100 protein-coding genes (2 of these 100 cut by a window edge) are annotated in these 115,343 nt (G+C 36.3%); 60 read left to right on the top strand and 40 right to left on the bottom strand.

Annotation, left to right across the window (positions count from 1 at the left end; all coding sequences use genetic code 11):
- Positions 1-515 carry the 5' portion of a DUF547 domain-containing protein gene (locus RM706_RS06800; protein ID WP_311350276.1) on the bottom strand. 211 nt of this gene lie to the left of the window's left edge, so only the first 515 of its 726 coding nucleotides appear in the window; the start codon lies at positions 513-515; the stop codon falls past the left edge of the window.
- Between the two features lie 235 nt (positions 516-750).
- Between RM706_RS06800 and RM706_RS06795 the strand changes: the two genes are divergently transcribed.
- From RM706_RS06795 to RM706_RS06690, 22 genes are all read left to right on the top strand, one after another.
- Positions 751-2,100, top strand: coding sequence for an NAD(P)/FAD-dependent oxidoreductase (locus tag RM706_RS06795; protein ID WP_311350275.1), 1,350 nt, complete (start codon positions 751-753; stop codon positions 2,098-2,100).
- 5 nt (positions 2,101-2,105) lie between these two features.
- Entirely contained in the window at positions 2,106-3,710 is a 1,605-nt protein-coding gene (locus RM706_RS06790) for a 4Fe-4S binding protein (protein WP_311350274.1), read from the top strand.
- 1 nt (position 3,711) lies between these two features.
- Positions 3,712-4,182: a toxin-antitoxin system YwqK family antitoxin gene (locus RM706_RS06785; protein WP_311350273.1), complete on the top strand. Its 471-nt coding sequence runs from the start codon at positions 3,712-3,714 to the stop codon at positions 4,180-4,182.
- A complete protein-coding gene (locus RM706_RS06780; RefSeq protein WP_311350272.1) occupies positions 4,179-4,871 on the top strand; it encodes a glycosyltransferase family 2 protein in 693 nt (230 codons plus the stop codon). Before RM706_RS06785 ends, RM706_RS06780 begins: the two co-directional genes overlap by 4 nt.
- 1 nt (position 4,872) lies before the next feature.
- Positions 4,873-6,357, top strand: a complete 1,485-nt coding sequence (locus tag RM706_RS06775; protein ID WP_311350271.1) for a cellulose synthase family protein — start codon at positions 4,873-4,875, stop codon at positions 6,355-6,357.
- Positions 6,358-6,439: 82 nt separating this feature from the next.
- Complete coding sequence (locus RM706_RS06770; RefSeq protein WP_311350270.1) at positions 6,440-7,132, top strand: helix-turn-helix transcriptional regulator; 693 nt, start codon at positions 6,440-6,442, stop codon at positions 7,130-7,132.
- A 66-nt stretch (positions 7,133-7,198) separates the two neighbouring features.
- A complete protein-coding gene (locus RM706_RS06765; protein WP_311350269.1) occupies positions 7,199-7,657 on the top strand; it encodes a GyrI-like domain-containing protein in 459 nt (152 codons plus the stop codon).
- Positions 7,658-7,996: 339 nt separating this feature from the next.
- The gene (locus RM706_RS06760; protein ID WP_311350268.1) at positions 7,997-9,160 is read left to right on the top strand and encodes an MptA/MptB family glycosyltransferase; all 1,164 of its coding nucleotides are present in this window, start codon (positions 7,997-7,999) and stop codon (positions 9,158-9,160) included.
- A gap of 204 nt (positions 9,161-9,364) precedes the next feature.
- The gene (locus RM706_RS06755) at positions 9,365-9,979 is read left to right on the top strand and encodes a GNAT family N-acetyltransferase (RefSeq protein WP_311350267.1); all 615 of its coding nucleotides are present in this window, start codon (positions 9,365-9,367) and stop codon (positions 9,977-9,979) included.
- Complete coding sequence (argG, locus tag RM706_RS06750) at positions 9,976-11,166, top strand: argininosuccinate synthase (protein WP_311350266.1); 1,191 nt, start codon at positions 9,976-9,978, stop codon at positions 11,164-11,166. The genes RM706_RS06755 and argG overlap by 4 nt, the downstream gene beginning before the upstream one ends.
- Positions 11,159-12,133, top strand: a complete 975-nt coding sequence (argC, locus tag RM706_RS06745; protein WP_311350265.1) for an N-acetyl-gamma-glutamyl-phosphate reductase — start codon at positions 11,159-11,161, stop codon at positions 12,131-12,133. Before argG ends, argC begins: the two co-directional genes overlap by 8 nt.
- A 2-nt stretch (positions 12,134-12,135) precedes the next feature.
- A complete protein-coding gene (locus RM706_RS06740) occupies positions 12,136-12,549 on the top strand; it encodes a VOC family protein (RefSeq protein WP_311350264.1) in 414 nt (137 codons plus the stop codon).
- A gap of 4 nt (positions 12,550-12,553) precedes the next feature.
- Positions 12,554-13,348: a pyrroline-5-carboxylate reductase gene (gene proC, locus RM706_RS06735; protein WP_311350263.1), complete on the top strand. Its 795-nt coding sequence runs from the start codon at positions 12,554-12,556 to the stop codon at positions 13,346-13,348.
- Between the two features lie 94 nt (positions 13,349-13,442).
- Positions 13,443-14,570: an aspartate aminotransferase family protein gene (locus tag RM706_RS06730; protein WP_311350262.1), complete on the top strand. Its 1,128-nt coding sequence runs from the start codon at positions 13,443-13,445 to the stop codon at positions 14,568-14,570.
- On the top strand, positions 14,567-15,505 hold the full coding sequence (locus RM706_RS06725) for a Rossmann-fold NAD(P)-binding domain-containing protein (protein WP_311350261.1): 939 nt from the start codon (positions 14,567-14,569) through the stop codon (positions 15,503-15,505). The genes RM706_RS06730 and RM706_RS06725 overlap by 4 nt, the downstream gene beginning before the upstream one ends.
- On the top strand, positions 15,502-16,281 hold the full coding sequence (argB, locus tag RM706_RS06720) for an acetylglutamate kinase (RefSeq protein ID WP_311350260.1): 780 nt from the start codon (positions 15,502-15,504) through the stop codon (positions 16,279-16,281). The genes RM706_RS06725 and argB overlap by 4 nt, the downstream gene beginning before the upstream one ends.
- Positions 16,278-17,351 (top strand): M20 family metallo-hydrolase, encoded by a 1,074-nt coding sequence (locus RM706_RS06715; protein ID WP_311350259.1) that lies wholly within the window; start codon positions 16,278-16,280, stop codon positions 17,349-17,351. Before argB ends, RM706_RS06715 begins: the two co-directional genes overlap by 4 nt.
- Positions 17,352-17,414: 63 nt before the next feature.
- Positions 17,415-17,816: an ACT domain-containing protein gene (locus RM706_RS06710; protein WP_311350258.1), complete on the top strand. Its 402-nt coding sequence runs from the start codon at positions 17,415-17,417 to the stop codon at positions 17,814-17,816.
- 53 nt (positions 17,817-17,869) lie between these two features.
- A complete protein-coding gene (gene argH, locus RM706_RS06705) occupies positions 17,870-19,147 on the top strand; it encodes an argininosuccinate lyase (protein ID WP_311350464.1) in 1,278 nt (425 codons plus the stop codon).
- 85 nt (positions 19,148-19,232) lie between these two features.
- Positions 19,233-20,396, top strand: a complete 1,164-nt coding sequence (locus tag RM706_RS06700; protein WP_311350257.1) for a gliding motility-associated C-terminal domain-containing protein — start codon at positions 19,233-19,235, stop codon at positions 20,394-20,396.
- A gap of 2 nt (positions 20,397-20,398) precedes the next feature.
- Entirely contained in the window at positions 20,399-21,322 is a 924-nt protein-coding gene (locus RM706_RS06695) for a PorP/SprF family type IX secretion system membrane protein (protein WP_311350256.1), read from the top strand.
- Between the two features lie 124 nt (positions 21,323-21,446).
- Entirely contained in the window at positions 21,447-23,045 is a 1,599-nt protein-coding gene (locus RM706_RS06690; protein ID WP_311350255.1) for a M1 family metallopeptidase, read from the top strand.
- Positions 23,046-23,058: 13 nt separating this feature from the next.
- On the opposite strand, the gene RM706_RS06685 is transcribed toward RM706_RS06690, so the two are convergent.
- Positions 23,059-23,919, bottom strand: coding sequence for a pseudouridine synthase (locus RM706_RS06685; protein ID WP_311350254.1), 861 nt, complete (start codon positions 23,917-23,919; stop codon positions 23,059-23,061).
- 124 nt (positions 23,920-24,043) lie between these two features.
- Here RM706_RS06685 and RM706_RS06680 point away from each other — a divergent pair, with 124 nt between their 5' ends.
- Positions 24,044-26,845: an alpha/beta hydrolase family protein gene (locus RM706_RS06680; protein WP_311350253.1), complete on the top strand. Its 2,802-nt coding sequence runs from the start codon at positions 24,044-24,046 to the stop codon at positions 26,843-26,845.
- On the opposite strand, the gene RM706_RS06675 is transcribed toward RM706_RS06680, so the two are convergent.
- The 4 genes from RM706_RS06675 to RM706_RS06660 form a co-directional block, all read right to left on the bottom strand.
- Complete coding sequence (locus RM706_RS06675; RefSeq protein ID WP_311350463.1) at positions 26,842-27,792, bottom strand: carbon-nitrogen hydrolase family protein; 951 nt, start codon at positions 27,790-27,792, stop codon at positions 26,842-26,844. The two genes, RM706_RS06680 and RM706_RS06675, sit on opposite strands and share 4 nt — an antisense overlap.
- Positions 27,792-28,697 carry a geranylgeranylglycerol-phosphate geranylgeranyltransferase gene (locus tag RM706_RS06670; RefSeq protein WP_311350252.1) on the bottom strand — a complete coding sequence of 302 codons (906 nt, stop codon included), beginning with the start codon at positions 28,695-28,697 and terminating at the stop codon, positions 27,792-27,794. The genes RM706_RS06675 and RM706_RS06670 overlap by 1 nt, the downstream gene beginning before the upstream one ends.
- 10 nt (positions 28,698-28,707) lie before the next feature.
- Positions 28,708-29,640: a mevalonate kinase family protein gene (locus RM706_RS06665; RefSeq protein WP_311350251.1), complete on the bottom strand. Its 933-nt coding sequence runs from the start codon at positions 29,638-29,640 to the stop codon at positions 28,708-28,710.
- A gap of 133 nt (positions 29,641-29,773) precedes the next feature.
- Entirely contained in the window at positions 29,774-30,871 is a 1,098-nt protein-coding gene (locus tag RM706_RS06660) for a diphosphomevalonate decarboxylase (RefSeq protein ID WP_311350250.1), read from the bottom strand.
- A gap of 90 nt (positions 30,872-30,961) precedes the next feature.
- Here RM706_RS06660 and RM706_RS06655 point away from each other — a divergent pair, with 90 nt between their 5' ends.
- Entirely contained in the window at positions 30,962-31,435 is a 474-nt protein-coding gene (locus RM706_RS06655) for a TspO/MBR family protein (RefSeq protein WP_311350249.1), read from the top strand.
- On the opposite strand, the gene RM706_RS06650 is transcribed toward RM706_RS06655, so the two are convergent.
- Positions 31,432-31,965, bottom strand: a complete 534-nt coding sequence (locus RM706_RS06650; RefSeq protein WP_311350248.1) for a DUF1697 domain-containing protein — start codon at positions 31,963-31,965, stop codon at positions 31,432-31,434. The two genes, RM706_RS06655 and RM706_RS06650, sit on opposite strands and share 4 nt — an antisense overlap.
- An 81-nt stretch (positions 31,966-32,046) precedes the next feature.
- Between RM706_RS06650 and glpK the strand changes: the two genes are divergently transcribed.
- Together glpK and RM706_RS06640 are read left to right on the top strand one after the other, a co-directional pair.
- Complete coding sequence (glpK, locus tag RM706_RS06645; protein ID WP_311350247.1) at positions 32,047-33,540, top strand: glycerol kinase GlpK; 1,494 nt, start codon at positions 32,047-32,049, stop codon at positions 33,538-33,540.
- A 35-nt stretch (positions 33,541-33,575) separates the two neighbouring features.
- Entirely contained in the window at positions 33,576-34,304 is a 729-nt protein-coding gene (locus tag RM706_RS06640) for an MIP/aquaporin family protein (protein WP_311350246.1), read from the top strand.
- Here the strand turns inward: RM706_RS06640 and RM706_RS06635 are convergent.
- Together RM706_RS06635 and RM706_RS06630 are read right to left on the bottom strand one after the other, a co-directional pair.
- Positions 34,282-35,562, bottom strand: a complete 1,281-nt coding sequence (locus tag RM706_RS06635; protein ID WP_311350462.1) for a BaiN/RdsA family NAD(P)/FAD-dependent oxidoreductase — start codon at positions 35,560-35,562, stop codon at positions 34,282-34,284. The two genes, RM706_RS06640 and RM706_RS06635, sit on opposite strands and share 23 nt — an antisense overlap.
- On the bottom strand, positions 35,562-36,260 hold the full coding sequence (locus RM706_RS06630; RefSeq protein ID WP_311350245.1) for a glycerophosphodiester phosphodiesterase: 699 nt from the start codon (positions 36,258-36,260) through the stop codon (positions 35,562-35,564). Before RM706_RS06630 ends, RM706_RS06635 begins: the two co-directional genes overlap by 1 nt.
- A 244-nt stretch (positions 36,261-36,504) precedes the next feature.
- On the opposite strand from RM706_RS06630, the gene RM706_RS06625 reads away from it, so the two are divergent.
- A complete protein-coding gene (locus RM706_RS06625) occupies positions 36,505-36,930 on the top strand; it encodes a hypothetical protein (RefSeq protein ID WP_311350244.1) in 426 nt (141 codons plus the stop codon).
- Between the two features lie 49 nt (positions 36,931-36,979).
- Here RM706_RS06625 and RM706_RS06620 read toward each other — a convergent pair whose 3' ends face one another.
- From RM706_RS06620 to RM706_RS06610, 3 genes are all read right to left on the bottom strand, one after another.
- Complete coding sequence (locus RM706_RS06620) at positions 36,980-38,761, bottom strand: alpha-amylase family protein (RefSeq protein ID WP_311350243.1); 1,782 nt, start codon at positions 38,759-38,761, stop codon at positions 36,980-36,982.
- An 83-nt stretch (positions 38,762-38,844) separates the two neighbouring features.
- Positions 38,845-41,148: a glycoside hydrolase family 65 protein gene (locus tag RM706_RS06615; RefSeq protein WP_311350242.1), complete on the bottom strand. Its 2,304-nt coding sequence runs from the start codon at positions 41,146-41,148 to the stop codon at positions 38,845-38,847.
- A gap of 24 nt (positions 41,149-41,172) precedes the next feature.
- Positions 41,173-42,195, bottom strand: a complete 1,023-nt coding sequence (locus tag RM706_RS06610) for a LacI family DNA-binding transcriptional regulator (RefSeq protein WP_311350241.1) — start codon at positions 42,193-42,195, stop codon at positions 41,173-41,175.
- Positions 42,196-42,533: 338 nt separating this feature from the next.
- Here RM706_RS06610 and RM706_RS06605 point away from each other — a divergent pair, with 338 nt between their 5' ends.
- The 8 genes from RM706_RS06605 (at position 42,534) to RM706_RS06570 (ending at position 58,931) form a co-directional block, all read left to right on the top strand.
- Positions 42,534-45,620, top strand: a complete 3,087-nt coding sequence (locus tag RM706_RS06605; protein ID WP_311350240.1) for a SusC/RagA family TonB-linked outer membrane protein — start codon at positions 42,534-42,536, stop codon at positions 45,618-45,620.
- A gap of 18 nt (positions 45,621-45,638) precedes the next feature.
- Positions 45,639-47,228, top strand: coding sequence for a RagB/SusD family nutrient uptake outer membrane protein (locus tag RM706_RS06600; RefSeq protein ID WP_311350239.1), 1,590 nt, complete (start codon positions 45,639-45,641; stop codon positions 47,226-47,228).
- A 196-nt stretch (positions 47,229-47,424) separates the two neighbouring features.
- A complete protein-coding gene (locus RM706_RS06595) occupies positions 47,425-50,772 on the top strand; it encodes a VCBS repeat-containing protein (RefSeq protein WP_311350238.1) in 3,348 nt (1,115 codons plus the stop codon).
- Positions 50,765-54,007, top strand: a complete 3,243-nt coding sequence (locus tag RM706_RS06590) for a VCBS repeat-containing protein (protein WP_311350237.1) — start codon at positions 50,765-50,767, stop codon at positions 54,005-54,007. Before RM706_RS06595 ends, RM706_RS06590 begins: the two co-directional genes overlap by 8 nt.
- A 46-nt stretch (positions 54,008-54,053) precedes the next feature.
- Entirely contained in the window at positions 54,054-55,364 is a 1,311-nt protein-coding gene (locus RM706_RS06585; protein WP_432264969.1) for a vanadium-dependent haloperoxidase, read from the top strand.
- 10 nt (positions 55,365-55,374) lie between these two features.
- Positions 55,375-56,277: a GyrI-like domain-containing protein gene (locus tag RM706_RS06580; RefSeq protein WP_311350235.1), complete on the top strand. Its 903-nt coding sequence runs from the start codon at positions 55,375-55,377 to the stop codon at positions 56,275-56,277.
- Positions 56,270-57,130 carry an NHL repeat-containing protein gene (locus RM706_RS06575; protein ID WP_311350234.1) on the top strand — a complete coding sequence of 287 codons (861 nt, stop codon included), beginning with the start codon at positions 56,270-56,272 and terminating at the stop codon, positions 57,128-57,130. The genes RM706_RS06580 and RM706_RS06575 overlap by 8 nt, the downstream gene beginning before the upstream one ends.
- 70 nt (positions 57,131-57,200) lie before the next feature.
- On the top strand, positions 57,201-58,931 hold the full coding sequence (locus RM706_RS06570) for a RagB/SusD family nutrient uptake outer membrane protein (protein WP_311350233.1): 1,731 nt from the start codon (positions 57,201-57,203) through the stop codon (positions 58,929-58,931).
- Between the two features lie 10 nt (positions 58,932-58,941).
- Here RM706_RS06570 and RM706_RS06565 read toward each other — a convergent pair whose 3' ends face one another.
- Positions 58,942-62,682, bottom strand: coding sequence for a metallophosphoesterase (locus RM706_RS06565; protein ID WP_311350232.1), 3,741 nt, complete (start codon positions 62,680-62,682; stop codon positions 58,942-58,944).
- Between the two features lie 54 nt (positions 62,683-62,736).
- Here RM706_RS06565 and RM706_RS06560 point away from each other — a divergent pair, with 54 nt between their 5' ends.
- On the top strand, positions 62,737-63,930 hold the full coding sequence (locus RM706_RS06560; protein ID WP_311350231.1) for a Pycsar system effector family protein: 1,194 nt from the start codon (positions 62,737-62,739) through the stop codon (positions 63,928-63,930).
- A gap of 17 nt (positions 63,931-63,947) precedes the next feature.
- Here RM706_RS06560 and RM706_RS06555 read toward each other — a convergent pair whose 3' ends face one another.
- The gene (locus tag RM706_RS06555) at positions 63,948-66,320 is read right to left on the bottom strand and encodes a GAF domain-containing protein (protein ID WP_311350230.1); all 2,373 of its coding nucleotides are present in this window, start codon (positions 66,318-66,320) and stop codon (positions 63,948-63,950) included.
- Between the two features lie 115 nt (positions 66,321-66,435).
- On the opposite strand from RM706_RS06555, the gene RM706_RS06550 reads away from it, so the two are divergent.
- Positions 66,436-67,332: a metallophosphoesterase gene (locus RM706_RS06550; RefSeq protein WP_311350229.1), complete on the top strand. Its 897-nt coding sequence runs from the start codon at positions 66,436-66,438 to the stop codon at positions 67,330-67,332.
- A gap of 4 nt (positions 67,333-67,336) precedes the next feature.
- Here the strand turns inward: RM706_RS06550 and RM706_RS06545 are convergent, their stop codons facing one another.
- On the bottom strand, positions 67,337-68,599 hold the full coding sequence (locus RM706_RS06545) for an aminotransferase class V-fold PLP-dependent enzyme (RefSeq protein ID WP_311350228.1): 1,263 nt from the start codon (positions 68,597-68,599) through the stop codon (positions 67,337-67,339).
- 87 nt (positions 68,600-68,686) lie between these two features.
- Between RM706_RS06545 and RM706_RS06540 the strand changes: the two genes are divergently transcribed.
- The 3 genes from RM706_RS06540 to RM706_RS06530 all read left to right on the top strand — a co-directional run bounded on the left by RM706_RS06540 (position 68,687) and on the right by RM706_RS06530 (position 71,789).
- Positions 68,687-69,868: a helix-turn-helix domain-containing protein gene (locus tag RM706_RS06540; RefSeq protein WP_311350227.1), complete on the top strand. Its 1,182-nt coding sequence runs from the start codon at positions 68,687-68,689 to the stop codon at positions 69,866-69,868.
- Between the two features lie 75 nt (positions 69,869-69,943).
- Positions 69,944-71,089, top strand: a complete 1,146-nt coding sequence (locus tag RM706_RS06535; protein WP_311350226.1) for an acyltransferase family protein — start codon at positions 69,944-69,946, stop codon at positions 71,087-71,089.
- Between the two features lie 67 nt (positions 71,090-71,156).
- The gene (locus tag RM706_RS06530) at positions 71,157-71,789 is read left to right on the top strand and encodes a hypothetical protein (RefSeq protein ID WP_311350225.1); all 633 of its coding nucleotides are present in this window, start codon (positions 71,157-71,159) and stop codon (positions 71,787-71,789) included.
- A gap of 14 nt (positions 71,790-71,803) precedes the next feature.
- Here RM706_RS06530 and RM706_RS06525 read toward each other — a convergent pair whose 3' ends face one another.
- The gene (locus RM706_RS06525; protein ID WP_311350224.1) at positions 71,804-73,981 is read right to left on the bottom strand and encodes an acylase; all 2,178 of its coding nucleotides are present in this window, start codon (positions 73,979-73,981) and stop codon (positions 71,804-71,806) included.
- A gap of 133 nt (positions 73,982-74,114) precedes the next feature.
- Between RM706_RS06525 and RM706_RS06520 the strand changes: the two genes are divergently transcribed.
- The gene (locus tag RM706_RS06520) at positions 74,115-75,854 is read left to right on the top strand and encodes an ABC transporter ATP-binding protein (RefSeq protein WP_311350223.1); all 1,740 of its coding nucleotides are present in this window, start codon (positions 74,115-74,117) and stop codon (positions 75,852-75,854) included.
- Here RM706_RS06520 and RM706_RS06515 read toward each other — a convergent pair.
- The 8 genes from RM706_RS06515 to trmB all read right to left on the bottom strand — a co-directional run bounded on the left by RM706_RS06515 (position 75,851) and on the right by trmB (position 80,944).
- Positions 75,851-76,183: a 2Fe-2S iron-sulfur cluster-binding protein gene (locus RM706_RS06515; RefSeq protein ID WP_311350222.1), complete on the bottom strand. Its 333-nt coding sequence runs from the start codon at positions 76,181-76,183 to the stop codon at positions 75,851-75,853. The two genes, RM706_RS06520 and RM706_RS06515, sit on opposite strands and share 4 nt — an antisense overlap.
- 43 nt (positions 76,184-76,226) lie before the next feature.
- A complete protein-coding gene (locus RM706_RS06510) occupies positions 76,227-76,568 on the bottom strand; it encodes a four helix bundle protein (protein WP_311350221.1) in 342 nt (113 codons plus the stop codon).
- Positions 76,569-76,612: 44 nt separating this feature from the next.
- Positions 76,613-77,671 (bottom strand): NAD(P)/FAD-dependent oxidoreductase, encoded by a 1,059-nt coding sequence (locus RM706_RS06505; RefSeq protein WP_311350220.1) that lies wholly within the window; start codon positions 77,669-77,671, stop codon positions 76,613-76,615.
- A 65-nt stretch (positions 77,672-77,736) separates the two neighbouring features.
- Positions 77,737-77,976, bottom strand: a complete 240-nt coding sequence (locus RM706_RS06500; protein ID WP_311350219.1) for a NifU family protein — start codon at positions 77,974-77,976, stop codon at positions 77,737-77,739.
- A gap of 2 nt (positions 77,977-77,978) precedes the next feature.
- Entirely contained in the window at positions 77,979-79,118 is a 1,140-nt protein-coding gene (locus RM706_RS06495; RefSeq protein ID WP_311350218.1) for an Mrp/NBP35 family ATP-binding protein, read from the bottom strand.
- 189 nt (positions 79,119-79,307) lie between these two features.
- Positions 79,308-79,643, bottom strand: coding sequence for an MGMT family protein (locus RM706_RS06490; protein ID WP_311350217.1), 336 nt, complete (start codon positions 79,641-79,643; stop codon positions 79,308-79,310).
- Positions 79,643-80,272: a LysE family transporter gene (locus RM706_RS06485; protein WP_311350216.1), complete on the bottom strand. Its 630-nt coding sequence runs from the start codon at positions 80,270-80,272 to the stop codon at positions 79,643-79,645. The genes RM706_RS06490 and RM706_RS06485 overlap by 1 nt, the downstream gene beginning before the upstream one ends.
- Positions 80,273-80,944, bottom strand: a complete 672-nt coding sequence (gene trmB / locus RM706_RS06480; RefSeq protein WP_311350215.1) for a tRNA (guanosine(46)-N7)-methyltransferase TrmB — start codon at positions 80,942-80,944, stop codon at positions 80,273-80,275.
- 70 nt (positions 80,945-81,014) lie between these two features.
- On the opposite strand from trmB, the gene RM706_RS06475 reads away from it, so the two are divergent.
- Positions 81,015-82,127: a glycosyltransferase gene (locus RM706_RS06475; RefSeq protein ID WP_311350214.1), complete on the top strand. Its 1,113-nt coding sequence runs from the start codon at positions 81,015-81,017 to the stop codon at positions 82,125-82,127.
- Here the strand turns inward: RM706_RS06475 and RM706_RS06470 are convergent.
- Positions 82,052-83,107 (bottom strand): sensor histidine kinase, encoded by a 1,056-nt coding sequence (locus tag RM706_RS06470; RefSeq protein WP_311350213.1) that lies wholly within the window; start codon positions 83,105-83,107, stop codon positions 82,052-82,054. The genes RM706_RS06475 and RM706_RS06470 overlap by 76 nt on opposite strands.
- A gap of 57 nt (positions 83,108-83,164) precedes the next feature.
- A complete protein-coding gene (locus RM706_RS06465) occupies positions 83,165-83,854 on the bottom strand; it encodes a response regulator transcription factor (RefSeq protein ID WP_311350212.1) in 690 nt (229 codons plus the stop codon).
- Positions 83,855-84,162: 308 nt separating this feature from the next.
- On the opposite strand from RM706_RS06465, the gene RM706_RS06460 reads away from it, so the two are divergent.
- From RM706_RS06460 to RM706_RS06440, 5 genes are all read left to right on the top strand, one after another.
- Entirely contained in the window at positions 84,163-85,614 is a 1,452-nt protein-coding gene (locus tag RM706_RS06460; protein WP_311350211.1) for a hypothetical protein, read from the top strand.
- A 121-nt stretch (positions 85,615-85,735) separates the two neighbouring features.
- Positions 85,736-88,582 (top strand): TonB-dependent receptor, encoded by a 2,847-nt coding sequence (locus RM706_RS06455; protein ID WP_311350210.1) that lies wholly within the window; start codon positions 85,736-85,738, stop codon positions 88,580-88,582.
- Positions 88,583-88,730: 148 nt separating this feature from the next.
- Positions 88,731-89,039 (top strand): T9SS type A sorting domain-containing protein, encoded by a 309-nt coding sequence (locus RM706_RS06450; protein ID WP_311350209.1) that lies wholly within the window; start codon positions 88,731-88,733, stop codon positions 89,037-89,039.
- A 358-nt stretch (positions 89,040-89,397) separates the two neighbouring features.
- Positions 89,398-89,721, top strand: a complete 324-nt coding sequence (locus RM706_RS06445) for a T9SS type A sorting domain-containing protein (protein ID WP_311350208.1) — start codon at positions 89,398-89,400, stop codon at positions 89,719-89,721.
- A 37-nt stretch (positions 89,722-89,758) separates the two neighbouring features.
- On the top strand, positions 89,759-90,781 hold the full coding sequence (locus tag RM706_RS06440; RefSeq protein WP_311350207.1) for a LuxE/PaaK family acyltransferase: 1,023 nt from the start codon (positions 89,759-89,761) through the stop codon (positions 90,779-90,781).
- A 2-nt stretch (positions 90,782-90,783) separates the two neighbouring features.
- On the opposite strand, the gene tyrS is transcribed toward RM706_RS06440, so the two are convergent.
- Entirely contained in the window at positions 90,784-92,079 is a 1,296-nt protein-coding gene (gene tyrS / locus RM706_RS06435) for a tyrosine--tRNA ligase (protein ID WP_311350206.1), read from the bottom strand.
- Between the two features lie 63 nt (positions 92,080-92,142).
- Here tyrS and RM706_RS06430 point away from each other — a divergent pair, with 63 nt between their 5' ends.
- Positions 92,143-93,156: an NAD-dependent epimerase/dehydratase family protein gene (locus tag RM706_RS06430; RefSeq protein ID WP_311350205.1), complete on the top strand. Its 1,014-nt coding sequence runs from the start codon at positions 92,143-92,145 to the stop codon at positions 93,154-93,156.
- On the opposite strand, the gene RM706_RS06425 is transcribed toward RM706_RS06430, so the two are convergent.
- Genes RM706_RS06425 through RM706_RS06415 form a run of 3 tightly spaced genes read right to left on the bottom strand, consistent with a single transcriptional unit; the run spans position 93,110 to position 95,638 of the window.
- Positions 93,110-93,583 carry a DUF4296 domain-containing protein gene (locus RM706_RS06425; RefSeq protein ID WP_311350204.1) on the bottom strand — a complete coding sequence of 158 codons (474 nt, stop codon included), beginning with the start codon at positions 93,581-93,583 and terminating at the stop codon, positions 93,110-93,112. The two genes, RM706_RS06430 and RM706_RS06425, sit on opposite strands and share 47 nt — an antisense overlap.
- Complete coding sequence (locus RM706_RS06420) at positions 93,573-94,907, bottom strand: dihydroorotase (RefSeq protein ID WP_311350203.1); 1,335 nt, start codon at positions 94,905-94,907, stop codon at positions 93,573-93,575. The genes RM706_RS06425 and RM706_RS06420 overlap by 11 nt, the downstream gene beginning before the upstream one ends.
- A gap of 2 nt (positions 94,908-94,909) precedes the next feature.
- Positions 94,910-95,638 (bottom strand): polyprenol monophosphomannose synthase, encoded by a 729-nt coding sequence (locus tag RM706_RS06415; RefSeq protein ID WP_311350202.1) that lies wholly within the window; start codon positions 95,636-95,638, stop codon positions 94,910-94,912.
- Between the two features lie 95 nt (positions 95,639-95,733).
- Here RM706_RS06415 and RM706_RS06410 point away from each other — a divergent pair, with 95 nt between their 5' ends.
- From RM706_RS06410 to RM706_RS06400, 3 genes are read left to right on the top strand one after another with little or no spacing between them, the layout of a single operon-like run.
- On the top strand, positions 95,734-97,398 hold the full coding sequence (locus RM706_RS06410) for an ArnT family glycosyltransferase (RefSeq protein ID WP_311350201.1): 1,665 nt from the start codon (positions 95,734-95,736) through the stop codon (positions 97,396-97,398).
- The gene (locus RM706_RS06405; RefSeq protein WP_311350200.1) at positions 97,395-98,051 is read left to right on the top strand and encodes a DUF4271 domain-containing protein; all 657 of its coding nucleotides are present in this window, start codon (positions 97,395-97,397) and stop codon (positions 98,049-98,051) included. The genes RM706_RS06410 and RM706_RS06405 overlap by 4 nt, the downstream gene beginning before the upstream one ends.
- Positions 98,052-98,056: 5 nt before the next feature.
- Entirely contained in the window at positions 98,057-98,800 is a 744-nt protein-coding gene (locus tag RM706_RS06400; protein ID WP_311350199.1) for a uroporphyrinogen-III synthase, read from the top strand.
- Between the two features lie 57 nt (positions 98,801-98,857).
- On the opposite strand, the gene pckA is transcribed toward RM706_RS06400, so the two are convergent.
- Entirely contained in the window at positions 98,858-100,474 is a 1,617-nt protein-coding gene (gene pckA, locus RM706_RS06395; RefSeq protein ID WP_311350198.1) for a phosphoenolpyruvate carboxykinase (ATP), read from the bottom strand.
- Positions 100,475-100,548: 74 nt separating this feature from the next.
- On the bottom strand, positions 100,549-100,932 hold the full coding sequence (locus RM706_RS06390) for a DUF423 domain-containing protein (protein WP_311350197.1): 384 nt from the start codon (positions 100,930-100,932) through the stop codon (positions 100,549-100,551).
- A 79-nt stretch (positions 100,933-101,011) separates the two neighbouring features.
- Here RM706_RS06390 and RM706_RS06385 point away from each other — a divergent pair, with 79 nt between their 5' ends.
- From RM706_RS06385 to RM706_RS06370, 4 genes are all read left to right on the top strand, one after another.
- Positions 101,012-102,385: a saccharopine dehydrogenase family protein gene (locus RM706_RS06385; protein ID WP_311350196.1), complete on the top strand. Its 1,374-nt coding sequence runs from the start codon at positions 101,012-101,014 to the stop codon at positions 102,383-102,385.
- Positions 102,386-102,433: 48 nt separating this feature from the next.
- Positions 102,434-102,904 (top strand): Lrp/AsnC ligand binding domain-containing protein, encoded by a 471-nt coding sequence (locus RM706_RS06380; RefSeq protein ID WP_311350195.1) that lies wholly within the window; start codon positions 102,434-102,436, stop codon positions 102,902-102,904.
- A gap of 36 nt (positions 102,905-102,940) precedes the next feature.
- Positions 102,941-103,261 carry a hypothetical protein gene (locus RM706_RS06375; RefSeq protein WP_311350194.1) on the top strand — a complete coding sequence of 107 codons (321 nt, stop codon included), beginning with the start codon at positions 102,941-102,943 and terminating at the stop codon, positions 103,259-103,261.
- Between the two features lie 105 nt (positions 103,262-103,366).
- Entirely contained in the window at positions 103,367-103,888 is a 522-nt protein-coding gene (locus RM706_RS06370) for a ferritin (RefSeq protein ID WP_311350193.1), read from the top strand.
- A gap of 74 nt (positions 103,889-103,962) precedes the next feature.
- Here the strand turns inward: RM706_RS06370 and RM706_RS06365 are convergent, their stop codons facing one another.
- From RM706_RS06365 to RM706_RS06350, 4 genes are all read right to left on the bottom strand, one after another.
- Entirely contained in the window at positions 103,963-104,661 is a 699-nt protein-coding gene (locus tag RM706_RS06365; protein WP_311350192.1) for a zinc metallopeptidase, read from the bottom strand.
- A gap of 149 nt (positions 104,662-104,810) precedes the next feature.
- On the bottom strand, positions 104,811-105,914 hold the full coding sequence (gene ald / locus RM706_RS06360; RefSeq protein ID WP_311350191.1) for an alanine dehydrogenase: 1,104 nt from the start codon (positions 105,912-105,914) through the stop codon (positions 104,811-104,813).
- Between the two features lie 199 nt (positions 105,915-106,113).
- Entirely contained in the window at positions 106,114-106,368 is a 255-nt protein-coding gene (locus tag RM706_RS06355; protein WP_311350190.1) for a SemiSWEET family sugar transporter, read from the bottom strand.
- A gap of 219 nt (positions 106,369-106,587) precedes the next feature.
- A complete protein-coding gene (locus tag RM706_RS06350) occupies positions 106,588-109,527 on the bottom strand; it encodes a leucine--tRNA ligase (RefSeq protein WP_311350461.1) in 2,940 nt (979 codons plus the stop codon).
- Positions 109,528-109,616: 89 nt separating this feature from the next.
- Between RM706_RS06350 and RM706_RS06345 the strand changes: the two genes are divergently transcribed.
- From RM706_RS06345 to RM706_RS06325, 5 genes are all read left to right on the top strand, one after another.
- Positions 109,617-110,495 carry a cell division protein FtsX gene (locus RM706_RS06345; protein ID WP_311350189.1) on the top strand — a complete coding sequence of 293 codons (879 nt, stop codon included), beginning with the start codon at positions 109,617-109,619 and terminating at the stop codon, positions 110,493-110,495.
- A 23-nt stretch (positions 110,496-110,518) separates the two neighbouring features.
- Positions 110,519-110,782 carry a DUF3098 domain-containing protein gene (locus RM706_RS06340; protein ID WP_311350188.1) on the top strand — a complete coding sequence of 88 codons (264 nt, stop codon included), beginning with the start codon at positions 110,519-110,521 and terminating at the stop codon, positions 110,780-110,782.
- Positions 110,783-111,577: an undecaprenyl-diphosphate phosphatase gene (locus RM706_RS06335; RefSeq protein WP_311350187.1), complete on the top strand. Its 795-nt coding sequence runs from the start codon at positions 110,783-110,785 to the stop codon at positions 111,575-111,577.
- A gap of 18 nt (positions 111,578-111,595) precedes the next feature.
- On the top strand, positions 111,596-112,297 hold the full coding sequence (truB, locus tag RM706_RS06330) for a tRNA pseudouridine(55) synthase TruB (protein ID WP_311350186.1): 702 nt from the start codon (positions 111,596-111,598) through the stop codon (positions 112,295-112,297).
- A 78-nt stretch (positions 112,298-112,375) separates the two neighbouring features.
- Positions 112,376-113,098, top strand: a complete 723-nt coding sequence (locus RM706_RS06325) for an energy transducer TonB family protein (RefSeq protein WP_311350185.1) — start codon at positions 112,376-112,378, stop codon at positions 113,096-113,098.
- Here RM706_RS06325 and RM706_RS06320 read toward each other — a convergent pair.
- From RM706_RS06320 to RM706_RS06305, 4 genes are all read right to left on the bottom strand, one after another.
- Positions 113,081-113,713: a thioredoxin family protein gene (locus tag RM706_RS06320; protein WP_311350184.1), complete on the bottom strand. Its 633-nt coding sequence runs from the start codon at positions 113,711-113,713 to the stop codon at positions 113,081-113,083. The genes RM706_RS06325 and RM706_RS06320 overlap by 18 nt on opposite strands.
- Before the next feature lie 109 nt (positions 113,714-113,822).
- The gene (locus tag RM706_RS06315; RefSeq protein WP_311350183.1) at positions 113,823-114,143 is read right to left on the bottom strand and encodes a hypothetical protein; all 321 of its coding nucleotides are present in this window, start codon (positions 114,141-114,143) and stop codon (positions 113,823-113,825) included.
- 25 nt (positions 114,144-114,168) lie between these two features.
- Positions 114,169-114,540, bottom strand: a complete 372-nt coding sequence (locus RM706_RS06310) for a hypothetical protein (protein ID WP_311350182.1) — start codon at positions 114,538-114,540, stop codon at positions 114,169-114,171.
- A gap of 98 nt (positions 114,541-114,638) precedes the next feature.
- Positions 114,639-115,343 carry the 3' portion of a YitT family protein gene (locus tag RM706_RS06305; RefSeq protein WP_311350460.1) on the bottom strand. It continues 135 nt past the right edge of the window, so 705 of the gene's 840 nt are visible here — the last part of the coding sequence; the start codon falls outside the window, past its right edge; its stop codon occupies positions 114,639-114,641.

Genomic DNA, 115,343 nt, shown 5'->3' with positions numbered 1-115,343 from the left:
GTTTGTGTTTGCAGTTGAGCATCTAAAGTATTTGGCAAATAAGCATTATTAATTATTGGAGGGCAGCCCAGACCTGCGCACACCAATACAAAATGAAACCTTGCTTCTTTTGGAAAGTTACCTCTGAGTAATTTATTTTCTATATCGTTCAAAGTGATGCTCTTCCCTGCTAAATCATAAGTGGCTTTGTCGAAAAACCCATCTTTATCTAATGGTGATTTGATAGGGTAATTATCAACAATACCTTTTATGACAGAAAGGTTATACGCATTAATCCAAAATGCCTGATAAGTATTCACATCACTCTTTGAAATTGAAATTTCTTTTGCAATAGCTACCAATTCATTTAATCGGCTTGAATTTTCCCTAATTGTTTTGTAATCCACCCTTCCATGTTCTATATATGTCTTAAAAAAGGTATCGGCTTTATCAAAGAATTCCGAAGTGGTTTGAGCTGTTCCAGTCTGGAACAAAAACAAAAGCAGAATGGCAGTTAGCGTTATTTTATTTTTCATTGTTTATTATTTAGCTGATTAAAATCTCAAGCATCAGTCGAACATATTTCTAACTACCTACAACGCTTTTATTTTTTTATGAATTATTTAAGATTTTCTAAATCAATGCGTTACCGGTTCGAAATAGTACTAACAACCTTACATCGAATAGGTATATTTAAAATCTTTCTAAATTAATACCTTGTGTTAAGTTCATACCTTTAAAACGACACAAACCACAACCAATAAAAAGCCAATGGAGAACATTGTTATTATAGGGAATGGAATTGCAGGCGTCTCTGCCGCAAGACACATCCGCAAACTTTCCGATAAAAGAATCATTATTGTTTCCGCCGAAACAGATTATTTCTTCTCCAGAACTGCCCTTATGTATGTGTATATGGGTCATATGAAATTTGGCCATATTCAACCTTATGAGAACTGGTTTTGGGAGAAAAATAATATTGAGCTGGTACGTGGGTATGTAAATAAAGCAGATACCGCGAACAAGCAACTTATACTCGATGGTTCTAGAGCACTTCAATATGATAAACTAATTATTGCAACTGGCTCTAAACCGAATAAATTTGGATGGCCGGGACAAGATTTGCATGGAGTTCAGGGTCTGTATTCTAAACAAGATTTAGACTTGCTCGAAGTGAATGCGCCTAATAAAGACGTTTGCAAAAGAGCTGTCATTGTTGGTGGCGGGCTAATTGGAATTGAATTGGCGGAAATGCTTAGAAGTAGAGATATTCCAGTTACTTTTTTAGTTCGTGAGAGTAGTTTTTGGAATGGGGTTCTTCCAGAAGGTGAATCACAATTGATCAACGATCATATTAAAGAGCATCATATTGATTTGCGCTTAAGTACCAATTTAAAAAAAATTGTCGCTGGTGAAGATGGCAGGGTAAAATCTGTGGTCATAGAAGAAACTGGAGAAGAACTAGCTTGTAATATGGTTGGTTTAACCGCAGGTGTCACTCCAAATATTGATTTTCTCAAAGATTCTGGTATTGAATTGGGTCGTGGCGTTAAGGTCAATCGCCATTTAGAAACCAATATAAAAGATGTTTACGCTATTGGAGATTGTGCAGAACAGCATGAAGCCATTGGCAACCGTAGGCCCATCGAAGCCGTTTGGTATACTGGGCGTATGATGGGTGAAACTGTGGCTCAAACGATTTGTGGAAACAAAATCGAATACAAACCAGGACATTGGTTTAATTCTGCCAAGTTTTTAGACGTTGAATACCAAACCTATGGTTGGGTTTTTGGGGCTAGGGGTAAAAAAGATTATGAAGAACAGTTTCATTGGAGACATCCATCAGAAAAATTATGTGTAACTGTTTCATTCAACAAAAACAACAAAAAGTTTTTGGGCATCAATACCTTCGGAATCAGAATGCGTCATGAAATTTTTGACCGTTGGTTAACCGAAGAAAGAGATGTCGATTTTGTAATGGAACATCTGGCAGATGCCAATTTTGATCCTGAATTCTACAAGCAGTATGAAAAAGAGATTATTGCAAAATTCAATTCAGATTTCAATAAGTCAATTGAATCTAAGAAGAAAAGTTTAAAACGCATATTTCAATTTAACTAAACGATATGAGCACTTACGATAGAAGCATGGCTTTAACCGGTCAACCGCCAGTGACCTTAAGTCGAAACCAAAAAATTGCAACCTTAATTGGATTCTTTGGTTTAGCAATTATTTTGCTAGCAGCATTCAATGTTGATTTTCCAAATAAAGGATTATGGCTGAGTATTTCCTTAGCTGCTATAACTGCTGGAACCATCTGGTTTTCTTGGGATATGTATTCAAAAAAAGAACCTGGTATTAAAAACGACGGGGTTTGGTTTAAATCAGTTTCCAGTAAAGGCTTTTGGGGGTGGATTGCTGGTATAGCATTAACGAGTTTTTATATCATTCTTTACTTCTACCCAGAATATTTAGGGCTAGTAGCCAAAGGCGATAATAAAGGTGTTATTGGTCTTTTTGACCCTTTAAGTAGAGTATTGAGCGGCAATCCTGCAAGCCAATGGTTTGTTTATGGCACCCTTTATACCGTTGCCATTTTAGCTTTTGGAATCAAATTTCTATGGAAATACCGTCATAATCGCTATGAACGAATTCGCACCATGAGTGTGATGTTCTTTCAAACTGCTTTTGCTTTTATCATTCCTGAAGTCATGGCTAGACTAAACGGAACTTCGGTTTTAAATGGCGGAAAACTTCCTTATTATGATTTGAAGTTAGTTTGGCCATTAAATTATTACAATTTTGAAAAATATCGCATCAGTGATTTTTTAAGCGCAGGCAATATTGGTTTGGTGTTACTTATTTTTGGAGTGTTATCGATTCTTGTAATTACTCCAATACTTACTTATAAATATGGTAAACGCTGGTACTGCTCTTGGGTATGCGGTTGCGGTGGTTTGGCAGAAACTGCCGGTGATTCTTTCCGTCAATTAAGTGATAAAACCGTTAAGGCCTGGAATGTTGAACGGTGGGTGGTGCATAGCGTTGTGGTTTTTGTAACCCTTATGACAACTGCTGTCGTATATTCTTATTTGGGAAATGACACCAGTAAATACTGGTTGACCAAAACAACTTTCCTGGTTAGTGTTGCTGTTATTCTAACGGCTATTTTTGCTTGGGTAATGTTATTCAAAAGAGAGCAACTACAAAAAGATGCCCAATATGGTGCGATTGGCTATATGGTAATCATTTTAGCCTTGATTGGAATGCACTTTTTAAGTGGGGATGGAAATGTATTCTTATTTAAGTCAGGTACATTACGTAAATCATATTCTTTTTTAATAGGAAGTATATTCTCAGGTGTGATTGGCACGGGTTTCTACCCAATTTTTGGTAATCGTGTATGGTGCCGATTTGGATGTCCGATGGCAGCCATACTAGGTTTTCAACAACGCCTTTTTTCTAAATTTAGAATCACCACCAATGGTGGTCAATGTATTTCATGTGGTAATTGTTCTACCTATTGTGAAATGGGGATAGACGTACGTGCCTATGCTCAAAAAGGGGAAAATATTGTGCGCTCAAGCTGTGTAGGTTGTGGCATTTGTTCGGCTGTGTGTCCGCGTGGAGTTTTAAAATTGGAGAATGGGCCTTTGGAGGGCCGTATAGACAGTAATCAAGTTTTGCTGGGCAATGATGTTGATTTAATGACTTTAGTGAATAAAAAATAAAATGCTGCTTCGAGTTAGTTTGATTTTTTTAATTGCTTTTATCTCATCAAATAAGATGTATCATCGTGAATATCATAACAATGGTAAATTAAAAGCCCAAGGGTGGAAGATTGAAAATTCTAAAGAAGATTTTTGGAAGTTCTATCATTCTAATGGAAAGCTGAAAAAGCAAGGCCACTACAAAATGAATAAAGAATTGGGGTACTGGTACTTTTATTCTGATAATGGAAAGCTTGAAATGGAAGGACATTTTAATGATGGAAAAAAAGTAAAGTGGTGGCTGTTTTATGACGAAAACGAAAAAATAAACCACAAGTGTCAATTAAAAGACGGCATCAAAAATGGTTATTGCTTGAAGTATATGGATCAAGAGTTAAAATCCGCAGAAAAATATAAAGATGGAAAGAAGATAAAAGAATGGTTTAGTTTTGGCAGCTTTAAAAAAGAAAACAAACTTTCAGACCTTAAATGAGTGCCGAAATAAAAGTTATCATCCCTGCTTTCAATGAAGCTGATTCCATTGCTCATGTAATTAATGACATTCCCAAATCCGTGTCTGAGATTATTGTGGTCAATAATAATTCGACCGATGATACAGCACTAAATGCCAAAAATGCTGGCGCTACAGTACTGACTGAAACTAAGAAAGGTTATGGACATGCATGCCTTCGTGGAATGCATTACATCGAAGAACAATCCAAGCAGCCCGATATCATCGTATTTATTGATGGAGACTACTCTGATTATCCTGAAGAATTGGATAAAGTTGTAGATCCAATTTTAAACAAGAACATGGATTTGGTCATAGGTGCACGAAAAAAAGAGTTACGAGAAACTGGTTCAATGACCTTCCCCCAAATTTTTGGTAACGAATTGGCCACTTTTTTAATGCGCTTATTTTTTGGGGCAAAATTTACGGATTTAGGACCTTTTAGGGCAATTAAATACCAAAAGCTCAAAGAATTGCAAATGCAAGACAAGACTTATGGATGGACGGTTGAGATGCAATTGAAAGTTCTGCGAAAAAAAATGGCATATACCGAAGTACCAGTGCGTTACAAGAAAAGAATTGGCGTCTCAAAAGTATCAGGTACCGTAAAAGGTGCTATATTTGCAGGCATAAAAATTTTAGGTTGGATATTCAAATACAGCATTAAATAATATGGGACTAACAATTGCTTACATTATCATCGCCATTTACAGTTTCGCATTGATTTTAATCTTCTGCTACAGTTTAGCACAATTGAATCTGCTGGTCAACTATTTGAGCAATAAAAGGCAAAATGAAGAAGCCCCAAAGTTTAATCTTTTAGATCCAAGAGAAATTCCGCACATAACCATACAGCTTCCGATTTACAATGAGGAGTATGTTATGGAGCGTTTACTTGAAAACATTGCAAAAATAGAATACCCGAAAAGTAAACTAGAAATTCAAGTGTTGGACGATTCGACTGATGATTCAGTTATAGATACCAAATCTCGTATTGTGGAACTTCAAGACACTGGATTGGACATACAGCATATCACTAGAACAAATCGTCAAGGTTTTAAGGCAGGTGCTTTAAAAGAAGGCCTAGAAATTGCTAAAGGCGAGTTCGTAGCCATTTTTGATGCTGATTTTTTACCTGAAAGTGATTGGTTAAAGAAAACTGTTCCATATTTTAAAGACTCAGAAATCGGAGTGGTACAGACACGTTGGGGACATATTAACAGAGATTTCAACTCGCTTACCAGAATACAGGCTTTTGCACTTGATGCACATTTTACTTTAGAACAGGTAGGACGAAATTCAAAAGGACATTTTATAAACTTTAACGGTACTGCAGGCATCTGGAGAAAAGAATGTATTCTTGATGCAGGCAACTGGGAAGGAGATACTTTAACAGAAGATCTTGATTTAAGTTACCGAGCGCAACTAAAAAACTGGAAGTTTAAGTATTTAGAAGATGTTGAAACACCTGCTGAATTGCCAGTTGTAATGAGTGCTGCGCGTTCTCAACAGTTTAGATGGAACAAAGGTGGGGCTGAAAACTTTAGAAAAACTGTTGCGAGTGTCATTAAGGCAAAGAATATTGATTTTAAGACCAAATTTCATGGGGTAATGCATCTTTTGAACAGTTCTATGTTCTTGTGTGTTTTTGTAGTTGCCTTGTTGAGCATCCCGATGCTATATATTAAAAATACTTATGGTCATCTAGGTTGGGTATTTGAGGTAACCAGTTTTTTTATTGTAAGTACGATTATTTTGTTTTTCTGCTATTGGTTTACATATAAAAGTATTCAAGGCAGTGGATTTGATAAATTTATTGATTATATCAAATTATTTTTCACCTTCTTCTCTGTCGCTCTAGGTTTATCTCTGCACAATTCTATTGCTGTTATGGAGGGTCATTTAGGGAAACGTAGTGAGTTCGTACGAACCCCAAAATTTAATATCAATAGCTTGACGGATAATTGGAAAGGAAACAAATACTTGGCTACCAAACTATCTCCTAATATGGTTATTGAGTTTGCCCTGATGTTGTATTTCTTATTTGGAATGTATAGCGCAATTCCTTTAAACGATTATGGGTTATTTCCATTCCATTTAATGTTATTTTTAGGTTTTGGTTTTGTATTCTTTAAGTCACTTACTGCAAGGGCGTAAACAACAAAATCAGAATATTTACCTTTCTTCCGATTGTTACTCTCAAAAATTTTTGTGAGATTCAACAATCGTAAAAAACCTTATGGAAGAAAAGCCTAGACTTTCAAGATTAACAGCAATCTTGACCCAACTTCAGTCATCAAAAATTGTGACGGCCACTACCTTGGCTAAAAAACATGGTGTGAGTATCAGGACCATTTACCGTGATATTCGAACCCTTGAGAAATCTGGTATTCCAATTGTAACAGAAGAAGGTCGCGGTTATAGCCTTATGGATGGCTACAAATTGCCCCCGGTCATGTTTACGGAAAGTGAGGCAAATGCATTAATTACCGCGGAACAATTAATCCTGAAAAACAAGGATAGTTCCCTTGTTAAAAATTATAGTGAAGCAATACAAAAAATTAAGGCGATTCTTAGGGGACCTCAGAAAGAGAAGACCGATTTATTGACCAATAGAGTTTATTTTACCTACAATTATGATAATCAAAGAACAAGTGACTACTTAATGCAAATTCAATTGGCAATTACCAATTTTCAAGTATTGCATATTGAATATATATCCTTGGCAAAAAAACATACAAGAAGAGATATTGAGCCTTTTGCATTGTATAGTACCCAAGGCAACTGGTTATTAATAGCCTTCTGTAGATTAAGAAAAGAATTTCGGGTTTTTAGAATTGACCTTATTCAAAAAATCTCGTCCAATAATGAGTACTTTGAATCTCATAATATGACTTTAGAAGAATACTACAAAAAAACCTATAGCACTTAATTTTAACCCCTGACACACCCTTGTCATATCTCTGATTTAATTTTGCTTAAATTTAAAATTATTGACATGACAAACATGAAAAAACAAGCAATGAACATTGTGGGCATTTCGACCAGAACTTCAAATCAAAATGCTAAAGCAGAAAAAGACATCCCTGCACTATGGCAAAAATTCATGACCGACAACATTGGCAGCAAAATTCCCAATAAGGTCGATGAAACCGTTTACGCCCTATATTCAGATTATGAAGGTGATCATACATTACCGTATACTATAACTATTGGATATAAAGTAGGCAGTTTAGATAATATTCCAGAAGATTTAACCGTAAAAATAGTACCTGAAGCAAACTATGCCCAATTCTTCGCGGAAGGAAACCTTACCAAAGATGCGGTTATCAATAAGTGGATGGAAATTTGGAATATGGATTTACCGCGTTCTTACAAAACCGATTTAGAAATTTATGATGACAGAGCCATTGACCCCACTAATGGCATAGCTGAAATTCTAATTTCTGTAAAATAACAACTCAATTAATATTCTCTATAAGTGCGCCTTGAAAATGATTTTCAAAGCGCACTTTTTTCTTTATGCCATTCAATAACTATAACTAATATTTTCCCTATTTTTTCGGAATATTATAAAGTATCGATGTCAAATTCATTAGTCCAATATTGGAAACTCCATAAATATCCTATTTTTTTTGTTCTTGGATCGTTACTCTTTTATTTCAGTTTTGCTTATGATCTAGAAAGAGCTGATTTTGCAAAATTGTTAATGCTTTATAGTGGACTTTATTATTTCTATTTTAAATTAGTTCAATTCGAAAAATGGAATTTTAAATTTCTAGTTATAAGCGGCGTCTTGTTTAGATTTTTATTTCTTTTCGCCGAACCGAATCTTTCTCAAGATTTTTATCGCTTTATATGGGATGGTGAGCTTATAAAAAATGGAATCAATCCTTACTTATTCTTGCCTAACACTTTAATTGAGCAGCCTGATTTAGCAATTGCCAATGCAAAACAATTACATCTAGGCATGGGTGATCTAAGTGCTCGACATTTTAGTAATTACCCTCCTTTAAATCAAATTATTTTTGCGATTTCCAGCTTTTTAGGCGGTGGCAGTATTTTAGGATCACTAATTATAATGAGACTCTTTATTATTAGTGCTGATTTAGGGATACTATACTTTGGAAAAAAGCTGATACAAAACATTGGGAATTCAAATCACCTTGCTTTCTGGTATTTTTTAAATCCCCTGGTCATAACAGAACTCACTGGAAATCTACATTTTGAAGGCGTGATGCTCTTTTTCTTTGTTTGGTCTTTGTATTTGATTTCAATGAACAAGTACAAGTTGGCAGCCCCTATTTACGCACTTTCTATACTTCTAAAACTAGTGCCTATCTTATTTTTACCATTATTTCTAAAACACTTTGGGTTTAAAAAAAGTATTGTTTTCTATAGTTTGATCGGAATTACTTGTATCGCTTGTCTCTTACCATTTTACTCCTCAGAATTCATTGATAACTATTCACAAACTGTAGGGCTTTGGTTTTCAAACTTTGAATTCAATGCTTCTGTTTACAATCTAGTCAAAAAGATTGGCGTATTATGCTTTGAAATTAAGCCGTGGGAGCTAGTAAAATCTTACGGCAGTCTTATTCCTAAAGTGGTCATTGCAATTGCATTGCTCCTTACTTTTTTAAGAAAAAATCAAAATCTAGAAACATTGTTGAGCTCGATACTTATATTACTTTCTAGTTACTATTTCTTATCTAGTACAGTACATCCTTGGTACATTATCTTTCTTTTGATTTTAGGCGTTTTTACTAATTATCGCTTCCCTATAGTTTGGTCAGCATCCGTGATTTTGAGCTATTATGCCTATTCCAATTCTGATTTTAAAGAAAATCTATGGTTGATAACAATTGAATATTGTTTGGTGTTAGGTTATCTAGGGCATGAAGTCTTTAAAAATCATAACATAATATCAAGGTTTCGTAAAAAATTTAACTTAAACTAGGTTCGTTCAGAATACATTTATACATTTACCCCATAATGAACGAACAAAATCACATATATACAGTTGAGAGCTATATAGCTCCAGTACGTACGTTCGCTCCTCGCCGTCGCCCGTAAGGGTGCATGATATCTATGGAAATAGGTGAGTCCATTTCCGCAAGTTCCACAAACGTTTTTTTAATTATTTACTCTAAAAAATTTAGCAATGGAAATCATTGTTGCTAACGAATCACATTTTAAATACGCCCAAATCATTAGTGATACCATAACAGATTCTGCTAAAGTTCGTGGTACTGGTATTGCACAACGCAGCCCCGAGTACATTATCAAGAGGTTAGAAAATGGCAATGCTGTCATCGCGTTGGATAACGAAAAGTTTGCGGGTTTTTGTTATATAGAAGTCTGGGGCAATAAAGGCTTTGTTGCCAACTCTGGTTTGATTGTTCATCCTGATTTTCGTAACCAAGGACTCGCCAAAAAAATAAAGAAGCGAATTTTTGCACTATCACGAGAGAAATTTCCCGATGCCAAAATTTTTGGGATAACAACAGGGCTTCCAGTGATGAAAATGAACTATGAGCTGGGTTACAAACCTGTCACCTTTTCAGAACTGACAGATGATCCAGATTTTTGGAAAGGCTGTCAAACCTGTAAAAACTTTGATATTCTAACCAGAACGGAGCGCAAAATGTGCCTGTGCACCGGAATGTTATATGACCCCGTCACCAAAGCAAAAGAAAAACAAAAACTAAATAGTAAAGCTTTTAAAAGATTAAAAGGCATTAAAGAAAACCTGTTTTTAAAGAAAAAATCAAAATGAAAAAACTAGTATTAGCATATAGTGGCGGATTAGATACTTCGTACTGTGCCAAATTCCTTTCTAAAGAAGAGGGTTATGAAGTACATGCGGTTATTGTGAATACAGGAGGATTTTCCTCAGAGGAGATTAAAATCATCGAAGAAAAGGCAATAGCGCTTGGAGCGAACACTTATACGTCAATAGATTCCGTTCAAAATTTTTATAATCAAGTAGTCAGATACTTGATTTTTGGAAACGTTTTACGAAACAATACGTATCCACTTTCGGTAAGTGCCGAACGTATAGTCCAAGCCGTAGAAATTGTAAACCACGCTAAAAAAGTAGGTGCGAAATATATTGCCCATGGTAGTACGGGAGCTGGCAATGACCAAGTACGTTTTGACATGATTTTTCAAACCTTAGCGCCAGAAATTGAAATTATTACCCCAATTAGAGATAACAAATTGGCTAGAGAAGAAGAAATCGCATATTTAAAAAAGAACGGAGTAGAATATTCTTGGGAGAAAGCAAAATACTCTATTAATAAAGGCCTTTGGGGCACTTCGGTTGGTGGTGATGAAACACTTACCTCTAATTTACCTTTACCAGATACTGCTTACCCAAGTCAATTAAAAGAAAAAGAACCTACTCAGATAAAACTGACCTTTGAAAAGGGAGAATTAATAGCAATTAATGGCCAAAAGAACACTCCAATTTCTAATATTGAAAAACTCGAAGCCATGGCATCTAAATATGCTATTGGTAGGGATATCCATGTAGGCGATACTATTATTGGAATTAAAGGTAGAGTAGGTTTTGAAGCTGCCGCTCCACTAATTATCATAAAAGCACACCACCTATTAGAAAAACACACATTGAGTAAATGGCAACAATATCAAAAAGAACAGTTGGGTAATTTTTATGGAATGTTATTGCATGAAGGAAATTATTTAGATGAAGTAATGAGAAACATCGAAGCTTTTTTGACAGATACTCAAAAGAATGTCTCAGGTGATGTCTTTGTAGGTCTTTATCCTTTCCAGTTTCGATTACTTGGAGTCGATTCCAAACACGATTTAATGAATGCTTCTTTTGGTAGTTATGGCGAAATGAACAAAGGCTGGACAGCAGATGAAGCCAAGGGCTTTATAAAAATGTTGTCCAATCCAGGTAAAATTGCAAACCATGTAAATCAATATCATGATTAAGGTAGGAATAATAGGTGGTTCTGGATATACCGGTGGTGAATTGATCCGATTGTTATTGAATCACCCTAACGTTGAAATTGATTTTGTTTTCAGTACTACAAGAGCTGGTAAAGCATTAACATCAGTACATGCAGATTTATTAGGGCAAACAGAAATAGAATTCACTGGAAAAGTAAATCTAAATGTTGACCTAGCTTTTCTTTGCCTCGGACATGGAAATTCTTCCAAATTTTTAAAAGAAAATACCTTCTCTAGCCAGACTAAAATTATTGATTTAAGTAACGATTTTAGATTACAAGGAGATTCCGTTTTTGAGGGGAGAAAATTTATTTATGGCTTGCCAGAACTCTATAAGAATGAAATAAAAGAGGCACAATATATAGCAAATCCGGGTTGCTTTGCAACTGCAATTGAGTTGGCCTTACTTCCGTTAGCAAAAGAGGGTCTTTTACACAATGATGCTCATGTAAATGCAGTGACAGGTAGTACAGGTGCCGGTATAAAACCATCTGAAACAACACATTTTAGTTGGCGCAACAATAACGTAAGTTGGTATAAGCCTTTCACACATCAGCATTTAGGAGAGATAAATGAAAGTTTGAGGGCATATGGAAATGAAGTTGGAAGATTAAACTTCCTTCCAAATAGGGGTAATTTTCCTAGGGGAATTTTAGCTGCTGTCTATACTGAATTCGAGGATAATCTTGAAGATGCTATAGCCATTTATCAAGAGTATTACAAAAATGCCTTGTTCACTCATATCGCGCAAGAACCTATTCATCTAAAGCAAGTGGCAAACACAAATAATTGCCATATTCATTTACATAAACATGAAAATCTATTGTTGATGACCTCTGCAATAGACAATTTATTGAAGGGGGCTTCTGGCCAGGCTGTACAGAACATGAATCTGTTATTTGGTTTTGATGAAGCAGAAGGGTTAAAATTGAAAGCAGGTGTATTTTAAGAATGGAACAAAAACTAGCACATATCGCATTGGTGGTTGAGGATTATGACGAAGCAATAGAATTTTATTCCCAGAAGCTAAATTTCCTAGTAATTGAAGACACAAAACTTGATGGCGATAAAAGGTGGGTCGTTGTTTCCCCTCCTGGAGCAGTTGAATGTTCGCTGTTATTGGCAAAAGCGACGAATAAAAAACAGTCAAAAAGCATAGGAAATCAAACTGGCGGAAGAGTTTTTCTCTTTCTTTTTACAGATGACTTTTGGCGAGATTACAATAATATGATTTCAAAAAATATCAAGTTTATTCGAGAGCCCAGAACAGAAGCCTATGGCACGGTAGCGGTATTTGAAGATTTATATGGGAACCTTTGGGATTTATTGGAACCTAGTAATTTAAACAAAGGAATTTTAAAGTAATAAAATGAAAATAGCTATAATAGGGGCTGGTAACTTAGGATTGGCAATTGCAAAAGGGGTTTTGCATAGCAATGGTGCCACTACCATGTACCTTACCAAAAGAAATACAGCAGAAATCAAAGATTTTGAGAAGTATGGCAACGTAACTGTTACCTCTAATAATATGGAAGCAGTTAAAAATTCTGACATACTCATTTTTGCCGTCCAACCCGGACATTTTGAGGCGATTCTTTATGATATTAAAGATTTGTTGAGAGAAAACCATGTTCTAATTAGCACTATTACAGGTTTCGGTATTCAAAAAATTGAATCCATTATCGGTACTGATAAATATGTTATCAGAAGCATGCCAAACACGGCTATTTCCGTTGGCAAGTCTATGACCTGTATCTGCACCAACGGTCTGGGCAAAAAACGAATTGATTTAGCAAAAGCAATATTTAATAGAATGGGGCATTCTTTAGAAATCCCTGAAGAACAAATGCAGGCAGCAACAGTTATCTGCGCTAGCGGAATAGCCTTCTGGATGCGCTTAATACGTGCTACAACTCAAGGTGCTATTCAATTAGGGTTTGATGCGAAAGAAGCACAAGAACTAGCTATGCATACTTGCAATGGTGCGGCTAGCTTATTGATTGAATCAGGCAGTCACCCTGAGGAAGAAATAGACCGTGTAACCACACCCAAAGGCTGCACTATTTCTGGTTTGAACGAAATGGAACATCAAGGTTTAAGTTCTTCTTTAATAAGAGGAATCGTGACTTCCTTCGAAAAAATAAGCGATATAAGAAAAGGTTAACAAAGGCAAATACAAGAATCAAGTTCAATTAAAAAGTAGAACTAATTGAATTTAAGTCTTGTATTTGAGCTTGACACTTGAATTTGAATTTATTATGAAATTATTTGATGTTTATCCCTTATACAATGTAACCCCGGTTTCCGCAAAAGGTATCGAAGTAATTGATGACAAAGGGCAAAAATATTTAGACTTTTATGGCGGTCATGCCGTAATATCCATTGGGCATTCTCATCCACATTATATAGAAAGGTTAAAAAATCAGCTTAATCATATTGGGTTCTACAGCAATTCTATACAAAACCCTTTACAGGCTGAGCTTGCCAAAAAACTAGGAAAGCTTTCAAACTGCGAAGATTATAATTTGTTTTTGTGCAATTCTGGAGCTGAAGCTAATGAAAATGCCTTGAAAATGGCTTCGTTCCATACAGGGAAGTCAAAAGTAATTTCTTTTGACAACGCTTTTCACGGCAGAACCTCAGCAGCAGTAGCAACTACCGACAATATAAAAATCAATGCTCCAATAAATCAGCAACAAAAAGTGACTTTTCTGGCTTTTGAAGATTTTGAAGGTTTAGATGCAGCACTACAAACAGGTGAATATTGCGCAGTAATTCTTGAAGCCATACAAGGTGTTGGAGGTTTGGATGAGCCTAGCTCAGATTTCTATCAATTCATTCAAGAAAAGTGTAAAGAAAATAATGTCTTGGTAATTGCTGATGAGGTGCAATCTGGTTTTGGAAGGAGCGGTAAGTTCTTTGGATTTCAATGTCATGGTGTAAATCCAGATATCATATCTATTGCTAAAGGCATGGGCAATGGATTTCCTGTTGGTGGAATATTAATTCATGAATCCATCAAAGCTTCATACGGACTGCTGGGAACAACTTTCGGTGGAAACCATCTGGCCTGTGCTGCTACTATGGCCGTACTAGAAATTTTAGAAAAGGAAAATCTGATGAAAAACGCATCAGATTTAGGCACATACTTTTTAAGTAAAGCCAAAGAAATTCCAAAAGTCAAAAAAATCAAAGGGAGAGGATTGATGCTAGGTTTAGAATTTGATTTTGAAGTAGCAGAACTTCGTAAAAAACTGATTTATAACCAACATATTTTTACTGGTGGTTCTGCCAATAAAAAATTACTTCGATTTCTACCAGCACTAAATATTACCAAGAAGCATATTGACATTTTCTTTGATGCCTTAAAAGCTGAATTATTATGAAACACTATTTATCTATAAGCGATTTAGGAAATCTGCAAAGTGCGGCTAAAGAAGCTATTTCTTTAAAGAAAGATCCTTATGCTTTTGAACTATTAGGAAAGCGAAAAACTATTTGCTTACTATTCTTCAACAATAGTTTACGTACCCGTTTAAGCACGCAAAAGGCAGCAATGAACCTAGGCATGGAAGTTATGGTCATGAATTTTGGCAATGAGGGCTGGCAGCTAGAATTCCAAGATGGCGCCCTGATGAATGAGGGAAAATCTGAGCATATTAAAGAAGCGGCACAAGTAGTTTCACAATTTGCGGATATTGTTGCCATTAGGGCATTTGCTGACTTAGTGGATAAAGAAAAGGATGAAGCAGAAATAGTTTTAAACGGATTTAAAAAGTACGCGAGTATTCCTGTAGTGAATATGGAAAGTTCCGTAGCTCATCCTTTGCAGGCTTTGGCTGATGCCATTACCTTAGAAGAAAACAAAATTCAGGAAAGACCAAAAGTGGTTTTGTCTTGGGCACCCCATCCAAAAGCCTTACCACATGCAGTTGCCAATTCTTTTGTTAAGATGATGAAACTCCAAGATGCGGAATTTGTAATTACCCATCCCAAAGAATATAAGTTGAATCCAGAAATCACAAAAGATTGTAAAATTGTTCACGATCAAGAAAAAGCATTGGAAAACGCGAACTTTGTTTATGTGAAAAATTGGAGTTGTTATACTGATTATGGAAAAGTCTTATCCCAAGATAAAAATTGGATGATGACCAAAGAAAAGCTTGAAAATGCAAGGTTTATGCATTGCTTGCCAGTAAGGAGAAATGTAGTCGTTGAGGATGCTGTTTTGGATAGCAACCAAAGTTTGGTGATTGAACAAGCAAACAATAGAACGTATTCAGCACAATTGGTTTTAAAAAGAATCTTAGAAAAACTGTGAAACAGCAATTATCCATAATAAAGATAGGCGGTAATATCATTGAAAATGATGCGGAGCTTTTAAAGTTTTTGACGCTATTTTCCCAAATGACAACTCCTAAAATTTTGGTGCATGGAGGCGGAAAAAAAGCCAATCAAGTGTTACAAAAAATGGGGATTATTCCCAAAATGGTAAATGGTAGAAGAATTACAGATGCAGCAAGTTTAGATGTTGCTATTATGGTCTATGGGGGGTTGACCAACAAGAAAATCGTTGCAAAATTGCAATCATTACATTGCAATGCCATTGGTATGAGTGGTGCAGATGCCAATGCTATTCAGGCACATAAAAGACCTGTAAAAGATATTGATTATGGTTTTGCTGGCGATATAGACAATATAAATTCTGATTTAATCGCCAATCTTCTAAATCTTAATATTACCCCTGTTTTCTGTGCTTTAACCCATAACCAAAAAGGGCAATTATTAAATACTAATGCAGATACTATTGTATCAGAATTGGCAATCGGTATGAGTGTGACTTTTGAAACAACGCTCTATTATTGTTTTGAACTAAATGGAGTGCTTAGAGATTTTCAAAACAAAAATTCTGTCCTTAAAAATATAGATTCTGATTCCTATAAAGCACTAATTGCCGAGGGCATCATTTCAGAAGGAATGCTTCCTAAATTACACAATTGTTTTCATGCCCTTAAAAATGGCGTTAAAGAAGTAAGAATAGGTAATTTAGCCCTGTTCGATAATGTAAATACAAATTATACAACACTGGTTTTATGACGATTGATAAAGACACCTTGGCTCAGGAGGCCATAGCGCTATTAAAACAGCTAATTTCAATACCATCATTTTCGGAAGAAGAAGATGAAACAGCTGATGCCATTGACACTTGGTTGAAAAAATTTGGGGTAGTAACTAAAAGGCAATACAACAACATTTATGCCTTTAATAAGTATTATGACGAAAGCAAACCCAACTTGTTGTTGAACTCGCATCACGATACGGTAAAACCAAATTCAGCATATACCAAGAACCCTTTTAACCCTCATGTGGAAGATGGTAAATTATACGGACTGGGCAGTAATGATGCTGGTGGTTGTTTATGTTCCTTATTAGCCACTTTTGTTTACTTTTATGAGCGAGATGATTTAGGCTATAATATCATCATGTCTGCCACAGCAGAAGAAGAAGACGCCGGTGATAAAAGTATTTCTGCGCTATTACCAATACTTCCAGAAATTGAAGTTGCTATTGTCGGCGAGCCCACTTTAATGCAATTAGCTATAGCTGAAAAAGGCTTGGTGGTCTTTGAAGGTAGAGTCGATGGGACACCATCTCATGCTGCGCATCCAAATGACAACAATTCTATTTATAATACTATTGAAGTGTTAGAATGGTTTAAGAACTATAGATTTCCTAAAGTTTCGGATGTATTGGGCCCTGTAAAAATGACGGTAACTCAAATTAATGCTGGTTCTCAGCATAATGTTGTTCCTGGGCATGTAGATTTGGTCATAGACACCCGTGTCAATGATTGCTATACCAATGAAGAAGTGAACGAAATTCTTCAAAAAAATGCACCTTGCAAGCTAACTCCGCGTTCTTTGAATTTAAGTAGTTCCGCTATTGATATTAATCACCCTTTGGTGCAATCTGGCATTGCAATTGGTAGAGAAACTTATGGCTCACCAACACTTTCTGACCAGGCAGAATTAAGCTGCCAATCTTTAAAATTAGGACCTGGCGACAGTACTCGTTCACATTCTGCCAATGAATTTATTTATATAAGAGAAATTGAAGAAGGCGTTGACCTATATATTGACATATTAGAAGGATTCTTTAAAAAATAAAAATACAAGCACAAGGGCCAAATACAGAATACGTTGTGTAAACTTGATTTTAAAATATAAACGATGTTAGGAAAAACGGACTTATCGGAACTGCTTGCTGAGATGAAGCCAAAACTCCAAAATGGGGATTATGTTTTTGTCAGTTTGCCCAATATGCTTAAAATTGATTTTTCAGAGGTTATCGCAACATTTAAGGAAAAGGAAGGGACCACCATAATCTTAGAAAAAGAAAAGGCAGATGCGCTAAAATTAAAATACGATTATATAGCTTCTTGGATTACCTTAAAAGTAAACTCTTCGTTGGCGGCCGTTGGCTTAACTGCTGCATTTTCCAATGCTCTAGCTGCTTCGCAAATTAGTTGTAACGTAGTAGCTGCATATTATCATGACCATATTTTTGTTGCTAAAAAAGATGGTGAAAAAGCAATGTTGATTTTAGAAGAGCTAGCAATCAAAAATACTTAGTGCTTGAACTTGAACTTGAACTTGAACTTGAACTTGAACTTGAACTTGAAAATATGAAACTCTGGGACAAAGGCTTTAGTACCAATAAAAAAATTGACCATTTCACCGTTGGTAATGACCGTGAGCTAGACCTAGTATTGGCTAAGTATGATGTCATTGCTTCAAAGGCGCATGCCAAAATGTTGGGCAAAGTTGGTCTTATTTCTGAAGATGAAGCTGAATCACTAGTATCAGCATTGAATGAGATTGCAAAATCAATTGAAAAAGGTGAATTTACTATTGAGACTTCATTTGAAGATATGCACTCTAAAATAGAGTTTTTACTAACTGAAAAACTTGGGGATACCGGAAAGAAAATACACACCGCTCGCTCAAGAAACGATCAAGTTTTAGTAGCCATGCATTTGTATTTAAAAGATGAACTGACTGAAATCAAATCAGAAGTGAATTCTCTTTTTAATGAACTTATAGCACTTGCCGAAAAGCATAAAAAAGTATTACTACCTGGCTATACACATTTACAAATAGCCATGCCCTCTTCATTCGGCTTGTGGTTTTCAGCCTATGCCGAAAGCTTGATCGATGATCTGTATTTTGTAAATGCTGCTTTTAAAGTCGCAGACCAAAATCCGTTAGGCAGTGCCGCAGGTTATGGGAGCTCATTCCCTATTGATAGAAGCTTCACTACTGAAGAAATGGGTTTTGAAACTATGAAATACAATGTTGTTGCTGCACAAATGGGCCGTGGCAAAATGGAGAAAGCAACCGCATTTGGAATATCTAGTGTTGCAGGCACTTTATCGAAAATGGCTATGGACATTACGGTGTATATGAGTCAAAATTTTGATTTTATCTCCTTTCCCGATGAGCTAACAACAGGGAGCAGTATCATGCCCCATAAAAAGAATCCTGATGTTTTTGAATTGATTAGGGCAAAATGCAATAAAATTCAAGCTGTTCCTAATCAACTATCTTTAATCATTAATAACCTCCCAAGTGGATATCATAGAGATTTACAGTTGGTCAAAGAAATCATTGTTCCTGCTTTACAAGATATAAAAGCCTGTCTGGAAATCTTGACCTTTAGTCTTAAGGAGATTAAGGTAAATAAACGAATTTTAGAAGATCCTAAATATGACTACCTCTTCAGCGTAGATACGCTTAATGAAATGGTCAAAAACGGCATGCCGTTTCGGGATGCCTATAAAACTATGGGCAAAGCCATAGAAAATGGCAATTTTAAACCCAAAAAAGATATCGAACACACCCATGACGGTAGTTTGGGTAACTTGTGTTTGGAAGAGATTCGAAAAAAGATGGAAAGCATTTAATTTTCATTGTTTTAAGAGTTTATTCCTATTAGGAATATATATATATATTATTGCATTCAGCAAAGCGGAAACAAAATCCGATGAAATGTGTTTTCTAAAATATGTTTTAGCCGTTTGCTTTAATATCAGATATTTTTTAGCCATGATTAGAAAATTGCCCCTTATACCGCTTTTATTTTTAAGTTTTAACCTTTCTGCTCAAACCCCAATATTATACACCAACTTTGAGCAACAATTAGTCGATTTAGGTATTGATACCTATGATATAAATGGTAATGAAAATACCCTAATATATTTTGATATGACCCCAAATGGGCCATATGATTTTCATGCTCCGATAACCACACCTCCCCTTTGTACCAACTTATCCAATCCTGCCAACAATGACATTAACGTTGCAACAGACATTCCTACTATTAGTTGGAACATTTCTGAAGGGGCAACCGGTTATAAGGTGGAAATAACGTCTACCAGCGCTAACAATAATATACCTCTTACCGATATTGGTAATATGGTAACATATTCTTTACCAGAAACCTTTTTAGAAGGCGATTTGGTAACAGTAAGGGTCGTCCCCTACAATACTTTTGGCGATGCCGGAAATTGTAGTTCCCAAAGATTTAGCATTTTTAGAGCTACTCCTATACCTTCATGTACAACCCTGATAAGCCCTATTAATGGGGCTATTGATATTGCTGTTGACACAAATATAAGCTGGGAGCCTGTTGATGGAGCAGATGGCTACAGGCTTACCATAGGAAGCTCATCAGGAGCAACAGATGTCTTGAATAGCGAAGATGTGGGTATCCTTACTTCTTATTCTTTTCTAGAAGAACTTTCTGAAGGAAAAACCTATCACATAACGATAACACCCTATAATACTGCGGGAGATGCTACAGGCTGTATGGAGGAATCATATACAACCATTGCAGAACTCGAAGAACCAGAAGAAGATAACGAGGTCAAATATGGGTTATCTCCAAATGGTGACGGCGTCAATGAATTTTGGGAAATTAATGGCATAGAAAACTATCCTAATAATACAGTGGTTATCTACAACCGTTGGGGGGATATGGTCTTCAAAATTGATGACTATGACAATAGTGCAAACGTATTCCGCGGTGAAGCAAATCAGCTCACTAGTTTTGGTGCAGGACAATTGCCTGAAGGTACTTATTTCTTTAACCTCATAGTACCTGAAAACAACAACCTTAAACAGACCAAAGGCTATTTGGTGCTAAAAAGATAATCATGAGAAAGCATCAATACATTTTCTTCTTGACCTTCTTGGTCATAGGAAATATCCTAGGGATTACCGCGCAGCAGACACCTGTATTCTCAGAATATAACTATAACCCCTTTCTTATCAATGCAGCCTATGCCGGTGTCGAAAACTACGCGGAGGCAACACTCAGTAATTCAGGTTTCAACAATGAGTTCGAAGGAACACCTAAAAACCTAGCTTTTACCTTTAACACAAGATTAAACGAGGGAAAGATGGGACTAGGTGTTGGCATCATCAATGATGAGATTGGCGTCACTACCGCTACACAGGTTTTTGCTGCGTATTCTTATAAAATATTCCTAAATGACAATTCTCATCCTTACTGGAAGATTTACGATCGTTCCTTTATATCATTTGGGCTTACGGCAGGAGCCCTTTTATATAGCGAGAACCTTTTGCAATTGGGATTACAGGACGACCCCAACTTTGCCGAGAATATCAACACTACTTTACCTGCAGCTGGCATAGGCATACTTTTTGGTCATGCCAATTTCTTTGCTGGGGTATCCATGCCAAATGTTTTGGGTGATACTTTTGCCAACCAGGATAATATTAATATTTCAAGACCCCTATATGCATATACCGGTTATCATTTTGCCACAAGCACATATGACCCACAGCTTATTTTAAAACCAAGTCTCTTGTTCAAGTATGAGAATGGGGCTCCTTTTCAGGTCGATGTTAATCTATCTTTCAATTACCAGAATTCTTTTGAGATTGGAGCTGGATACCGTAGTAGTAGTTCGCTAAATTTCATTGTAGGGTTTTACCTATTGAAAAATTTTAGAGCACTTTACAACTACTCGCAAAACAGTGGTGATGCACCTATTGGCAATACACATGGTATCATACTCAGTTATCGTGCCGGTAATGGGTATGCAGTGAATTGACGAATTGCAATCGCTCTTTGAAAACATTTTTAGGTGTTTCCCTCTAAAATAGATTTAGAGCAAAACGGATAAACTAAATTCGTCCGATTAAGTTATCTTAGAGCAATACAAGCTTACGAGATACATGAAAGACCACATATTTTTCCGCAATTTTAATTTCATTTTCATCTTTTTTATAAGCTTTCATTTTTGCACAGCACAAGACACCTATGTACGGAACACTTCTGCCGATGTACAAGCGTACGTTTTCGGCTTGAAGCTCAATGATGCGAATAATTCGATTGAAGGGGAAGCCATCATTACCGTAGATTTCAAAAACAAACTGAATAAATTCTCTTTGGACCTTGTTGGAAAATCGGAGGTCTTCGGTATGGAAATCAAAGGTGTTTTTGAAGGAGATAGCCTTGCAACGTATTCGTTTAAAGAAGATAAAATTCAAATCACTCCTTCATCTTTGGGGTCAAAAACCCGAACCTATAAAATTCAATACCAGGGTATTGCAGAAAGAGGCTTGGTCATCGACACCACCAAATTTGGGCAACGCTCCTTTTTTGGAGATAATTGGCCCAATTTGGCCAGACATTGGCTTCCTTCAGTGGATCACCCTTATGATAAAGCCAGTGTTGAATTCAGAATCACCGCTCCTGACCATTACGATGTGGTCACCACAGGAGAAAAGATAGAGGAAAGCAACTTGGGCAACGGCTACAAGCTGACTACTTATACAGAGCCTGCCCCTGTCGCAATGAAAGTAGTGACTATCGGCGTGACCAAATTTGCCAGTAAAATTTTAGAAGAGGTTAACGATATTCCCATTTCTGCATGGGTATATCCCGAAAATCGTCTAGACGGTTTTTCTGATTACGGTGTGGCTACCGAAGTGATGAAATATTTTATTGATAACATTGGCCCTTATTCTTATGCCAAGCTCGCCAATATGCAGGCCAAGACCCAATGGGGCGGTTTGGAGAATGCAGGCACCATTGCCTATTTTGAAAATTCGGTCACCGGAAAAAATGAAGTGGAAGGGTTGATAGCCCATGAAATTGCGCACCAATGGTTTGGCAATTCTGCCTCCGAGAACGATTGGAACCATGTTTGGCTTAGTGAAGGCTTTGCTACCTATTTCGCCATTCTATATCAAGAAAGTGTTTATGAGGATGAAAAACGAAAAGAGGAATTGGCTTTGGACCGAAAGCAGATTATAGACTACTACTTGAAAAACCCATCCCCCATTGTTGACCCAAGTATTAAAGACCCCTTGAAAGTTCTAAGCACGAATACCTACCAAAAGGGAGGTTGGGTACTCCATATGCTACGACATCAATTGGGCGATGCCATTTTCTGGAAAGGTATCAGGGCATACTATAAGCAATACCGAAACTCAAACGCCATGACCGATGATTTTAGAAAGGTCATGGAATCGGTCTCGGGCCAAGACCTTAAAAGCTTTTTTCAACAATGGGTTTTCACTAAAGGGTATCCTGAAATCAAATGGGACTGGGCCTACAAAAAAGGAAAAGTAGTTCTCAATCTGGAACAGACACAAGACCATCATATTTTTAGTTTTCCTTTGGAAATCGAAACCAAGGTTAAAGGAGAGTCTACTATTTCTACTGTTCAAGTCAATACTAAAAAGAGAACTTTCGAGATTGATGTTAAATCAAGTCCAGACAAAGTAATCCTAGATCCCAATCTTTGGTTATTGTTTGAAGAGAAATAGTGAAAGCACCATATCACTTTATCATTCCCAAATTAATTACCTCTTGAGCAGTTAGATTTCGCCAATGACCTCGTGGCAAGTCCTTTTTGGTAAAACCAGCAAAAACTACGCGATCTAATTTGGTGACATTGTATTCTAAATGCTCGAAAATGCGGCGTACAATACGGTTACGGCCAGAATGAATTTCAATACCCACTTCTTTTTTGCTCGCACCGCTGATATATGAAACCTCATCAACTTGCACGGGGCCATCTTCCAATTCTAGACCTGCTTGAATTCTTTTTAAATCTGTCAGGGTAACATTTTTATCTAACACTACATGATAAATCTTGCGAACGCCAAACTTAGGGTGGGTCAATTTTTTAGTGATATCGCCATCATTCGTAAACATTAAAAGTCCAGTTGTGTTCCGGTCCAACCGCCCTACGGGAAACAAGCGATTGTTAGAAGAACTAGAAATCAATTCCATTACTGTTCTTCTTCCTTTTTCATCATTAGTAGTGGTGATAAAGCCTTTTGGTTTGTTAAGAAGTATATATTCTTTTTTCTCTGGGTTTAAGCGCTGTCCATCATAACGAACATCATCTGTCAACTTCACCTTATAACCCATTTCTGAAACTACCTTTCCGTTGACCGTTACACTACCTGCCGCTATATAGGTATCTGCTTCTCGGCGAGAACAAATGCCTGCATTGGCAATATACTTGTTCAAACGAATCTCATCAGGATTGGTGTTTGTCTTTGGGGGCGCTTTTCTCTTATTAGGTGGTGTACTCCTAGAAAAGTTTTTCTTTTTTCTAAATCCGCCAGTTGGTCGGTTCTTATTGCTATCGGATTTCGGCTTGCGATTACCCTTATAGTCTGATTTCGCCATCAGTCATTATTTTTTTTGCAAATGTAGGCTTTTACGAATGCCCTTTCTAAAGAAAGTGGGAAATCTCAATAGCTATATTATCAATCAATTAACACTTATATTTATAGGGATTAATTCGACCAAAATGATTCAAAAGATTTCTTTGCTTCTGCTTCTGCTTATTCAAATTTCATTATCCGCTCAAAAAAAGGTCTTAGACCATGAAGATTACAAAATATGGAGTACTGTTCAAGATGAAACCATTGCGTCCGATGGTTCCCATGTGCTTTATAGTATTGAGCGAGGTGAAAAAGACCACTATTTAAAAGTACAAGATGGTAAAGGCGACTTTGTCTTGGAATATGATAGGGGTGAAAAAGGGCATTTTACTTATGATTCAAAATATGCCGTATTTAGCATAAAAGCATGGAAAGACAGCGTAGTCGCCATGAAAAAACGAAAAGTGAAAAAGAAAGACCTTCCAAAAGATTCTTTGGGAATTTTCCATTTAGAGAATAAATCCCTAGTTAAAATAGGAAATATAAAATCTTACAAAGTACCAGAAAAATGGTCTGGCTATATCGCTTATCAATTGGAAGAAATCAAAAAAGAGAAAAAAGAAGAAGAAAAAGATTCTACCACTGCTAAAGAAAAGAAAAAAGACAAACCTAAAAAAGTAGGTAAAGACAATGGGTATCATCTAGTGCTTAGAAATCTTGAAAATGGCAATCAAGACACCATCAAATTTGTAAAAGATTACACTTTTGCAAAAAAAGGAAGATACCTTGCCTATACGACAACTGGAGCAACAAAAGATGATAATGCAGGAGCGTTTGTACTAAATTTAGAAACGAATCTTACCACTACTTTACATCAGGCTGAAAAAGCAAAATACTTTAAACTCAACTTTAGCGATTCAGGTAAAAATTTAGGCTTCGTGGTGGATACGGACACCACCAAAATTCAACTTCGACCCAACGAATTATATTTATGGCAAGAAGGCAAATCCTCAGCTGAAAAGTTAATGGACAATGCTTCTACGCCTCATAATTATGTAGTATCAAAATATGGTGATGTCCATTTCTCAAAAGATGAATCCAAATTATTTTTTGGCTTGGCAAAACCACCTATTGAAAAGGACACTACATTGTTAGATGAAGAAATTGTGAATGTAGAAGTATGGACCTACGATGAACCTAAACTATATACCGTACAAGAGCTACAACTTAAAAATGATACAGTACAGTCATTTACCACTGCAATTCACTTAAATAATAAGCAAGTAGTTCCGCTGGCCAATAGTATTTACATGAATACGGAGCTCGGAGATGAGGGCAATGCGAAATTTGCGCTGGTAAATACAAGTATTCCCTACGAATTGCCCAGCCAATGGACCGCGCGAAGAGATTATAATTATATGGTCATCAATACCACTACTGGTGATACCCAATTAGAACTTAAGAAAGTACCGCAAATGCAATTGAGCCCAAAAGCGAATTATGGTTATGGCTATAACCGTGTTGATAGCACTTGGTTCGCCTATAATTTAACTTCAGGAAGTTATAAGGCTCTCACCAAAAACAAAAGTTTTTACAGCGAAGAGAATGATTACCCCAATTTTCCTTGGGCTTATGGTTCTGCAGGTTGGATCAAAGATGACAAAGCAATCATAATTTATGACCGTTATGACCTTTGGAAATTCAACCCTGATTCTGGAGCAGCTGAAAAACTGACCAACGGAAGATCTACGAAAACAGTTTACCGCTATCAAAATTTGGATGATGAAAAAAAATATATAGACCCCAATGAAAAATGGATATTAAGCACCTTTAATGAAACCTCAAAAGATGCAGGCTACGCTGAATTCAACCCTAAAAACAACTCGGTAAAACAGCTCATTCAAGGACCGTATCGCTATTCAAGCCTTCAGAAAGCAAAAATGAGTGATGCCCTATTGTATTCGAGAGAGTCTTTTGAAACATTCCCTGATATTCGATTAACAAACCTCAACTTTACAAAAGATCTAAAACTTAGTGACGCCAATCCGCAGCAAGCGGCATACAATTGGGGTTCTATTGAATTGGTCAACTGGACTTCTTTAAATGGAAAAGAACTTTCAGGAATGTTGGTAAAACCTGAAAATTTTGACCCTAACAAAAAGTATCCACTATTGGTTAATTTTTATGAGCGAAGCTCTGACGGTATCCATAGGCATCGCTATCCGAAACCTGAGCGTTCTACGATAAATTACAGCTTTTTTACCAGTCGCGGTTATGTGATTTTTAATCCCGATGTGGAATATCGTGTTGGTTATCCTGGTGAGAGTGCTTACAATTGCGTGATTCCTGGTGTAACTTCTTTGATAGAAAAAGGCTTTATTGACGCAGCTAATATTGGTGTTCAAGGGCATAGTTGGGGCGGTTACCAAATTGCCTACTTGGTTACTAAAACTGATATTTTCAAGGCGGCTGAGTCTGGAGCACCTGTACCAAATATGATTAGTGCTTATGGTGGAATCCGCTGGTGGACAGGCCTGAGCAGACAATTTCAATATGAGCACACCCAAAGCAGAATTGGTGGTACTCCATGGGAATACCCTGCTCGTTATATCGAAAACTCCCCCATTTTCAATATTGACAAAATCAATACGCCACTTTTAATAATGCATAATGATGCTGACGGCCATGTACCATGGTATCAGGGAATCGAATTTTTTGTGAGCTTGAGGCGTTTAGGCAAGCCCTCATGGTTTTTAAACTATAACGGAGAACCACATTGGCCTTTGAAATATCAAAACCGAACTGATTTTAGCATTCGTATGGCACAATTCTTTGACCATTATTTAAAAGGTGAACCCAAACCAATGTGGATGGAACGCGGCGTGCCGCCGATGGAAAAAGGAATCAAGCAAGGCTATGACCTTTTAAAAGAAAGTGACGAAGATTAATCTTCAAACTCAACGGTAGATTGCCTTTCTCTATTGACGGTCAGTTTTGTAACATCTGGCCTTGAATAGTGACCAACGGCATCAAAATTTTGTCGTTCTTCATATACCCGATTGAAGTCCAATGTATGGTAAATCAGCCCTTCTTTATCTATCGTTGGTGGAACAAGCCACTCGCCATCAGGTCCTGCGATACATGAACCACCGTTTGCCAAAACATCAGGTGCTTTTGATATGATCTTATTCAGATGTGGTGTGTCTTTCGGAAAATCTTCTTTTATCATCAAAGAAGAAACTGAAATCACATAGCTTCGTGATTCACGTGCAATAAAACGCGTAATATCCTTTGTATTATGTTCGCTGCCAGGCCAAACAGCTACGTGTAAATTTTCTCCTTGACCATATAAAGCGGCTCTTGGTAATGGCATCCAGTTCTCCCAACAATTAAGCCCCCCAACGGTAAATTGTTTTAAAGGGTGTACTTGCAATCCATTTCCATCACCCGGGGCCCATGTCAAGCGTTCATCATATGTTGGCTGTAACTTTCGGTGAACAGATTTAATTTCACCTTGCGCATTGATATAAACCAACGAAGCGTAAATACTATGACCTCCACGGTCTTTGGCCCGCTCCATTATCCCCAAATAAATAGCTATGGAATGTTCTTTTGCCAATTGGCAAATAGTATTTAACTCTCCTGCTTCAATTTGTATAGAATTTCGAACATAATGCGCGTGCAATTCTTTGTTTACTTTTAAATCCCAAGATGCTCCTTCAGTAAGAGCCAACCAAAATGGATACCCTGGCAAGAGAGCCTCTCCAAAAACAATCAGTTCGCTCCCATGCTGACCAGCTTCAACAATTGTAGCTTCTATTTTTTCAATAGTAGCACTTTTGTCTAGCCAAACTGGAGCAATTTGGGCCAAGGCAACGTTTAATAAATTTTCCATCATAAAATACGATTTAGGACTAAATCCACGTCAATTAACAAGATACTGAAAACACCAATAATGATGATAAACTTCAAAATATTATGAAGCCAGACGTAGTGTTTTTTACCAGATGCTTTCAAGAGCAATACAATAAAAAGTACTAGAAGTAAAACACTTATTACAAAGTATATGTACATCAAGCCCACATCAAATTTGGTGATTAAAAGCATCGCAGGCACCAAAGTCAAAACAATTAAAAGGATTATAATCGCTTTCGCAGCTTTTGCCCCATAAATAATGGGTACAGTCTTATAATTTTGGGCCATATCACCAGCCATATTCTCTAAATCTTTAATCAATTCGCGAGCTAGAATAAGTAAAAATAAAAATAGCGCATGGACAAAAATGACGGTTTCAAAATTCTTGTAATACACAAAGACCACAAAGAATGGGGAAATCGCTAAAGTTGCAGAAACCAAATTACCCAAAAAAGGAATTCGTTTCAGCTTATGTGAGTACAGCCAAATACCAAAAATATAGGCAGAAAAGAATAATACTGCACGGAATGATATATAACTCGCCGCAAATACCGCCAAAAAATTGAGTACAAAATAAGTAGTCAATTTAAATCTTTGGCTTACCAATCGATCCAACATGCTTTTAGTTGGCTTATTGATTAAGTCTTTTTCAGCATCATAAAAATTGTTTATAATATATCCTGCTGCAATTACTAAAGCTGAAGCCGTTACTATTAAAAAGAGATTGATATCAAAAACCACTCGTCGTAATGGCAAATTGGGTGAGAGTATGTAAATAGATGCCAAATATTGGGCAAGTGTAATCATTAGGATGTTGTAACCCCGAACTACTGAAAATAGACTCAACAACTTATAAAGCAGGAGTTTATTTTTTCTAGAAAGCATGTACTAATTTTTAGAAGTTGTAGACCACTTCTAATTGGTGCCCTTGTAGTGAAGCTTTTGCTTTATCAATATCTTCTGTGAAACCTAAAATATACCCACCTCCACCTGAGCCACAGAGTTTAAGATAGTAATCATTGGTCTCAATACCCTTTTTCCAAAGTTCATGGAACTGTTTAGGAATCATAGGTTTAAAATTATCCAAAACAACATGCGATAATTGCTTTACATGACCAAAAAGACCTTTAATGTCACCATTTAAGAAATGGTCGACACAAGCATCAGTATGTTTAATGAACTTATCTTTTAGCATGCTACGAAAACCATCCTGTTTCATTTGTTCCATGAAAATCTGAACCATCGGGGCAGTTTCACCGGTCATACCGCTGTCTAACAAAAATACGGCCCCTTTACCTTCTTTATTTTGGGTTGGTAAGCTAGTAGACTCAATATTGTCTTTTGAATTGATAAGGATTGGCAAGCTTAAATAACTGTTCAAGGGATCTAAACCAGATGATTTTCCATGGAAAAAAGATTCCATTTGGCCAAAAATGATCTTTAGTTTTAAAAGTTTTTCACGTGTCAAATTCTCAAGAACCGTGATTTTATCCAACGCATATTTATCATAAATCGCAGCTACCAATGCACCACTACTACCAACGCCATATCCCTGCGGAATTGAGCTATCAAAATACATGCCTTCAGCTACATCATTTTGTAGCGTGCTAATATCAAATTTAACTAAATCTTCAGTCTGGATTTCTTCAAGGTACTGACAAAATCGTGCTAAACTTTCATTAGACATCTTAGCCTCGTTAGATGGGTTTTCATCAGTCTTTAATGCCCCCTTAAAAAAATTATACGGAATTGAAAGCCCTTTAGAATCTTTAATAATTCCATATTCGCCAAAAAGAAGAATTTTTGAATAAAATAATGGTCCTTTCATATGATTTTTTTGTGATAAACTAAATTTTGTTTAATCACTTTGATTATAAAGATAAACAAAGAGATTTCTTAATCAAAAGTTTATACTATAATTCGGTTTGGCGTTATCATTTAACGGTTAAAAAGCATTAAAATTATCTTTCTGACGAACTTATCTTTTTAGCGCCATTCCCAATTCTATCACAAATATAATGTCCGTTTTCACAGTAGGCAACTAATTCATCTTGAATAAATTGAATTGCTTTTTCCTTTACTTTTTCGGGATAAAGTATGTGAACATTTGCGCCGGCATCCAATGTAAAACAAATAGGGGTTTTTGTAGCTTGTCTAAATGACCAAATTCTATTAATTATTTCTAAGGTATTTGGCTTCATCAATAAAAAATAAGGTAAACTGGTCATCATCATTGCATGTAAAGTCAAGGCTTCGCTCTCTACAACTTCAATAAACTTTTCTAAATCTCCACTAGAAATAACTTCTTTTAGGGTATCTAAATTAGTATGTGCTTGCTTAAATCGCTCTTGAGCAAAAGGGTGATTGTGCATCAACTCATGACCAACAGTACTACTGACCGTTTTTTGACCCTTGTGCACCAACAAAATTGTATCATGAAAGTTTTTAAAATTAGGATGAACTTCAAACGGATATTTTACCCCAAACAAATTTGAACTTTCTGGAATTGCTTTGTAATCTCCCCATTGTATTAAATTGCCCTCAATACTTCTGCATGCACTTCCAGAACCCAAGCGAGCCAAAAAAGATGCTTTTTGGTTAAAATAAGTGTTCTTAATTTGTGGATTAATTTGTTTTTCAATAGACATTAAACAAAGTGCTAAGGCAGCCATACCGCTAGCAGAAGATGCTATTCCGCTACTATGCGGAAAAGAGTTTGAGGTTTCAATTTTGAAATGATATGACTTTAAAAAGGGGATATACTTTTCAATTCGCTGAAAAAAAGTATTGATTTTTGGTTTAAAGTCCTCTTTTTTCTTTCCTTCAAAAAACAAATCAAATGAAAAATTGTCTGAAGCCCTATTCAGTTTTGAATATGACAGTGTTGTTCTTGTGGTACAGGCGTCTAGCGTAAAACTAATTGACGGATTTGCCGGAATTTGATTTTCTTTCTTTCCCCAATACTTCACTAAAGCAATATTACTTGGTGCCTTCCAACTAACTTTACCTTCAAGAGGTAATTTCAAGGTGCTATTTAAAACAAAATCATTCTCAACCATTCAGAAGCAATTTTAGCAAATATAAATCAAGTACAAACAAGGTGATGTTCAATTCAAATTAATTGTTATTTTAGTAAGAATTGCGCTACCATGAAAAGAAAGGTTATTAAAATATTAATTGCTGTTGTTGTTTGTCTTTTAATAGGTTTTCTTTCGAGTTTTGCCACTCAAAGCTCTGTAAATGATTGGTATTTAACTTTAAATAAACCCAGTTTTAATCCACCAAATTGGTTGTTCGCACCCGTATGGACAGCTCTATATGTTTTAATGGGTATTGCCGCTGGCATTGTCTGGGGTAAAGGTTTTCATCATATTTGGGTTAAAACTGCACTCTACCACTTCGGGTTTCAACTATTGCTAAACGCTCTTTGGAGTATCGTTTTCTTTGGGTTAAAAAATCCTTTAGCTGCTTTATTTATAATCCTAATTTTATTGGTAATGATTATCTTAACCATAAGATGGTTTAAAGTTGTAAGTAGAAAAGCCGCAATATTGATGATTCCCTATTTGTTATGGGTCTCATTTGCAACAATTTTAAACTTCAAGATTTGGGAGCTCAATTAGGTTGAAGAAGTCATTTCTAGCATTTTCTTCATCGTGTTTAGATTTCTTGTAGTTGCTATTATCTTAAGCTTATTTTCAATCAGGTTATTATTCAACTTTGCTTTACCAGCTCCTTTTTTACAGTTCAAATAAACACAACTTTCGGAAATAAAAAAGTCTTCGTTTTCAAATTGAAGGGAATTAAAATCTTCGACTAATTCTAAGTCCGGTTTTTCGTGTAAAAGTGTAAAATACAGGTTTTTGTCTTCTGCATTATGGAAAGGTATGTCTCTTAAAATGGTATTTACTTCAGTAGAAGTCAAAACAAGAGTGGGAACTTGAAAACCAAAATTATCACGAATACACTTTTGAACTTTGTCAGCGATACTATTTGATTTCATTTCTGAATCTAAAATTAGATTTCCACTTTGGATATAGCTTTTCACTTGATCAAATCCATTTTTAGTCAAAGAAGCTTTCAATTCGGCCATCTTTATCTTCTTTTTACCGCTTACATTAATCCCTCTTAAAAACACAATAAATGTTTCCATGAAAATTTGGTTTTATCTTTTGTACTAGCCTAAAGCTACTCTAATTTATTTTAGTAATTTACTGTCCATTAATTTTAAATTATGAGCGAATACATTCTGGCCTTGGACCAAGGCACCACAAGTTGCAGAGCAGTTGTTTTTGACAAAAAAGGGGCAATAGTTTCGGTAGCCCAAAAAGAATTTACCCAAATTTTTCCCAAACCTGGATGGGTAGAACATGATGCTACTGAGATATGGTCAACTCAAGCTGGAATGGCCGCTGAGGCAGTAACTAAAAAAGGTTTAGAAGGAACTCAAATAGCAGCTATAGGTATAACCAACCAACGTGAAACCGCCGTGGTTTGGAATAGAAAAACTGGTCAACCCATATACAATGCAATAGTTTGGCAAGATAAACGCACCTCTGGGTATTGTGATGAGTTAAAAGCGGCCGGAAAATCAGAAATGATACGAGAGAAAACCGGATTGGTAATTGATTCTTATTTCTCCGCCACTAAAGTTAAATGGATACTAGACAATGTTGAAGGAGCAAGAGAAAGAGCTGAAGCGGGCGAATTGGCGTGGGGAACTATTGATTCTTGGTTGATTTGGAAAATGACTCAAGGAAAGTTGCATATGACCGATGTAACCAATGCTTCGCGTTCATTGATGTTCAATATTAATTCCATGGAATGGGACAGCGAACTTTTAGAGCTATTTACCATTCCAAGAAGCATGTTACCCGAAGTCAAGCAATCAAGCGAGATATATGGACATACTAGTCCTAATTTCTTTGCCAATAAAATTCCGATTGCTGGTATAGCAGGTGACCAACAAGCAGCACTCTTTGGTCAAATGTGTACGCAAAAAGGCATGGTCAAAAACACCTATGGCACAGGTTGTTTTATGTTGATGAATATAGGTGATGAACCCACAAAATCAAAAAACAATCTCTTGACCACAGTTGCATGGAAAATCAATGGTAAAACGACCTACGCTCTCGAAGGAAGTATTTTCATTGCAGGCGCTGTAGTTCAATGGCTGCGCGACAGTCTAAAAATTATAAAAAACTCTTCTGATGTGGAATCTTTAGCAAGTTCTGTTGAAAATTCTGAAGGAGTATATTTTGTTCCTGCTTTTGCAGGATTAGGGGCTCCCCACTGGAATCAACAAGCACAGGGTACTGTTTTCGGGCTTACCCGCGGTAGTACCGATGCTCATATTGCGAGAGCTGCTTTAGATTCAATTGCTTATCAAACCATGGATATATTAAAGGCAATGGAAGCCGATTCGGGATTGTCCATTCAAGAACTTCGTGTTGATGGTGGGGCGACCGTGAATGATTTATTGATGCAATTTCAAGCTGATGTTTTAAATACGATAACTGTTAGACCTAAAATAGTGGAAACTACGGTTATGGGTGCTGCATATTTGGCTGGATTAGCAGTGGGTTTTTGGAATAGTCAAGAAGAAATTCAGGATATTTGGCAAACCGATGTTCATTTCAATCCGACAAAAGACAGAGCAGCTATTGATACTGGGATAAAGGGATGGTACAGGGCAATTAATGCTTTGGAGCATTGGACAGAAAATTAACAAGTAATACTTTAGACTAAAATAAACTGATCAAAATGACCCCATTTATTGCCGAGATAGTAGGCACTTTTCTTTTAATTCTCTTAGGATGTGGCGTGAATGCCAATGTATCTTTAAATAAAACCTACGGAAATAGTTCAGGTTGGATCGTCATTACCACAGGTTGGGCTTTAGCTGTCTATACAGGCGTAGTGGTTGCAGGACCTTATAGTGGTGCTCATATGAATCCTGCTGTTACCATTGGTTTAGCTTGGGCTGGGGAGTTTTCGATTTACGACGTTCCAAAATATATTCTCGCTCAATTTATTGGCGCTATGCTTGGGGCATTTTTTGTTTGGTTAATGAATAAAGATCATTTTAACTTGACTGAAGACGGAGATACCAAACGAGGCGTATTTTGTAATACACCAGCAATCAAGAATATTCCTATTAATATGCTGACCGAAATTCTAGGAACTTTTGTTTTGGTTTTTGCAGTTCTGTTTTTTACAGATGCTACCCTTACTGATGATAACACTATAATCGGCTTGGGTTCACTTGGCGCATTGCCCGTGGCTTTAATTGTATGGTCTATTGGGCTTTCATTAGGTGGCACCACAGGTTATGCCATTAATCCTGCCCGTGATTTAGGGCCTCGAATTATACATGCCTTAGTGCCAATAAAAAATAAGGGGTCGAATGGTTGGGCATATTCTTGGGTACCTGTTGTGGGTCCAATTTTAGGAGGGCTTTTAGCGGCTATTATTGCTGGGTATTTGCAATAGCTTTAGCAGCTATATAAGCTCCTGTCCAAGCATTTTGAAAGTTAAATCCGCCAGTAATGGCGTCAACATTGATAACTTCTCCTGCGAAATAGACGTTTTTCAATTTTTTGCTTTCGAAAGTCTTAAAATTGATTTCTTTTAAATCTACCCCCCCAGCAGTCACAAACTCCTCTTTAAAAGTACTTTTACCTTCTACTTTAAGGTTGCACTTTGTCAATTGTTCGGCAAGAGCCCTTATACATTCTTTAGAGGCATCTGCCCAGCGAAGTTCCGGAGTGATTGCTGCGGCCTTGGCAAGACTGTTCCACAAGCGTCTTGGAAGGTCAACTGCCTTGGTTTTCAATACGGTCTTCTTAGCTTCAATAACCTTAATTTCCGAAAAAAGACGTTCCAAAGATTCCGTACTATAATCGGGAAGCCAATTCACTTCAATTCTAAAATTATAGTTAAGCTCATTCAAAATATTTGCCCCCCAAGCTGATAATTTCAAAATGGCCGGACCACTCAGTCCCCAATGGGTAATTAATATGGGGCCATCAGATTCTAAAATAGATTCTTGCTTTACAGTACTCCTAAGCTGAATTGATATTTTAGAATCATACCTTTTCTGCTGTAAAACGCGGACTGCAGCATTAGTACTCACACCTTGAATACCTTCAATTCGTTTATCTACAATATTAAAAGTAAACAAAGAAGGTGCCGGAGGAACGATTTCATGTCCTAACTGACGAAGCAACTTCCATACATTAAGACTACTCCCTGTAGCCACTAACAATTTTCGGCAATGATAATATTTATTCTTTGTAGTAATCCTCCAACCATTAGCAACTTCATGAGAAGGCTCAAAGGTTTTCACAGTATTGTTTCGTAATACTTTAATGGAAAGTCTTTCAACTTCATCCATAAAGCAATCTATAACGCTTTGCGAACTATTTGAAATGGGGAATATACGTCCATCTTTTTCTATTTTTAGTGGAACACCTCGCTCTTCAAAAAACTGCATGACATCACCGGTACAATAGGCATGAAATGGGCCAAGTAACTCCTTTTTTCCCCTTGGGTAATTATTGGTCAAATCTTGTGGATTGAATTCAGCATGAGTAACATTACAACGACCTCCACCAGATACCTTTACTTTACCAAGAACGGTCTTACCTCTTTCAAATATAGCCACAGTAAGGTTGGGGTTACGCTCTGCAATCTGTATAGCAGCGTAAAATCCGGCAGCTCCACCACCCACCACGATTACATCATAAATCACTGTATTCTATCGGGGTAATTCGTAAAAATACCATCAACACCAAAATCAACCATTCGCTGGAGGTCTTCGGGTTCATTTACGGTATAGGTATATACTTTAAAACCTTCATCCTGCACCCGTTTCACTTTTTCTGGAGTCAAAGTTTTGAACCAAGGGTTAACAGCAACTGCATTCAATTCTTTTGCCATTGCAACCGCATTTTCTAAAACCTCTTCTTCAGTCAAAACAGCTATAGCAATATCAGGGTTTAATTCGCGCATATCTTTTAGCTCATCCCAATTAAAACTTGAAATCACAAAATTATCTGGGCTCCAGCCACGTTTTTCGATATAATTATTTAAGATAAAGTTTACTCGATCTGCTGTATTTTTGCCTTTAAGCTCAATATTGAGGGCGACTTTATTGTCAATTAATTTAAGAACATCTTGTAGCATTGGAATTTTATGATTGCCTTCTAAAATCACTTTGCTAAGGTCATAGATATAATAATCTTCAATATTCCCCGGTGCATTTGACAAACGGTCTAATTTCTCATCATGAAAAACGACAATTTCCCCACTCTTTATTTTAAAAACATCAATCTCAATCATATCCGCTCCCAAATCAATGGCTTTTTGAACAGAAGCTAGAGAATTTTCAGTTTCATAACCCATAGCACCACGATGGCCTATCACCAAAAGTTTTTCATTATTCATATTACATGAATTTAAAACTGATAGACAAAGAATGCCCAGAAGTATGTATTTTTTCATTTTCAATATACTTTTTTAGAAAATCAAAAATACAATTTGAAAATCAAATTACTTAGACGTTTGAAGTTTTAAAAAACAAGATTTTACATTTATTTTTATCATATTCGTAAATATTATATTGTTTTTTTAAACTATTCTCACATTATTTGTACATTGCCCTAATTATTAACCAACTAAATAATCAATTATGTTTTCGAAATCAAATTTATTAGCTACCCTTACGGGAGGAGTTGCCATGTTTGTCCTTGGCTATGTCCTATGGGGAATGTTAGGTGAAACTCTTAACGGAGATAACGTCTTAAACAACGTAATGAAAGTTGAGCCAGATTTCATCCATTTATTTTTTGGATGTCTTATTAGCGCTTTTGCCATGAGCACGATTTATGGAAAATGGGCAAGAGGTCATCATAGTGCTAAAGAAGGCGCTGAATTTGGTATTTGGGTAGGGGTCTTTGTAGGGGTCGGAATGGGATTAATCTTTTTCGCAACTTCCACAATGATGAATTTCACAGGACATCTGATTGATGCTGTATTGAATATTATTTACTACTTAGTAATTGGTATTATAATTGCTCTAATTTATAAAGCAACAAGTGACAAATCCAAAAGTTAATCGATCCATTTAGGTAAAAAACGGGTTAATTAGTAATGATTGACCCGTTTCATCGATTCAGACTGAGAACATTAGATTCTAAAGGTTGCAAAGAGATTTTTATTTTTCCAATTCCATCTTCAATTTTTAAATTAGACCTCTTTTCCCCATATAGCTCTTCTGTTAAATCATAGTGAGATTTTTTTAATCCCCATTTAGAAATAACGTCTTTCGGAATCTTAAGCTCAAAGTCATAGTCTTCATCAACATCAAAATTTGAAACAATAATCAATTTTTCATCTTCACTCCATCGAACATAAGACAGTACCCTATGATTGTAGTTTTCGGTACTATCCTTGTTATAAAAATGGATTTCTTGATAGTCGCCCATTAAAGCAGAACTACCAATGGTGAAATTTAAAAGTCTCTTGTAAAAGTCTCTCAATTCTTTTTCTGAGTCAGTAAGTTGACCACCATCAAACTTTTTATCATTCACCCAACGTTGATGCGCAGGCACACCAACATAGTCAAATATCGATGTTCGGGTAGGGCTTCCAAAACCTGCATTTTCCGAACCATCTTCACCTACTTCTTGTCCAAAATAAATCATCGTAGGTGAAGTGCTGATAGTTGCAGAAACCACCATAGCCGGTTTTGCAATCTCAGCTCTACCTACAAAATCTGGACTTGCTATGCGTTGCTCATCATGATTTTCTAAAAAGTGAAGCATATGATGCTCAATATCTTTTAGCCCATTTTGAACAACTGGAATATGATCTGTCCAGCCATAGCCTTTCATAATATGCTTTATACTATCATATAGCTCTACTTTATCATAGAGGTAATCCATTTTGCCCTTATGGATATAATCACGATATAACTGCGGATTATAAACTTCAGCTAAAATAAAGGCATCTTGGTTTTTCATTTTGATGGAAGAATTCATAAAACTCCAAAACTCTACCGGAACCATTTCGGCCATATCAAAACGAAAACCATCAACTCCAAGATTCATCCAATACAATGCTATATCCCTAAATTTATACCAAGAATCAGGTAAATCTTTATCCTTCCAAAACTTACAATGCACTTTATAATCCATCTGTGCATATTCTTCTGGGAGTAGTTCAAAATCTAAAGTACCGTCAGGTCGAACACCATAATTGATTTTTACGGTTTCATACCAATCATTGATGTCGGGTTGCGGCGACCTAGACCCATTGCCTGTCCATTTTGCTGGCACCTCTTTAAACTTAGTATCACTTAAAGGATTCTTATCTCCACCTAAAGGCAAAAACCCATCTTGCCATTCAGGCACTTTGAATTCGCTATTTGGAATGTAATAAAAGTTATTATTTCTAGAGTATTCAACCGAAGTATCATCATTAAGACCAAAATCTTCAACTCCTTCTGGGTTCGTCAAGCCTTCATAATTACGAGCTACATGATTAGGCACAATATCAATGATTACTTTCATACCCTTTTTATGGGTACGATCGATCAACGCTTTAAACTCTTCCAATCGGTTAGAAGGCTCTATTGCCAAATCAGGATTTACATTATAGTAATCTTTTACAGCATAAGGGGATCCTGCTCTACCTTTAACTACGTCGGGGTCATCATTTGAAATACCAAAAGCGTTGTAATCATTTATAACTGCATGATGTGGTACGCCAGTATACCAAACATGGGTAATGCCCAAGTCTTTGATTTCAGACAAAGCTTTGTCATTAAAGTCAGCAAATTTGCCCACACCATTTTCTTCAATAGTGCCCCATGGTTTGTTCATAGTATTGGTGTTGCCAAATAAACGAGTAAAAACTTGGTAAACAACCACTTTTCTTTTTTTCATTTGTGGCGATTTTTTTTCTGGTGGCACTTCAGTACAACTTGTTGTAAAAATGGCTAGAATTATTACTATACAAAAGCAATTTCTCATGCCACTACTTTTTGATTTGGAATTAAAACTACGCGCTCTCCATTTACTCTAATCGACACCTCTTCGTGACCATTTAATTCAAATGCAGTCTCTTTTTCAGAGACATTTACCTTAATAATTCGATTTCTAAAATTGACTTTGAATGAGTATGATTTCCACTGCTTTGGAATTTGGGGATTAAAACAAAGCTTATCATCAAGCACCCGCATACCGCCAAATCCTTCTACAATACTCATCCATGTTCCTGCCATAGAAGTAATGTGCAGTCCTTCTTCAACTTCTTTGTTATAGTCATCTAGGTCTAAGCGCGATGTTCTCAAATAAAATTTATAGGCCTGCTCCATTCTGCCCAACTTTGCAGCTTGTATGCTATGCAAACATGGTGACAAAGAAGATTCATGAACCGTGAAAGGCTCATAAAAATCAAAATGCTTTTCTAATTCTTCTTTAGAAAAATTATCCTCAAAGAGATAAAATCCTTGTAAAATATCAGCCTGTTTGATGTACGGCGAACGCAGAATACGATCCCAACTCCATTTTTGATTAATCGGACGGTCAGATTTATCTAGATCATCAACTTTAATCAGTTCTTTATCCAAGAACCCATCTTGCTGCAAAAATATTTCGTGCTTTTTTGAATATGGAAAAAACATGTTAGTAGCAACCTCATCCCAAAGTTCAGTTTCATCAGAAGTTAGCTTTGTATGCGCAATGATCCTATCATAGTCCACGGGATACCCGTCTTTAACTTTTTGAAGCTGCTCTAAAGTATATTTAATACACCATTTAGCCAGGTAATTTGTGTACCAGTTATTGTTTACATTATTTTCATATTCATTTGGTCCGGTCACGCCTAAGATGACATATTTCTTCTTTTTTGCCGAATAATTTGCCCTTTGGTGCCAGAAACGGGCAATACCAATCAAAACCTCCAGACCCATTTCAGGAATATAACTATAATCACCAGTAAAACGATAGTAATTGAAAATAGCAAATGCAATTGCTCCGTTTCTATGAATTTCTTCAAAAGTGATTTCCCACTCGTTATGACATTCTTCGCCATTCATTGTCACCATAGGATATAAAGCAGCTCCATTGGTAAAGCCCAATTTTCTGGCATTCTCAATTGCCTTTTCTAAATGATTGTAACGATACTCCAATAAGCTCCAAGCTACCTTTTGGTTCTTGGTAGCCATATAAAACGGTAAGCAATAAGCTTCCGTATCCCAATAGGTACTGCCTCCATATTTTTCACCTGTAAAACCCTTAGGTCCAATATTCAATCTAGAATCTTTACCTAAATAGGTTTGGTTCAACTGAAAAATATTAAATCGTATACCCTGTTGCGCTTTCACATCTCCTTCAATAGTAATATCACTCATTTCCCAAACGGAGGCCCAGGCGTCTTTCTGTTTTTCTAAAAGTCTATCAAAACCTAATTCTAAAGCTTTGTCCAAAATGTTGATGGCTACATCGGTCAATTCTGCTACTTTATGGTTTCGTGAAACAATATATCCTCCAAATTTGGTCAAAGAAATGGTTTCGCCCTTTTTTAAGCTATATTGAAATTCACATCCAACCTTAAATTCCGTATTTTCAACTTCTTTGGCCTTAATATTTTTGCCGTTAACTTCAGCACTGGCATCCATAAAAGTACAGGTGGCAAAATTAGTCTTCATTGTATGCGCCTCAATAAAAGCACGATTTCCGATTGAAGTTCTTTTTGTGGTGTTCCAAAACTTATCGTCCCAGTTGCTATCCTCATTGGTAATACCACTATCTAAATAAGGTGTCATTTTTACCTCGGCATCTGAATTCAAAACTTGGAGTTCGTATTTGATTGCCCCTAGCTCATCTAAATCTAAACTCAAAAACCGGGTCGCGTTTACTTGAACCTCAACATCATTTGGTAAAGTCGCCATAAAGCTCCGCTTATACCAACCTTCTTTCATATTTAGCTCTCTAGAAAAACCAACCACTTTTTTACAGCTATTTAAATCAAGAGTTTGTCCATTAATATGAACGTTGACTGCAATCCAATTTGGTGCGTTCAATACTTTTGCGAAGTATTCAGGATATCCATTTTTCCACCATCCAACTCTTGTTTTATCTGGATAGTAAACTCCTGCAATATAACTTCCTTGAAAAGTTTCACCAGAGTAGTGTTCTTCAAAATTGGCCCGTTGGCCCATAGCGCCGTTACCAATACTAAAAAGACTCTCTGACGATTTTACTCGCTCCTTATCAAAACCCTCTTCTATTAAAGACCATGGGTTTGGTTTTATATAATCTTGATTCATTAAGGTATATGAATTTGGGCAAACTTAATTAATTGTAGAATCACGTTCAATTAAAGTAGGCTCTAAAATTTTAGTTTGATACGTTTCTTCTTCTTTTTCGCTTTCAACTTTTTGAATTAGCATTTCAGCCGCGAGCTCACCCATTTTTTCTCCATGTTGGGCAATTGCTGTTAAGCTAGGGTTCGCATACTTTGACAAAAGCCCATCTGTGAAACCTATGAAGGATACATCTTCAGGAATTTTCAACCCATTTTCTTTTACACATCGCATTCCGTAAATGGCAAAAATTTCATTTACGCATAAAACGGCATCAATATCTGATTTTTCAAAGAATGTCTTGAACACCTCTTCTTCCATACCCATAGTTGGAAGTCTTAGAATGATATTGTTGTCAACTTCAATATTGTTATCAGACAAAGCTTTTAGATACCCATCTGTGCGGGCTTTGCTTACACTTAAATAATCATCCGTAGTTATCAAGGCAATTTTTCTTCTTCCTTCATCAATCAATTTTTTAGTGGCCGTATAAGCACCTAACTGATCATCTATAACTATTTTGTCACAATTAACCTGGTTAGTTACCCGATCGAACAAAACTAATGGAATTCCTTGCTCAGTTACTTCTTTAAGATGGTTATAATCGTTCTTTAATTGCGTATCGGAGGATAGTGACATAATAAAGCCATCAATACTGCCATTAGCCAGCATTTCCATATTTATAACCTCTTTATCAAAAGATTCATCTGAAAGACATACGATTACGTTGTACCCTTTGGTGTTTGCATATTTCTCTATTCCGCGCACCACCGTCGTAAAAAAGTGATGTACTATGTCTGGTATGACAACACCTATATTTTTCGTTCTCTTGTTCTTTAAACTAATCGCTATGTTATTGGGTTTGTAATTATATAATTTGGCAAAGGCTTGTATTTTTTCTTTAGTATCCCTACTAATTTCTTCACTATTCTTAAGTGCTTTTGAAACTGTAGATATAGAGACATCCAATTCTTTTGCAATATGCTTTAAGGTAATTTTTTGCTTTAACATAAAGTTATTTAGACAACACTAATTTAACCTTTGAAATTAATTAATAAAAAACAATAGTGAAATTTACCTGCGGTTTTTAACAAAAAAAGAGCCTGTCTTGAGAAAATAAAAAATAGTATATTTGACTGTATTTTGTTAAATTTCACATAAATCCCTTAAGTTATTTACGAAATACATAATTTGCCTAGTGTTGAATTATTATAGTCCTATTATTCCAAAGTTATTAACACGAAACCGTTTTCGTTCTTTTGGGTTTGCAGCGATTATTAAATTTAACACTTTTTTTACATATGTTTAATGCTTGAATTTAAATTAACTAAACTTAAAATTAATTATTTATGAAGATTACGCTACTTAAAGGCTTACTGTTACTTGGGGCATTTGTTTGCTTTAGTGCGGTAAAAGCCCAGACGGTATCAGGTACTGTTTCTGATGCCAATGGTCCATTACCAGGAGCAAGTGTCTTAGTAAAAGGCACTACAAATGGTACCCAAACAGACTTTGATGGCAACTACACCTTAAATGATGTAGGTGGTGATGCCACATTGGTCGTTAGCTACATTGGGTTTAAAACCTTCGAAACTGCCGTAAACGGCAGGTCAACGATTAATGTAACCTTAGAAGAAGATGCGCAAGCTCTTGATGAGGTTGTTATTATTGGTTATGGTACAACAACCGTCAAAGATGCAACTGGAGCTGTAGCTTCGGTTTCATCAGAAGACTTTAATGGTGGTATTATTTCATCCCCAGAGCAACTGATTCAAGGTAAGACTGCTGGTGTGCAAATAACACAATCCAGTGGTGAGCCAGGAGCAGGAATTGCTTTAAGAATTAGGGGAACTGGTTCTGTAAGGGGTAATAACAGTCCTTTATTTGTGATTGATGGTGTTCCTGTTTCTAATGAGGAGGTTTCAGCCCAAGGTTCAGATGTAGGTACCGGTACTAGTGGTTCTAAAAACCCACTTAACTTCCTAAACCCAAATGATATCGAAAGTATGAGTATTCTTAAGGATGCATCTGCAACGGCAATTTATGGGTCTAGAGGTGCCAATGGAGTTGTTGTCATCACAACAAAATCTGGGAAAGGCGGCGGATCAAAAGGTGAATGGGGCTTTAGTAGCAACTTGAACATCGCTACGGTTGCAGAGCGTTATGATCTTTTGACCACTGAAGAGTTTATAGATAGAGGTGGAGCAAACCTAGGAGGAGCAACTGACTGGCAAGATTTTATTTTTAGAACTACTGCTTCAACCGACAACAATTTATCCTACTCACAAAATTATGGTAGTGGTAATGTTAGAGCTACATTTGGTTACTCAAAACAATTTGGTATTATTGAGAATACTGATTTTGAGCGTATTACGGGAAGAATTAATGTAAATCATAGATTCTTTGATGATAAGTTGAGAGTAGGTTTACAAGGTACCATTTCTAGAATTAATGATCGTGCACCTTTTATTAGTAGGACTGCTGGAAGTAATGGTGATTTATTACAAGCTGCTTATTACTCCAATCCTACGCTTGCTGCAAATTCTGGTTTTGATGTTTCTCCTGATAGAAATCCGGCAAATTTATTAGCCTTTTATGATGATAATACGAATACCAATAGATTCTTAGGGAACTTATCTCTAGATTACTCACTAACGGATGATCTTTCTGTAAAACTGAATTTAGGTTTAGATACTTCAGAATCAACTAGGGCTCAAGTAGTAGGGCCTCAAATCCTATCTCTTGGTAATGGTGCAGAAAACAACGGACGTGGTGCCGTAAACAACCTAGACACGGAAAACAGATTGTTGGAACTAACACTTAACTATAAGAAAGAATTTGAGAATTCAAATTTAGATGCGTTAGTTGGCTATTCTTTTCAGGATTTTAACAGAAGTGGTCAAAATCTTTTAGGTCAAGGGTATAGTTCTAGCGATTTAAATGAGATAGCAAGTCTTACACAGCAGGCGTTTGATGATACTCAGAATCTTGCAAGTAATTACCAAGCTTATGGTATAGGTACTTTTCAAGACGACATTGCTGCAGGTGATCAATTCAGAATATTAGGATTGTTCCCTGGAATCAACGAGACTACTGCTGCTTTACCCGGTCTTCCAATTACTGCGTTTACGGTTGATACTTTTGATATTACAGACGAATTACAGTCTTTCTTTGGTCGAGTCAATTATAACATTTATGACAAATATTTATTCACTGCTACAGTGAGAGCTGATGGTTCTTCAAGATTTGGTGGAAATAATCAATATGGTATTTTCCCATCCGCAGCTTTTGCATGGAAGTTAAATCAAGAAGATTTTGTCAATGAAGATACGTTTTCTACTCTTAAACTAAGATTAAGTTGGGGTATCACAGGTAACCAAGACGGCCTTGGTCATGCACAGTTTGTAAATAGAACAAGATGGCGTCAAGGTGCTGTAGGCTCAACTGCTCTTGGCATTAATGCTGGTTCTCAAATTTCGGCGCCTGCTACTGCTGAAGTTGCGTTTGCGAACCCTGACCTTAAGTGGGAAGAAACAACGCAATATGGTTTTGGTATAGATTTTGGTTTTAACAATGATCGTTTTACAGGTAATATAGACTTGTATAGAAAAGAGACCACAGATATTCTTTTGAATTTGCCATCAGTGCAACCAGCAACTTCTCCTTTTGTTTTTCAGAATATAGATGCCACTATTTTAAATCAAGGTATAGAATTGGGGCTTGATTATGATATCGTAGTTTCAGAAGATTTTTATTGGAATGCTAATTTTAATATATCATATAACCAAAATGAGTTTACGGATTATGCAGGTCCCAATATACAAGCAGGTAACTTGTTTGGACAAGGTCTTACGGGTACCACATCTCAAGTATTGACCAATGATAAGCCATTATATACTTACGAGTTACGTTTGGTGGATGAGAATTTTAATGTAGATACCGACCCAACAATTCTTGATAAGTCAGGTTTACCTGACATTATAACAGGTTTATCAACCACTGTAAATTATAAGAATTGGGATGCTTCATTATACTTTGCTGGTCAATTTGGTTTTTATGTTTATAACAATACGGCCAATGCCATATTTGCATCACCACAGATTGGAAGTAGAAACAATCTCACAAGTGTGGTTGACAACGGAGTAATTCTATCAGCGACCAATCCAAGTGAATTCTTTTTAGAAAAAGGAGATTTTGTTAGGTTACAAAACGCAACCATTGGGTATAATGTGCCTCTATCAGGAGAAGGAACTTTTAAAAGTATGCGTTTAAGTGCGGTTGGGCAGAACTTGTTTCTAATTACTGATTATAGTGGGTTAGACCCAGAGGTCAGTACTTCAAACATTCCAGCAAATGGATTACCATCTGCCTCTATAGACTATCTTACTTACCCAAGACCTAGAACTTTTAGTTTAGGTGTTAACGTTACTTTTTAAAAAAATAAAAAATAGATTATGAAAAAAATATTGAATTATTTATGTTTAACGCTCCCTATTGCCCTTACCGTTTCTTGTACGGATTTGGAGATAGAAGGAACAGATTCTTTGATTAGTGACGGTTTTGCAGGTGTCGCCAATATTCAAGGCGAGGTTGCCAACCTCTCTAATATTATTGCAGGTGGCAATTTAGCCAATCAAGATGGTCTTTATGCCTTGCAAGAAGTATCTACTGATGAATACATTGTTGCTACCAGAGGAACTGACTGGGGAGACAACGGCAGATGGCTGTCAATTCACAGACAGACATGGAATGCAGATTTACAAGATATTAGGTTTTCTTGGCAAAATTTGAATAGCATTACCATTAACGCTACAAGAATAATAAACCCTCAAAGTGTTAGCACTGCGGCAGGTGATGTTACTACGCAAAAGGCTGAAGCAAGATTTTATAGAGCTTGGGCCATGAGTTGGATATTAGATATGTGGAGACAAGTTCCCTATAGGGACGTGAATGCACCCAACAGTGCGATTCCAATAGCCTTAACTGGTCAAGTTGCTATAGATAGCATTGTTGCCGATCTTAATATTGCCATCCGCGACCTCCCAACAGTAAGTGTTGGTGACGATATCGCCATGAAATCATCACCTACCAAGGCTGCAGCCAACCATTTATTGGCTAAGCTTCATCTAAACAAACATGTTTATCTTGAAACAGCACCAGATCCCGCAGATATGCAGGTAGTTATCGATGCTGTTGATGATATAGCTGCAGATGGCTATACGCTAGCTGCATCTGGAGATTTCTTCGACATCTTTAGACCTAGTAATGATGTGGAAACTATTTGGTGGTCACCAGCTGATGCAGGTCCTAGAATATGGTATACGCTACATTACAATCTTAACTCTCCTGGTAACTCAGGTGGTGGTTGGAATGGTTTCACCACACTCTCAGAATTCTATCAATCCTTTGAAGGTGATCCAGATACGAATTATGTAGGTGATGGTCAAGAAGAGCGTAGAGGATGGGTTCCTGATGCTACTACTGCAAATGACGATAATCTTGGTATTGGTTATGGCTTCTTAATCGGCCAACAATATGAACAAGATGGTACTCCATTAAATGCAAGATCAAATGTTGGAGGCGTTCCTTTAGTCTTTACCAAAGAGGCTTCAAAAGCGGAATACACCGCACCAGCTGATAATGCCGTATTGGAAACCGATGGTACGAGAATGCTAAAATACCACCCTAATGAAGAGGGCGGTGATAGAAGAGCGCATATAGTCAAGTATAGATATGCTGATGCCTATTTGATGAAAGCCGAAGCCATGTTTAGAATGGGTACGGACGTAACAGGCATGATCAATGATTTAAGAACCATTAGAGGAGCTTCCAACTTAGCTACTGTAGGCGAAACTGAATTGTTGGCAGAGCGAGGTAGAGAAATGTATGCTGAGACAACAAGACGACAAGATTTGATTCGATTTGGTCAATTCACCAGAGCATGGCATCTAAAAGATGCTGGAGATTCAAATTTAGAAATCTTCCCTATACCTATAGCTGATATTTTAGCTAATCCTAATTTACAGCAGAACCCAGGGTATTAGAGATTATTCTTTTAAAAATGTTACAATAGGCTATCTTACTAGGTAGCCTATTTTACATTTATACTTGATTGTACTCCATTAAGTAATATTACTTTAAGTCTTAAGAAAATTAAATAGAGAATATGAAGTAAACTATGTACTTTTAATTCTTTAAAATAGCACATGAGCCTTTATATAAAAAAGAAGTGTGAAATCCATGAAATTTAAATATCTATTAACCATACTTGTTATATTTTCAGTGTGTGCATGCAATGAAGAAACAGGGGACGATAAGGAAAGCATACCCGAACCAGAGAAACTATTTACGCTATTAAAATCTAATGAAACAGGTGTTAATTTTATAAATAAAGTTGAAAACCAGAACAATTTCAACATCTTCAAATACCGTAATTTCTATAACGGCGGTGGGGTGGCAATTGGTGACATCAACAACGATGGCTTGTCAGATATCTACTTAACAGGGAATATGGAACCCAATAAGTTGTATTTGAATAAGGGCGATTTTAAGTTTGAAGATATATCAGAAAATGCGGGGATCAAAGGCAACAAGCCCTGGTCTACGGGAGTTGTATTCGTTGACATCAATGCTGATGGGTTATTAGATATTTACGTAAGCAATGCTGGTAATCTAGAAGGCAATAATCACGACAATGACCTTTATATCAATAACGGTGATTTGACATTTACTGAAAAGGCAAATGACTATAACCTTGCCAAAACAGGCTTTTCAACACATGCCTCTTTCTTTGATTATGACAAAGATGGTGATTTAGATGCCTATATCTTAAATAACAGCAATATCCCTGTAAGCAGTTTGGGCTATGCCGAGCAACGAGAAGTACGAGCACAAGATTGGGAAGGTGTCCCACACATATTCAGAGGTGTTGGTGATATGCTACTTGAAAATGATAATGGTAAGTTTATTGATGTTAGTAAAAAAGCTGGTATTTATGGAAGTCTGATCGGATTTGGTCTTGGAGTATTGGTAACCGATATCAATAATGACCTTTATCCAGATATTTATGTCTCAAATGATTTCTATGAACGTGATTATCTATATATCAATCAAAAAGATGGTACGTTCACCGAAGAAATAAAAAAATACACTTCGCATTTGAGCTTGTCAGCTATGGGTATTGATATTGCCGATATCAATAATGACGGTCATAACGATATCTTTATAACAGATATGCTCCCTGAGCCTGACCAAAGAGTGAAATCGGTGATGGAATTTGAAGGATATAACGTGTTTGAGCTCAAACAATCCAAAGATTTTTACCAGCAATACATTCAAAATACCCTACAATTGAACAACGGGAATGGCACTTTTTCAGAAGTTGCCTATTATAGTGGTGTTGATGCAACAGATTGGAGCTGGGCTGGGCTTCTATTTGATATGAACAACGATGGCCTAAAAGATATTTTTATCACAAACGGAATCAATCATGACCTTACCGATTTAGATTTTGTTGATTTCTTCGCGAATGAGATCATTCAGAAAATGGCTTTAACGGGACGAAAGGAATCTATTGATTCCATTATCAATAAGATGCCGGTCAAGCCACAACATAATTATGCTTATAAAAATAATGGAGATATCACCTTTAAGAATGCAAATGAAGAATGGGGATTTGATTTGCCGACAATGTCCAACGGGGCTGCCTATGGCGATTTGGATAACGATGGGGATTTAGATTTGGTCATTAACAACGTAAATACCGAAACCTTTGTTTACAAAAACAACTCGGAGCGCCTGACTGATAATAATTATATTAAATTAAAATTTAAGGGTAAAGGTAAAAATCCATTTGCTGTTGGCACCCTGGCGAAATTTTATTTTGATGGCAATACTGTAAATCAGGAACTAATTCCATCACGGGGTTTTCAATCTTCCATTGAATATAATATGACTTTAGGTTTAGGGCAATCCGAACAACTCGATTCTGTTCGTATTGTATGGCCTGATAATTCGACACAAAAGTTAGAAAGCATTAAAGCCAATCAATTATTGAGTCTGAACTGGGAAGAAGCTACAGAAATTTATAGTCCTAATCATAAAAAAACTAAGAAAACTTATCTGCAAGAATTGGATTCTAAACAATTAGCGGTACATGATGAAGATAGTTACAATGATTTTGACTATGAAGGTCTTATTTATAAAAAACTATCGCAAGAAGGTCCGTCACTTGCCGTGGCGGATGTCGACAACGACGGCAATGAAGACTTTTTTATTGGCGGTGCACATAGAAAATCGGCTTCTCTATATATGCACAAAGGCAATGGTGAAGTAGTCTTAAAGAAAGTCAAAGTTTTTGACTCTGATTCAGCTTTTGAAGATGTCGCTGCTTCTTTTTTTGATGCCGACAATGATGGTGACCAAGACTTAATGGTAGGTTCAGGAGGTAATAATGTCAATTTACAACGAACCTATAAACCCCGATTGTATCTGAATGATGGCAAAGGCAATTTCTCTAAATCACCAAATGAATTACCCTCTACCTTTAAAAATACCTCCACCATTTCACCAAATGACTTTGACGGCGATGGAGATATTGACATTTTTATTGGTTCAAGAAGTGTGGTAGGAGTTTATGGTATTTCTCCAGATCATTTATTATTAGAAAACAAGGGAGATGGAACATTTAACAATGCTACCGAACGATTGGGTTATGAATTGAAAGACGCGGGTATGGTGACCAACTCACTTTGGACAGATATTGATGGGGATGACAAAAAAGACCTTGTACTAACCAGTGAATGGGATGCTCCTAAAATTTACAAAAATACCGGCCGCCGGCTGATCAAATTAACATCATCATTAGACAGTTTGTATGGTTGGTGGAATACTGTTGAGGCAGTTGATCTTGATAATGATGGTGACCAAGATTTGGTTTTGGGAAATATGGGAGAAAATTTACACTATAAACCTGCCGAGGGGCATCCTATGAAAATGTGGATCAATGATTTCGATGGCAATGGTACTTTAGAGCAGATAGTAACCCAAAACTATAATGGTGGGGATTATCCTATTCATCAAAAAAATGAAATAACTGGCCAAATAGTTGCACTTAAAAAAGAGAATTTAAAAGCATCTGACTATGCTCGAAGAACTATCCATGAGCTTTTTTCTAAAGCTATAATTGAAAAATCTATTGTCAAGGAGTCCAGAATGTCAGAATCCATTATTGCTGTAAATGAAGGCAATGGCAAATTTCATATTCAAAAACTACCTCCAAGGGTGCAATTATCGTGTGTATGTGATATCACCTGTGCCGATGTTAACAACGACGGTAATTTAGATCTTATAATGGCAGGTAATAATTTTGAATTTAAACCCCAATTCTCAAGATTGGACGCCAGTTATGGTAATGTGCTATTGGGCGACGGAAAATTGGGTTTTGAGTGGCAAAATTACGATGTTAGTGGTTTCACGATTAAAGACGAGGTGAAGTACCTTGAACAATTTAAAGACAAAAATGGCAAGACTTTTATCATAGCTGCTATTAATAATGAAAAACCCAAAATTTTCGCGTTGAATGAATAAGGTAGTATTCTTCATTTTTGCTCTTTTGATTTTCTGGGGTTGTAAGAATGATGAACAACTGTTCGAAAATCGTGATGTCAGTAAAACAGGTATCGATTTCATCAATACAATTACAGAATCTAACGAGCTTAATATTTTAGACTACCTCTATTTTTACAATGGTGGCGGGGTATCCATTGGTGATATTAATAATGATGGGCTACCAGATATTTTCTTTACAGGCAATCAGGTTAAGAACAAACTCTATTTGAACAGAGGAAATCTTGAGTTTGAAGATATTTCCATAACTGCTGGCATAGAGGGGAAAAGCACTTGGAACACGGGCGTTACCATGGCCGATGTCAATGGTGATGGTTTTTTAGACATTTACGTATGTGCAGTTGTTGGCATTAATGGCTTCAACGGATTTAATGAACTGTACATCAATAATCAAGACAATACCTTTACAGAAAGTGCTGCCAAGTATGGGCTTGACTTTGATTCGTATAGCTCCAATGCTGCTTTCTTTGATTATGATTTGGATGGGGATTTGGATCTTTACTTGCTCAATCATGCAATACATACTCAAAATTCTTACGGTCATGCTAATCTAAGAAATGAACGGAGCTATGAGACTGGGGATAAATTGCTACGTAACGACAATAATAAATTTGTTGACGTAAGTAAAGAGGCCGGAATCTTTGGCGGAATAAATGCCTATGGACTTGGCTTGTCGGTTTCCGATTTTAATTTAGATGGATACCCAGATCTTTATATTGGCAATGATTTTCATGAAGATGATTATTATTATTTAAATAATGGAGATGGCACATTTTCAGAAAGTTTGAAACAGTATTTTGGTCATACCAGCAGATTTTCAATGGGGAACGATGTGGCTGATATCAACCATGACGGTAGGCCAGATATTTTATCATTGGACATGCTTCCAGAAGACGAGAAAATATTAAAAGAATCTGAAGGAGATGAAAACATACAAATTCAAAAATTAAGAATTGAACGGTTTGGATACCATTACCAATTCACCAGAAACATGCTTTATGTAAACCAGTCAGACGGAAACTATATGGAAACTGCCCTTTTAAGTGGAGTAGCTGCTACAGACTGGAGTTGGAGTTCTCTTTTTGGAGATTATGATCAAGATGGCGAGCAAGACATATTTATTACCAATGGCATCGTAAAAAGACCCAATAATCTTGATTACATAAAATTTGTCTCAAATGATCAAATCAAAAAAAAGATAGAAAACACAAAACTAGTAGATCAAGAAGCGCTCAATTTAATGCCAACTGGGAAGGTACGCAACTACATTTTCAAAGGAAATAAAGACATAACTTTCCAGGATAAGTCTGGTGTTTGGATGAGTAAAGATAATACTGTCTCCGGTGCAACTGCGATGGGCGATTTGGATGGAGATGGTGATTTAGATTTAGTGATAAACAATATTAACCAACCAGCAAATTTATATATCAACAAAACAGATGATACGGCAAATTATATTAAGCTTCAACTGCATTTTACGGCTAAAAATAAATTTGGTCTAGGCTCAAAAATCTACTCTTATACAAACGGAACATTACAATACAAAGAATTGTTCCCTGTTCATGGCTTTCAGGCTTCTTCAGAGCCAATGATTCACTTCGGTTACGGAGAGATACAAACTATTGATTCGTTAAAAATTGTATGGCCAGATAAAACCTATCAAATACTCAAAAATGTTAAGGTCAATCAAACATTCAACATTAAGCCAGAGAAAACTAAAACCTTTGATTATGGACAGTTGAATGCAGACACTAAACCACTCTTTAAAAAGGTATCAGGAAATCTAGGAATTGATTTTGTTCACAAAGAAGATAATTATACTGATTTCTTACGCGAGAAGTTAATTCCTTACCAAGTCTCTGATAGAGGACCGGCAGTAACCACTGGCGATATTAACAGTGATGGGCAAGACGATATACTTTTTGGAGGTTCAAAGTTTATCCCATCACAAATATTTTTCCAAAGTGATTCTGCTTATGTCAAAAAAAGAATTCAATCTATAGCTAATGACTCCATTAAAGAAGATATTTCGGCAGCTATTGCCGATTTTAATAATGATGGCAAAAATGATATTTTAATAGCGACTGGTGGTGGTGATTTCTTTGGGTCGGCCAATGCTCTGACAGACGGTTACTATTTGAATGAAAATAATGATTTCAAAAAGGGTGAACTACCAATGTCTTATCAAAACTCTTCTGTAATTAGACCTCATGATTTTGATAATGATGGTGATTTAGATGTATTCATTGGCGGTCATACCATTACGGGACTATTTGGAGCTATTCCTGAATCAACTCTTTTAGTAAACAATAATGGAATTTTGGAGACTTATGGAAATTTTCCTGCTTCCAAAATAGGAATGGTCACGGATGCTATATGGAATGATTTTGACAACGACGGTTCGGTAGATCTCATTGTTGTAGGAGAATGGATGTCACCAAAGTTTTTCCAGAATTTGAATGGAGTATTCAAAGAAACCCAAAACTTAGAGTTAAACGGTCTATGGCAAACCATATGCCCTTTTGATATTGATAATGATGGTGACTTAGATTATTTAGTAGGTAATTGGGGCCTGAATACAAAGTTTAAAGCCTCTAAAAAAAATCCGCTAAAACTATTCTTTTATGATTTTGATAAAAATGGAAAAACTGAAACTATCACTGCAATAGAAAAAAATGGAAAGTACTTCCCGCTTGAAGGATTGGATGAACTAAGCTCTCAAATGGTTTCACTTAGAAAAAAATTTAGTTCATATAGTTCTTTTGCAGGTAAATCAATTGACAAAATATTTGATCAAGAAATTCTTAAAAATGCCGAAGTTTTGACTGTAGAAACACTTTCATCAGGGTATTTAAAAAACACAAATGGTAGTTTTCAATTTTTTCCCTTTGAAAGCACTTTGCAAATAGCTCCAATAATGGCTTTTTTAGTAAACGATTTCAATGCCGATGGATTGAGCGAAGTTTTGATCGGAGGTAACTATTTTGGTATTAAGCCTTATCAAGGTCGTTTCGATTCTTTTCCAGGCGCTTTGTTAAAAAACAAAAATGAAATAATTTTGGGTAGTGAACTGGGGCTAGATTTTACAAAGAAATCCATCCGCCATTTGAGTATTATAACTTTTAACAATAAACCATATTTACTAGCTACATTCAACAATGATAAAGCTCAAGTATATGAATTCTTCAGTAAATAGACCGATAATGAGAGAACGATTCTTTTTAGCTTTACTAACACTTTTAATGTTAACGGCCTGTCAAAAAAACGCAGAGCGAATACTAATAACTCCCGAAGATTATCACAGTTCAGTAGACAAAGTTACTGAGGTTATGATACACGATATTTTTTCACCTCCAGTTGCAAGCAGAATTTATGCATACCCAAATATTGCCGCTTATGAAATATTAGCTAAAAAAAATGATTCATATACATCACTTGCTAATCAATTACATGGTTTAAATAACATTCCATTAGCCAAAGATACTGTCAATATAAATTATGAACTCGCGGCCTTGGTTGCTCATATTGACCTCAACAAAAGACTGATTTTTTCTGAAGATCGAATTGAAGTTTTTAGGGATAGTCTTTATTCGATTTGGGAGAGCCAAAATAAAAAGGAATTTAACGCTTCCAAAGATTACGGACTTCAAGTCGCAGAACACATCGCTACATGGATGGATAAAGACAATTATAAACAGACCCGCACCATGCCAAAGTTTTCTGTAAACTCGGAAGACCCATCAAGATGGCAGCCTACTCCCCCTGCGTACATGAGTGGTATTGAACCACATTGGAATAAAATACGTCCTTTTGTGATTGACTCTGCAAGTCAATTTAAACCTGTTCCACCACCCCCATTTTCTATGGAAAAAGAATCTGATTTTTATAAAGAACTAAGGGAAGTATATGATATCAGCAACGAAATAACTGCCAAAGGTGATACTTCTGAAGAAGTGGCTATTGCACAATTTTGGGATTGTAATCCGTATGTTTCTGTTACTCGAGGTCATTTGATGTTCGCTACTAAAAAAATAACTCCTGGTGCGCACTGGATCGGCATTACTAAAATAGCTTCTAGAAAGACCGAGGCAAGTTTGGTGCAAACTGTTCATGCCTACACGAAGACATCAATAGCCATTGCCGATGCCTTTATTAGTTGTTGGGATGAAAAATACAGAAGCAATTTGATCCGACCGGAAACATTGATAAATGAACATATTGATGACAGCTGGGAACCTGTGCTGCAAACCCCACCTTTTCCAGAATATTCTAGTGGGCATAGTGTAGTTTCAGGAGCTGCAGCAAAAGCACTTACCAGTATTTTTGGTGATAATTTTGCCTTTGATGATGATACAGAGGTGGCGTTTGGTCTACCTGTACGCTCTTTTAACTCTTTTAATGAAGCAGCTGATGAAGCAGCAATAAGCAGAATGTATGGAGGAATTCATTATCGTGCGGCTGTTGAAATTGGTATTGGACAAGGTAGAAATTTAGGTGATTTTATCATCAAGAAACTTCAAATGATAAACGAAAAATCAAGCGCAGTTAATTAAGAATATCTTTATGAAAAAAGTACTTTCCGGCTTCCTTCTTATTATCTTATTAGGATTGATTTGGTATCTTTTTATTAAATCATATGACTATACGGTACGCTTTGAAGCGAATACTTCTCCTGGAGCTATAAATCAAACCTTAAAATTGTGGGATCGAACCTTAGATACCATAGAAAGCATTGAACAAAAAGGTTCTTTATACCATTTGATGCAAAAAGTTCAGTTTAATGATTCCGTTCATCTTTACCATTGGAAGATAAAATCGCTTACAGATTCTACCTCTAAAGTACTAGTAAACATTAAGGACGTCGATTATAGTTTTATAAACAAGGTTAAGGTTCCGTTTTCAGATACAGACTTTGAGAAACGTTCTCGAAAAACGGTCTTGGAGTTTATGGAATACTTAAATGAGCATATTGACGAATTCAAGGTTACCATTATTGGCGAAGAAGAAATGCCCTCTAAATATGTTGCTTATCTTCCTATAAAAGCTACACAATTTAAAAAAGCTGACGAAATGATGAAAAATACGTCCTATCTCAGCCAAACGCTATTGCACAGTAAGACTATTCTTGATGGACCACCTATGGTTGAAATCACCAAATGGGATAGAAAAAATGATAGTTTGGAATATAACTTTTGTTATCCAATCATTCGGTCTGACCACTTACCCATTAATACTGAAATAGAGTACAAGAGAATATTTGGCAAGAAAGCGTTAAAAGCCATTTACAATGGCAACTATATTACTTCAGATAGAGCTTGGTATGCATTGCTAGATTATGCCAAAACCAAAGGGATTCAAGTAGAACCCCATCCAATTGAAATATTCCATAACAATCCAACGGGTGGAAACGAAATTGAGTGGAAAGCAGAAATTTATTTGCCCATTAAGGAAAGCTTGAATGAATAAACTTGCCCTTTTAAGCAGCTTCATTATACTACAGGCTTGTGCCCAAAAACCGTGGCACGGTGATTTAAACTACTTAGGCAAGTTTACCAACAATTTAAGCGAGGTATCTGGCATCGTTTCTTACAATAAAAAATTAGCATGGGTAATTGAAGATAATGGTAATAAAGATCATATTTATGCCATAAACTTAAAAGCGGGTTTGGTAAAAGATTTGAATGTCAAAGATGCTAAAAACCAAGATTGGGAAGATCTTGCAACCGATAAATCAGGGAATCTATATATTGGGGATTTTGGTAATAACGACAACAAAAGAAAAGACCTGACCATCTATAAACTACCAAACCCCGAATTGGAAAAAGGCGATAAAATTCCTTCAGAAAAAATTACATTTCATTATCCTGAACAAAAAAAGTTCCCCCCGAAGAAAAGTAATCAGGTTTATGATTCAGAAGCTTTTTTTCATTGGGATAAGCATCTTTATATTTTCACAAAAGACCGCTCAAGACCTTATTTAGGAAAAACCTTAATCTATCAAATTCCCGATAAAAAAGGGAATTACAAAGCAAAGCTCGTTGGAACTATAAACCTTTGCAATGACCAAGACCATTGCTCAGTAACTGGTGCCGATATTTCAAATGATGGGAAAACAATCGCTCTCATAGGATACGGTTACCTTTATTTAGGAAAAAACTTTGATGTAACTGTAATTTCAGAGACCAAATTTGATGCTATTTATTTGAGACATGAAACACAAATTGAATCAGTTTGTTTTTTGGATGATACTACACTTTTAATTGCAGACGAGCAGTCAAAAACCAAGGGCAGGAATTTGTATTCATACGAATTTCAGTAATATGTACATAACCATAATAAAGAATGCATTTTTCGGTTTATATTGTTAATCTAAAATCAAAACTGTAATAATGCGAAACAAGTCTTTTATTCTTCTTTTTTTATTTCTAATACTAGGCTGTTCAGAAGACAATGAAGAACAAATTCCCGAAGGTAATTTGGAAGTTTTGGTTATTACAAGTGATAATTTACCTATACAAGGTGTCTCGGTAAATCTTTTAGAAAAAGATTTGACCATTGTTACAAATACTAATGGCATTGCGCTATTTGAAAATTTAGCTATAGGGACTTATGATATTAGCATATCGGTAAATGATATTTCTTACGAGAATACAGACCCAATAATTATTGAAAATAATAAAACTACGGTTGTCCAATTAGTTACCATAGATGAAGCTGACCCTATAGAACCCATTCTATTGAACCTCGAGAACTTAATTGAGATTGTCTATGGCAAACTTAAAAATGAGTATTTATTTGATTCCAAAGGATATGTTTCGTATTGGGGAGATATTGGCTCAGATATAGCGTATGTAAATTCCATGCTAAATTCGAGACTTTATGAAATCGACACTTACCAAGCAACATCATCTAATTTTATAATCAATAAAGTTTGGGAAGAGCATTACAAGCTAATACGTGACATACATATTGGTTTAGATGCCATTGAAAAAAATGAATTTCAACCTGATGATAATCTAGACCTTGATTTAATAGAGGCAGAATTCAGGTTTGTAAGAGCTTTATTATACTTTAATCTAGTGAAATTATATGGAAACCCTGTACTTGTAACTGCATTGGTAGATCCATCCGGACCGCCCCCAAATGATCAGAATGCAAATAGTACGTATGATTTAATTGAATCTGATTTATTGTTCGCAATTGATCATCTACAATCCTCTACTCCTCGCGACAAAGCTTCCGTAAGTGCTGCAAGGGCATTATTAGGAAAAGTATATCTTACCATGGCCGGTTTTCCCATTTTCAAAAGTGATGGATATGTCAAGGCACTTGAGCAGCTAAAACAAGTCGAAGGAAAGTATGCTTTGGAACCTAATTATGCTGATGTTTTTAGTGTTGAAAATGAAGATAATAATAGTGAAGTCATTTTTAAAATTGGTTTTGATGGTGATGGAAACTATGGTGTATTCTGGGGACCTCAGGGAATATCTTTTAGGGATGAACTTTTTTTAGCTACAAATTTTATCGAAAACTATTTTGAGAACCCAGCTGATATCTCCGATCCAATAACTTTTCCATTGCCCGCTGAAGATCAACGATTTTTTCAGAACATAGCTACATTTACTTTTCAAAATGGGGTTTCTAATGATAATTCAGATATTGGCGAATGGAGACCTTACAAATACAAAAAAGATGCTTTATCAGCCCTAAATTTAAATGAGGAATCCTTTGATCTTCCATACTTGAGGTATGCAGATGTGCTTCTGATGATAGCCGAAGCAGAAAACGCTGTCAATGGTCCTACACAGTACGCTTATGAAGCCATCAATCAAGTTAGGAGAAGAGCTTTTGGAAATGCCGATAATGACATTGAAACTGGTTTGAACCAACAAGATTTTCTAGAAGCCATATTGAATGAAAGACGGCTTGAACTTGCTTTTGAAGGAAGTCGGAAAGATGATTTGATTAGAACACAAAGGCTTCAAGCCACGATTGATTTCATCAACCAAGATTTCACACCAAACTTTATAAAAGATTTTCAGGACTTTGAATACATTTGGCCTATACCCCAAGGAGAACTTAGCCTAAACCAAGGAGTGGTTCAAAATCCAGGATATTAGACACGCCAAGCTAAAACCCAAATCCCACTCCAAAAGCAAACCGCAGGCCGTCCGCACTATTAAACAATCCAAAATTTGCCGAAATCAAATCAGAACCATTTAAGAAAAACCCACCGCCGTACGAATCATGCCAAGTATCAGAATCTTCACCAGGAAGCCATACCCTGCCATAATCAAAAGCACCATAGATTCCGGGGGTTACAGGTAATAATCCTGTATTTCTTTTTCTAAAACTAAGTCTTAGATCGGTATTCTGAAAATAAGAACTTTTTCCTGTAAAACGTTGAAATCTAAAACCGCGCAAACCATCATTGGCACCAATGCTCGCAGCTTGATAAAACTCAAAGTCATCACCAATATTGAAGTGACCTTTAAATTTAGTAGCTAACACCAAATTTCCACTAGGTACTAGTTTATAAGCAAAAGCCAAGCTAGGTATAAAAAACCCAAATGCCCTATCGGTTTCGCTTAAATTAGTTTTATAACCTCCTTGTAATGATATTGCCATGCCCATAGTAGGAAAAGCTTCATTATCTGAATTAGTATAAGAGTATTCGGCCTCAACGCCAAAGAAATCTTGCTGGGTACCTCTGCCATCATTGGTGAAAAAACCTTCTATAAAACGATCTTCCGTTTCTTCTACATCATAGTTTTCATAAGAGACACCTAGTCTTACTTCAGAGCCCAAATTGCCTCTCCAAACTAATGATGGTGCAAACTTGATGGTTTCGATTTTCACTCGATTAAAATCAAGTTCCAATTCATTTTCATCATCAAGATTTTCAGTGTCATTTCCAAATCCGAAAAAATTAATAGTAAAATTAGGACTTGTGAAATTAGCAGCTAGTTCAAGATTAACTCCCTCAAAAACATTGGCAAACTCTCCGTTATACCCTAAATCGAATCCATTGGTCGCAAAATAAAATGCGGCATTAAAAGTATGTTGCTGTGTAAAAGGGTTCTGCCTAAAACCATTAAATGTGTACGTATTGGTTAACCCGATTCTAAATCCATCATCAGGGTTTGCTCCTATCGATGGTAGTAATTGATTGTTACTAGCCTTTATTTTTAAAAACTGATATGTATTGGTATCATAATCATTGATTTTATGAATATGACCACCAAAAGCCTCTTCGTAAGTGTTCTTCTTAGTTTTAAAATCATAGATGTGAACGCCACTTGCTTTGTCATGAATTTTGTATACATCGTTATTTTGACCACCAACTAAACGAATCTTGATTTTTCCATCTGTATTATTAACATCAAATACATCGTCATCATCCAAGCCATAGATCCAAATTTCTTTGGTAGAATCGGGACTGTAAACTTTATCAAAAAATAAATCTGTTTTAGTTCCATCTTTAATTCGAAATGCCTTAACGGCCACACTTCCATTTTCAATAGAATTGATGACAAAATAATCATCCTTATCTGTACCTGCGACAACACTATATTTATTTATAATCCTAAAATATTCTTTGGCCGTATTCAGTAGATTTGATTTTCTTGCCAAAAGTATTTTCTTTATTTTAACAACGGTCTCATCCTTAACCTCGTCAGGAAATTCATTTAAAGCGTTGTCAATAACTTCATCGGTGATGTTCTTTTGAATAAACTTTGCTTGTTCTTCCCAATCTTCAATAGTCGTTTCAGGAAGTAAAGCCATATCTAAAGCAAATGTTCTGGGCGATGCGTTAAACCCTTCAACACTTCGTATTTCTTCATTGAAACCCTCAAAAATACGTAGTGAGGGTACTGTTCTTGAGGCAAAACCTATTAGTGCCCCATCTCCCCATATGGAATATGCTTGATCTCTATCCCTAGGTATTGGTTTAAAAATAGTATTACCATCATCATCTTTAAATCCTGCCCATCGCCATTGGTCAACGTGTCTGTCCCAATCACCGATCAACATATCAAACAAACGTGCTTTTACATATTCTTTTTTATCAATACTATATTCTTCATCTTTTCGCAGTTTGCTTATAAGATCATAAGTGCTTTCAATTTTTTTGGTCTTTCCAAAGCTTTCAAGATTAACATGCCCTTCAGACACATGCTCCTCAATCATATATAATCCATCACCAAAGTCGCTATTGTAATCTCCTAGGGCATTTTGTTTTGGTATATAATATAATTTCGGATTTGTATGATAGATACCTACAGCATCTGAAAGCGCTCCAACAGTAAATGGTGCATAAGGATGGGCCCCCGTATAAAAATCCATAAGAAATTTTTCGGTAAACGAGTCTTCAAAATCTCCAATAACATACTGATTTTGAAAGGCAATTGCCTGCAAATACCGTTCTGCACTCTTTCGCAAGGCCCGCATTACAAATTGCCTGCCATCTTTATGTTGAAGTCTCAACGAATTCGATTGATTTCCCCCACCTTTTCTAGTTACCTTCAATCCTCCAAACAGGGTGTCCAAAAGTACTGTTGGAGCTTTTACTTTAGTAGCATAATACTCTCTATATCGATCGCCCCAAAGCCATTTGTAAAAACCACTTTTATCAATCTCTTCTTCAGAATATATTGAAGCTTCTATTTCGGGAGGGAATTTACTCGTATACTCCGTTACTTCTTTCTTCTTGTCCGCTTCTAGCACCTTTGTGTTATATATCAGTTCTTCCTTTCTATCATCACCTACTCCATAAAAATCCACATCCGAAGAGCCATCTTCGTACACTTTAAGAATTGCATACCCCATTTGCCCAGTAGAAAACTTGCTCCCATTTAAAAGTCTGGTTGCTCCGGTTTTTGCTCCTGAACCACTCACAATTTGGGGAATACCATTCTCCTCAATGTACTGTAAACTGTGTTCATGACCTGAGGCGAAAATTACCTTATCAGAATATTGGGCCAGGGTCACCAACCTATCTTTTAATTGGTTATAGTTTTTGTTCGACTGATCTTCGATTGTGGCTCCAGAGGTTCGTCTTAAAATATTGATGAACGAGCCTATAAATGGTAAAGGCACTCCACCACTTGGGGAAATATGCTGCTTAAATGAAAACTGGCCGCCATGGGGTCCATAGGTAAACATGGGGTGGTGCAAGGCAATGAGTGTTGTTTTGTCTCTATTCTTTTTTATCAAACTTTCTATTTCCTCAAAAAACCTTCCTCTGTCTTTTATTTCGCAATCATCATTTATCGTTGGATGCTTGTCCCAATTGACCAAATACCATTCTGTATCAATTACAATTACAACAATGTCATCATTTACTTCTATTTTCTTGATTGGACATCCGTTTCTTGGGAAAAACACTTTTTTACTGTCCAAAGCCTTTTCAATGTATTCTTGTTCTCTTTCGAGCCCTTTTAATCCATTACTGTACCAATCATGATTACCAGGAATAAAAACAGCTTTTCCTTGATAATCAGTAACCGTATTAAGTTGGGCATCTAAATGGTTTTTAGCTTCGGCATGGCCTGCAGCATCATCTTTTTTACTTGGAAAACCTGCCGGATAAATATTATCTCCTAGAAAAATAGCCGTGCTATTTTTAGCAGCCTTATCCAACTTTGATTTAAAATGTTGCAAGGCAGGGTTCATATCCCCATCAGGCGATTTACCTGCATCACCAATCAAATAAAAAGTATGTGAGACTTCTTTTTCAGTAGTAATTTGATTATTTACAAAATCTTCTGCGTACTTCGCCTTATAAGTAGCACATCCTGTAATTAAAGTTGTTAAAAACAGTACTAAACTGTAGCGTTTAATCAATTGTAAAGAATGAAATAAGTTCATAGTGCAAGAGCTTCCATCCAAAATTTTGTATTTTGGATTATTCAATATACAACTATGTCGGAGATTGTTCAAAAAGCTGAAGATTTTGTTACAGATCTTTTAGAAAATAAACTTGACCAAAATTATTTATACCATAATTTAAAACACACCCAGCGGGTTGTAAAAAGCACTAAGGAATTACTCACATTTTATAATTTGCCCGAAACAGAAAATGAACAAGTGTTGGTAGCTGCATGGTTTCATGATACTGGATATACTAGAGGAACTACTGAACATGAGGCAACTAGTTGTAAAATAGCTGCTGATTTTTTAAAGGAGGTAAGTTATGATGAGAATAATATAGCACACATAAGTTCTATCATCATGGCCACAAAAAGGCATTATGAACCTACTAATCTTCATGAAGAAATCATACGTGATGCCGATGCGTCACATTTTGCCCAAAAAAGTTATTGGGAAACTACAGACTATCTAAAAGAAGAACTGGAACTTTTAGGTATCGAGAAATATTCTCAAAAAGAATGGCGTGACGCAAATATAAAAATGTTCAGAAACGAGCATCAGTATTACACGGATTACGCAAAAGAAAATTGGCAAGAAGCAAAAGAAAAAAATTTAAAGCAGCTTGTAAAGGACAAAAAGACAGAAAAAGAAATCGCTAAAAAAGAATCTCTTAAAGCCAAATATAAAAGTGAAAGTCCCGATAGGGGAATTCAAACCTTGTTCAGAGTTACCTTAAAAAATCACTTGACCTTGAGTGATATTGCCGATACTAAGGCAAACATTTTACTGTCCGTAAATGCCATTATTATTTCAGTGGCATTGTCTAACCTGATTCCCAAATTGGACAACCCTTCAAATTCATATCTAATATATCCTACATTGATTTTTATCACCTTTAGCGTTATTTCAATGATTTTGGCCGTTTTAGCTACAAGACCTAATGTTACTAGTGGAAAGTTTACAAAAGAAGATGTAAATCAAAAGAAAGTAAATTTATTGTTCTTTGGCAATTTTCATAAAATGAGTCTTTCGGAGTACGAATGGGCAATTCAAGAATTGGTCAAAGACAATAAGTTTATCTATTCTTCGCTCACTAAAGACCTGTACTTTTTAGGACTTGTATTGAATAGGAAATATAAAATATTGAGACTGACCTACACTATCTTTATAATTGGAATAGTAATTTCAGTATTGGCATTCGGAATCTCGTTCCGGTTTTTTGGACCAGATAGATTGACGTTTTAGTCTTTCTAAGTATTAAATTAAGCTTTCAACTCTTCCATCAAATCATTGTAGGTAAACGTTTTTGCTGATTTTTCATCTTTTTTATAAAGAATCTCAGCTCTAATGGCCTTGAGTCCGGTTACGCCTTGCAAACCTTCAAGTTCTACAATCTCGATATTATTAGTGAAGTAGCCCTTTGATTTTAAAAATTTTACGTATCGTAAATATTCTTTTTCATCTTTCTTCTGAGAATAAACGATAGCAAGTTTGCCTTTTTGTGTCAAGCGTTCATTTGTACCTTTAATATAAGACTTATCAATTCGTTTTTTTATAACCTCATAACGTGCATTATAGGTGCCATCTACATCAAACTTCTTTTCATCCATTCTAAAACGTATCGCTAAAGGGGTGCTATACACCAAAAGTAAAGAAGCAACATCTAAAGGCACAGGCAATTTCTGCTTTAAGGCATAATGGGTATTTTCCATCTCAACCATTATTTGTAATTGCCATAACCTTAAGTTATTCAGGTACAAAGCATCAAAATTTCGGTCATTGGCAATGGCGCTTCCAATATACATATTATGCTCTATACCATCTGTTTTATAACGCTCAAAATAATGTGGAAACATTTGTTGTGCTTCCAACTGCTTTTTATCAAGTTGAGCGGCAAGTTTCATATTAATTTCCATCACGCTATCGTCATAATTACGCCTGTGGTCATAATATGATTCTGTTGTTTTGTCTATTTGTGACTCATAGGTTTCTACCATAGTCTTAATATCCTTGTCTTCTCTTTTTAAGTGATGAAAAACAGGATTAATCTCTTCCAGTACAAAATCGAAAATCGCTTGTTCGCTATTGGTGTAAAGTGTATCTTTTATTTCCTCTAAATGATTATTTACCCTATACATCAGCTCTTCGTAAATAGGAAGTTTAAATTTGGTTTTAGCAACTTCAAGAACCGTATTTATTTCTGAAAGCTGTATCATTAAATCTCTCTGAATTGCAATATTTCTTTGCTTTGAGGAGTCTTTAATATCAATTTGCCCATAAAGTGGGTAAACCTCTTTGAAAACAATTTCATTAAAGGAAGCCTGCTCACCAGCAAGTTCTTGGGTCATAAAGTGTTTGGCCTCTTCTTGGAACTTCCAATAGACTGATGAATGTACCGTAGTACATTCATGTTGTATAATGGCGTCAATTAAGTTTTGTTCTTCTTCAATAGAACGTAGTACCGCAGATACAATGAATGGCATTACATCAATCAACTTATTGGCATTGATACTATTTAGCTCGTTCACATTGGTTGAAACCAATTCCAAAACTCCCAATAAATTCCCTTCATCCGCAATGGGAGCAAGAATGGCACTTTTAAAACCTTGTTCATGAAGATTCTTATAGGGTTGTCCTCCTTCCGATTTCTTAAAATATTTTTCAATATTTGAAATTGCTATATAATCACTTTCATTTAAAAGTTTATCATAAGAATAATCGCATAGCATGCTATCACACGATTCCATTTCTTTACCTTTAAGAATGAAGCTTTCGATTCCTTTTCCATGAATCTTCAAAAACCTATTTGTATTCGAATCATAGCCTGTAAAACCAACTGAAATATTTTTCAAGTTGAACAATGAACGAAAGGTATCTTGAAAATTATCCATGAAGTTTTCGCTCCCTCTTTTATTACTTCCAATTAAGGTCGATTTAATTTCAGAAATTGAATGCTCTGCTGTGACATCAAACATATTAGAAATTACAAACCCTTTTGAGATAAAACTCCCTGGCGGAATTTTTTCTTTCCATAAATCAAGGTTATCAAAGTTTTCTAAAAGCTCATCCAAATCGTTTTGGTCTAGCTTTTTTGCTTTATCGGTAGGTTCAATCTCCATAAAATCTGCATTGTACAAAATGCGATAATGGCGAATCACACCATTAGCATCAGGAATATCATAAAATAACGGTCTCTTAAAGTCCATTTTAAAACCGTAATAAAAACCTAAAATGACGGTGCATTCCATGATGTAATGCAAATTTTCCGGTAGATTACGTATTTCAAGTTCAAAGCCCTCGCCTGCATCTTCTAATATTTTTTGAAATCGACTAGAAGAATTAAAAATCAAATTCGCAAAAGGAATAGAAGCCGCTTTAATTTCATTCTGAGTCAATACAGGTGAAAAAGTATCGGCTAAAATTATTTGTATGATATCTTTCCTTTTTTCAAGAATTGACAAATCATCAAAACCATCACGCAGCTCAGGGTAAGGGGCCGCTATATCTAATACATGTTTAGCTCTTTCAGCTAAAAACTTGTCCTTGCTTTTCAGTTGCTCATCGTAATGTTTTAAAAGCTTATTAAAACTAACAAGTTGAATCAAAGGGGCATCACCAGTATAATCCTGTTTCATAACAATATTGGTCGCGATTTATAGGGTAAAGTTACAAAAAGATGAAATAGACAATTGTTAAGGTAATCTTTATGGTTTTGAACGCTTTTTTTAGATATTTAAGAAAAATTACTTGATGTCATCTTTTAACCGGTTAGATCGAGCCTATAAAAACGCTAAAACAATCTCTTTTGATGACAGTTCAAAGTTCATTCTGTTTAGTGACTGCCATAGGGGTGATAATAGTTTTGCTGACGATTTTGCCAATAATAGAAATATTTATTTTCATGCCTTAAACCACTATTTTAGGAAAGGTTTCGATTATTGCGAGCTGGGTGATGGCGATGAGCTTTGGGAAAACATCAACTTCGAATCCATTTTTGAAGCTCATAAAAATGTCTTTCAATTACTACGGAAATTTCACCTGCAAAATCGGTTGCATATGATTTGGGGAAATCATGATATGGTTTACAGAGACCAAAATTATGTGGATAAACACTTATCTAGCTATTTTGAACCTATTGATGATTCTGACAAAGAACTATTTCAAGGCCTTGCTTACCACGAAGCATTAGTTTTAAAACATAATGAAAGTGGACAAGAGCTTTTTTTAACTCACGGTCATCAAGCCGATTGGTGGAACTATAAGTTTTGGCGTATAGGGCGTTTTTTGGTTCGGGTACTTTGGAAGCCCTTGCAAGTAGTCGGTATTGCTGACCCTACAAGTCCTGCCAAAAATTATAAGGAATTGATTCGGATTGAACGACGTATCAAACGTTGGATCTTAAAAAACAATCTAAGAATCACCATTGCAGGACATACCCATAGGCCTCGTTTTCCTGAACCGGGTCAAATCCCTTTTTTCAATGATGGTAGTTGTGTTCACCCAAGGAGCATTACGGGCATTGAAATTGAAAATGGGCACATCTCCCTTATAAAATGGCATGTCGACACCAAAATTGATGGAACTTTACAAATTGTTCGCGTATTGTTGGAAGGACCTGAAAAGCTATCAGATTATATCCCAAAATAACAGATTAGGTTCTTTGTGCCAAAGTTTTCATGGCATCAACAAACCTATCCAATTCATCTATGGTTGTATACACATTCGGTGTAATTCGACAACCTTTCACATTGGCATAATCAATCCCAACTGTCCAAACTTGAAACTCATCGAGAAGCGTTTTTGCTAAATCTAATGGTTTCATATTCTTTAATCCAACATTGGCAATTCCGCAACTTCTATGTTCTTCGATAGGAGTGTTTACAACAACATTTTCAACTTCCCTCAATTTATCGCTCCAATAGCGCTGAATAAATCGAAGTCGGCTTTCTTTTCGTTTGAGTCCAATCATCTCAAGGTATGCAATCGAATCATCAATAGCCAAATCAGTATGCACAGGGTGAGTACCAGTATGGTTTAAACGTCTAATTTTGGTTGGGTCTTTTTCATGTTCGGCTAGCAATGGCCAAATTTTTGGAATGTGTTTTTTGTTAACATATAACATGCCTGCACCCAATGGTACACTCAACCACTTATGAAGGCTAGAACCATAATAATCACAGTTCAATTCTTCGATATTTACATCAATATGACCTACACAATGTGCTCCATCTACCATGACCTCAACACCATGAGAATGCGCCATATCACATATTTTTCTAATAGGAAGTATCTGACCCGTAATATTGACCATGTGGCAAACCATGATTAATTTGGTCTTAGGAGTAATCTTTGATTCATATAAAGCAACTAGCTCTTCATCAGTTTTTGGGTGGTTTGGCACAGAAACTTCTTTACAAACAATTCCGTACCGGTCTCTCATCTGATGAAAATGAATCCGCATAGCACCATAATCTTGTAGGGCGAAAATGGCTTCATCTCCCTTTTTCCATGGAAAACCTCCAATAATTAAATCCAATGATTCTGTAGTATTTCGAGTAATGACCAATTCTTCGCTTGAGCAACCAACTAAATTTGATAGACTCGCCGCAGCATTATCCTTATTCTCCCATTGTTTTGTTCTCATGTAATAAGAAGCTTCGTAATTCACCTTCTTAACATGCCCAATATATTTGTTTAAAATAGGTTTTGGTACAAAATTGTAATAACCATTCTCCAAATTAATATAGTCTGGTTTTAAATCGTAGTCTTTTCGTATTCGCTTCCAGAATTCTTCATCATTACTTTTTGGGTAAGGTGGTTCTATATTTTCAGTTTTGGCATTTAACTGTATAGGTAGTATTGCTGAAGCTAAAGTTGCCCCTCCAAGTTGTTTTAAAAATTGCCTTTTTTCCATATTCTAGACCTTTTAAAAGGAATCCTTTATCAATATAGAACATACATTAATGGATACCTTGTTAAATTTACAACTTAAACCAAAGACTTGGAATCGATTCAACACATTCTAAATCAAATTCCTATTAGACACGACCTTGCTTCCCAACTTATGTTTTTGGGGGTTGTACAAGGTTTTTTTCTTGCTGTTTTAATATTGATAAGAGCTAAAAAAACAACAGCAATAGCTTTTTTAGGCTGGACTATCTTATTTCAGTCCTTAGTTTTTTTCGACACTTATCTTTGCTATACTGGTCTTATTAAATATGCATTGCAATTCAATGATTCCTCTGAGGCTTTTGTTTTAATGATAGCTCCAGCGTTTTATTTTTTTATTTATGCCGCTTTAAAAAGGAAGTCACCTTCAATTAAAAAATTACTGCCCCATTTTATCTTGCCTTTCTTTTATTTTATCACTCAAATACCTTTCTACATAGCACCTATCGCTGTAAAGCTTAACGCATATTTAGGAGCCTATTACAATACTATTCAGACTGCGACCGTTCCAGAATCTTTTAATTATAGCTACCATTGGATAAAAGATGAGTTTGACTGGCTCATTTTGGCAAGCTTTTTATACTATACCATATTGGGCATCATATTGGTCTGGAAAGAAAAGCAACGAATTAGGGAAATTCCGCATCAAGCCAATTGGAATAAGTACCGATTTACAAGAAACGCTGTCATTCTAATAGGTGCTCTTTTGGTAATTATTTTTTTGGTTCTATATCGGTATGATGATGATGGAGGAGATCACTATATCGGCATCATACAAACCTTAATAGCGTACAGTACTTCATATGTTATTTTAATGGAATCAAGGTTTTTCGAAAACTCATGGTTTGCCGATAAATACGAAACTATTTCGTCTAACACTATAGATTTTGAAAAAATTGAGGGCTTTTTAAACTCTTCCAACTATTTTCTTTCTCAAGATGCTTCCTTAAAAGGTCTAGCAGAAAAATTAGATGCCAGTACCAATTCAATATCTAAAACCATAAACTCTCAAAAAGGTTTGAATTTTAATGATTATATGAATCAAAAGAGGGTTGAAGTACTAAAAATAAGGCTTATAAGTGATGATTTTAAGCACTTGACCTTAGAAGCTATTGGTAATTCTGTGGGATTCAAATCTAAATCAACCTTCTACAGCGCTTTTAAAAAACATGCGCATACCTCACCATCTGCGTTTATCAAGGCAAAAAAAGCACAATATTCTCCAGAATTGTAATTCAGGACGTTTCAGAAGTCTAAAAATTAGTATTCCATCTGTTTGATTTTCAGATTTGCTTAAAAATCAATTATCATGGAAAGTACAATTCGACGTTACGATTTAGACTGGTTAAGAGTTATCGTATTTGCCTTACTTATTTTTTATCATGTTGGGATGTTTTTTGTTCCCTGGGGATGGCATATCAAAAACAACGAAATTTATGATTGGTTACGATGGCCTATGTTATTCTTAAACCAATGGCGGCTACCCATTTTATTCGTTATATCTGGAATGGGCACCTACTATGCCTTGTCAAAACGAAATATCTGGCAGTTCATTTGGGAGCGGAATCTAAGATTAGGAATTCCCCTGCTATTTGGAATGCTTGTAATTATACCCCCACAGGTTTATTTTGAGCGTTTGGCCAATAGTCAATTTAATGGCCCCTATTGGGAGTTTTTCACCACGGTTGCCCATTCTGGCATTTACCCTGAAGGGAATTTTAGCTGGCACCACCTTTGGTTTTTACCCTACCTATTTATCTTCTCTGTATTGCTAAGTCCAATTTTTATTTATTTGAGAAAATATGATATTCGATTTATACGTTGGATAAAAAAACAAATTCTGAAACCACTTGGGTTATACCTTTTTGTAATTCCACTTTACTTTCTAGAAGCCTTTATGGAGCCTTTTTTTGATATTACTCATGCGTTAATTGATGATTGGTTCAATTTTAGTTTCAGCCTTGTCCTTTTCTTTTATGGCTTTTTGCTAACCTCTTCAGGAAATGTTTTTTGGGACAGTCTTGAAAAAATCAAAAATAAGGCACTAATTATTGGTTCAGTGACTTTCTTATCCCAATTAATGATTTGGTTATTTCTTGAAGATGGATTTGTGGTTCATTTTACCGAAGCATTATTGAAGGTGGTTAATATCTGGTCATGGATCTTGGTATTGTTCGGTTATGCAGCAAAGTACTTAAATAAGCCAAACAAAAAATTAGTTTACACCAACAGAGCTGTTTATCCATTCTATATTTTGCATCAAACCATAACTATTTGTATTGCTTACTACTTGATAGATTTGAACTGGGGTTTTCTTCCAAAGGCAGTTTTATTGGTTATTGGAACTTTTGGGATAAGTTGGTTGATTTATGATTTTATAATTCTTCGTATACCGCTACTACATCCATTGTTTGGATTGAAAAAAGGCATTTCATCGAAACAAAAAGATATTTAACACCCCTTTACCAGCCTTGTGGCAAGGTATTTGTTAATTTTATTGTGGTGTTACGACTTAATCTACGATGAAAAGACTATTTCTTTTTTCTATTTTTCTTTTTACGCTGCAATTTGGATTTGCTCAAGGTGATATACCAACGACCAAACCGTTAAAGATTGGTGCAAATAATAAGTTAGACACTAAATCAAGTAATCAGGGGACTTCCCTTCGAATGCCATCGGTTCTTGATAATAATCTTACCTCAAAGGGCAGGGAAGTTAAAATGTTACCTGACCGACAATTAGTTCAAGCAGGCACAGGAATGATTATAGACCCTAAAGTAGGTGAAAGAGAAAAAAAGGGAGCTAAAAAGCATTTTGGAGATCAGTATTTAGGGGATGTTAAGACCAGTGCTAAATTTATTGGCATTGTTTGTAGGGATCATGAATATGTTGATGGTGATCGGGTAAAAATTTATTTAAACGGTGAAGTTGTTGAGCCTAACATCTTGCTTTCAGGCACTTTTAAGGGAATTAATATTGATTTGACCCAAGGTTTTAACCGCATTGACTTTGAAGCATTAAACCAAGGATCTTCAGGACCAAATACCGCTCAAGTCATTATTACTGATGATTTAGGAAAGGTTATCCATAATAATCGTTGGAACTTATCTACAGGTTCTAAAGCCAGTATGATTGTTGTTAAAGAAGAAGAATAAAACTCCTAACAAAACTATTTCCTTTTTCCTGGGTGATATGTTTCTTTCGCTCTTTCCAAAACATCTTCCTTATAATAAGCAGCTTCTTTCCATTCCACATTAGCATACCCTTGAACTTGGTCGTTAAAATGAGGAGAATTTGGGTCACCACTTTGGCCTCCGGCTAAAATAGTTTTAGCAAAAACTTTTTCTCCAAACTCTACTGCGGCCACAAAGCTATTGCCACGAGTACCATACATTTTTTTAGCGCCTTCATTGGTATATCGAGCCCCGTAAGCCGCCAAAGCACCCCAACGCCCACTAGCAAACCCAATGGGAACACTTGATTTCGAATCATCAAATGGTTGTCGAATATCACCATTCAAACGTTGATAACGATTGACCTGACCCCAGGACATTTTCCAAGTACCAAAATCTGCGGTTAATTGGTCAATAACCTCTTCAAAAATTCGCAAACGCTCCCCTATTGGTGATTCACTGCCCCAATACTTAATACGTTCCATCGGTATCATTTTATCAGGAAATACTCCAATTTGATAGTAACGAGTTCCATAATAATGTGCTAAGGTCATGGCAACAGATTCTTTTGAAGTTCTATAATCCCATTTGGCAAGAATCTCTATCGCTTCCTTAAACTTTGGGTTTTTATCATCGTTTGAATTATAGGCCTTGACCAAACCTGGTATCAATGCCTCAAATGCTGGCAAATACGGGTCATGCCCCAATTGAATCAAACTATCCAATGTATAGCCTCGCTTACCTTTAAGTAGTCCAATGGCATGTACCCCTCTAAAGTTTTCTTGATCACGAGACATATAATAGGGATAGTCTTCTTTTTTAGGGCTAAATTTCAAAGCAGAAGTATAGGGGGTGGAATTACAATTTTGAATCCAACCGTTCGTTGGGTTTAGCACCAAAATATTTTCATCAACAGTATGTAAACCTTGCCAATCTGTTTTTGGATCACTCCCATCAACTGGTTGCGAATAATCAAAACTAACATCTCGCTTGGGAACAAAGTTCCCATGGAAATAAGCGATATTCCCCTCAGCATCTGCATATACGGTGTTATTAGAAGAATTGGTGCGAATGTCCATCATATCGCGAAACCCTTTATAACCTTCTTGTTTTGTTCTAATATACGATTGTTCCAGTGCCTTCATTGGTTCCCACATCATTGCAGAAGACGTCCATTGACCATCAACCGCATGGGTAATAGGACCATGATGCGTACTATACATAGAAAATGTTTTCTCTTTTAAGCTTTCTCCAGTTTTATACTTTAAAGTGACTCTAGTGGAATCAACTGGTCTTAGTTCCTCTCCGTATTCATAAAACAACTTACCATTATTTTGAACGATAGTTTCTTTGAACTCGTCCATTACATCGGTGTAGGTAGAAGTATGCATCCACCCAGTTTTTTCATTAAACCCTTGGTAAACAAAAAATTGCCCCCAAGTAACCGCACCATAGGCATTCAATCCTTCTTCAGAAACTACATGGACCTCACCTCTAAAGTAGAATGAAGTATGCGGATTGATCAACAACATCGCATTACCTGATTGTGTCAAATCACCAGAAATTGCAATTCCGTTTGATCCTTGTGGCTCTGCCATTTCTTCTTCTTTTTTTTCTTTCAATAATTCCATTTCAGGAAGTTCCATTCCGCTTTCATAAAAACTCTTGATTTTTTGGGTGGATATGCGTTCAATATCCCCTCCGATGCTGCCTTCACTAAAATACATGGGCATCCATGGTTCAAAGCGAGTTAAAAGTCTTGGCTTGACCTCTGGGTGGGTATGTAAGTAATAATTAATGCCATCAGCAAAAGCATCACAAAGTGCCTTTAACCACTCTGGACTTTCTTCATAATTGGTCTTCGCTTCTTCTTCTGTCATAAAAAGCTTGGCTCTTAAATCACTATACAAAGTTTCTTCACCTTCTATTTCAGCTAAACGCCCGGTTGCCCAAATATAATTTTGCTCCACACGGTTAAAATCATCTTCGCATTGCGCATACAACAGTCCAAAAACAGCATCAGCATCAGTTTTTCCATAAATATGGGGGACACCAAAATCATCACGTATAATCTCGATGTTTTGAGCTTGTTCCTCCCATTTTTCAATTTCAGTTTTGGGTTTTTCTTTGCAGGAAGTCAATACAATTAAAAGAGCAGTTATAAATGGTCGCATGATGATTAAATAAAAGAATTCGTCGACTTAAAGGTAAGTACTACAATCCAAAGTTTGATTATACAATACTTATTCAATTTGAAGTACCTTGCAAACTAAAATTACTCTGTTGTCCGGACAAAAACAAATACTCATGGCAGATAAAAAAGTAAGCATTTTAAAAGCTTTCAAAACCATCATTTGGCCAAGAAGAAATTTGGTCTTTATTGGTCTTTTATTAATTGTTATAAGTAAAGCAGCCAGTTTTGTCGCACCGATATCATTACGATACTTTTTAGATGATATCGTACCAAATAAAAACTACGATTTTTTAAAAATTCTTGTTGCCATTGTTATTTTCTCTTTCTTGGTTCAAGCGATAATGTCATTTCTTTTGACAAAAGTTCTTAGTATTCAAGCACAATTCATGATTTCTGAACTTCGGGCTCAAGTTCAAAAACAGGTACTTGCTTTGCCCATCCGTTTTTTCGATAATACAAAGTCTGGTGCTTTGGTTTCTAGAATTATGAGTGATGTTGAAGGGGTAAGAAACCTTATCGGAACAGGATTGGTACAATTGGTCGGAGGGACAATTACAGCTGTAGTTTCTCTTATTTTATTGCTTCGAATTAGCCCTGGAATGACCTTGTTGACATTTATTCCCTTGATTTTATTTGCTGTAATCGCATTAAAAGCCTTTAAAATCATACGCCCCGTATTTAGAGATCGTGGAAAAATAAATGCTGAGGTCAAAGGCCGACTCACAGAAACTTTAGGCGGCATACGAGTGATTAAAGGTTTTAATGCTGAGGAACAAGAGGCTAAAGTTTTTGAAAGCGGCGTAGATAGGCTGTACCAAAATGTAAAAAAGAGTTTAACTGCTACCGCAGTAATGACGAGTTCATCAACCTTTCTTTTAGGCTTGGCCACAACGGGAATTATGATGGGATTTGGCGGCTACAAAATGATGCAAGGTGAGCTCACTACCGGAGAATATTTTGAGTTTACTTTTCTATTGGCATTAATGGTAGCGCCTATTGTTCAAATGAGCAATATAGGTAGTCAATTGACAGAAGCCCTGGCTGGTTTGGATCGCACTGAAGAATTGATGAACGAAGTGACTGAAGCAGACGAAAAAAATCGCACCATACAAATATCGAGTTTAAAAGGCGATATGCTTTTCAAAAATGTCTCTTTTGCCTATGAAGAAGATAAAGAAGTACTGCATAATATCAGTTTTGAGGCAAAATCTGGTGATGTTATTGCGCTTGTAGGAAGTTCGGGTTCGGGAAAATCGACCATTGCAGGTTTAGCCGCTACTTTTCTTAATCCAGATTCTGGGCAAATTACTATCGATGGAAATGATTTGGCAAAAGCGGATTTGACCAGTTTTAGAAAATATTTGGGCGTTGTCTTGCAAGATGACTTTCTTTTTGAGGGAACAATAAAAGAAAATATTCTTTTTCCAAGACCTAATGCCACTGAAGAAGAATTAAAGGCCGCAGTGAAAGCAGCTTATGTAGATGAGTTTACAGACCGATTTGATGATGGATTGGATACTCTGATTGGAGAGCGAGGTGTAAAACTTTCTGGTGGGCAACGGCAACGTATTGCCATCGCAAGAGCGGTTTTGGCAAACCCACGAATATTGATTTTAGATGAAGCAACCTCTAACTTAGATACGGAAAGTGAAGCCTTGATTCAAAAAAGTTTAGCAGAACTTACCAAAGGTAGAACCACTTTTGTGATTGCACATAGATTAAGCACTATCCGAAAAGCCAATCAAATTTTAGTTATTGAAAATGGTAGAATCGCCGAGCAAGGTACTCATGATGAACTTATTGCTATAGAGGGTCGATACTATAATTTGTTTACCTATCAGGCAAGGATTTAGATTTCTTCAGGGGCCAATTCCACCTCTAGCCCGTCTAAAGCTTCAGTCATATGAATTTGACAACCTAGTCGAGAATTGTCTTCAACATTAAAGGCTTCAGAAAGCATGGCCTCCTCATCATCCGATTTTTCTGGAAGGTCATGCCCAGAATTTACGTAGCACTGACAAGAAGCGCACATGGCCATACCACCACAAATGCCTATAGTTCCTTCGGGAGCAAGTTCATACGACCGAACCACTTCCATCAAGTTCATATTCATATCAGTTGGGGCATCAATCTCGTGTAATACTCCATCTCTATCTGTAATCTTAATTTTTATATCGGACATAGTCCTTTAGTTAATTAGTATTTAGTGTTTTAGTGAGCTAGTTTTACTTCATCGACTTAATAAAAGCGTAAAGCATTTTTGAAACTTCATTGGTTTCATTTATCAGTCTAGACGAATCTTGCTTATTAAGGTAATTTAATCTTTCTGACAAATAAAGCATCGACCTAACCTCACTGTTGGAAGCAAGAGAAAAATAAAGAAATCTTTTGAAATCTAGATTGGTCTTACGTTCAAAACCCTCAGCAATGTTATTGGATATAGAAACAGAAGCTCTAGTGATTTGGTCTCTAAATCCATAATCCTTACTGTTAGAAAAGTGATTGTATATTGAAACAGCCAAATCTTGTGATTTTTGCCAAACTTTTAAATCTTCAAAACGTTGCACAGTCATATTTTTCTATCTCACTTTTCAACTAACTCACTTTTCAACTAGTCAATAGACTTTACAACTGCCTTAGGTGCTTCTTTTTTACTTCCGTCAAAACCTTCAACTCCACCAACAGTGGTATACTTCATCACATATTTTTTATCAGGAAAAATTCTTTGATAGGCACTTTGGCACATTAACGTAGCCTCATGAAAACCACAAAGAATCAATTTCAATTTACCAGGATAGGTATTTACATCACCTATTGCATATACCCCAGGAATATTGGTTTGATAATCTAAGGCATTATCCACTTTAATCGCATTCTTTTCAATTTCCAATCCCCAATCAGCAATAGGCCCCAATTTTGGTGATAACCCAAACAATGGTATGAAATTATCTACATCGACCTGAACAGTTTCTTTTGAATCTGTTTTTTGAACAACAACGGATGATAAACGCTCTTCACCCTTAAGTTCAATAATTTCTGCCGGAGTAATCAAATTGATTTTACCCAAGTTTTTCAATTCTTGAACCTTTTCAACCGAATCCAATGCCCCTCTAAATTCATTTCGACGGTGTACTAAAGTTACTTCAGAAGCTACATCGGCTAGAAAAATCGACCAATCTAAAGCGGAATCTCCACCGCCTGCAATCAACACTTTTTTATTTCGGTATACTTCAGGATCCTTAATCATATAGGCAACACCATTATCTTCAAATTTGGAAAGATTTTCCAATTGCGGTTTACGGGGTTCAAAACTGCCCAATCCGCCTGCAATGGCTACAATAGGTGCATGATGTTCGGTGCCTTTATTTGTAGTTACAATAAAAGAACCATCTTCTAGTTTTTCAATGGAATCTGCCCGCTCACCTAGCGTAAAGCCTGGTTGAAAAGGCTTGATCTGTTCCATTAAATTGTTCACTAATTCCCCTGCTAATACCTCAGGAAAACCTGGAATATCATAAATAGGTTTCTTCGGATAAATTTCTGAGCATTGCCCACCAGCTTGTGGAAGCGCATCTATCAAATGACATTTTAGTTTTAGAAGCCCTGCTTCGAAAACAGCAAAAAGCCCAGTTGGGCCTGCTCCAATTATCAAAATATCGGTCTTAATCATGAAAAAGGATTCAAATACGCAAAGCTAAGTTTTACAGGGAGAGAAAAATTATGATTTTTATCAGGCTAGCTTAGGTTTACTACCTCTTCTATTTGAGGAACATATTTTTTGATAGTCATTTCAACCCCACTTTTCAAAGTCATTTGGTTTACACTGCAACCAATACAATTTCCTTCTAGTTTAACTTTTACCGAGGTATCATTATCAATGGAGATCAATGAAATATCGCCTCCATCACTTTGAAGGAAGGGTCTGATTTCTTCTAATGCTTTTTCTACATTATCTCTAACTTCTTCTGATGTCATGACTATTTATTTTTAACTGCAGAACAACCTGCCATTGTTGTAATTTTTATTGCTTCTGTTGGGGGCAGCGCGGTATTTCTGTTGACCAATTCTTGTACCACATTTTTGGTCAATTCTTCAAAAGCCTCTTCCGTTGGTGTCGCCGTTTGCAATGCAGCTGGTCTGCCAACATCACCTGCTTCTCTAATGCTTTGCACTAATGGAATCTCGCCTAAAAAGGGAACTTTTAAATCTTCTGCCAAATGCTTTGCCCCATCTTTACCAAAGATATGATATTTGTTGTCAGGTAATTCAGCGGGAGTGAAATAGGCCATATTTTCAACAATCCCCAACACAGGGACATTGATGGCCTCTTGTTGAAACATCGCTACTCCTTTTCTGGCATCTGCCAATGCAATCTCTTGAGGCGTACTAACAACTACAGCACCCGTAACAGGTAATGATTGCATGATACTTAAATGAATATCTCCAGTACCAGGAGGTAAGTCCAATAGCAAGAAGTCCAATTCATCCCAATGCGCATCAAAAATCATTTGATTCAAAGCTTTCGAAGCCATTGGGCCACGCCATATTACCGCCTGATTGGGTTGTGTAAAAAACCCAATAGACAATAACTTGACACCATAATTCTCAACAGGCTTCATTTTATTCTTACCATCAACATTTATTGACAAAGGCTTTTCAAGTGCCACATCAAACATAATGGGCATTGAAGGACCATAAATATCTGTGTCAAGTAAGCCCACTTTAAACCCCATTTTGGCCAAGGTTACCGCTAAATTCGCAGTCACCGTTGACTTGCCTACACCACCTTTACCTGAAGCGACGGCAATAATATTTTGAATTCCAGGAATTGGTTTTCCTTTGATTTCGTTCACTTTAGGTTTTGAAGAAGCCTCGACCTTAAGATTGACCTTAATTTTTGCCTTAGCATACACTTTTTCGTGGATGATCTTTAAGATTTCTACCTCTGTTTTCTTGCGTGCTTGAAGGCTTGGGTTTTTAATGGTAATGTCTACTTCAACCTCATCACCAAAAACCTGTATGTTGGTAACAGCACCACTTTCGACCATATTCTGCCCTTCACCAGGAACGGTAATATGTTCAAGTGCTTTTAAAATTTCTTTTTTATCTAACTTCATCAATCAAATTTGCATTGTTTATGAGGAGCTGTCAAACTGAGCCTTTCGCCTTCGCTCAAGACAGGCTTATCGAAGTGCTGTCGGAGCACAGTCGTTTAAACTGATTCTAAATTACAAAGATACGGCGTAGCACTTAGATTGTAAGGATGATAGATTGAAAATGAAAATGGCAAGATAACCCGTGTCTATCTAGTAATAAGATGGTAATTCTTTGCCTGGATCCCAAAAATGCTTTTGAAAGTCCATAATTTGATTGTCAACTACTTTAATACCTTCATTTTCTAACAATTGTTGCATTAGATTGGTGCCATCAAAATGTTGCTTGCCCGTTAAAAGTCCTACTCTATTTACCACACGATGCGCGGGAACATCTTTGGCCAATGAATTGTTCATTGCCCAACCCACCATACGCGCGCTTCGTGCTGCGCCCAGATACTTTGCAATAGCCCCATATGAAGTAACACGTCCATATGGAATCTGTTGGGCAACTTCATATACCTTATCAAAAAAGTTTTTTTCTCCCATCAATTAGAATACACGCGAACTAGGGTTATCATAAATAAAACTACCATTAATCCACTTAAAATATAATTCGAATTTTTCGAAAAACGATTGGTTTTATGCTCCATTTTATTAAAATAAAAAACGTACAGATACATGACCAAAAAAGTACCCAATCCAGCAGCCAAAATAAATAATACCTCATCTAAAACAGTATACCGCATGAAACCCTGTGAGTGAAATACGGTATTAAGGCCGCTATAGTAAGGTACGGTGAGAAGATTTAAGGCTGCCAAAAACATCCCTTTTGTAAAACTGCCCCTTTTTTTTCCCTCTTCTTGATGCAATGGTTTAACGTTTTCTTTTCTAGCTTTAAAAAAGAAAAACACAGCGAGTAAAGCAAATACGAATAATGCTGTTTTTAAAAGCATCCCGATAACATCAGGATTTCTGCTTAAGTACTTCGCTATGCGCACAGCCAGATACGTCTGCATCATCACCATTACAGCAACACCTAGTCCAAACATGACGCCATTGCCCTTGCCTTTTTCTACGCTAGTTTTAGCCGCATTGACATTTAAAAGCCCCGGAGGGGCAGAAGCCAAAAATGCAGCAGAGAAAGTCGCTATGAAAAGTGTTAGCAGTTGAGTCATTTAGTTGATTATCCGAAATTGGATATAGGTTATAGGTTTTCCTTTTTCAAGATACTGATTTTCGTAGAATGTTTGAATTTTTAGCACCTCTTCAGGGCTTCCCTCATTTTTATAGACATCGTGATTGGCGTAAACCACCTCATGGCCCAAACCATGCAAAAGTCCTAAAGTATACCCATGCATGAATTCGCTATCCGTCTTTAAGTGCACTAAACCTAAAGGCTTTAAAATACTCTTATATTTTTCTAGAAAAACCTGATTGGTCATACGATGTTTTGTTCGTTTATACTTAATCTGAGGGTCCGGAAAAGTTATCCAAATTTCAGAAATCTCATCGGTATCGAACAAGGCATCAACAAGTTCAATTTGGGTGCGGATAAAAGCAACATTGGTTAAGTTTTCTTCCCACGCAGTTTTGGCCCCACGCCAAAAACGGGCACCTTTGATATCAATTCCGATGTAATTTTTATTTGGATTCCGTTCTGCCAAGCCTACCGTATATTCTCCTTTTCCACATCCCAGTTCTAAAACTATTGGGTTTTCATTGCCAAAAAAAATATTCCATTTTCCTTTCTGCTCCAAACCCCGTAAAACATCTTCTCGAGTAGGTTGAATAACGTTGGAAAAGGTCTCGTTTTCTTTAAATCGCTTTAGCTTGTTCTTACTTCCCAAAACAAAAATTTAATGTTTTGACAAAATTAAGGAAATCAAAAACGTCTTGAAGCTTTGTTTCTTTGCAGTTATGACCAAGCCAAAACGAATATTGGTGGCTCCATTAAATTGGGGGTTGGGGCATGCAACACGATGTATCCCCATACTAAATGCACTACTTGAAAATGGCCATACTCCTTACATAGCATCTGATGGGGTAGCCTTAGCATTATTGCAGAAAGAATTTCCCAATATTGAGTGTTTTAAACTTCCTTCGTATAAAATCACATACGCTGAAAATGGGAAAAACTTTAAAATAAAGATGATATGGGATTCTCCAAAGGTGCTCAAAGCCATGGCAAAGGAGAAAAAGAAAATCAAGCAGCTTGTCAAAGAGCTCAAATTAGATGGTATCATATCTGATAACCGGCTGGGGGTCTATTCCAAAAAAATTCCTTGTGTTTTTATCACGCATCAATTGAACGTACTTTCAGGTAATACGACTTGGTTCAGTTCAAAAATGCACCAAGAAATCATAAAGAAATATAGCGCTTGCTGGGTGCCAGATGTCAAAGAAAAACCCAACCTAACCGGAAAATTAGGGCACCTGAAAAAATCAAAGCTTAACATAGTATACTTGGGCCCATTAAGCAGGTTTGAAAGGAATGGTAGCACGTTTAAAAATGATTTAATGGTACTATTATCAGGACCAGAACCTCAGCGAACTATCTTAGAAGAGAAACTGCTTAAAGAACTACAAAATTATCGCGGTACCGTGCTTTTTGTAAAAGGTAAGATAGAAGACAAAAAAGTGCAGAAAGAAGTTGCGTTGCCCAACGGAAAAATTACCATTTGTAATTTTATGCAATCCTCGGCATTGGAAAATGCTATCAATTCAAGCAAATTAGTTCTTTGCCGCTCTGGTTATACTACGGTAATGGATTTGGCAAAATTGGAAAAAAAGGCATTCTTTATTCCCACCCCTGGGCAGTATGAACAAGAATATTTGGCAAGGCGTTTGGATAAACAGGGGGTAGTACCTTTTAAAAATCAAGAAGAATTTGAGTTGGATGATTTAATGCACGTAGAGAATTATCAAGGTTTGACCAACTTTAGCAATCCTATAGATTATAAGGTCTTATTCGAAGTCTTTTCCAATGTAAAAGAAAATTCGGAACCTACATCAACCTCGCTTTCCACATAAATTTTTTCATCATGGGCTTCAATAATATGTTTAACTATAGCCAGACCAAGTCCTGAGCCCCCTTCTTTACGGCTACCACTTTGGTCAACGCGATAAAATCGCTCAAAAAGTCTTGGTATATGGTGTTTAGGTATTCCCTCTCCATTATCGGTAACCCTAACAATAACCTTGTTTTTAATTAAGTTTTCAACACTGACCTCGGTCGTACCGTTTGGATGGCCATATTTTATAGAATTAACCAATAAATTGGTCAATACTTGTTGAATTTTTTCTGAATCGCCCATAACGTATATGGGTTCGTCATACTCCATATCAAAAGTCAAACTAATTTCATTTTTTGCAGCGCGCATTTCCAACAATTCAAATACATTATGAATCAGTTCTATAATATCAAATTCTTCTTTTTCCAAGCTCAAATCACCAGCTTCAAGCTTGGTAATCATATCTAGATCTTTTACAATATAAATAAGGCGCTCCACACCTTTATTGGCGCGTTTTAGATACTTTTCATTGACCTTAGAATCTTTGATAGCCCCATCTAACAAGGTCAAAATATAACCTTGTACAGTAAAAAGAGGAGTTTTTAATTCATGGGAAACATTACCCAAAAAGTCTTTACGATATTCTTCCCTGATTTTGAGAGTGTCTATCTCCACTTTTTTGTCCTCAGCAAATTTGCCAATCTCTTCTGTCAAGGTTTTCATATCGGTGGTCACTGGTTTTGAAGAAAAAGAAGAAGATTCCAACAATGAAACGTCGTCATAAATCTTTTTGACCCTCCGATATATAAAACGTTCTACCCTAGCCTGAATAATAAAAAAAGAAACCAAAAAACAGATAGGAGAAAATATAATAGGTAAAAGCCAATTGAATTGATTTATCAATAAAAGTGTAGCGCACAAAAAAACTGTTAACACTAAGCAAATAAAAAGAGACGATCGAAACGCAAAGCGATACGATTTTTTAAGCTTTGTTGACATTGAACTGGGTTAGAAAACCTTTAGCGATGTAAAATAAGAAAATAAAGTATGAAGAAGTTACCCAAGTACGAACTTATAACCCACTCCCTTTACGGTTTTAAAATGATGATCTCCAATTTTTTCGCGGAGCTTACGAATATGCACATCTATTGTTCTACCACCAACCACAACTTCATTGCCCCATACCTTATCGAGTATCACCTCTCTTTTAAAAACCTTACTTGGTTTTGATGTCAAAAGAGAGAGAAGCTCAAACTCTTTTCGAGGCAAAATAATTTCTTTGCCATCGTTCACAATTTTATACTCTTCCCTATTGATGACAATATTGCCCACTTTAACAATATCCTCGAGTTCAGTCTTATTCTCGTTTAACCTACGAAGCAATGCTTTAACCTTACTTAATAAAACTTTAGGCTTGATCGGTTTTGTAATATAATCATCAGCACCCGCATCAAAACCTGCGACTTGGGAGTAGTCTTCACCACGCGCGGTCAAAAATGTAATAATGGTATTTTCAAGACCTGGCGTATTCCTTATGATTTCGCAGGCTTCGATACCATCCATTTCGGGCATCATTACATCTAAAATAACCAGATGTGGTTGTTTTTTCTTTGCTTTGGCCACTCCTTCAACACCATTTTTTGCAGTGTATACTTCATAGCCCTCAGATGAGAGGTTATAACTTACGATTTCAAGAATATCTGGTTCATCATCAACTAAAAGTATCTTAATATCCTTTGTTTTCATCGTTTCAAAATTTCTAATTTGGTCTATTTATTTAGGGGAAATTAAATATTTAAATATCTGATTTTCATAACATTAAGTCATTCCTTAAACTAAAAATCATTTCTCCATTTTGCCCAAATGTAAAGATAATACAATTACCCTATTGTCTCTTAACATTGATTTAATGTCATAACATTATCGTAATACTTTTGAAACAAAGCTTTAACATGTGGGTAACATGACTTTTACAACACCCCTTTTTATTTGCATAGAATTTTAATCGGGAAAATTTAACCCAACTAATTATGAAAATTAAAACATCTAGTACTATGAAAAAATTTCTTTTATTTATGTTAGCCATTGTTACTATGACATTTGTTGCTTGTAGCGATGACGATGATACTCCTACTACTCCTGAGGGAACTGCGGAGACTTGTAATGACGGTATTTTGAACAATGGTGAAACTGAAATCGATTGTGGTGGACCAAACTGTCAACCTTGTACCGTTACGGTTAACCCAACTTGTACCGACGGTATACAGAACGGCGATGAAGCTGGTATTGATTGTGGTGGATCTTGTCCAAACCTATGTCCAGGATCGGTTGTTGTTGTAAGTGAATCAATTACTGCAGATACTACATGGTCATCAGATACTGTTATAGAATTAGATGGTAGAATTTTTGTTGAAAGTGGTGCGACATTAACAATTGAAGCAGGTACTCTTATTAAAGCTAACGCTGGAACTGGAACTAACGCCTCCGTATTGGTTGTTGCAAGAGGTGCTACCTTGATTGCTGATGGCACGGCTGATGCTCCAATTATATTTACTTCTGCTGCTGACAATATTGCTTTCGGTGAAGTTGCAGGTACTAACCTTGACCAAAATGACAGAGGTCTTTGGGGTGGTCTTATTGTTCTTGGTAATGCTCAAGTTTCAGTTTCTGGCGATGCTGGTGAAGCTCAAATTGAAGGTATTCCTGCTGATGATACGAGAGGCTTGTATGGTGGTTCAGATAATGCCGATGGTGCGGGCACTATCATTGATTATGTATCTATCCGTCATGGCGGTGCATTAATTGGTGAAGGAAATGAAATTAACGGTCTTACTTTAGGTGGTGTAGGTACTGGTGCTGTTATCTCTAATATTGAAGTAGTTGCAAATGTTGACGATGGTATTGAGTTTTTCGGTGGTTCTGTTAACGCAAGCAACCTTTTTGTATGGGCCCAAGGTGATGATGCTCTTGATATTGACCAAGCCTATTCTGGTACAATTACCAATGCCATTGTTGTTTTAGGAGATGCTTCTGACCATGGATTAGAAATTGATGGCCCTGAAGGTAGCCTTCAAGGTGAATTTACTATTGATGGTTTGACCATGTTTGGAAACGCCAATACAAGTAATGGTGAGTACGCTGATTACAGAAGTAATGCACAAGGTGCTACCAACAATGTTTACGCCGTAGGTTTCCCTGCAGGTAAAGATGCTGAGCTAGATAATAATGCAGTCACTACAAACTACAATAATGGTATCTTGACCTTCTCAAATTGGCAAATTGTAGGTGCAGGTGCTGAAATTTTTGCTCAAAAAGTTGGTTGTGCACAAAATTGTGATGACGATGATGATGACAATGATATTGATGAAGTACCTGTTGCTTCTACCTTTGAAGCTGATGCTGCTGGTTGGACAACTACAGTAATGGAAGGTGCGAACACTGTTGGTGCCACCACTGCTGATTTTGCTTGGACTTTCTCTAATACAAAAGCTGGTCTTGGTTTCTAAATAACAATTAAATTTAGAAATCCATACCTAAAATACTTAGGTTATAATAAAATTGCTCGCCACAAAAAAGTGGCGAGCAATTAATTTCTTCACTAAAACCAAATTTTCTAATACCGACTCGATGAAATTCAAACAATTACTTTTTTTTACACTAAGTTGCTGTTTTACCATTGCTAGTTTTGCCCAAGATGGCGTGTTAACCGGAACTTTGAATGATGGAGAGTTTAATGATGTTCTCCCTTTTGCAAATGTTCTAATAAAAGGTACAACTACAGGAACTACTTCAGACTTTGATGGGAAATACACTCTAGACCTTGAAGAAGGAACTTACACTATTGTTTTTTCATATGTAGGTTATCAAACCAAAGAAATTACTGATGTTATAATAACCTCAGGCAAAGAGACAATCGTGGATGTCACTTTGAACCCGGCAGCCAATCAACTTGATGAAGTTGTAGTAACAACAACTGTCAGTAAGAATACGGAAGCATCCGTATTAAACTTGCAAAAACGCTCAGTTGCTTTATTAGATGGGCTATCCATCCAAAGTATTAAAAGAACTGGTGCTAGTGATATTGCTAGTGCCGTAAAAAATGTCCCTGGTGTTTCTGTACAGGGCGGAAAATTTGTGTATGTACGTGGACTTGGAGACCGATACACAAAATCAATTTTAAACGGTGTTGACGTACCAGGCTTAGACCCTGACAGAAATACACTTCAATTAGATATATTTCCTACAAACATATTAGATAATATAATCGTAGTTAAATCGGCAACTGCTGATCAACCAGCAGATTTTACGGGAGGTGTGGTAGATATTGTCACAAAAGATTTCCCCACAAAGGCTGAGTACAGTGTCTCTGGTGGTGTTGCCTATAATTCAGAAATGCATTTTAATGATGATTATCTAAATTATGGATCTTCGGGTTCCCAGTTCTTAGGCTTTGATAATGGAGATAGAGATTTGCCCATAGCCTCAAATGTTGAAATACCGATTCCACAAGGTGCCACTACTGAAAACCTACAAACTGTTAGGGATTTGACATCACGTTTCAATCCAGAAATGGCTGCAAAAAGAAATCAAAGCGGTGCAAACTTCAATTTTGGTTTTACTGCTGGTAATCAATACAATTTAAACGAAGATGCAAGTAAAAGAATTGGCTATTTAGCCTCGGTTTCCTACAGGAATACAACCGAGTATTTTGAAAATTTTATCGATGGTCAAGTATTCAGATTTAATAATCAAGATAAGTCAGAAACAGAATTATTGACAGACCGTACACAAGTTGGTGATTTAGGAACAAATAATGTGTTATTGACTGGTCTTGCAGGTATTGCCTTGAAGAGTGAAAAGTCAAAATATAAGTTGAACATATTACATATTCAAAATGGTGAGTCCAACGCATCAATACTAAATCAGAGCAATTCCTTTATCAATTCAAATAGTAACATAAGAGACGTTTTAACTTATGTCGAACGATCTATTACCAATGTTCTCTTGAACGGAGTACATACTTTCGATGAAACAGCTTGGACAATTGAATGGAAATTATCACCAACTCGCTCAAGAATATTTGACAAAGATTTTAGGGTTGCTCCTTTCTTAATTAACGACAGCGATGGTTCACTAACTATTAGCCCAAGTGAATCAGGTAACCCAACAAGAATTTGGAGAGATTTACAAGAAATAAATCTAGCTAGCAAATTAGACATTACGAGAAAACATAAACTTTTTGGTCGCGACTCTAAATTTAAATTTGGAGGTGCCTATACATTTAAAAATAGGGAATTCATTGTCGATCAATTTAATTTACCTACTCAACCACAAAATTTTGCAAATAGTTTTGGTGGCGACCCTGACCAAATACTTGCTCCAGAAAATATTATTTCAGTCGATACCGGAGATGGAACATTTGCCGAGCGTGTAAGTGGCCCATCAGATTCTTTTGATTCTGATATCACAGTAGCTGCAGGTTATATTTCAGAAGAGTTTAAACTATCTGACAAAATAAATGTAATCTTAGGATTACGTGCTGAACAATTTGAGCTAAAATACACTGGAAGCAATCAAAACGGCCTAGTGTTCAATGACAGCACTATTCTAGATGAACTCGATTTCTTTCCATCGGCGAACCTTATTTTTGATTTAAATGAAGATGGGAATAAGAAAATAAGAACATCTTACTCAAGAACGACAGCACGACCTTCATTTAAGGAAGCCTCGGCAGTTCAAATATTTGATCCTATTTCTAGTACGTTTTTTATTGGTAATCTTGATGTAAGACCCACTTACATCAATAACTTTGACCTACGCTTTGAAAGTTATGGCGAGGGTACCAATTTCTTTGCTATCAGTGGTTTCTACAAAACGTTTGATGACCCTATTGAACTTCAATTCTTTAGAAATGCCACTGGTCAGATTCGCGCTGTTAACCTCTCTGACGCCATTGTATTTGGTGGTGAAATTGAGTATAGAAGAGACCTAGGCTTTATTCCTGGTTTGGAAGGTTGGTATGTTAACACCAACGTCTCTATCATTGAATCACAGCAAGATTTTGGAGCTGACGAATTAGATGCACGGCTAGACAACTTGCGTACAGGCCAAACTCTAGATGACAACAGACAATTACAAGGTCAATCCCCATTCTTAATCAATTTTGGTGTTGGTTATAACGGAAGAGATAATGGATGGCAAGGTGGGCTTTTTTATAATGTGCAAGGAGAAACGCTCCAAATCGTAAGTCAGGGAGACATACCAGATGTGTTCACAGAACCTTTTCATAACTTGAAACTTAACCTAAGTAAGGAGTTTGGTAAAGATAGAAACAGTAAAATTTCACTAAGTTTTTCTAATATTTTAAATGATAAAATAGAAAGTTTTTATCGCCCAGAAGACGCTCAAGAGCAGGTATTCTCTTTTAGAGATCCTGGACAAGCCATATCGCTTAGTTATAGTGTGAGTTTTTAATTCAAAAGCTTTTTAAAATTTACTAAGCCCCTGTATGCAGGGGCTTATTTCTGCACTTTATCGAAAAGTGTAGCTTTTTTCCTTAACAAACCCTTCACACTTCTGATTTTTTTTATCTTTGTGGCATAGCCTTTGTTACCAATACTTTATGAAGCAACTTTACCTTGTATTACTTCTTATGGTTTGCTCACTTGGATTCGCTCAAGAGTCTCAAGCTACTGGTGATATTGAAGGTTTTAAGCTTTATCCGAATCCAACTATAAACGGAAAGATATTTATCAGTACAGCTCAAAATGCCCCTAAAACAGTTCATATTTTTGATGTTTTAGGCACCCAGGTTTTTCAAACCACCATCTTAGGAAAAGAGGTAAATGTATCTAATCTTGAAAAGGGTGTTTATATCCTTAGGGTCTTCGAAAAAGATAAGGTAGCTACAAGAAAATTAATCATCAAGTAGTTTCCATCATATTCTATATTGAACTCGTTGTGTATTTTGAGTATGAATTATTCCTAAAAACCTATCAGTTCGAGTTTTTTTAAAGAAAAAGCACTTCTACAGGCTCAGCAGAGCTATCGAGAACAAGGTTTTTTAGTTGAAAATTCTTTTCTCGATACAATTTTTATCAGCTAAAGCTTCAAAAATCACTCGAAATGACGAATTTTCATCAAAACACACAACGGGTTATATTACTCTTTTCTAAGTATTTGTGTAGTTCATCGGACTGACCTACAAAGTTTTGCGTTTCACAACATTTTATGGTTTACCCTACTTATTGGGTGTAATTTTATATTGCTATTGTCCCAAATTGGCATATATGAAGAAAATCTACTTAATCTTACTTATGGCTTTTCCCTTATTCACATTCGGTCAAGAATTGGTGAGTATCAATGATGCTAAACCATTAGAAGTAAAAGGTTTTAAAATGTACCCTAACCCAGCATATGGCGATGAGGTATACATTACAACCAAAACTAACGGAAATAAAGAAATTCAAATTTTTGATGTTTTTGGAGAAGTGGTCTTACATCAACGTATTGCTACCAACACTTTAAACATTTCAAAATTGGTGCCTGGGGTTTATGTACTTCAAGTCACTGAAAACAAAAAAACTATGACCAGAAAGCTGGTCATTAAATAGACTATCCAAACTAACAATTAGAAGAAAGCCCGGACCAATGGTCGGGCTTTCTTATTTAGCTATTTTTGTTGACTATATGAGGTTTGATAGTACACGTATTTTCAATATTAATAACGATGCCGAATTCGAGCAAGTGGCACTTAAAGCGTTCCAGTATCAATTTGAAAATAACGACGTATATCAAAAATTCTGCAAGCATCTTAAACTTGATATAAAAGCGGTCAAAACATTTGGTGATATTCCATTTTTACCCATTTCTTTTTTCAAGTCAAAGCGAGTAATTTCAACTGATAAAAATATTGAAGCAGTATTTACAAGCAGTGGCACTACAGGAGTACAAACCAGTAAGCACCATGTGAGTGATCTATCCATATATGAACAAAGCTATCGTAAAGCCTTTGACCAGTTTTATGGAAATATGAATGATTATTGTATTCTTGCCCTACTACCATCTTATTTAGAACGCGAGGGTTCTTCTTTGATTTATATGGTCGATGACCTTATTAAAAAATCCGGTCACCCCAAAAGTGGTTTTTATTTAAATGAAACCAATGCCTTAATCGATACCCTAAAAGATTTAGAGACCAAGAATATGAAAACCCTTCTCATAGGTGTTTCTTTCGCCTTATTAGATTTAGCTGAATCTTATTCCCTTAACTTAAAAAACACCTTAGTTATGGAAACCGGAGGGATGAAAGGTAGACGTAAAGAAATGATTCGGTCTGAATTACATGAAGTGCTAAAAAAAGGTTTCGGTGTATCTGAAATTCATTCAGAGTATGGAATGACCGAATTGTTATCACAAGCATACTCTTCTGGAAATGGAAGGTTCAACTGTCCCCCATGGATGAAGGTTTTAACACGGGATACCGAAGACCCATTATCCGTTCAAAAAAATGGAAAAACTGGAGGTATCAATATTATTGATTTGGCCAATTTCAACTCTTGTGCTTTTATTGCTACCCAAGACTTGGGTAAAACTTTTGAAGATGGTTCTTTTGAAATCTTAGGACGCTTTGACCATTCGGATATTAGAGGTTGTAATTTGATGGTAATCTAAATCTATTTTACCACCAAAACAAAGTAGTTCTTTTTCCCACGCTGTAACAAAACAAACTTATCGTTGATTAAATTTTCTTTGGTGATTTTATAGTCCTCTTTTACCTTTTCTTTATTTACCGAAATAGCGTTTTGTTTCAATTCTCTACGAGCCTCGCCGTTAGAACCTAAAAAACCGGTTTTAGCTGCCAAAGCTGCTATCATATCAAGACCATTTTCCAAATCAGATAGTGCTATCTCTGCTTTTGGAACACCATCAAAAACATCTAAAAAAGTTTTGGCATCCAGTTGTTTTAAATCTTCAGAAGTGGATTTTCCGAACAAAATAGTGCTGGCCTTAACAGCATTCTCTAAGTCTTCTTGTGAATGCACCATCACCGTTATTTCTTCGGCCAGCTTTTTTTGCAAGGCTCTTTGGTGAGGAGCTTCTTTATGGATTGTAACCAAAGCTTCTATTTCATCCTTCGTTAAAAAAGTGAATATCTTAATATACTTTTCAGCATCTTCATCAGATGTGTTCAACCAATACTGATAAAACCGATAAGGCGATGTTCGGTTCGCATCCAACCATACATTACCACTCTCTGTTTTACCAAATTTAGTGCCATCAGCTTTTGTAATTAATGGACAGGTCAAAGCATAGCCTTTTCCGCCTTCAATTCTTCTGATTAATTCCGTACCTGTGGTAATATTGCCCCATTGGTCACTGCCGCCCATCTGGAGGGTACAATTATGGGTTCTGTACAAATGCAAAAAATCGTATCCCTGAACCAACTGATAGGTAAATTCTGTAAAAGACATCCCTTCTTTGGCTTCTGAAGACAGTCGCTTTTTAACCGAATCTTTTGCCATCATATAATTGACCGTGATGTGCTTTCCAACATCCCTGATGAAATCCAAAAAAGAAAAGTCTTTCATCCAGTCATAATTATTGACCAAAATAGCGGCATTTGAAGCATCACTTTCAAAATCTAAGAAGCGACCTAATTGTTCTTTCAAAGCTTGTTGGTTATGGCGAAGTGTTTTTTCATCCAAAAGATTGCGCTCCGCTGATTTTCCAGAAGGATCACCAATCATACCCGTTGCACCCCCTACCAAAGCAACTGGTTTGTGCCCCGCTAATTGAAAATGGCGCAACATCATCACACTTACTAAATGACCTATATGTAAAGAATCTGCCGTGGGATCTATGCCGACATAAGCCGCCTGCATTCCACTTGAAAGATGTTCGCCCGTGCCTGGCATAGCGTCATGCAACATTCCCCTCCATTCCAATTCTTCAACAAAATTCTTTGCCATAATCAAAACATATTTAGTCAGCTGCAAATATAGAATGTTGTTTGAGAATAGGTACATTTGAATATGATTTTAGTTACTGGGGGCACGGGTTTGGTGGGTGCACATTTGCTTCTGCAATTGGTTCAATCGGGTCATAAACCTAGAGCGACCTATAGAACCAAAAAAAGAATAGCCCATACTAAAAAAGTGTTCGCGTACTACACGGAAGACCATGAAATGCTCTTTGAGGCCATTGATTGGGTTGAATGTAATATTCTTGATGTTTACGCACTAGAAAAAGCGTTTGAAGGAATTACCCAAGTTTACCATGCAGCGGCATTCATATCATTTGACCCAAAAGATTATAAAACATTATTGAAAATCAACATCGAAGGAACTACAAATGTGGTGAATTTGTGTATTTCTAAAAGTATTGAAAAACTATGTTATGTAGGTTCCATTGCGGCTATTGGGGATAGTATCGCCAATAGCCCCATAAAAGAATCAAATGAATGGACCGAGACTTCAAAATCTGGCTACGCCGTATCAAAACATGCTGCAGAAATGGAAGTCTGGCGTGCTTCTCAAGAGGGTGTTCCTGTCGTTATTGTTAATCCTGGAGTAATATTGGGGCCAGGGTTTTGGAAGTCCGGAAGTGGGCTTTTCTTTTATGCGGCCATGAAAGGACCCAACTATTATTTGCCTAACGGAACAGGCTTTGTATCTGTGCAAGAAGTTGTAAGGGCCATGATCTATTTAATGACATCCGATATCCAAAATGAGCGTTTTATTTTGGTCAATGAAAATTGGAGTTATAAAACCTTGAGTGGAATATTGGCAAAGGGACTGAACAAAAAAGCTCCTTCGCAAGAGCTTAAAAGTTGGATGCTACAACTATTTTGGAGATTTGATTGGTTCAAATCCAATTTAATGGGCAAAAGGAGAAAACTATCTAAAAATACGGCTAAGGCTTTAGCTCAAAAACAGCTTTATGACAATTCAAAAATCAAGAAATCGCTACCAGAATTTCAGTTTGATAATTTGGAAAAAATTACTCTTGACTATTGCTCTCTTTTTTTGAAAGAACTGGAGGTTTAGTTTTACCGCTAGCGACCTTCTTTAAACTATCACGCACTTTATCGGCCCGTTTACGAGCCTTCTCCGTCTTCTCTTTTCGAGCGTCATCAAATACTTTTTTCTCTTTTTCCAATCTTGCTTCAATAGCTTCATAAATACCTTCATACTCTAAGGGAAGGGAAGCATAATAGAGATCGCTTTGAGAAAACTGTACACTATCAATTGTGTATTTCTCAAAGAGGTACGGCATTGTTTCAATATGGTGGTTCTTAAGGGCATTAGGATCCGTGGATTCTGCTGCATTTAAAATGGCCAAATCATATAAAATATTGGTCATTTTCTCTTTTGGAATAAGATTTTCTGGCGGCTCAATCACTTTTTCGGCGCAAGAAACAATCACCATTATCAATATAAAAAAACAACTTGTTCTTTTAAAACTACCTATCAAAAGTGAGTCTTTTTGCGTTCTTTTTTTCTGAAAAACTTCCATTATCAAAGGCTAAATGTCCATTTACAAATGTGCGTCTTACTTGCGAACCAAAGGTAATACCTTCAAAGGGAGACCATTCACATTTATAAAAAATGTTTTCTTTTTTAACTTGCCATTTAGAATTTAGTGCTACCTCAACTAAATCAGCATAATACCCTTCTTTTATAAATCCCCGTTTTTCAATATCAAATAAAAGAGCTGGGTTATGGCACATTTTCTGTACTATTTGTTCTAAAGAAATTAAACCCTCGTTCTGCTTCTGTAACATGGCTGTCAGAGCATGTTGCACTAAAGGGCCACCAGATGGGGCTGTTGTGTAGGGGTTATCTTTTTCTTGTAAGGTATGTGGGGCATGATCCGTGGCGATTACATCAATACGGTCATCTAATAAAGCTTTCCATAACTCTTCTTTATCGGTCTTGGTCTTTACTGCAGGGTTCCATTTGATTAGCGTACCTTTTTCGTCATAATCTTCATCTGAAAACCAAAGATGATGTATGCATACCTCAGCTGTAATCTTTTTCTTTTTAAGCGGAATGTCATTGGTAAACAAGTCTGTTTCCTTTCCAGTAGAAAGGTGAAAAACGTGTAGTCGTGCTCCTGTCTTTTTAGCTAGCGCAATTGCTTTTGAAGATGAGAGGTAACAGGCTTCTTCACTTCTAATTATTGGGTGGTACTTAATAGGAATATCATCTCCGAACTCATTTAGATATTTAGCTAAGTTATTTCTGATAGTGCCTTCATCTTCACAATGCGTTGAAATCACCATTTCAGTATTTAAGAATATCTGTTCTAATACTTTTTCATTATCTACTAGCATATTACCCGTTGAGGATCCCAAAAATAACTTCACGCCTGAACAACTCTTCTTGTCCAATTTTTTAAGCTCTTCCAAATTATCATTGGTGCCCCCAAACAAAAAAGAATAATTGGCAAAGGCAGTATCTGAGGCCACCGCAAATTTCTCTTCTAGTTTTTGAATGGTCGTTGTCTGCGGATTCGTATTTGGTTGTTCCATAAAAGAAGTGATACCGCCAGCAATGGCAGCACGGCTTTCAGTAGCTATAGTTCCTTTATGGGTAAGGCCTGGTTCCCTAAAATGCACTTGGTCATCAATGACACCTGGCAAGAGAAGATTACCATTTAAGTCTATGACCTCAGCAGTTTCATGTGAAATATCTTTCCCTACCTTTTCAATATGATCACCTTTAATCAGCACATCGGTCTCAAATTGCTTGCCTTCATTAACCGCTTTGGCATTTTTGATTAGAATAGTCTTCATGGTTAAAAGCTGTTTTTAAAAAAAATACTACGAAACTTCATACTTATGACACCGATAATAGCCTCTCTGACTATGGATGAATTCATTTTAGATTTTCCATTGATACGGTCTGTAAAAATGATGGAGACTTCTTCAATTTTAAATTTTTTGAGATAAGCCCTAAACTTCATTTCAATTTGAAAAGCATAACCAATAAATCGCACACGATCTAATTCAATAGCCTCTAAAACCTCTCGTTTATAACATACGAAACCTGCGGTTGGATCATGAACTTTCATTCCTGTGATAAATTTCACGTAAAATGAAGCCCCATATGACAGTAAGATTCGAATTAAAGGCCAATTGACCACATTAACACCCTTCTTATAACGTGAGCCCACAGCAACATCTGCCCCATTTAAACATGCCCTGTGCAATCTTAATAGATCACTTGGTTTATGAGAAAAGTCAGCATCCATTTCAAAAATATAATCATACCCTTTAGCTAATGCCCATTTAAACCCATGAATATAGGCAGTACCCAATCCAGCTTTTTCTTTTCTCACCTCTAAATAGAGTTTGTCTGAGAATTCTGATTGGAGCTCACGAACATTGGCGGCTGTGCCATCGGGTGAATTATCATCAACAACAAGAATATGAAAGTCTTTTTTTAAATCAAAAACGGTTTTGATAATGGCTTCAATATTCTCAATTTCATTGAAAGTAGGTATGATTACTAATCCTTCTGACACAAACTCAAATTTAGAAGGGTAAAAATAGTGTTTTTTATCAGCTATCTTAATTGCCTTTCTTTATTTGTAACTTTGCGTCGTTAACCACAATTTTAATGGCAGACCGTTTTCCCAAGGCGTTTTTTATCTTTTTAGGGGCGCTGTTTTTACTGAATATATTACAGAGTATTTTCACCCAACTTATCTATGATGAGGCCTATTACTGGTATTATTCACAACAACTCGATTGGGGATACTTTGACCATCCACCAATGGTTGCCTTTTTGATATGGCTTGGAAACTTGCTTTTTGATGGAGAGCTTGGCGTACGCTTTATAAGTTGTTTATTGGGTTCAGGAACCATTACTATACTTTGGCTTTTGGTTGATAATGAGTTAAAGAAAAAGTTTGTCCCGCATTTTTTCTTGCTCTTATTTTCAATGGCATTATTTAATGCGTACGGCTTTTTGACTCTACCGGATACTCCATTACTATTTTTTACTTCACTGTTTTTATTGGTCTATAAAAAATTTATCACCTCTTCTTCTTTTTTAATTTCTTTGCTTTTAGGGTTAGTCATGGCCGCTTTAATGTACAGTAAGTATCACGCCGTGCTAGTTATTATTTTTGTTTTGTTATCTAACCCAGGTATCATAAAAAACAAGTTCGCTTGGCTTGCCGTAGTTGTTGCGCTTTTATGCTATACTCCGCATTTTATATGGTTGTACGACCATGATTTTGTGTCCATAGAATATCATTTATCCGAAAGGCCCAATCAACCTTATAGTTTTGAAGGTTTTACTTTAGGCTACCTTTTGAATTTAATCGCCAATTTTGGTCTTCTATTTCCTTGGTTTTATCTGGCTTTGTTCAAAGCACGACCAAAAGACAAATTTAAAAGGGCTTTGGTCTTCTTAAGTTATGGTATCATTCTATTTTTCTTTTTATCAAGCTTTCAAAGAAGAACACAAGCACAATGGGTCATTGTAATTTGTATACCCATGGCTCTTTTGGCCTATGAATACTTGCTTAGCAATACAAATAGCAGAAAATGGATGTATCGTTTGTCAATAGCAAGTACTGTTATTCTATTATACGCTAGATTATGGCTCGTTCACCAACCTTTATTGCCCATCGAATATGAAACACATGGCAATAAAGAATGGTCTGAAAGGCTTGAAGCCAATGTAGGTAGTAACCCAGTGATTTTTGAAAACAGTTATAGGCGGGCACCTATGTATGCTTTTTATACAGGTAATGAAGCCTTCTCCCTCAACAATATCTTTTATCGGCGCAACCAATATTCCATAGATGATTCAGAAGCCAAAATGCAGAATCGCAAAATTGCCTATGTTACCCCATATGCCAATAGTGGTGATTTTAGTTATACCATTCTTAATGGACAAGAGTACTATGGATGGTATATTGATGATTTTGAATCATACAGAAAATTACAATGTTTTATAGCGAATGGGACTATTAAATTGAACACTGATAAATTTACTTTACAAATCTATAATCCATACGATAAGAGCATCCCTCTTAGTAAAATGGACTTAAAAGTAGGGTATCTTAATCACTACAAACAATTGAAAGAAGTAAAGCCACTCGAAATTGACAAAAAAAGTAATGTAAAATATTTAAAAGTAAAAGATACCACCGAATTAAGATGCAGCTTAGTACTTCCCGTGGACGTTCAGCCAGAATATTTGAAATTTTCCATTTCTGAAAATGGATTGCAATCAGCCATTAACAGCCCAAGTATTAAAATCAAAAAATGAATTCAGTGTATAGAAATATTATCTCTTTGGATTGGATGACATTAATCTTAGGCTTAAGTCTATTATTACTGGCTTTGAGTAAATATTTTTTTAAATCCACTTTTTCTACTTTTCTCATACTACCATTTAACAACAAGTATTTAGCTCAAAGTAAAAAGAAAGGTCGCTTTTTTAATTGGTTTCACATACTCATTACACTTTTTCAACTTCTTAATATTTCTCTCTTTGTTTTTCTAGCCTATAACATACTTTCAGAAAAAGTATTGAACGCCTACCCCACCTTATTTTCGGTAATGCTCATATTAATATTGACCTATTTGATGTTCAAAATCTTACTTCAACTTGGGAATGGCTATTTTTTTGAGAACATAACCATTATGAACGATTTAATTTTTGAAAAGTTGACGTATTTCAACTATGGAGGCATAGTTGCCTTTTTTGGCAATGTAATCGTAATTTATATTTTACAAGACTCAAAACTTGTTATTTACGCAACCCTTTTTCTAATACTTTTCATAAATGGCATTGGTTTGATCACAATTCTAAGAAACCATCAAAAGTTAATTGTAAACAACATTCTTTATTTTATTTTGTACCTTTGCACACTCGAAATTTCACCTATAGTAATTATCGGAAGCTATCTAAAAGATTGATTCTTATGAAAGTAAAAACGATTTTGGTCTCTCAACCAGAACCAAAAATGGAAAACTCTCCTTATTCACGTCTCATTGAAAAATCAAAGGTCAAAGTTGATTTTAGACCCTTTATACATGTTGAAGGGGTTGCCGCAAAAAGTGTGCGCCAACAAAAAATTGACCTTAATGATTATACGGCCATTATTTTGACAAGCAGAAATGCCGTCGACCATTTTTTTAGAATAGCCGAAGAAATGCGTTTTAAGGTGCCAGATACTATGAAATATTTTTGCCAATCTGAGGCGGTAGCATTCTATCTTCAAAAATATGTAGTTTACAGAAAACGTAAAATATATGTTGGAAAGCGCTTATTTACAGACTTAATCCCCATGTTCAAAAAATACAAGGATGAAAAGTTTTTACTGCCATCCTCTGATACGCTTAAACCTCAAGTACCGAAAGCGCTGGATGATTTAAAATTAGACTGGAAAAGAGGTGTTTTTTATAAAACTGTAGTAAGTGATCTTTCAGATTTACGAAATGTATACTATGATGTTTTGGTTTTCTTTAGCCCTTCAGGAATTGAGTCTTTATTGAAGAATTTTCCTGATTTTGAACAAAAGGAAACTCGTATTGCCGTTTTTGGAAACAGCACGGTAAATGCTGCTACCAATGCAGGTCTTCGCATTGATATAAAGGCCCCAACACCAGAGACCCCCTCAATGACCATGGCACTTCAAAAATATATTGCAGATGCAAATAAATAACTTCCAAAAGGAGTAATAAACAAAAAACCCGATGTATTGACATCGGGTTTTCTATTTTTAATGTGCATATCGTTGCGGTCCACCCCGCCTGATTTCTTCGTTTGCGTGTTCTTCAAACTTTTTAAAATTTTCTCGAAACGCATTGGATAGTTTAAAAGCAGTTTTATAATAGGCCTCATCATCATTCCAAGTGGCCCTCGGACTCAAAACCTTAGTTGGTACTCCTGGACATTCCCTTGGTTGTGCAACTCCAAATACAGAGTGAATATGGTAATTATCATAGTTGTAAAGCCCAAGGTCACCATTTAAAGCAGCACTTATCATGGCCCGAGTATACTTCAATTTCATTCGTGTACCCACGCCATAGGGGCCACCTGTCCAACCTGTATTGACCAACCATACATCAACCCCAGATTCAATCATTTTTTTACTGAGCATTTCAGCATATTTAGCAGGATGTAATGGCATGAACGGCGCTCCAAAACATGCGGAAAATGAAGGTTGTGGCTCAACTACACCGGCTTCAGTTCCTGCAACTTTTGCCGTGTAACCAGAGATAAAGTGATACGCCGCCTGCGAAGGGGTCAGCTTTGAGATTGGAGGAAGTACCCCAAAAGCATCTGCAGTTAAAAAGAAAACATTTTTTACATTTTCACCTATTGAAGGCTCCTTAATATTATCTATATGGTAAATAGGATAACTAACCCTTGTATTTTGGGTTATAGTAGTATCTTCAAAATCAATTACCCCATTGTCATTTAGTATCACGTTCTCTAAAATTGCGCCTTTTCTAATAGCACCATAGATTTCAGGTTCATTATCTTTAGAAAGATTAATCACCTTGGCATAACAACCTCCTTCAAAATTAAAAACGGTATTTTTTGCCGTCCATCCATGTTCATCATCACCAATCAATTTTCGATTGGGATCAGTAGAAAGGGTGGTTTTACCAGTACCCGATAATCCAAAGAAAATAGCGGTATCTCCATATTCTCCAACATTAGCAGAACAATGCATGGGCAATGTATTTTTGAAAACGGGAAGAATAAAATTTAATGCAGAAAAAATTCCTTTTTTTATTTCACCCGTGTATCCGGTACCTCCGATTAGGGCAATTTTTCTAGAGAAATTCAAAATTGCAAAATTATGTTGCCTTGTGCCATCAATTTTAGCATCCGCCATAAAACCTGGAGCATTAATCACGGTCCATTCAGGTGCAAAAGCTTCTAATTCGGTATTAGTTGGTCTTAAAAACATATTATAGGCAAACATGTTGGACCAAGGATACTCATTTATGACGCGAATATTTAAGCGATAATCATCTTCAGCACATGCATAAGCATCACGAACAAAAAGCTCTTTTTCATTTAAGTAGTCTATAACTTTATCATGGAGCGCATCAAATTTATCTTCCTCAAAGGGAATATTAATGTCTCCCCACCAAATCTTGTCTTTCGTAATAGCATCTTTGACAATAAAGCGGTCCATTGGTGACCTTCCAGTAAATTCTCCTGTATTAACGGCCAAAGCTCCCAAAGATGATTCTACGCCCATCTCTTTTGCTATGGTAATGGCATGGAGGTCGTCTGAAGTTAATTGATAGTGAATGTTTGAATGATGAATTCCGTGCTTACCTAGCGAAATCGTTTTCGTTGATTGGGCATTAGTTGCCATAAACATTTAGTTTTTAGATGGTGCAAAGCTAAAAAATAATAATCCGACCACCTGCAAAATATTGTTCTATTGCTTTATTTTTTGGTTAAAACGGAATACAGTAAGACTCCCCAACCAACAATCAACAAGGTACCGCCGATCGGGGTAATAAAGCCAATCTTTTTAAAATCAAAAGATGTTATTACATTAGTGGCCAAAGCATAAATGGAGCCAGAGAACAATACTACACCGATCAAAACAATGTAAAAGATTGTCATTTTTGTACTGTTCGCAAAATTAGGAAGTATGCTCAATATCATTAGGAACAGTGCATGATACATTTGATATTTAACCCCAGTTTCAAAAGTGCTAATATCTTCTGGACCAATAACTTTTTTAAGTCCGTGTGCGCCAAATGCTCCTAGAACTACCGCTAGAAGTCCAAGCGTTATCCCTACTGCTAAAATTGTTTTGTTCATAACTCAAATTCCTTAATTCTTTAAAAATATAACAATTTGATACCTTAGTGCTCATTATTTACAAAGGTAACTCAATCTTATGTTGCGAAAAATATTAGTGCTCGGAGCCGGCAAATCAACCTCATACCTCATCGATTATTTTTTGGATAAATCTGAATCTGAAAATCTTAGTATTACGATTGGTGATTTAAATCCTGAAAATATTTCTAAATCCATTCATCAGCATTCAAACTGTAATGTTATACATCTTGATATTTTTAAAGATGATGATAGAAAAAAAGCTGTAAAAGCAGCTCATATTGTAGTATCTATGCTCCCAGCCCGCTTTCATATTAAAGTAGCTGAAGATTGTATTACTTATAGTAAACACTTGGTTACCGCTTCTTATGTGAGCGACGAAATCAAGAAATTAGATGATTCTGCAAAGGCCAAAGAACTTGTTTTTATGAATGAAATAGGGCTTGATCCAGGAATTGATCATATGAGCGCTATGGAAGTGATTGATCGCATACGTGAAAAAGGCGGCAAAATGTTACTTTTTGAATCATTTACTGGTGGCTTGGTCGCTCCTGAAAGTGATGATAACCTTTGGAACTACAAATTCACTTGGAACCCCAGAAATGTTGTGGTCGCGGGTCAAGGCGGAACAGCAAAATTCATTCAAGAAGGCACATACAAGTACATTCCTTATCATAGGCTCTTCAAACGCACAGAGTTTCTAGATATTGACGGCTATGGCAAGTTTGAGGCCTATGCCAATAGAGATTCGTTATGGTACAGAGAGGCTTATGGGCTTCAAAACGTACTAACACTTTATCGGGGTACCATGCGAAGGGTTGGCTTTTCCAAAGCATGGAACATGTTTGTACAATTAGGTATGACCGATGACAATTACACCATCGAAAATTCTCAGGGAATGTCTTACCGCGAATTTGTGAATTTATTCTTGCCTTACTCACCCACTGATTCCGTAGAGTTAAAGCTAAGACACTACTTAAAAATTGACCAAGATGATATTATGTGGGGCAAACTTTTAGAGCTTGATTTATTTAATTCTGAAAAAGCCATTACACTAAAAAATGCAACACCAGCTCAAGGGTTACAAGAAATTCTGGAAAGAAGTTGGACGCTAAAGACCGATGAAAAAGACATGATTGTCATGTATCATAAATTTGGTTATGAACTGGATGGCATTAAAAAACAAATAGATGCCAATATGGTGGTCATTGGTGAAACTAAAACCCATACTGCTATGGCAAAAACTGTTGGATTACCAGTTGCCATTGCCACACTGCAGATTCTAAATAAGAACATCACCACACCTGGAGTTCAAATACCTATTTTAAAAGAAGTTTATGCTCCCATTTTGAAGGAGCTTAATACTTTTGGAATTAATTTTAAGGAATATCAAGTACCTTACTTAGGTTATAATCCGGATTCTGTGGCTAGTTAAAAATTTAAACCATTTTTATACCTTTGAATTTCCAATTCGTTTCGAATCATGAAATCTTCTAACAGTTTGGTTAAAATAGATGGTATTGACAAGAAAATACTCAGGTATTTGATGGAAGATGCAAGAAGACCTATCTTAGAAATCGCACGGAATATTGGCATCTCTGGAGCAGCGATTCATCAAAGATTGCGAAAGTTAGAAGCATCAGGGCTTTTATCTGGTTCTAAGTTTGTTATCAATCCGAAAGCACTAGGCTACACCACCATGGCTTATATTGGTATTTTTTTAGATAAAGCCATGTCAAACCCAAGAGCTGTAGCTGCCTTAGAAAAAATTCCCGAGGTATTGGAATGCCACTATACCACAGGCAATTGGTCGATTCTCATTAAAGTATTGTGCCAAGATAACGAACATCTGATGCAGGTGTTGAACAAAAAAATTCAACAAATAGAAGGGGTCTCTCGCACGGAAACTTTTATTTCATTGGATCAACAAATTGACAGGCAGATTAGGATTTAATTTGATTCAGTCTAAATAAGTTTTATATTTGTAGTCATGATTTTGTTGGATAGTTCAAAATATTACTCCATTTACCAAGACATTTATCACCGTCGTTTCCACGTAGATTTTGGGCAAAAGTCAGTTTCATTGTCTTTTTGTCAATTATTGGCTCTCCGTGAAAAAATAAACGCTATCTCAGTCACCTCCCTTTTTGATTCAGAAACTAATGCGCATGGTCTTTTCTTTTTGACCTTGTGCAACAACGAACATTTGTTTGTACTAAATATTTTAGAGGTACTTGACCTAAAAACCTTAGTTCAAAATAGCTTTGCAGCAATGGGGCTATCACGGAAAATTGTTCCAATTACAGCATAGTTTTTATAACTTATTTTAAATCAGTCTAAAACCAATTATAAATTAGGTTCAAAATCTTTACATGTCTATTCATTTTGTACTTTTAATGCACAAATTAATTTAGCTATGAAAGACATTGCAAGACAGCAACTCAGCATACAGGTAGAGTCAATGGACCTACTCAACGGACAGATTAAAATGGAAGCCCATGCTTCAGCTGCCTATTTAGCCATGGCCTCTTGGTGCGAGCAAAACGGATTCTTTACCAGTGCCAAATTTTTCTTTCAACAGTCAGACGAAGAGCGCGGACATATGATGAAGATTTTTCGTTTTTTGGTTGATGCCGGCGGAAACCCCATTTCACCTGAGGTAACAGGAATAAATCATGAGTTTTCTTCAATTCTAGATGTTTTCGAGTCTTCTTTGGAACATGAGATACGTGTTACAGAATCAATTAAAAATATTGTAAAAAAGGCAAGAGCATCTGTAGATATCACCACCGAACGATTTTTAGATTGGTTCATTCTTGAACAAGTCGAAGAAGAGAATACTATCAGAGACATTCTTGATATGATTGAACTCACTGGAATGGAGGGTGTCGGCAAACAACTGATTGACGATAAAGTTGCAGATTGGATTGAGGGTTAAATTTTCAAAACTATAGAAACATAAAAAAAGGGGAAGTCTAGACTTCCCCTTTTTTTATTTACGCGTAATAATTTCTAATCCCTACTTGCCACTCGCATTGCGAAGTATAATAATGTAGCCAAAGCACCAATAGCAGCAACAACATAAGTTCTGGCCGCCCATTTTAATGCATCTTCTGCACCTGCATATTCTTCTTGACTAACCACATTCTTATTCTTTAACCATGCTAATGCTCTATTGCTAGCATCGTATTCTACTGGTAATGTGATAAAACTAAATAGTGTTCCAATACCATATAATGCAACACCTACCCATGCAATGGTTCCGCCAATTGCGGTTGTGCCCATAAGCGCCAAACCTCCAAAAATAACCCACATTGAAAAGCGAGAGGTCACATTTAAAATGGGTACTAATTGAGAACGCATTTGCAACCAACTGTATGCTTGTGCATGCTGCACGGCATGACCCACTTCGTGAGCAGCAACCGCCGCTGCAGAAGCATTACGTTGTGCATAAACTCCTTCACTTAAATTCACCGTCTTATTTGCCGGATTGTAGTGATCTGTTAGCATTCCAGGTGTTGAAATTACCTTAACATCACGAATACCATGATCATCCAACATTTTTTGGGCAATTTCCGCTCCGCTCATTCCATTTCGTAAATGCACTTTTGAATAGTGCTTAAACTTACTTTTCAATCGACTACTGACCAACATGCTAAAAAGCCCGAAGACTGCAGCGATGACTATATAACCCATATCAAATCCAAACATAATTTTGCTTTTTAATTATTTTTAAAGATAGTAAGAATCACATATTAAGTGTAAATACCATCTAAAATAAGTAAAGCAAAAACCTCGCCAAACGTCCTGAGTTAGCATTTCAGAACATGACGAGGCCTCTTATACTGACATAATGTTAGTTAAACCAAAACTGGCGCAACTAAATCAAAACTTTCAATAATTTCTTTGTATACCACTTCTCCCTCTACAATATTCAACCCTTTTTCTAAAGATTTATCCATCCTGCAAGCACTCTGCCATCCATTATTCGCCAATTTAAGTACATAGGGTAAGGTTACATTAGTTAATGCTACAGTTGATGTATAAGGCACTGCACCTGGCATATTGGCAACGCAATAGTGTACTACATCATCAATGATATAAATAGGATCTTCATGAGTGGTTGCCTTTGTAGTTTCTACACAACCCCCTTGATCAACGGCAACATCAACAATAACGGCTCCAGGATTCATTTCTTTTAGCATATCCCGGCTAATCAAATTAGGCGCCTTAGCTCCTTTTAACAGTACCCCTCCAATAATCAAATCATGGGTTTTTATATGCTTTCTAATATTGAACTCATTAGAAAATTCGGTAACGACATGTGACGGCATCACATCATTTACATAGCGCAAACGCTTCATATTAACATCAAGAATGGTCACATGTGCCCCAAGACCTGCTGCCATTTTTGCGGCTTGAATTCCTACTGTACCGGCACCTAAGACCAAAACCCTACCAGGTGCCACACCTGGAACGCCACCTAATAAAACGCCTCTACCTTTTTTAGGCTTTTCTAAATATTTTGCCCCTTGTTGAATAGCCATTCTACCGGCCACCTCAGACATGGGTGTCAAGAGCGGTAAAGTACCCTCTTCATCTTCAACAGTTTCATATGCAATACAAACCCCTTTTTGCTTGATCATAGCTCTGGTCAACGATTCGCTAGAAGCAAAATGGAAATATGTAAATACGATTTGCCCTTCTTGAATCAAATCATACTCTTCTTTTATCGGCTCTTTCACCTTTACAATCATCTCGCTCATGGCATACACTTGACCAATAGTATCTAAAATTATAGCTCCGACCTGTTGGTAATCACTATTAAAAAACCCGCTGCCCTCACCTGCACCAGATTGAACATAAACGGTATGGTCATTCTTTATCAATTCAAAAACTCCAGCTGGAGTCATTCCAACTCTGCTTTCATTATTCTTGACTTCTTTAGGTACACCTATAATCATTTTGCTATTTATTTAGATTCATAAGCCAAAAATGATTCAAAAAAATGAGCGAGGAAAGAAAAAATCGACAAAATGCATCTATTTTATCATAAAAAACAATAATTATGATTTATAACCCTTATTTTTGTAGGGTTAGTTTTCATAATTGTAAGTTTATTTAATAATGACCCCTATTTTTTATAGGGGTTACTTTTTATAACTATTTATGCTTAATTTTCAGGATCAACATAATCAATACAAGAATTGCCGTAATAGCATTTGCTAAAATGATAGCTAAACTATCATATTGAATACCATAAATCAGCCAAAGAATAAGCCCCACAAACAAGACCAAATACATGGTGAATGAAATATCGGCAGTTGATTTCTCTTTCAATGCCTTATAAACCTGGGGTACAAAAGCAGTTGTTGTACAGGTAGCGGCTATCAAGCCTATAATTTCTATAGTTTCCATAATTCGTGTTAAATAAAAGAAGTTTCTAAAATGTCAGTTCGAGTGATTTTTTGATAAGAATCGTAACGAGAACTATTTTAGAAACTAAAATTCTTATTCTCGATACAAATTTTACATACTACCCGTAAAATTCACTCGAATTGACAGAATTTTGTGAAAATACACTACGACGAGTCAAACTAAGCGATTAAGCAGTTTTAAAACCTTTTAAAGGCAAAACTACCCCACTATATTCACAATCTTACCCGGAACCACAATCACCTTTTTAGGAGTTCGACCTGCCAATTGCGTCTGTGTCTTTTCATTAGCCATTACGGCGGCTTCAATTTCATCTTTGCCCAAATCTAAAGAAAGCTCCATGGTAAAGCGCATTTTTCCGTTAAAAGAAATGGGGTACTCTTTACTACTCTCCACCAAATACTTCGCTTCAAATTTTGGAAATGGAGCTTCGGAAATAGATGCCGTATGCTCTAGTTTTTCCCAAAGTTCTTCCGCAATATGCGGTGCATAAGGGGAAACTAAAATAGCCAAAGGCTCTAAAATAGCTTTACTGTTGCACTTCTGAGCAGTCAATTCATTGACACATATCATAAATGTAGAGACCGAAGTATTAAAGCTAAAGTTTTCAATATCTTCCTCTACCTTTTTAATGGTCTTATGAAGCGTTTTTAAATTCTCCTTTGTCGGTTCTGCATTATCAATACTCAAATAAAGTTTCCAAAGTTTTTTTAAGAAGGAGTGCACACCTGTAATACCTGCCGTATTCCATGGCTTGGATTGCTCTAAGGGCCCTAAAAACATTTCATAAAGTCGCAACGAATCTGCACCATATTCATCACAAATCGCATCAGGATTAACAACATTGTATTTAGACTTGGACATTTTTTCCACTTCACGACCTACAATATACTTTCCATCTTCTAAAATAAAAGTAGCGTCCTCATATTCTGGTTGCCATTTTTTAAAGGCTTCAATATCCAATTCGTCGGAAGAATTAACTAATGATACATCCGCATGGATCCTGTCAAAATGCTTCCAAAATGTTTCTCCAATTGTTTTGCCTTCGGGCTTAGAATTCAAATTATCCAACATACTTTTTAACTCACTGGAATAATCATCAATAAAGCCCTTCTTTTCAACTGCTCTTTCAATTAGTTTACTTGAAATAAAAATTGTTCTGCTTAAAAGGTTTTGATTCCATCTATACACAAAAGCACTCGTTCCTGTAATCATCCCTTGATTGATCAGTTTTTTAGCAAACTCATCTTTAGGTGCTATACCTCTGTCAAATAAGAATTTTTGCCAAAAACGACTGTACAACAAATGCCCAGTGGCATGCTCACTACCCCCAATGTACAAGTCCACATCTTCCCAATAGTTAATAGCTTGTTCAGAATAGATAGCGTCATCATTTTTGGGGTCCATGTAGCGGTTAAAATACTGTGAACTGCCTGCCCAACCAGGCATCGTATTCAATTCCAATGGAAAAACTTCTACATTATCAATCTTCTCATTTTTAACTACTTCCGCCTTGAGGCGGTCCCAAGCCCAATAGGTTGCATTCCCTAAAGGCGGTTCACCGGTTTCCGTAGGCAAGTACTTTTCTACCTCGGGCAATTTGATGGGTAAATATTCATCAGCAATCATTTGAGGCATACCATCTACATCATAATACACAGGAAAAGGCTCTCCCCAATAGCGCTGACGACTAAATACAGCATCACGCAATCTGTAATTGATTTTACCTTTTCCTTGACCTAGCTGCTCTAATTCGAAAATGGCTCTTTTGACAGCTTTTTTATAGGGTAAGCCATTCAAGAAATCTGAATTGGCTATGATGGTCTTTTCTTTATCGGCAAAAGCTTCTTCAGAAATATCGACCCCTTCAAAAATATTGGGAATGTCAATACCAAAATGTTTCGCAAAATCATAATCGCGTTGATCTCCACATGGAACAGACATAACAGCACCAGTTCCATAACCTGCCAAGACATAATCGCCAATCCAAATTGGCACAGGTTCTTTGGTAAAAGGATGTTCTGCATAGGCCCCCGTAAAAGCACCAGATATGGTTTTTACATCGGCCATTCTATCACGTTCAGAACGTTTTGCAGTAGCATCGATATAGGCATCAACTTCAGCTTTTTGTTCAGGAGTAGTAATTTTCACCACCAGTTCATGTTCAGGCGCCAAGGTCATAAATGATGCGCCAAAAATAGTATCGGGGCGAGTGGTGAACACTTCTATTTGGTGAGATTCCTCGTCGCCTTGCTCTCTCGGAATGACATTGAAAGTCACAGAAGCACCTTCAGAACGACCAATCCAATTGGTCTGTGAATCTTTTAAGGGTTGCGGCCAATCAATGGTATCCAAACCATCTAACAAACGCTGGGCATAGGCCGTAATACGCATCATCCACTGTGTCATTTTTTTACGAATCACAGGATGTCCACCACGCTCAGAAACCCCATTCACGATTTCATCATTGGCTAATACGGTCCCTAAAGCCGGGCACCAATTGACCTCGGCGTCCGCCAAATAAGTCAATCGATATTTAAGTAAAATTTCTTGTTTTCTTTTAGTCGAAAAGTCATTCCATTCTACAGCAGAAAACTCAAAAGTATCATCATCGCAAACAGCATTTACAGATACGTTTCCTTCTTTTTCAAATAAAGCAATCAAGGTTTCAATCCCCTCAGCCTTATCAGCATCTTTATTGTACCAAGAATTGAACAGTTGAATAAAAACCCACTGTGTCCATTTGTAATATTCAGGATTTGAGGTCCGAACTTTGCGGCTCCAGTCAAACGAAAACCCTAACCTATCTAATTGTTCGCGATATCTGTTGATATTGGTTTCGGTAGTGATTGCAGGATGTTGCCCGGTTTGAATCGCGTACTGCTCTGCAGGCAATCCAAAGGAATCATACCCCATTGGGTGCAGCACATTAAACCCTTTATGTCTTTTATAACGAGCGTAAATATCTCCCGCAATGTAGCCCAATGGATGGCCTACATGCAATCCCGCACCAGAAGGGTAAGGAAACATGGATAGGGTATAATATTTAGGCTTATCAGAATTATTATGGGCCCTGAAAGTTTGGTTCTCTGCCCAAAATGCCTGCCATTTCTTTTCGATTTGATTAAAATCGTAGTTCATCATTTACGCGTCTTATATAATGCGCAAAAATAGTGGTAATCCCCTTAAAACCGATTTACTTTTCTATTTTTACACATCAATTTTGCATTATGGCCCAATATATTGAACGGTATCAAAGAAGACGCTTGATTTCCTCCTATTTTTCGGTGGTGTTGAGCATTGCATTGGTGCTTTTTCTTTTAGGGATTCTAGGCATGTTGGTTATAAATACCAAGAAGTTAGCAGACCATTTTAAAGAACAGATTACTATTTCCGTCTTTCTAAAGGATAATGCAAAGCCAGTGGAAATTGACCAGCTTCAAAAAAGTCTGGCAATGGCCGATTATACCAAGTCTGCCGTTTATGTCTCTAAAGAAGATGCCGCAGAACAGTATAGTGAGGATATTGGAGAAAATTTTCAAGAATTTTTGGGGTATAATCCCTTAAAAAATTCGGTCGATGTCAACCTGAATGCTGATTTTGTTTCACCCGAACAGGTCGAGGAGATTGCCACCAACCTTAGCACAAAAACCTATGTGGATGAAGTGAGTTATGACAAGCCTCTGATATCACTTTTAAACGACAATGTAAAAAAGATTAGCCTTTGGATTTTAATTGCAAGTGCTATTTTTACTGTTATTGCAGTATTACTTATAAATAGCTCCATACGGCTTTCTATTTATTCTAAACGATTTATTATCAAGACGATGCAAATGGTGGGGGCTACTAAAAAATTCATCAGAAAACCTTTTATTGCTACCAACCTTAAACTAGGAGTTTTTGGTTCGTTGCTTGCCGTATTGGCTTTGGCAATTGTGCTGTATTATGTAAATTCTAATTTTCCAGAACTGAATCTTTTTCAAGATGTTTCAGTATTGGCTATTTTATTTACAAGTGTTCTACTATTGGGAATCTTAATCTCATATATCAGCACCTATTTTGCTACTCAGCGTTTTCTCAATTTAAGAACCGATGACCTATATTATTAAAACAAAAAAGTAATTTTCTCGTTATGAGTAAGAAAAATAAGACAGAAAAGAAACCAAAAATGGAATTTATCTTTCAAAAAAAGAATTATACTTTTCTGTTCATCGGACTGGGTCTAATTGCATTAGGCTTTATTTTGATGGCAGGTGGAGGTAGTGATGACCCGAATGTATTCAACCCTGAAATCTATAATTTCAGAAGAATCCGTTTAGCTCCAACTTTAATTCTTATTGGTTTGGGCATTCAGATTTATGCCATCTTATTGAATCCTAACAAAAAAAAGAAATAATTGGAAATCATAGATGCCATTATCCTTGGTATAATTCAAGGGTTAACTGAGTTTTTACCCGTATCATCAAGTGGTCATTTAGAATTGGGCAAAGCAATTTTAGGGGCCAATGCGATACCTGAAGAAAGTTTACTGTTTACTGTAGTATTGCATTTTGCTACTGCCTTAAGTACCATTGTGATTTTTCGTAAAGATGTACTGGATATTTTCAAAGGGCTGTTTCAATTCAATTGGAACGAGGAAACACAATTTGCAGTGAAAATCATTATTTCGATGATTCCTGCGGCTATAGTAGGCTTCTTTCTTGAAGACTTTATGATTGTTTTTTTTGACGGTGCCATTATCATCGTAGGCATCATGTTAATTATTACAGCGATATTATTATACCTAGCTGATATGGCCAAAACCACCAATAAAGGAGTTTCTTTTAGAAGTGCTTTTATTATAGGCTTAGCTCAGGCAGTAGCCATGCTTCCAGGTATTTCTAGAAGTGGCGCCACTATTTCAACGTCGGTTTTACTTGGTATTGACAAAACAAAATCTGCACGATTTTCATTTTTGATGGTCGTTCCCTTGATTTTTGGAAAAGTTGCTAAAGACATTTTAGGTGGTGAATTAAGTCTTGAAAGTTCACAAATGGCTCCTATGACAGCTGGCTTTATCGCTGCTTTTGTTGCTGGGCTTTTTGCATGTACCTGGATGATACAGCTAGTTAAGAAAAGTAAACTTACTTATTTTGCTATTTACTGTTTAATTGTAGGACTAATAGCTATTAGCTGGAGTATTTGGAGTTAATCACCAAGCTTCTTTTTCATGAAAAAAACCAAAGAAGATTTTTTAGAAGGGCAAACCTTACTGATAAACAAACCTTTGGGATGGAGTTCTTTTCAAGCCGTAAATGCATTGAAATGGGCAATTCGAAAGAAATTCAATCTTAAAAAGATTAAAATTGGACATGCAGGTACTTTAGACCCGCTTGCTACCGGTTTATTAATCATCTGTACTGGCAAATTCACGAAACGCATTCCAGAACTTCAAGGACAAACAAAAGAATATACGGGGACATTTACCTTAGGAGGAACAACACCTTCTTACGATTTAGAAACTAAAGTAGACCAAACATTTTCGATTGAACATATCACCCCAAATTTGATCGTGGAGACAACTACCCAATTTTTGGGTGAGATAGACCAAAAACCTCCTATATTCTCCGCCCTTAAAAAAGATGGTAAACGCCTTTACGAATTTGCCAGAGAAGGAATAGAAGTAGTAATCAAAACAAGAAAAATTACGATTTCGGAATTTGAGATTACGTCGATTCGGTTGCCAGAAGTCGATTTTAGAGTGGTATGTAGCAAAGGCACTTATATCAGATCTTTAGCGCACGATTTTGGCAAGGCCTTAGATTCTGGCGCACATCTATTAGTCTTGAAAAGAACCAAAATTGGTGATTTCAACGTAAATAAGGCCATGACTCCGGAAGTTTTCAAAAAACAATTAGCCATTCAAGATTAGAAAAACATAGTGTCATTATGTATTTGTGACATATAATTGGATAAAATATTTTTGTAAAATTGCGGTTATAATATCACCATGAACCTAAATAGAAAGCAATTATCGTTATTAATTACCATCTTTTCGATGGCAATTATTCTATTGTCGCTTTACAGTATTCGTTTAGGTGGGCAGCAAGAAGAAGAGTATGTGATTGAAATGGCGCTTGCTGATGAGGTCATTGAAGAGTTAATAGAAGAGGAAGAAAAACGGATAGAAGAACTCAAGAACACTTTAGACCCAATTAAAAGCCATATGGCCCTTAATGAAACAGCAAAACCAAATATTGGCGAGCCTGAGCCATTACAAACGCTAGAAGAAATCATGGAAGAACGCCAGATGAGCGACAACACCAATGATTTTTTAAGCAATGAAGCCGGGTATGCCGCAAATTTGAAAGAATTGGCGAAAAAGCGGAAAGAGCGAAAAGAACAATTAGGTGAGAAGGAAGCAGAAAGAAAAGAGTTCACCAATACCTTGAAAGACAAACGCACTTCCATTTCTTTCTCTCTGGTAGATAGAAATGCGTATGATTTACCACCACCAATTTATACTTGTTTGCGAGGCGGTAAAGTGGTCATTAATATTCAGGTTGATGCTTCAGGAAGCGTAATTGATGCTTTCTTTAATGAAAAAAGTTCTACAACCACTGATTTTTGCCTAATTGAAAATGCAACTGCCTATGCATTGAAAGCCCAATTCAGCTCGGGTAATAAGGCCCGTCAAAAAGGCACTATTACATACCTATTTCAAAGTAAGTAAGTTAACCAAATCTTCAAGTATATTTTGGCCTTTGTCTTTATTGTACCAGACCTGAAGGTCTTCTTTAAACTCTGCTGTTAACTTACCATGTTTTACTTTATAGTCGTCAACCATTTTGGTTGCAATACTAGGTCTCGGACCCCACTCCCCTAAAACTTCATTGGTTTCTGAATCAAGTGCAATTAATTTAGGTATGGATTGCGCTTCATTCGTCAGAAACAAATTCATTAATTCAAGGTTTTCATCACGCAAAACAATTTTTAAATCGAGCTTTGAATTCAATTCTGCCATTTTGTTCATAACTGGCAAACTCGGAGAGGCATCGCCACACCAACTCTCAGTCAAAACCAACCAAGTGGCTTTAGAATTTAGATTTGTAATCTTTTTTTTATATTCTTCAGATATCTTCAAAGTTTTGTCCCAACGCTTCATGCGCCTATCGTTCAGTTGGGTATAATTTACTAAGGCATCCGTTTGAATTGGACCTGAATTTGAATTGGAAGCCACCAATTCACTTACCCAATTACGATACTCCTCATAGGTCATTGCTTTATTCATTGACTTTTGAATGGTCTCTGAAACAGATTTTATTGGATTCTCCATAAGTGTATTCATACTACTTTACTTTCTTACAAAACTAAAGTCGCTTGTTCATATAAAACCTGACAAAGGTCACCCTTTTCAATAAAAAGCCGCTTCAAATGAAGCGGCTTTAATTTTATAGCTATTGACCTATGTACGGATTGAAATTTTCTGGTAAATATTCATTTGAATCAAAACCCAAATGAATTGGTTCGCAAATTTCTACATATCTAATTTCGCTTATATCGAAGACCATTCCTTTGTAAGGGTCGAAACCATAAGGTAGGTATTGGGTCACGTCAAAGCCAAGATCACTCTCCTCCTCGTCTTCTATAAATTCTATAGTATTTAATAACTCTACCTCATTGAGTTCTTCGTTATCGTTTAATCCTGTTCCTGCATTGGTGATTGTTGTAAAAGCTAAACCTATTATTAGGGCGTAAAACTTTCTGTTATTCTTCATAATCGTCATTTTTATCTATAATTATTTAATCTGCAATTGTTATTTCTTCTTTTTCTAAGGCGAGTTTTCTATCTACAAATAGTCTCTTATAATGACTAAAAAAAGGAGTGCCATCTCTTTTAGCAATAATGGCAATTTCATCACCATTGACCATTTGTATCAAACCTATCACTTTGGCCTTTGTCCCTTGCAATGGAATCAAATGTTTAAGGTCTGAAAGCTTTAAGTTGAAAAAATCCAGGGATCTGTAGATATATTGGAAATATCGGTTAGAAGGTCTTCCAATTTTAATAAGCATACCCATCATTACTTCTCTAGGGCTTACCTTCTCCATTTGCTCAAACTCTGGAAATAAAACCGTCCGTTCTTTCTTTCTTTTCATTGAATTTCTTCCCATCCTTTAAATTTTATTCAAAAATACGGAAGGAAATTCTAAATCAAAAGCTTTACATCGTTAATCAATAGTTAAACTTAACTATATTGATAGTAAAACTATTAATTATATTTTCTCTTCTTTATCATTCCTCCACGTGTATCATTGATGCTGCTCATGACTACAAAGGCCTTGGGATCTATTTTTTCTAGTTCAACGGTAAGTTTTCGAATTTCTAAACGGGTAATTACGGTATAAATAACATCATATTCATTATGATTGCCTTGCTTACCGTACCCCCCGGTTGCCTTATAAATGGTTAGTCCGCGGCCCAATTTATCGGTAACCATTAAACGAACTTCTTCACTTCTTGATGAAATAATCGTAACCCCAGTATATTCTTCAATGCCGTCAACTACAAAATCTAGAGTTTTTGATGCTGCTAAATAGGTCAGCATTGAATATAATGCCGCCTCTATGGTAAGTAAATAAGCGGCAGCCAAGAATATAAAAATGTTGATAATAATGATAATGTCGCCTATTTTAGCACCCAGCTTTCGACTTAAATAAATAGCAAGCACTTCGGTTCCGTCTAAAACACTTCCACCTCTAATAGAAAGTCCAATTCCGGCACCCAAGAAAAAACCACCAAAAACAGCAACCAATAACTTGTCTTGCGTAACCTCAGGAAAATCAACTAACGCCAAGGTCATTGCCAATCCTAAAATAGCCAAAAGTGCTTTTAGGGCAAATTGTTTTCCGATAACCTTGTATCCCAAGATTAAAAATGGAACATTGACAAAAACAATCAACAAAGAAAGTGGTAT

It is taken from the genome of Croceitalea rosinachiae (genome assembly GCF_031846445.1).
Lineage (GTDB): Bacteria > Bacteroidota > Bacteroidia > Flavobacteriales > Flavobacteriaceae > Croceitalea > Croceitalea rosinachiae.
The sequence above is the reverse complement of the archived record's forward strand: the minus strand, read 5'-3'. Positions and strand labels throughout refer to the sequence as shown.

What these genes read in the sequence shown, in the direction of transcription:
- RM706_RS06675 (WP_311350463.1), bottom strand. Translation starts at nt 27,792, where the DNA reads ATGGAAAATTTATTAAACGTTGCCTTGGCCCAAATTGCTCCAGTTTGG.
- RM706_RS06530 (WP_311350225.1), top strand. Translation starts at nt 71,157, where the DNA reads ATGAAAAGACTATTTCTTTTTTCTATTTTTCTTTTTACGCTGCAATTT.
- glpK (WP_311350247.1), top strand. Translation starts at nt 32,047, where the DNA reads ATGAGCGAATACATTCTGGCCTTGGACCAAGGCACCACAAGTTGCAGA.
- RM706_RS06545 (WP_311350228.1), bottom strand. Translation starts at nt 68,599, where the DNA reads ATGGAAAAAAGGCAATTTTTAAAACAACTTGGAGGGGCAACTTTAGCT.
- RM706_RS06730 (WP_311350262.1), top strand. Translation starts at nt 13,443, where the DNA reads ATGAAATTATTTGATGTTTATCCCTTATACAATGTAACCCCGGTTTCC.
- RM706_RS06315 (WP_311350183.1), bottom strand. Translation starts at nt 114,143, where the DNA reads ATGAAGAATAACAGAAAGTTTTACGCCCTAATAATAGGTTTAGCTTTT.
- RM706_RS06725 (WP_311350261.1), top strand. Translation starts at nt 14,567, where the DNA reads ATGAAACACTATTTATCTATAAGCGATTTAGGAAATCTGCAAAGTGCG.
- RM706_RS06595 (WP_311350238.1), top strand. Translation starts at nt 47,425, where the DNA reads ATGAAATTTAAATATCTATTAACCATACTTGTTATATTTTCAGTGTGT.
- RM706_RS06535 (WP_311350226.1), top strand. Translation starts at nt 69,944, where the DNA reads ATGGAAAGTACAATTCGACGTTACGATTTAGACTGGTTAAGAGTTATC.
- RM706_RS06600 (WP_311350239.1), top strand. Translation starts at nt 45,639, where the DNA reads ATGAAAAAAATATTGAATTATTTATGTTTAACGCTCCCTATTGCCCTT.
- RM706_RS06695 (WP_311350256.1), top strand. Translation starts at nt 20,399, where the DNA reads ATGAGAAAGCATCAATACATTTTCTTCTTGACCTTCTTGGTCATAGGA.
- RM706_RS06680 (WP_311350253.1), top strand. Translation starts at nt 24,044, where the DNA reads ATGATTCAAAAGATTTCTTTGCTTCTGCTTCTGCTTATTCAAATTTCA.
- argH (WP_311350464.1), top strand. Translation starts at nt 17,870, where the DNA reads ATGAAACTCTGGGACAAAGGCTTTAGTACCAATAAAAAAATTGACCAT.
- RM706_RS06355 (WP_311350190.1), bottom strand. Translation starts at nt 106,368, where the DNA reads ATGGAAACTATAGAAATTATAGGCTTGATAGCCGCTACCTGTACAACA.
- truB (WP_311350186.1), top strand. Translation starts at nt 111,596, where the DNA reads ATGAAAAAAACCAAAGAAGATTTTTTAGAAGGGCAAACCTTACTGATA.
- RM706_RS06385 (WP_311350196.1), top strand. Translation starts at nt 101,012, where the DNA reads ATGTTGCGAAAAATATTAGTGCTCGGAGCCGGCAAATCAACCTCATAC.
- RM706_RS06625 (WP_311350244.1), top strand. Translation starts at nt 36,505, where the DNA reads ATGTTTTCGAAATCAAATTTATTAGCTACCCTTACGGGAGGAGTTGCC.
- RM706_RS06640 (WP_311350246.1), top strand. Translation starts at nt 33,576, where the DNA reads ATGACCCCATTTATTGCCGAGATAGTAGGCACTTTTCTTTTAATTCTC.
- argC (WP_311350265.1), top strand. Translation starts at nt 11,159, where the DNA reads ATGATTAAGGTAGGAATAATAGGTGGTTCTGGATATACCGGTGGTGAA.
- RM706_RS06550 (WP_311350229.1), top strand. Translation starts at nt 66,436, where the DNA reads ATGTCATCTTTTAACCGGTTAGATCGAGCCTATAAAAACGCTAAAACA.
- RM706_RS06500 (WP_311350219.1), bottom strand. Translation starts at nt 77,976, where the DNA reads ATGACATCAGAAGAAGTTAGAGATAATGTAGAAAAAGCATTAGAAGAA.
- RM706_RS06370 (WP_311350193.1), top strand. Translation starts at nt 103,367, where the DNA reads ATGAAAGACATTGCAAGACAGCAACTCAGCATACAGGTAGAGTCAATG.
- RM706_RS06505 (WP_311350220.1), bottom strand. Translation starts at nt 77,671, where the DNA reads ATGATTAAGACCGATATTTTGATAATTGGAGCAGGCCCAACTGGGCTT.
- proC (WP_311350263.1), top strand. Translation starts at nt 12,554, where the DNA reads ATGAAAATAGCTATAATAGGGGCTGGTAACTTAGGATTGGCAATTGCA.
- tyrS (WP_311350206.1), bottom strand. Translation starts at nt 92,079, where the DNA reads ATGGCAAAGAATTTTGTTGAAGAATTGGAATGGAGGGGAATGTTGCAT.
- RM706_RS06310 (WP_311350182.1), bottom strand. Translation starts at nt 114,540, where the DNA reads ATGGGAAGAAATTCAATGAAAAGAAAGAAAGAACGGACGGTTTTATTT.
- RM706_RS06690 (WP_311350255.1), top strand. Translation starts at nt 21,447, where the DNA reads ATGAAAGACCACATATTTTTCCGCAATTTTAATTTCATTTTCATCTTT.
- RM706_RS06570 (WP_311350233.1), top strand. Translation starts at nt 57,201, where the DNA reads ATGCGAAACAAGTCTTTTATTCTTCTTTTTTTATTTCTAATACTAGGC.
- RM706_RS06770 (WP_311350270.1), top strand. Translation starts at nt 6,440, where the DNA reads ATGGAAGAAAAGCCTAGACTTTCAAGATTAACAGCAATCTTGACCCAA.
- RM706_RS06460 (WP_311350211.1), top strand. Translation starts at nt 84,163, where the DNA reads ATGAAAAAATTTCTTTTATTTATGTTAGCCATTGTTACTATGACATTT.
- RM706_RS06475 (WP_311350214.1), top strand. Translation starts at nt 81,015, where the DNA reads ATGACCAAGCCAAAACGAATATTGGTGGCTCCATTAAATTGGGGGTTG.
- RM706_RS06780 (WP_311350272.1), top strand. Translation starts at nt 4,179, where the DNA reads ATGAGTGCCGAAATAAAAGTTATCATCCCTGCTTTCAATGAAGCTGAT.
- RM706_RS06410 (WP_311350201.1), top strand. Translation starts at nt 95,734, where the DNA reads ATGGCAGACCGTTTTCCCAAGGCGTTTTTTATCTTTTTAGGGGCGCTG.
- RM706_RS06575 (WP_311350234.1), top strand. Translation starts at nt 56,270, where the DNA reads ATGAATAAACTTGCCCTTTTAAGCAGCTTCATTATACTACAGGCTTGT.
- RM706_RS06795 (WP_311350275.1), top strand. Translation starts at nt 751, where the DNA reads ATGGAGAACATTGTTATTATAGGGAATGGAATTGCAGGCGTCTCTGCC.
- RM706_RS06790 (WP_311350274.1), top strand. Translation starts at nt 2,106, where the DNA reads ATGAGCACTTACGATAGAAGCATGGCTTTAACCGGTCAACCGCCAGTG.
- RM706_RS06470 (WP_311350213.1), bottom strand. Translation starts at nt 83,107, where the DNA reads ATGTCAACAAAGCTTAAAAAATCGTATCGCTTTGCGTTTCGATCGTCT.
- RM706_RS06765 (WP_311350269.1), top strand. Translation starts at nt 7,199, where the DNA reads ATGACAAACATGAAAAAACAAGCAATGAACATTGTGGGCATTTCGACC.
- RM706_RS06430 (WP_311350205.1), top strand. Translation starts at nt 92,143, where the DNA reads ATGATTTTAGTTACTGGGGGCACGGGTTTGGTGGGTGCACATTTGCTT.
- RM706_RS06655 (WP_311350249.1), top strand. Translation starts at nt 30,962, where the DNA reads ATGAAAAGAAAGGTTATTAAAATATTAATTGCTGTTGTTGTTTGTCTT.
- RM706_RS06350 (WP_311350461.1), bottom strand. Translation starts at nt 109,527, where the DNA reads ATGAACTACGATTTTAATCAAATCGAAAAGAAATGGCAGGCATTTTGG.
- RM706_RS06320 (WP_311350184.1), bottom strand. Translation starts at nt 113,713, where the DNA reads ATGAATACACTTATGGAGAATCCAATAAAATCTGTTTCAGAGACCATT.
- RM706_RS06620 (WP_311350243.1), bottom strand. Translation starts at nt 38,761, where the DNA reads ATGAAAAAAAGAAAAGTGGTTGTTTACCAAGTTTTTACTCGTTTATTT.
- RM706_RS06670 (WP_311350252.1), bottom strand. Translation starts at nt 28,697, where the DNA reads ATGCTTTCTAGAAAAAATAAACTCCTGCTTTATAAGTTGTTGAGTCTA.
- RM706_RS06665 (WP_311350251.1), bottom strand. Translation starts at nt 29,640, where the DNA reads ATGAAAGGACCATTATTTTATTCAAAAATTCTTCTTTTTGGCGAATAT.
- RM706_RS06400 (WP_311350199.1), top strand. Translation starts at nt 98,057, where the DNA reads ATGAAAGTAAAAACGATTTTGGTCTCTCAACCAGAACCAAAAATGGAA.
- RM706_RS06590 (WP_311350237.1), top strand. Translation starts at nt 50,765, where the DNA reads ATGAATAAGGTAGTATTCTTCATTTTTGCTCTTTTGATTTTCTGGGGT.
- RM706_RS06685 (WP_311350254.1), bottom strand. Translation starts at nt 23,919, where the DNA reads ATGGCGAAATCAGACTATAAGGGTAATCGCAAGCCGAAATCCGATAGC.
- RM706_RS06325 (WP_311350185.1), top strand. Translation starts at nt 112,376, where the DNA reads ATGAACCTAAATAGAAAGCAATTATCGTTATTAATTACCATCTTTTCG.
- RM706_RS06755 (WP_311350267.1), top strand. Translation starts at nt 9,365, where the DNA reads ATGGAAATCATTGTTGCTAACGAATCACATTTTAAATACGCCCAAATC.
- RM706_RS06375 (WP_311350194.1), top strand. Translation starts at nt 102,941, where the DNA reads ATGATTTTGTTGGATAGTTCAAAATATTACTCCATTTACCAAGACATT.
- RM706_RS06390 (WP_311350197.1), bottom strand. Translation starts at nt 100,932, where the DNA reads ATGAACAAAACAATTTTAGCAGTAGGGATAACGCTTGGACTTCTAGCG.
- RM706_RS06560 (WP_311350231.1), top strand. Translation starts at nt 62,737, where the DNA reads ATGTCGGAGATTGTTCAAAAAGCTGAAGATTTTGTTACAGATCTTTTA.
- RM706_RS06605 (WP_311350240.1), top strand. Translation starts at nt 42,534, where the DNA reads ATGAAGATTACGCTACTTAAAGGCTTACTGTTACTTGGGGCATTTGTT.
- RM706_RS06455 (WP_311350210.1), top strand. Translation starts at nt 85,736, where the DNA reads ATGAAATTCAAACAATTACTTTTTTTTACACTAAGTTGCTGTTTTACC.
- RM706_RS06365 (WP_311350192.1), bottom strand. Translation starts at nt 104,661, where the DNA reads ATGTTTGGATTTGATATGGGTTATATAGTCATCGCTGCAGTCTTCGGG.
- pckA (WP_311350198.1), bottom strand. Translation starts at nt 100,474, where the DNA reads ATGGCAACTAATGCCCAATCAACGAAAACGATTTCGCTAGGTAAGCAC.
- RM706_RS06380 (WP_311350195.1), top strand. Translation starts at nt 102,434, where the DNA reads ATGAAATCTTCTAACAGTTTGGTTAAAATAGATGGTATTGACAAGAAA.
- RM706_RS06465 (WP_311350212.1), bottom strand. Translation starts at nt 83,854, where the DNA reads ATGAAAACAAAGGATATTAAGATACTTTTAGTTGATGATGAACCAGAT.
- RM706_RS06485 (WP_311350216.1), bottom strand. Translation starts at nt 80,272, where the DNA reads ATGACTCAACTGCTAACACTTTTCATAGCGACTTTCTCTGCTGCATTT.
- RM706_RS06615 (WP_311350242.1), bottom strand. Translation starts at nt 41,148, where the DNA reads ATGAATCAAGATTATATAAAACCAAACCCATGGTCTTTAATAGAAGAG.
- RM706_RS06340 (WP_311350188.1), top strand. Translation starts at nt 110,519, where the DNA reads ATGAGTAAGAAAAATAAGACAGAAAAGAAACCAAAAATGGAATTTATC.
- RM706_RS06420 (WP_311350203.1), bottom strand. Translation starts at nt 94,907, where the DNA reads ATGAAGACTATTCTAATCAAAAATGCCAAAGCGGTTAATGAAGGCAAG.
- RM706_RS06710 (WP_311350258.1), top strand. Translation starts at nt 17,415, where the DNA reads ATGTTAGGAAAAACGGACTTATCGGAACTGCTTGCTGAGATGAAGCCA.
- RM706_RS06450 (WP_311350209.1), top strand. Translation starts at nt 88,731, where the DNA reads ATGAAGCAACTTTACCTTGTATTACTTCTTATGGTTTGCTCACTTGGA.
- RM706_RS06565 (WP_311350232.1), bottom strand. Translation starts at nt 62,682, where the DNA reads ATGAACTTATTTCATTCTTTACAATTGATTAAACGCTACAGTTTAGTA.
- RM706_RS06580 (WP_311350235.1), top strand. Translation starts at nt 55,375, where the DNA reads ATGAAAAAAGTACTTTCCGGCTTCCTTCTTATTATCTTATTAGGATTG.
- RM706_RS06525 (WP_311350224.1), bottom strand. Translation starts at nt 73,981, where the DNA reads ATGCGACCATTTATAACTGCTCTTTTAATTGTATTGACTTCCTGCAAA.
- RM706_RS06650 (WP_311350248.1), bottom strand. Translation starts at nt 31,965, where the DNA reads ATGGAAACATTTATTGTGTTTTTAAGAGGGATTAATGTAAGCGGTAAA.
- RM706_RS06610 (WP_311350241.1), bottom strand. Translation starts at nt 42,195, where the DNA reads ATGTTAAAGCAAAAAATTACCTTAAAGCATATTGCAAAAGAATTGGAT.
- ald (WP_311350191.1), bottom strand. Translation starts at nt 105,914, where the DNA reads ATGATTATAGGTGTACCTAAAGAAGTCAAGAATAATGAAAGCAGAGTT.
- RM706_RS06740 (WP_311350264.1), top strand. Translation starts at nt 12,136, where the DNA reads ATGGAACAAAAACTAGCACATATCGCATTGGTGGTTGAGGATTATGAC.
- RM706_RS06495 (WP_311350218.1), bottom strand. Translation starts at nt 79,118, where the DNA reads ATGAAGTTAGATAAAAAAGAAATTTTAAAAGCACTTGAACATATTACC.
- RM706_RS06345 (WP_311350189.1), top strand. Translation starts at nt 109,617, where the DNA reads ATGGCCCAATATATTGAACGGTATCAAAGAAGACGCTTGATTTCCTCC.
- argG (WP_311350266.1), top strand. Translation starts at nt 9,976, where the DNA reads ATGAAAAAACTAGTATTAGCATATAGTGGCGGATTAGATACTTCGTAC.
- RM706_RS06515 (WP_311350222.1), bottom strand. Translation starts at nt 76,183, where the DNA reads ATGTCCGATATAAAAATTAAGATTACAGATAGAGATGGAGTATTACAC.
- RM706_RS06440 (WP_311350207.1), top strand. Translation starts at nt 89,759, where the DNA reads ATGGTCGGGCTTTCTTATTTAGCTATTTTTGTTGACTATATGAGGTTT.
- RM706_RS06630 (WP_311350245.1), bottom strand. Translation starts at nt 36,260, where the DNA reads ATGAATAATGAAAAACTTTTGGTGATAGGCCATCGTGGTGCTATGGGT.
- RM706_RS06700 (WP_311350257.1), top strand. Translation starts at nt 19,233, where the DNA reads ATGTGTTTTCTAAAATATGTTTTAGCCGTTTGCTTTAATATCAGATAT.
- RM706_RS06405 (WP_311350200.1), top strand. Translation starts at nt 97,395, where the DNA reads ATGAATTCAGTGTATAGAAATATTATCTCTTTGGATTGGATGACATTA.
- RM706_RS06490 (WP_311350217.1), bottom strand. Translation starts at nt 79,643, where the DNA reads ATGGGAGAAAAAAACTTTTTTGATAAGGTATATGAAGTTGCCCAACAG.
- RM706_RS06785 (WP_311350273.1), top strand. Translation starts at nt 3,712, where the DNA reads ATGCTGCTTCGAGTTAGTTTGATTTTTTTAATTGCTTTTATCTCATCA.
- RM706_RS06715 (WP_311350259.1), top strand. Translation starts at nt 16,278, where the DNA reads ATGACGATTGATAAAGACACCTTGGCTCAGGAGGCCATAGCGCTATTA.
- RM706_RS06445 (WP_311350208.1), top strand. Translation starts at nt 89,398, where the DNA reads ATGAAGAAAATCTACTTAATCTTACTTATGGCTTTTCCCTTATTCACA.
- RM706_RS06775 (WP_311350271.1), top strand. Translation starts at nt 4,873, where the DNA reads ATGGGACTAACAATTGCTTACATTATCATCGCCATTTACAGTTTCGCA.
- RM706_RS06660 (WP_311350250.1), bottom strand. Translation starts at nt 30,871, where the DNA reads ATGGTTGAGAATGATTTTGTTTTAAATAGCACCTTGAAATTACCTCTT.
- RM706_RS06585 (WP_432264969.1), top strand. Translation starts at nt 54,054, where the DNA reads ATGTTAACGGCCTGTCAAAAAAACGCAGAGCGAATACTAATAACTCCC.
- RM706_RS06520 (WP_311350223.1), top strand. Translation starts at nt 74,115, where the DNA reads ATGGCAGATAAAAAAGTAAGCATTTTAAAAGCTTTCAAAACCATCATT.
- RM706_RS06555 (WP_311350230.1), bottom strand. Translation starts at nt 66,320, where the DNA reads ATGAAACAGGATTATACTGGTGATGCCCCTTTGATTCAACTTGTTAGT.